The sequence below is a fragment of the Brachybacterium sp. FME24 genome, assembly GCF_014897705.1.
Classification (GTDB): domain Bacteria; phylum Actinomycetota; class Actinomycetes; order Actinomycetales; family Dermabacteraceae; genus Brachybacterium.
In genome coordinates, this window is record NZ_JABUXV010000010.1 from 114,253 (window position 1) to 219,325 (window position 105,073).

The following is a 105,073-nucleotide window of genomic DNA, read 5'->3' on the forward strand; positions in this document are numbered from 1 at the left end:
GCGATCGGCGTCGTGATCGCGGCGATCACCGTGTTCCCGCTGGTGTGGATGGTGATGGGATCACTGAAGACCCCCGAGGAGGTCAACTCCCCGAACCTGATCCCGTCGACGCTCACCCTGGAGAACTACGTCTACGTCTTCTCGCAGGTCCCCTTCGCCCGCTACCTGTTCAACAGCTTCTTCGTCTCGGCGGCCGTCACCGTCATCTCGCTGTGGTTCCATTCCATGGCCGCTTACGCGCTGGCACGACTCGACTTCCCCGGCCGCGAGCGGATCTTCCTCGCGATCTTCTCGACCATGCTGGTCAGCGCGCCGGTCACCATCATCCCGACCTTCATCATCGTGCGGACGCTGGGCATGGTGGACAGCTATGCGGGGCTGATCGTGCCGGCGATCTTCAACGCGTTCGGCATCTTCCTGCTGAGGCAGTTCTACATCTCCCTGCCGGACGAGCTCGAGGAAGCCGCCCTGGTGGATGGTGCGAGCTACTGGACGATCTACTGGAGGATCGTGCTGCCGTTGTCCCGGCCGATCCTCTCGGCGCTGGCGGTGTTCTTCTTCCTCGCGAACTGGAACTCGTTCGTCTGGCCGATGACGGTGACCTCGGATCCGCAGCTGCGCGTGGTCCAGCTCGGCATCCAGTCCTTCCAACAGCAGTACGCGGCGGATTGGAACTACATCCTGGCCGCTTCGACCGTGGCCGCCCTGCCGACCTTCGCGATCTTCTTCGTCTTCCAGAAGCAGATCGTGGCCTCGATCAAGACCTCGGGCCTGAAGTGACCTCGGCCGGCCCGTGCTGCGCCGGCCGCTGGACATCGATGCGGTCCAGCCCAGACAGCGCCGCGCAGCGCAGCGCAGTACGTTACGGACGCGCTGGCCGGGATCCCCGGGTCGGGGGCGTCGTCTCCGCAGGCTGCGAGCGCAGAACGTCCCGGGCTCCGAGGTCGATCGCGCAGCACCAATAGGCGGCGCCGGACATCAGTGCGATCGGCACGGGCACCAACAGGACCAGTGTGCTGGCGACCGTGGTCATCGCCCACAGCGCGCAGGCCGACACCATGAGGGGAGCCAGGAACCTGATCGGCCAGCGCCCGAGCAGATGAAAAGCCGTGGCCCACAGGCGGGTTCCCCGCAGGCCGGGGCGGGCCACCGAGGCGGGGAGCACGGCGGTCAGAGCGACGACGGCGAGCACGGATCCAGCTGTCCCGAATGCCAGTGACGCGAGAGCCAGCGTGCTGCCCGTCGCGCGGTACATCGCGACGCCGGCCAGCACGGCGGACAGGCACAGGCCCGGAACCAGAGCGTATCCGGTGCTGCGCACCGCGAACCGTGGCAGGTCCCGCAGGTAGCGACGAAGTTCGGTGTCATCGTCCACGAGCGCCCCCTGGACCACCGCGAGGAGCGGCATCAGCGTGGGCCCCACGAAGAGTGCGATCACCAGTGGACTCATCGCCCACACATCGCCGGCAACTCGCAGGCCCACCACTCCGGCTACCGCCGTCACGGCGCCGCTGACCGCGAGGGCGGGCAGGTGTCTCCACAACGAGCCCCAGACCCGACGCAGGAGGAGGCGCTGCTGGCGTGCCACGAGCTCGGTCTCGGGGAGATGCTCGTCCATCACCGATACGCTCATCCTCGGACTCCGGCGGTCGCAACACTCGCGATGAACGCCCTCTGGAAGAGCAGGAAGACGACCAGGGCAGGAACGACCACAGCCGTGATGGCCGCGAAGACGACCACACTCGACCCGCTCTGGCCCGCCTGCAGGGTCACCAGCCCCAGCGGCAGCGTCATCCGTTCCTCGGTCCGGATGAAGATCAGCGGCCCGAAATAGTTGTTCCAGGTCGCTTCGAAGCTGAGGATCGTCATGGCAGCGATCGCCGGGCTGGACAGCGGGACCAGCATCCGGAACAGGATCCACCCGTGCCCGGCGCCGTCCAGGGTCGCGGCCTCGTCGAGTTCGCGAGGGATCGAGTTGAAGTATTGCCGGAAGAAGAAGATCGCGAACACGTTGATGAGCGCCGGAAGGATGAGCGACCCGAGGGTGTCCACCAGATTCAGGTTCCTCATCAGGAAGAACACCGGGATGATGGTCATCTGCATCGGCACCATGAGTGCGGCGAGCATCAGCGCGAAGATCCTGTCCCGGAACGCGAAGCGGAGCCGGGAGAAGGCATAGGCCGCCATCACGCTCACCAGGAGCGCGCCGAAGGTCGCCACCACGGAGACGATGATGCTGTTCATCGCCATGCGACCGAACGGGATCAGTTCAGCCATCGCGGAGAAGTTCGCGGCGGAGAAGTCTCGCGGAATCCACGAGGGCGGAAGGTAGAAGGCCGACGTCTCCTCGGTGAAGCTCTCGCTGATCAACCACACGAGCGGGGCCAGCATGACGACTCCGAAGACCACGAGCACGACGGTGAGGATCCACCGCCCCAGGCGCGAAGAACTCATTGGTTGTGCACCCACTTCCGCGAGACCCAGAATTGCAGCGCGGTCACCAGTGCCATGATCACGAAGACCACCAGAGCGACGGCTGAGGCGTAGCCCGCCTGGAATGCCTGGAAGCCCTGCTGATACAGGTACATGACGATCGAGAGAGTCGATTCGTCCGGGCCGCCGCTAGGCGTGATGATCTGGATCGGATCGAAGATCTGGAAGGCGCCGATGAAGGTGATGACGCTGGCGAAGAAGATGGTCGGGGACATCATCGGGATCGTCACGTGCCACATCCGCTGCCAGGCATTGGCCCCGTCGATCCGAGCGGCCTCGTGCAGCTGACCCGGGACCGTCTGGAGACCGGCGAGCATGATCACGAAGGTGAATCCGACGGTATGCCACCAATCGATACCGATGATGGCGGGCAGCGCCCAGGTCGGGTCCGTGAACCAGTTCGGAGGAGAGATCCCGAGGAGCTCCAGGTAGTACGTCCCCATGCCGAACGTCGGATCCAGGACGTACTTCCACAGCAGCGCCACGGCCGCCCAGGAGATCACGAAGGGGAAGAACAGCGAGGTTCGCACGAAGTACGACGCCACGGTGCTGCGCAGAGCATTCACCCCGACAGCCAGTGCGAATCCAGCCACGAGGTGCGTGATCATCGACGCCAGCGAGAAGACGAAAGTGTTGCGCAGCGCGCTGTAGAAGCTGGGATCCGACGCCAGCGCAACCAGGTTTCCGAGCCCGATGAACTCCGGCGGGGTGAGCATGTCCCACCGGAACAGACTGAGCCCGATACCGACGATGAACGGCCCGAGCACGAAGGTCAGGAAGAGCAGCACGGCAGGGCCGAGGAAGAGAAAGCCTGCGAGGGTGTCCCTGCGGCGAGTCGAGGTCGAGCGCGGTCCCTTCGACCTGCTCTGACTCGTCGCGATGGTCTGCGCGCTCACAACAGTCCTTGCATGGCCTCGTTCGCGGCGTTCAGTGCCTCCTCGACCGGCTGATTGCCCAGGATGGCGGCTTCCCAGCCCTTGTTGACCTCGACATCGACCTGCGCTTGCTGGTCGGGACTGGGCACGGGAGTGGCGAACTCGATCGCAGTAGCGATCAGCTCGGTCCCTTCGGGCGCGTTGCCCAGGAATGCTTCGCTCGAGGCGACGTCCTCACGCACAGGAACATTGGTGCCTCCCTGTTCCGCGTAGTACTCGGAGGCCTCGATGGTCATCAACCACTTCAGGAACGTCCAGGCCGCTTCCTTGTTCGGGGAGGCCTGGAAGATCGACCACCCGTCCCACCCGATCGGCGTCCCCGGCCCCGCTTTGTGCGGGAAGTTCACGATCTTTGTCTGCTCGACCATCTCCAGACGGCGGACATCGGGCAAGGTGTAGCGGCCGCCGGTGAGCGACGCCAAGGAGCCTCGCTGATACTGCGTCGCACCATCGAACTCGCCGCCTGGCTGGGGAACGAGCTCATCGTCGACGAGACCCTTGACGAACTCGGCCGCCTCGATCGCCTCCGGGCTGTTGAACGTCGCGGTGGCCCAGTCCTCGCTGAGCGTGCTCGCGCCGTTGGAGAAGAGCCAGGGCAGGATCTGCCCGAACGGGAAACCCGCACCCGCGGTGGTGATGAAGGCGCCCGTCTCCTCCTTGATCGTCTCTGCCACGGTCCGGAATTCATCCCAGGTCCAGTCGGTATCCGGGATCTGCACCCCTGCGTCCTCGAAGACCTGTCGGTTCAGGTACATGACCACCGTGTTGTAGCCGCCCGGAACGAAGTAGGTGCTTCCGTCCGGGGAGCCGTAGGTGTCCAGCCACTCCCCCAATCTCGGGGAGATGTTGTCGTAGAAGTCCTGGGTCTCGTCGTGATCGCGCTCGATCAGATCATCGAGCGGCTCGAACAGCCCCTTGGACGACATGAGGCGTTGCCCCTCGGTCGCGACGGAGATGATGTCCGCTCGTTCACCACCTGCGATGCGGGTGGCGACGGTATTGCCGAAGGTCGCCCAGTCGCCGGAGGCGATCCCGCTCGCGTTCACCGTGATGTCCGGATGGGATTCCTGGAACGAGTCGAACAGCGTCTGGAAAGTCTCCTGCTGGGTGGCATCACCCATGTAGAGCAGCTTCAGCTCGCCTGTGCCGTCGCCGGCCTCTCCGCCACCGCCGCCGTCACCGCAGGACGCCAGGGCGCCGAGCGCGGGTACCGCGAGTGCGGCGTATGCGCCGCTTCTGAGGAGGGACCGCCGGTCAAGGGCGGGAGCGATGGTTCTGTGCTTCTGGTCCACGGGAACTCCTTCGTTCACGGTCGGCATCGTGGCCTCGCAGCGTCATCAGCGACGTGCCGCCATGCTCGATCTCCGTCGCGCGGCAGCGAAGACCCCGCGCGTAATCGTTTACTCATTGTTGCACAACCGCTCCCTGAGGTCACGTGCATGACGGCCCCTCACTGGTTGGGCCATCGCTGACGCAGGACGCCGCGGCGCTGATCACCGTGACGTGATGGCGGGTTCGGCTCGCGTCGCTCTTCCGGCCATCGAGCTGCACCTGACCTGTCAGCGGCAGATCCTCGCGACCATCAAGATGGCCGGGCTGAAGGAGGGCGTGTCAGGCCCACCGCTCCCGGACCAGGGGGAACAGGGAATCCCGTGACCGGAGGCGGTGCGCCTGGAGGAAGGGCAGATGCGGGTTGTGCGGCCATCGGGCGGCGTCGACGAAGAAGCCGAGGATTCCGGACAGGACGTCGGTGCCCACCGCTCTCGGGAGGCCGTGGGCGTCGAGCAGGGCATCGATCCGGTCGTTCACGCGCAGCGTGCCGTCGGCGTCCTCGACGGAGGAGAGCAGCTGGAGGGCATCGGACGTGCGGCTGCCACGCGAGGCATGCGCCCAGTCGACGATGCTGACGGCGCCCTGCGGGGTCAGCACGAGGTTGTCCGAGCGCACGTCGGAGTGACACAGGGTGTCCCCGTCGAGATGATCGATACCCCGCCTCGCCGCGGCGCGCAGATCCTCGAGCCGCTCGGCGAACCACGGGTCCAGGTCGCCGGGTGGGTTCTCTGCCACGCGGTCGAAGCCGAGCAGGTCGGGCCCCAGGGTCTCCGGGACGCTCCGCAGTCCGGGCACGGGACAGGGCGTGGCCGCGGCCTGGAGGTCGTTCAGCGCCGCCAGGACGTGATCGAGGTGCTCGGAGGTCCACGGCTCGGTGGGCAGGCCGCCGGGCGCTGCGCCAGTGACCAGCACGTACCAGTCCTCGACCTCGAAGGCGTCCACCAGCGGCGGGACGGGGGCGGAGCTGGGGATGAGGGCGAGCGCGGTCGCCTCCCGGCGGTTCAGCTCCATCGATCCCGGGTTGTCCTGGTCCCGGACGGCTTTCACGAAGAGACTGCGGCCGGAGGCACCGCTGAGGATCTCGGCGCTGCTCGGGGAGAACCCGCCCCGGCAGGAATGGGTGCGCGTCACGGGTTCCCCGAGGAGGCTCTCGAGGCGCCCCCGAAGCGGTATCGGAAAGTCGTCCCAGGTCAGGCGATGCGTCATGCGACGATCCTGGCATGGCCGGCGCTCGGCCGCACGGGGAATACGGGAATGGGTCCGGCGGCCGGTTCAGAGTTTCACGATGCCCGCCGCGGTGGGCCGGAAGAGCCCGTCGGCCAGATAGAAGGGGCCCACGTCGGCCTCGAAGTCGACGTGGAGCCACTGGGCCGGGCTCGCACGGCACTCCTGGACCGCCCGGTGGACCAGCTCGCGCCCGACGCCGGAGCCCTGATGGTCCGGATGGACGGCGGTGTCGACCAGGAAGGCGTGCCGACCGCCGTCGGTCACGACGTTGCAGAAGCCGACCAGCGAGTCGCCGCGGCGGGCGGTGACCCATCCGAGAGAGTGCTGGTGCAGGCGCGCCGCCCAGGGCTCGAGCTCCTGGTCATGACGGAAAGCGGCGGCGTGCAGGGAGGACACCTCCCAGTCGGTGACGTCGGCGCGCCAGGCGAAGCTCGACGGTTCCCACGGTTCCATGCCGGACAGTGTGCCGGACGGGGCCCCGGGCGTCATCCCGTCAGCTCGAGGCCGAAGCCCGGGGCATCCGGCAGGATGATCCGGCCTTCGCTCAGTGAGTACGCGGTGGCATCGACGCCGTCGGTCGTACCGGGCACCGCCTCGACGACGGGCACGCTGCCCAGGCCCGCGGCGAGCTGGGCGGCGTACAGCGTCTTCACCGGGTGGCCCCAGGCGTGGGGGGATGCGACCACGCCGATCTCGCGAACCGTCGGCATGACGCGGCGCCAGGCGGTCAGCCCGAAGGACAGCACGTCCATCAGCAGCACATCCAGGAGGCCCTCCCGGGCGAGGTCGAGCACCTTCTCGACGTCGGGGTCGAACTCCCCGTCGGCCACCAGCACCTGCGAGCCGGTGCGGTCGAGATGCTCGCGCACGAGGCGCAGACCGTCGGCGTGCTCGGCGAAGGGCTCCTCGATCCAGTAGAGATCGCAGTCCCGGATCTCCTCGAGGAAGCGCACGGTCCGCTCGGGGTCGTATCCGTCGTTCATGTCCACGAGCACACGGGCCTCGGGATAGGCCTCGCGCACGGCGCGGATGACCTCGAGGTCCCGCGCGAAGCCGACCTCCGAGGGCATCCACATGCTGCCGCGCCCGATCTTGAGCTTGAAGGCCCGGTAACCGGTGGCCCAGTCCGCGGCGCAGGAGGCGAGCACGCCGTCGATGCCGCGCGGAGCTGCGTCGGGATCGAGGTCATCGAAGTAGATCGCCCCTGAGTAGCAGGCGACCGGGGCGTCACCGTGGCCGCCGAGCATCTGGTGCACAGGGACTTCGAGGATCTTCGCGGCGAGATCGTGCAGGGCGACATCGAGCGGGAGCGCGAGCGGGTCGATCACCCCGACCGCCGGGTCGAAGACCTCCTCCAGCGGCCGACCGACGACGCCGTCGAGTTCCCGGTCGGGCCCCTCGTACATGCCCCAGCCCTCGTGACCGGCATCGGTGCGCACGGTCAGGGCCCGGGCGGATGGTCCGTCGCCGTGGGCACCCAGTCGCGCGTTGCGACCGATCGTTCGGGGGTAACGGCTGCGGATCGGGGTGGCGCGGACCTCTGTGATGCGCTGTCCGGACAGAGCGTTCATGCGGAGACCTCCAGGGGTCGGATGGTGAGCCCGCCGCGGTCCCAGCCGCCACCGGTGATCCAGAGCTGGTCACCGTCCTCGACGATCTCGGCGCAGTGCTCGTCGAGGTCCACGTCCAGGGCATCGGCGTCCTCGAAACGCAGCGGATCGGTCGAATAGTAGACGAGGGTGCGGTCGTACTGGGTGGATTCGCAGACGAACAGCAGCCAGCCCTGGCCCGCGCGCATCACGAAGGGGGATTCCGTCGGCCCGCCGACCGTCCCCGAGACGGCGGAGCGGTAGGCGACGGAGGGCTGGGACCAGGTCACCAGGTCCTCGCTGGTGCGCACGCCGACCTCGTGGAAGCCGCCGGTGGGCGTCGAGTTGCGGGTGTAGTACAGCAGCCAGCCAGAGCCGTCGTGGAGGACCATCGGGTCGCGGGCGTCGTACCCGTCGGCGAAGAGCGAGCCGCCGTGGTGGTGCTCCCAGGTGAACAGGTCGGTGCTGGTGGCGAGTTCGATCCGGTAGTCGGCGTGGTCCTCGCGGCCGCCGCAGTAGAACATCCAGTAGCGGCCGTCGTGGTGGATCACGTGCGGCGCCCACACGTGGATCTCACCGATGTCCTTCCGGGCGTGCAGCACGGGGTCGTGGATCGTCCACGGCGCCCCGGTGAGGTTCGCCGCGGTGGCATGGAGGAACAGGTCCTCGTGCAGCGGGTCAGCGGGCTCGGGGTGCCAGATCCCGAAGAGGTGCCAGGTGCCGTCGGCCGCGCGGATCAGCGTGTGGTCGTTGAGGTACCAGGGCTCCTCGGCCGACGGGGACGCGTCGAGCAGGCGGCGCTTGGCACCGGGGATCAGGGTCACGGGGGCAGCGGTCACGGGGCTCCTCATCGAGCTGGTCCGACACAGGGGCGGGGTCGGGGCCGCGTCTCAGGGAACGATTACTCGTCCCTGCCGAGCCTAGCGCCGGAGGTCGTCGAGGTAAACGGCCACCGCTCAGGACGTCGGCGAGCTCCCCCGGGACTGGAGGGCGACCGAGGTGAACACGACGCTCTGGGCATCGCGGGCGCGATAGACGTACTCCTGGTCGGTGACCACCCGTCCGGAGCCGCCGGCCTCGATGATCTGCACGTCCTGCCCGATCGCGATCTCGAGCGCCCCCTCGATGACGTGGATCATGACCCCCGGGGACGGCACGCCGGAGCCGTTGGGCTTCTCGTCCGGGCCGACGAGCTTCCACTTCCAGGTCTCCACCGACAGACCCTCGGTGTCGATCGCGTCCAGCAGCACGGACCAGCTGCCGGCGTCGGTGGACCACACCTCGACCCCGTCCGGCGGGGCATCGGCACCGACGCCCATGAGTGCGGCGAAGGTGGTGCCGAGGCCGGCGGCGATGCGGTCCAGGAGGGAGACGCTGGGATTGGCCTGGCCGAGCTCGATCTGGGTGAGCATGCGGCGGCTGACATCGCTGAGATCCGCGAGGGCGCCGACGCTGAGGTCCCGCTCCTGGCGGGCGGAGCGGATGCGATCGCCGAGCTGGGCGACGACCGCGGGGCGCATTCCACCGGTCATATCGGGTCTCCTCGAGTCGCTCGCGGGGTGAGGGCTGCTGCGAGAAGCGTAACGGGGTGATGAGAACTATATTGCGCATCCACGTGACTGCGCACTATGTTGCTCAGTGCGGCCGGCGGCACCTCGAGCCGCCCGCGTCCCACCCCATGCACGAAGGAGGTCCCCGCTCATGACCGGCCACACCACCGTGACCCGCCCGCAGCCCGCCAGGGGCCGCCGCATCGAGGGCCCTCTGCTGCGCTGGTTCGCCTCCTACGGCTCCTTCGCCGTGCCGCAGGCCGCCGCCCCGATCGCCTTCGCGCTCATCGCGCTGCCGCTGACCGGAGACCCCGCCAGCGGCGCCGCCATGATGCTGGCGATGACGATCGCGCAGGTCATCGGCGCGGTGCCGATAACCCGCTTCGGCAGGCGCTTCTCCCCCATCCCGTTCCTGCGTGTGCTCATCGGCCTGCGCACCCTCGCCCTGGTCGCCATCGCCGTGCTCGCCGGCCTCGGCGCCCCCTTCGCACTCGTCGTCGCCGGCGCCGCCCTCGCCGGCCTGGTCAACGGCGCCGCCTACGGGCACCTGCGCGCCGTGCTCAACCACCTGGTGCCGACGGCCCGGCTCCCGCGCGCCCTCGGCGTCGCGGCCACCCTGAACGAGGTCACCTTCGTGGCCGCGCCGGTGCTCGCCGCGGCCCTGGGAAGCATCTCCCCCCAGGCAGCCGCCTGGGCGATGGTGCTCCTGGGCATGGGACCCATGCTCCTGATCCCCCGCATCCCGACCGCGACCGCTCCGGGTCCCGAACAGCGCCGCAGCCGCCTCCGCCTGACCCCGATCATCGTGCTGTGGCTGGTGTGCGGAGGCGCGAGCGCAGCCTCGATCGCGGCGATCGAGATCGGCGCCGTGTCCATGGCGGTCTCCTTCGGCCTGCCCGCCGCCTGGGGTGTCGTCTTCCCGGTCGCACTGTGCGTGACCTCGATCAGCGGCGGGATCTGGGTGAGCGTGCGCAACCGGGTGCCGCGCCGGCGCACCGTGCTGGCCTGGCTCGCCGTCACCGCACTCGGCGTCGCCTCGGTGGGCCTCGGCCACTCGGTGGCCGCGACCCTGGTGGGCGCGCTGCTGGTGGGATCCGTACTCGCGCCGCTGGCGACCTATTACTCGCTGATCCTCGATCGCCTGGTCGATGCCGAGCATCGCGCCGAAGTGTTCGCCCTTCTGCGCACGTCCAGCGCACTGGGCGTCATCACCTCCAGCGCACTCATCTCCCTGGCGTCGCTGCAGGCGACCTTCACGGTGGTCATATCCGTGATGACGGTGGTGCTCCTCGTGACCGGCAGCGTGTTCACTGCGGCCTGGAGGCACGCTCAGCGCTGCCGCGCCGCCGGAGTGGCCGAGGCGGACAGGACCGCAAGCCGCGACCCGCAGGCACCGCACACTGACGAAACCCTGCCCATCGGCTGAGTATCCGTCGCCGATCAGCAACCCCCCGAACACGGCGACTCGATGACCGACGGTCGTCACCGGGACGCACGGAATCGGAACCTCCTCACCGCTATCGGTGCACACACGGCGATGATGAGAAGGCACCAGGCGAAGGCTCCCCAGCCCTGCCAGCCGGGTGGCTCATCCATGAGATAGGCACGCACCGCGTCGACGACCACGGTGACCGGTTGGTGGTCGGCGAATGCCCGCAGTCCGGACGGCATCGACTCGGTGGGGACGAACGCACTGCTGGCGAACGTCACGGGCAAGAGCCACAGGTAGTTCGCCGACTGGGTCGCCTCAGCGGAGCGGACCAGCAGCCCCACTGTTGAGGAGACCCATGAGATGGCGAGGCTGACCAGGAGCAGCAGCGCTATCGCGGCGATCCAGCCCGCCGGCCCGGCCGTCGGCCTGAAACCGACCACGAACCCGATCAGGATGCCGACAACAATGATGAGGGAGTTCCGCGTGACATCGGCCAGAATGCGCCCGGAGAGGACCGCCGAGGTCGACATCGGCAGCGAGCGGAACCGGTCGATCAGCCCGCGCTCCATGTCCTCGGCGAGCCCGACTCCCGAGTTGACGGCACCGAAGGCGACGGTCTGCACGAGAACTCCGGCCATCAGGAAATCTTCGTAGGCCATCCCGGGGGTCTCGATCGCGCCACCGAACACGAAGCGGAAAAGCAGCACGAAGATGACCGGGTTGATCGTGGCGAAGATCAGCTGCTCGGGCACCCGCGGGATGTGCCGGAGACTGCGCTGGGTCAGCACCCAGGTGTCGGCGACCATCCAGTGCAGACGGCTGCGCCGGAGAATGCGGGCCGGCGCGGGATCGATCGAGACGCTCACAGCGGGCCCCTTCCCGCCCGTGAGTCGGCGCTGGCCCCGGTTGGCTGGGCGCTTGTGAGAGTGAGGAACACGTCGTCGAGGGTGGGCTCGCGGAGGCGCACGTCGTCGATCGCGATCCCGAGGTCATCGAGGGTGCGGACCACCCGTGCCAGCAGCCGAGGCTCCTTGGTGGCAGGCACCGTGACGACGCGCCGATCCGCAGAGAGGCGGGCGGGTCCCGTCCCGAACCTCTCCAGCACTTCGCGCGCGAGCACTTCGCGCGCGGCCGCGACAGGGTGATCGCCAGTCAGGTGAGCTTCGATCCGCGTTCCCCCGACCTGCTTCTTCAGCATCTCGGGGGTGCCGTGAGCGAGCACGGCTCCGTGCTCCATCACCACGATGTCGTCGGACAGCTCATCGGCCTCGTCGAGATACTGGGTCGTCAGAAGTACGGATGTACCCGCGGCCACCAGGTCACGGACCAGTTTCCGGACCATTCGTCTGCTGGCGGGATCCAGCCCCGTGGTCGGCTCGTCGAGAATCAGGAGCGCGGGCTCGACGATGAGGCTCGCCGCCAGGTCGAGACGCCGACGCATACCGCCGGAATACGTCTTGACCTGTCGTTCCGCAACGCCGATCAGGTCGAAGTTCTCCAACAGGTCAATGGCTCGCCGCCGAGCATCACCGGCACGGAGCCGATGAAGCCTCCCGATCATCTCGAGGTTCTCGTGCGCGGTCAGATGCTCGTCCAGTGCCGCGTACTGGCCGGTGAGGCCGATCTCCGCGCGCACCGCGCGCGCCTCGTGCACCACGTCCCTTCCGAGCACTTCCACCGTGCCCCGGTCGAAGGGCAGCAGCGTCGAGACAACCCGGACCGTGGTCGTCTTGCCAGCACCGTTGGATCCCAGCAGGCCGAGGACCGTGCCACGAGGGATGGTGAAGCTCAAACCGCGGATCGCGTCGACGTCGCCATAGCTCTTGTGGAGGTCGTCGACGACCAGTGCTGCTGCTTTCCGGGACATCGTTGTCGTCCTCTCGCCGGGCGTAGACTGCCGGCATACCGAACACACTCATTGTGAGGAGTGAAATAGTGAACCACTTCAGTACTTCGGCAAGTATGCCCGGACCAGAATCGCCGCGTCAAGACCCCGAACCACCCATCGCGCGAGACCTGATCGCACTGCTCTTCGACACCTCGCGCCTGCTGTGCCTGCAATCCGACCGCCTGCTCGGGGAGTCGGTCGGCCTCTCCGAGGCGCGCGCTCGGCTGCTCGTCGCCGTGAGCGAAGCGGAGCCGGCGCGGATGGGGGAACTTGCCATCACCCTGGGCGTGAGTGCGCGATCGATCACGAGCATGGTCGACGCCCTGGAGAACCAGGGCCTGCTGGCGCGTGCACCGGACCCCGCAGACCGTCGCGCGACGCTGCTTCGGCTCACCGAGGCCAGCAGAACGCGCATCTCGCAATTGCACCGAGCTCAGCACGACCTGGCCCAGACTCTGCTGACACCTCTCGACGTCGACGCGCAGACCGCTCTGTTCGACATGCTGACAGCACTCAAGGGCAGGGCGGCGTCAGGGCCGCACTGACACTGTCCCGCGGCGACAAGGTGTTTGGCTTGCCGCCGTTCCGCTCCGCCTGCTCGCACTCCACTCCTCTCGATCGACAACGATCGGCGTACTGGTCGAGGCTTCCAGGGCCACCTGGCGAGTAAACGATTGCCCACGGGGTGCGGGATCCGTAGGGTGGAAGGCGACCCGTGCGCGACGGCGCGGCGGCGAGAACGCCATCTGCCGGTCGCGGCCCCGCCACAGAGTGCGGGGGTACCGAGGACCTTGAGGAGGTCCCCCGTGATGACCCGTTCCACCTTCCTGCGCGGCTCGGCCGCCCTGGCCGGCGTCAGCGCACTGGCCACGACGACCGGCTGCGGATCCGACGACAGCGCCGCGGCGCCCACGACGGCCGCGGCCACCGGCCCGGACGTCGGCCCCGTCCCCGACGACGTCTGTCCCCGCGTCGAGCGGATGGCCGCGATCACCGGCCCGGGCGTGACCACCCGCTTCCGCATGGAGGCGACCGACCTCGGCTCTCCCGCCGTGACGCCCGACGGGAGGATCTTGTTCATCTTCGGCGACACCTTCGAGGACGCGGTCGTCGGCGGCGGATTCTGGCGCTCCCCCGTCGGTCTCTTCGCCGACCCCGATCGCCCGCTGGACGACGGTATCGCCTGGACCAGCGCCGTCGGCGGCGAGACCGCCGAGCAGCTCGTGCCGTACGCGCACGATGACGCCCCGGTCTCCACGATCCTGCCCGGGGATCTGCTGACCGTGGGCGAGACGATGTACCTGTGGATGATGGTCAACCACGGCTTCGGGACCGTCGCCGGCACCGAGATCTGGACCTCCACGGACTCCGGCGAGACCTGGGAGCGCGCCGCCCAGATGTTCCCCGGCGACCATGCCGGCGGGCTCATGCAGCAGTGCACCTGGTTCACCCACCCCGAGGACGGCTACGTGTACCTGCTGACCACGGGATTCCAACGGGACAAGGGCGTGATCCTCTCGCGGGTCCTGGCCGACCAGATCCTGGATCCGGCGGCCTATGAGACGTGCAGCGGGGCCGACGCGTGGGGCGGTGAGCCCCTGACGATCCTCGAGGGCGAGATCGGCGAGATGTGCCTGCGGATCGTCGAGGACCAGTGGGTGCTGACCTACTTCGACGCCGGCAACTACCGGGTCGACGTCCTCGCCGCCGACTCCCCCACCGCCCTCGCGAAGGCCTCCGCGACCACCCTGCTGCACGGCGGCGACTGGGGCGCCGAGGAGCACGACGTGGTCGCCCAGCTGTACGGGCCCTACATCGTGCCCGGCTCGACCCTCGAAGTGATGCACCTGGTGTGCTCGCAGTGGCACACCGGACCGGACTGGCCGTACCACGTCGAGCAGTTCCGCATCGAGGACCCGCTGCGGCGGGAGTGCGCGGACTGACCCCGCGCGCGCCGGCGGCATCCCTCGCGCCGGCCGCCACAGCTCTCTACAGTGTCGACATGGCACAAGTCCTCATCTACGGGTTGCGGTCCTCGATCGATGCACGACGCGCGGCATTGTCGGACGCGATCCACGGCACGGTGAGGGCAGCGCTGGCGTACCCGGCGGAGAAGCGCTTCCACCGCTTCATTGCCCTCGATCCCGCGGACTTCCTCTACCCGGCGGACCGCGGCGAGGACTACACCATTATCGAGATCTCAATGTTCGACGGGCGCACCGAGGCGGCGAAGAGACAGCTGATCCGGGAACTGTTCACCCGCCTCGAGGCCGAGGTCGGCATCGCGCCCCACAGCGTGGAGATCACCCTCACCGAGACCCCGCGGGTGAACTGGGGAATCCGCGGCGTCAACGCTGCAGACCTCTCGCTCGGTTACACGGTGGACATCTGACTCATCGCAGCCCGTGGCCCAGCGGGTAGGCCTCGCCGGTGCCGTCGGCCGTGGGGATCGCCACCGGCAGCTTCCCGCGGAGGTTCACCGCACCCGCGACCACCCCGGCCACGGCCCGCAGAGTGCAGTCGGAGTTCCCGTAGGCGGCCAGGGACGCGGCGATCTCGCCGACGTGCACGACATCGTACGGATTGCGCAGTGAGGCGTGCACGACCGGGGTGTCGCCCGCGGCCAGAGACTTGACCAGCGCCACCTGCGAGGCGGGGGTGGTGAAGCCGGAGGACGAGGTGAACACGAGCACCACGTCCGCCGCCCGTGCCTGCGTCGCAGCGCGGTCGGCGACTGCCTGATCGAGAGTCGACGTCACCAGAGCATTCGCCTCGAGGCCCTGCGCGCGCAGCGCCTCGACCGTGACGCGCAGCTTCGCCGCGGTGCCCACACCGGTGACCAGCACCTTGGTACCTGACGCCAGGGGCAGCGTGCCGGCGTCATCGGTGATCAGGGTGATGGAGTCATCGGCGATGGCCTGCGCGGAGCGCACCGAGCGCTTCGTGCCGATCTTTCCGCCCGCGGCGGCGACATCGACCTGATCGGCCTCGAACAGGCCGCGGCGCAGCTTCTGGGCGAGGATGCGGCGCCCGGACTGATCCAGTCGCTCCGCCGTGATCTCCCCACTGCCCACCGCTTCGCGCACGCCGCCGATCGCGACGGTGAGATCCGGCGGCATGAGCATCTGATCGGCGCCGGCGAGGATCGCCTCGACGGGCACCCGGTCGTCGCCGAACATGGTCCGCACACCCTCCATGGCCAGCGAGTCCGTGACGATCACGCCGTCATACCCGAGCTCATCGCGCAGCAGACCGGTGAGGATCGGGTGCGAGAGCGTCGCCGGTCGGCCGGAGTCGTCGAGCGACGGGACCAGGATGTGCGCGGTCATGATCGAATCGATGCCCTCGTCGATCGCGGCCACGAACGGCGGCAGGTCGATCTCGTCGAGCTCCTGGCGGGTGTGATCGATGACCGGCAATCCCACATGCGAATCGGTGGCGGTGTCGCCGTGACCGGGGAAATGCTTGGCCGCGGCGGAGCAGTTCGTGCCCTGCAGGCCTTTGATCTGCGTGGCGCCGAGCCGGGCGACGGCCTCGGGATCCGCACCCAGGGAGCGCACCCCGATCACCGGGTTCTGCGCCTCGATGTTCACGTCGACCACCGGGGCGAACGCCTGGCAGATGCCCGCCGCGCGCAGTTCGGTGCCGACGATGTCGCCGGCCTTGCGGGCGTGCGCCCGTGAACCGGTGGCGCCCAGAGCCATCGCCCCGGGCAGCGGGGTGGCCGGGGCGGGGAGCCGGTAGACCACACCGCGTTCCTCGTCGGCGCTGATCACCAGGGGAATGCCGCCGGAGTCGAGGGCTGCGTCCTGGACGTCGTTCGAGAGGGTGGCGATCTGCTCGATGTCCTGGAGGTTGTCGCTCCAGACGAAATAGATGAGGCCGCCGACGTGATGAGTGCGCACAATGTCCGCGATGGTGTCGACGCCGGTGGTGCTGGTGTTGGACGGGTGCGGGGCGTCGGCCGTGGAACCGTAGCCGACCGCGACGAACAGCTGCCCGATCTTCTGCTCGATGCTCATAGCGGCCAGCAGCTCGTCGATCCGGGCGGAATCCGTGCCTGCCCCCTTCGCCGGGGCGGCGTGGGCGGTGGCCGGGAGGGCCAGTGCCCCTCCGGTGAGCGCGGCCGCCCCGAAGGCGCGGCGGGAGAACTGGGAGCGGTCAGCGCGTGGGGGGTGAGGGTTCATGGGAATCTCCTGCTCTCAGTAGCGGCGGTAGCGCTCGGTGGTCGCCTGGAAGCGACGGGACTCGCGCCGCCACGCCGCGACGATGGTCTCGGCGCTGTCGCCGGCCTCGAGCATCGCGCGGGTGCGCTTGGTGCCCGAGAGCTTGTCGATCCAGCAGACGTCCTCCTCGGCGCGGCAGTCCTCGCCTTCGCGCCAGTCGACCTCCTCGACATTGGCGAACAGCGCGGCGAGCACGTGAATGCCCGTGCGCACCGGCTCGTAGGCCGCGGCGTCGGTGACGTGCAGCTGCAGGCCGCCGCAGAACTCGCCGGCGTGCTTGGAGCTGACGGGAGTGGCGAACATGGGCCGGTACAGCACCCCTGGCAGCTCCGCGGCCTGCAGATCCATGATGATCGCGTCGACCTGGGCCTCGGTGATGAAGGGCGCACCGAACCACAGGAACGGGGTGGTGGTGCCCCGCCCCTCGGAGATGTTGATCGACTCGATCAGCCCGGTGCCCGCGTAGACCACGGCCGTGTCGGCGGTCGGGATGTTCGGAGAGGGCAGCACCCACGGGATGTCCGCGGCCGCGGGGTCCTCGGGGTCGTAGCCGCTCATCTCGATCACCTCGAGATCCACGGCCTTGTCGAGGAATTCACCGTTGAACAGCGAGGCGAGCTCGCCGACGGTGAGGCCGTGGGTCTGCGGGATCTCACGCAGCCCCACGAAGGAGGACAGCTCCGGTTCGAGCACGAAGCCCTCGATGTCGGTGCCCAGCGGGTTCGGACGATCCAGCACCACGAAGCGCTTGTCGTTCTCCCCGGCCGCCTCCATCGCGTAATAGAGAGTCCAGATGTAGGTGTAGAAGCGGGCACCGATGTCCTGGATGTCGAAGATCAGCAGGTCGACGTCCTCGAGCATCTCCGGGGTGGGCTTCTGGGTGTCGCCGTACAGCGAACGCACCGGCAGCCCGGTCTTCTCGTCGATGTAGTCGCCGACGGAGCCGCCCGCCGGTTCCGCCCCGCGCACCCCGTGCTCCGGACCGAACAGGGCGGCCATCGTGAAGCCGCCATCCTCCTGCGCCGCGACCAGGAGATCGATCGTGGAGCGCAGTTGCCGGTCGGTGCCGGTGGGGTTGGTGATCAGGCCGACGCGGGCATCGCGCAGCGTCTCCACGGCGTCCGGCCCCAGCAGGTTCTCGACGCCGAGAGCGAAGTCGCCCGTGTTCTTGCCCTTCCCCGCGCCCTTGCCTCGTTCCGTGGGCCGGGCGGATGCGGCGCCGGCAGTGGCGAGCACGGCGCCGGCGGGCAGCGCCCCGAGGGAGGCGAGGACCCGCCGCCTGCCCGGGCGCCGCTCCCGCTTCCCGCTGGCATCCGGCTGGGTCTGGTCACTGTGCTGCGGGACTGGATGCGTCACGGCGCGTTCCTCCGTCATCGTCGTCGGATCTGCTCATGCGCAGGGGCCGCGCCGTCCGCACGACGTCGTGCGATGCGAGGTCGAATCGTTTTTCGGCGCGCTGCGCAGGGTTGACGCTAACAACGAAGCGTCGGCGTGACAACCGTCACCCTGCTCAGGTCTCGTCGTCCCCGACCACGCCCTTGCGCAGCAGGACGCAGCCGTACTTGCTGGTCTCCAGGGTGCGCAGCACGGCGAAGACTTCGCGTCCACGGTCGTAGAAATCGAAGCGGTCGATCCATTCCAGGCGGTCGGCGCGAGCCGCCGCGGACTCCTGGAGCTGGGACTGCACCTCCTCGCCGGTGCCGGGCTCCGGCGTCATCAAGGTGACCGAGGGGCCCGCGTACATATCCACGGGAAAGACGGTGCGCACCGCACGCACCGCCTCCGGCGAGGAGGTGGCCAGCTCGATCACCGGCGCCCCCATCGCGTATGCCGGGTAGTGGGCATCGGTCACCAGCAGCGTGTCGTTGTGACCCATGTGGTCGAGGATGCGCAGCAGATCACCGGTGAGCAGGGGGTCGATGCCGTTGAGCATGAGAAAAGTGCCTCTTCAGAAGGTAGGACGGTCGGGTACGGGGTGGCGCGACGTCCTCGCCGGTGAGGCTGCCCCAGCCCGCGTTGCGGAGACCCCGGATACGGTAGGGACCGGCTGGACGGCGTGTCAACGACGCCGCCGGAACGGAGCGCGCCATGACCACACCCATTCCCCCTCACCCTGCCTCAGCGCCAGGAGTGCTCGTCGTCGGCTCGGTGTCGATGGATGTCACCACCTTCTCCTCGCGACTGCCGCACCCCGGCGAGACCTTCCTCGGGGACGCCTTCACGATGACCCTCGGTGGCAAAGGAGCCAACCAGGCCGTCGCCGTGAGCCGCGCCGGGTCACCGATCCGCTTCATCGGTTGTGTGGGCGATGACTACTTCGCCTCGATCGTGCGGGACGAGCTGACTGCGGCGGGTGTGGACACCTCGCACCTTCGGGAGGTCCCGGGGCAGACCGGCGTGGCCCACATCCGGGTCGACGCCTCCGGTGAGAACGACATCGTCATGGTGCCGCTGGCGAATGCGGCGCTCACCGAGGAGCAGATCGACGCCGCCCTGGAGGAGTTCGCGCCGGGCAGCCGGGTGCTCCTGACACAGCTGGAGATCCCCTTCGCGCTGACCATGCACGCGATCCGCGGAGCTCACGAGAAGGACCTCACGGTCGTCCTGGACCCAGCGCCGGCGCATGACCTCGACGCATCGATCTGGCCGCTGGTGGACGTGGTCACCCCCAATGAGACCGAGGCGTCGATGCTCACCGGGATCGAGGTCGACTCCCGCGAGGCCGCTGTCCGCGCCGGGCAATGGTTCCTGGAGCGCGGCGTCACCCATGCCCTGGTCACCCTGGCCGGCGCCGGCAGCGTACTGGTCGATGCGAACGGCGTGCGGGACATCGCCGCGCACCGGGTGGAGGTGGTGGACACGACCGCAGCCGGCGATGCTTTCGCCGGGTACCTCGCAGCCGCTCTGGCCGGAGGCCAAGATCTGCCGGGGGCGATCGAGCGCGCCGGAGCCGCCGGGGCCCTCGCGGTCACCCGCCGCGGCGCCTCGACCAGCCTCCCGTACGCCCCCGAAGTCGATGCCCGACTGGTCGCGCGCACGCACGGACGCACGCACGGACACGGAGGCGAGGAATGAGCACGCCGAACCCCACTCCCCTCCCGTCGACGTCCGGCCCCTGCTGCGGAGCCGATCGCAGCGCAGTCGAGGTCCCGGCCCCGGTCACCCACGGCTCCGGTGCACCCGCCGATAGCCCTCACCCGCTCCCGTGGGCCGCGCCGGTCGACGAGGTCCGAGCCCGCGCCGAGCGCACAGTGCCGGTGACCGCCGGACCCTTCCGCATGGGCAGCGAGGACCGCGACCAGAACGCCGGCGACGGCGAGGGCCCCGTGCGCACCGTGGAGGTGCCTGCCTTCCGCATCGATCCCGCCTGCGTGACCAATGCCGAGTTCGCGGCCTTCGTCGTCGCGACCGGGTACGTGACCGAGGCCGAGGAGTTCGGCTGGTCCTTCGTGTTCGGGGCCCTGCTGGACAAGGAGCTGCGCCGCGCGAGCCAGAAGCCTCCCGGCACCCCGTGGTGGCGGGCTGTCCAGGGCGCTCGCTGGGACCAACCGGAGGGCCCCGGCTCCGACGCCGCCGGCCGCGCCGACCATCCCGTGGTGCACGTGTCGCTGCGGGATGCCGAGGCGTTCGCGGCGTGGTGCGGGATGCGCCTGCCGCGAGAAGCGGAGTGGGAGAAGGCGGCGCGCGGCGGTCTCGAACAGGCCCGCTATGCCTGGGGCGATGAGCTCACGCCAGGCGGGGAGCACCGCTGCAACATCTGGCAGGGCGCGTTCCCCGTGCGCAACACCCTCGAGGACGGCTTCCTGGCCACCGCCCCGGTGCGTTCGTTCCCGCCCAACGGGCTCGGGCTGTACGAGGTGGCGGGCAACGTCTGGGAGTGGTGCAGCGACGCCTGGACCACCGGGCAGGCCTCGTCGCTGTCCGGCGACGTGCGGGTCATGCGCGGTGGGTCCTACTTGTGCCACGACTCCTACTGCAACCGCTACCGGGTCGCCGCTCGCAGCGCGACGGCTGTCGAGGATGCGAGCGGCAATAAGGGCTTCCGCCTCGCGGTCGACGCCTGACCAGTGCCCGAGGGGCGCCGTGGACGTGAACACACCACCCGAAGTCCGACTGAGCAGGTCCGCACGTCGGGAGCGTGCCGCTGTCCCTACGAGCAGCGGCGACGCGCCGATACTACCGGGCCGCCCACCGGCAATGAACGCTGTGCCGATCTGTCATGCACCGACGGAAGAAAGAGCCTGTGAACACCGGCCACGACGTTCACCCCCGCCACGAAATACCGAGATCAGCACGTGTAAGTCCAGGAGCCATTGCTAACAGGGTTGCCGGGATTCTTGTCGCCGCCATTTGGTTCCGTTGTATACAGGGTTCCTGTAAAGGTGTCGGGGCCCGTTCGAACAAAGGTGATGAAGCTAAAGGGGCCGGTCCACGAAGTCTGATTGTCATCGCCGCCGCAGATCGGTGTCGTGCGACCAAAATGGAAGCTTGACGGCGCAACGGCCCCAACAGCGAGACTGCTAGCACCGTGAGCTGGAGCAGCTGACGCGCTCACTGCGGCGCCCATTACTCCCCCTAAGCAGAGAGCAAGACCCGAGGTGACAATTGAGATGCGCTTGAGAGCGGCCCCGTGGAACATAAGTCCTCCAGCATATTCGTATTCGACGTCAGTTTCACGCGAGTCCAGTCCTGTTGTTGGACTCGATGTGAGACACGCCATGCTAGAGGAATGAGCTTCGTAGCGTCAAGAGGCCACACTTCCTGGCACATTGAGGCAAAGCCGCCTAGTGCTGCGCCGGCCCACGTGAGGCAAATTTGGCTATCACGAAGTCACTGATCGGCAAGAGCATTTTCCTTGCGTGAGCCCGCCGATTCGAGTGGTCCCAACAACCTTCCCAGACTACTTATCTTGATACGATCGCCGGCCTCGTCACGAATGGCGCTCCCCTTCATGGACCCGCCCATTGGTTCGGCGGAACGTGCCATGGAACCGAAGCCGAACGCGACGTGGCACGATCAGGAGCTCGCGCAGCGCAAGGCGACATCTCCGGGCTGTGCCTCAGGCGGCGCGACGACCCGTGGCGAGGTCGAGCAGGTGGTCGATCACGCGGTCCCCGCTCGCGCGCAGGCCGTTGTGCTCGTACTCGCTGGTGACCCAGGGGTGCAGGCCGGGCAGCAGTTCCGCGGTGGCCAGGGAGCACCGGCGCGGCACGTAGGCATCGTCGAAGTAGACCGCTGCGGCGCCCGGAGCGTCCGCGGCGCGCAGAGCCTTCTCGTCGTACAGGCGCGGCCACTCGTGCTCGGCGAGCAGATCGGCGGCCTCCGCCCAGGGGGCGAGCTCGGGATCCTCGGCGAAGAGGTCGCGGTGGATGTGTTCGCCGCCCAGCAGGGTCGGGTCCTCCCGCACGACGTCGGGCATGATGCGGTCCGCGGTCCAACGGGTGGCGGTGCCGTCGGCCCAGCAGCTCTCGTGGACCACCGCGTACAGAGGGTTGCGGCCGCTGAAGGGCAGGGCGCCGGCGAGGTCGTGCACGAAGGCAGGCGAGGCCGGGTCGAGGTCCAGCAGGTAGTGCAGGCGTTCCTGGCCGCCGGAGGCGCCGAGCAGGTGGCCGAGGCGGCGCAGGCGCTCGACGCCCACGCGCTGCCCGTCGGCCAGGCGCAGCTGCCCGGCATCGGCGAGGTCGCTGAGGCGGCGCATCCGGTCGCGGTCCCCGGGGAATCGGGTCCAGTAGCGCTCGCTGCGGGCGATCATCCCATGCCAGGTGGTGGCGTAGACGGCGGCCATGTCGGGGCCGAGGGTCGGCAGACCGCCGGTGAACAGGGCTTTGTCGACGCTGCCGGCGTGGGCGCTGAGGTAGCGCAGAGCGGTGAAACCGCCGAAGGACTGCCCCAGCAGCGACCAGCTCGCGGCCCCGAGGTGCTCGCGCAGCAGCTCGGCGTCGTGGGCGATCGCGTCGGCCCGGAAGTGGGTCAGGTACTGCGCCTGCTGGGTGGGAGTCGCCTCGCGCAGGGTGGCGGCGCCGGCGATCGCACCGTCCGGCAGCGGTGCGTCGAGGCCCACGGGGGTGGAGCGACCGGTGCCACGCTGGTCGAGCATGACCACGCGGTGCTCGCGCAGAACGCGCTGCAGCCAGGGTGGGGAGTCCGCTCCGAGGGGTCGTGGGGCCTCGGAGCCCGGGCCGCCCTGGAGGAAGACGAGGTACGGGCGGTCCTGCCCGTCGGGCGCGGCGACGATACGGGCGAACAGCTCCAGCCGCGCGGAGCCGGGATCGGCATGGTCCAGCGGGACGGACAGGGTCACGTCACTCAGGTGCAGGCCGGGCAGGGTCCAGGAGGTGGTGGACATCAGGCTCCGTCGTCGTCGCGGGTGGTAGCACCGGGGAAGAATTCCCAGTCGAAGGTGTGCAGCTCGCCGGGGCGTTCGCCGCGGGCGCGGGCGGCGTCGATCACCACCCCGGAGATGCGGGCGAACACGTCATCGACGCCGTAGTAGCTGATCGGCTCGAAGTACTCGGATTCGGTGGGGACGTCACCGATCGAGATGATCTCGAGGCTGCCGGGCACGTCGACGCCGAGCCGCTCGGCGGCCGATTGGAGGGCCACGGCCTGATAGCCGGTGAAACAGATGACGGCCTGGGGGCGGTCCTCGCCGGAGAGCCACTCGCGGCTCGCGCGATAGGTGTCGCGGGCGCTCGCGGGCGTGATGCGCACCAGGTCCTCCGGGGGGCCGTCGCCGTGGTCGCGGGCGGCCTGCAGGAAGGCGGCCATGCGGGGATGGGTGAGCGGCTGCGGCGGGGCGAGCAGCTGCACCGTCTCGTGACGGGCCCGGAGCCGGGCGTAGGCGCGCGCGATCGCGCGGTACGGCGTCGAGGAGATGACGTCGAACCCCTCGGGCTCCATCTTCGCGGTGAAGGCGACGATCCCGGTCTGGGTGGCGGAGTTCAGGCGCAGCACGCGCTCGGGGCCGTCCTCGACGAAGTCCACGCTGGTGATGAACGCGGCATCGGCGGAGGCGCCGGAGAGGTACTCGACCCAGCGCTCGTCGGCCAGGACGAGAGTGGACAGATCATGCGGCAGGGCATCGTCGCGCACCTGGGTGGCCAGCTGCACGCCCCAGGGATCATCCAAGGTGCCCAGCGCCAGCACGATCCCGCCTCCACGACCGGTGCGCATCGCCTGCGCGTTGCGATTGGGGACATAGCCCAGCTGCTCCGCGGCCTCGCGCACCTTGGCCTTGGTCGCCGGCGAGCCGGCCGAGCGGCTGCCACCGCGCCCGGACAGGACGAACGACGCCGTCGCGATCGAGACGCCCGCCGTGCGGGCGACATCCGCGAGCGTGACCACGGTGCGCGGGGCGGGGTTGACGATGTCGCCGCTCATGAGCGCTCGACCTCCTGCTCGTCGGGGTCGAGATCGGCCAGGAGCACACGCACCCCGGCGGTACGCAGCTCCTCGAGGGCCGACGGTTCGGCCGCGCTGTCAGTGACGAGGGTATGGATGCCCGAGGCGGGAGTGATGCAGGCGAAGGCGCTGGCGCCGATCTTCTCGGCATCGGCGACGACGACCACGCGGGTGGCCCGCTCCATGAGCCGGGCGTTGATGGAGGCCTCGGCCTCGTCATGGGTGAGAGCGCCGTCGCGGGCGCTGAGCGCATTGACCCCGAGGAAGAGGGTGTCGATGCGGATCTGGGCGAGCAGCTGTTCACCCCAGGACCCCACCAGCTCGAAGCTCGCCTCGCGCACCACGCCGCCGGTGACCACGAGCTGCAGATGGCGACGCACCGCGAGCTCCTGGGCGATGTTGATGGCGTTGGTGACCAGCACGGTGGGTCGGGGGGCGTCGCGGAAGGACTGCCGGGCGGCGAGCTCCTGGGCGAGCGCTGTGGTGGTGGTGCCGCCGTTCAGACCGATCACGGAGCCGGGCTCGAGCAGGTCAACGGCGCGCCGGGCGATCGCTTCCTTGGCGGCGGCGTTGCGCGCGGCGCGGTAGCGCATCGGCAAGGAGCTGGCGTCGGGGTTCGCGGAGGCGCCGCCATGGGTGCGGATCACGAGCTGCTGGTCCGCGAGGGCGTCGAGGTCGCGGCGGGCAGTGGCCGGGGAGACCCCGAGAGTCGAGACCAGGTCGTCGACGCTGAGGTGCCCGTCATCGATGACGAGGTCGAGCACGAGGTCCTGGCGGTGTCGTCGACCGCGCATCCCCCGGGAGGTGGGGGTGGCGTGTTCGCCCGGGTTCGCCATCGCTCAGTCCCCCTCCTGGTTCGTCGCGCACGGCAGGGCCGACGCCGTGGCCTCGGTCCCCGCATGCTACCGCCCGGGAGCCGGGCCGGCGCGCGGAACCGGGGCCCCCGCCGCCGGGAGTGCTGCGGGAGCGTCCACCGGTGTCCGCGACAGCACACCGAGCAGGGCAGCGGACAGCGAACCAGGCACGACGCCCGCTCCAACCAATGATTGCTTTTGCTCGTTTTAGATCATTACACTCATACACATGCAGTTCCGGCGGGGTCGTCCGTCGGCTCACACCGCCTCTGGAGGCCCCATGCCCACCCCCACCGTCGCCTCGAGCGCGACCAAGACGGAGACCTCACGGACCAGCGCCACGGAGGTCGAGCTGCGCACCCAGCCGGATACCTGGCGCCAGGCCCTCGCGCTGCTGCCCGCCGCACTGACCCAGCTGCCCCGCCCCGAGGAACGGGTGCTGGTCGTCGGCTGCGGCACCTCGTGGTTCATGGCCATGGCCTACGCGGCACTGCGCGAGGCCGCCGGGCAGGGCGTCACCGATGCGGCGACCGCCACCGAAGCCTCCCCTGCCCGCAGATACGACCGCATCGTGGCCCTGTCCCGCTCCGGCACCACGAGCGAGATCCTCGACCTGCTGCGCGCCACGCAGACTCCGTCGGTGCTGATCACCGCCGTTGCCGAAGGCCCCGCCGCGGCGCACGCCGGCTCCGAGATCGTGCTGGACTTCGCCGACGAGACCTCTGTCGTCCAGACCCGCTTCGCGACGACGGCCCTGGCGCTGCTGCGCGCCTCGCTCGAGGAGGACCTGACCGCTGCGATCGCCGACGCGGAGGCCGTGCTGGCCCTCGAGCCGAGTACAGAGCTCGTCGGCGCGGAGCAGGTGACGTTCCTGGGCACCGGGTGGACCAAGGGCCTCGCGGACGAGGCCGCGCTGAAGATGCGCGAGGCCACGCAGTCCTGGACCGAGTCCTACTACGCGATGGAGTACCGCCACGGCCCGATCGCGATCGCCGAGCCCGGCCGCCTCATCTACGTGCTCGGCTCCGCCCCCGAGAACCTGGAGGCCCAGGTCGCAGCGACGGGAGCGAGCTGGGTCGCCTCGGGCCTCGATCCGCTGGCCCAGCTCGTCGCCGTGCACCTGTGGGCGGTGCGGCGCGCGGAGCAGCGCGGCCTGGACCCCGACTCCCCGCGCCATCTCACGCGCGCCGTCCACCTCACACCGTGAGCACCGTCCTCGAGCGTGCGATCGGGGTCGATGTGGGCGGCACCCGCACCAAGATCGGGCTGGTGGGCCGTGACGGCTCCCTCGGCATCCCGTACTCGCTGCCCACCCCGGCGGGCCCCCGCCAGCTGTGCGCGATGATCGCGCGGGAGACCGCCTCGCTGCGTGAGCAGGCGGAGCTGGAGGCCGCGGTGCCCCTCGGCATCGCGGTGCCGGGCATCCTGGACGAGTCGCGCGAGGTGGTCGAGCTGGCCGTGAACCTCCACTGGACGCAGCTCCCGCTCGGGGCGATGCTGCGCGAGGTCATCGACACCCCGCTCGCGCTCGGCCATGACGTGCGCGCCGGCGGGATGGCCGAAGCGGCCTGGGGCGCCGGCCGCCTGATCCCGCAGAGCACGCCGGACTGCTCCCTACCACCGCTCGCGGACCTGATCTTCGTCCCGATCGGCACCGGCATCGCGGCGGCCGTGGTCCACGGCGGGGCCGCCCTCGGCGATCGCTTCACCGGCGAGATCGGGCAGGTGCGGGTCGAGGAGCCGTACACGGGGCAGACCATGCGCCTCGAGGAGGTCGCCTCCGCCTCGGCGATCGGGCGCCGCTACGCCGAGCTGATCGACTCCCCGCACGACCCGCTGGTGCTGACCGACGGGGGCCGTCCCGCGGCCCGAGCGGTCGTGGACCGGGCCCGCGAGGGCGAGCCGACCGCCGAGAAGGTGCTGTTCAGCGCGCTGGACACGCTCGGCCAGGCGCTCGCGACGATCATCTCCAGTGTGGGCCCGCTGCCGATCGTGATCGGCGGCGGACTCGCCGAGGGCGGCTCGATCGTGCTGGAGACGCTGCGCTCCTCGATCGCTGCCCGGCTCGGAGTGGTGCCCACTCCCCCGGTGCTGCCCTCGTCCCTGGGCATGTGGGCCGGTTGCCAGGGCGCCGGACTGCTGGGCATGACCCGCGCCCTCCACGAGAGGTCCGTCGCGTGATCCTCACCCTCACCCCGAATCCCGCCCTCGACCTCACCTACGAGGTGGACCAGGCGCGCGTGCACGCCGAGCACCGGGTGCGTCGCGTCCGCTCCGCGCCCGGCGGCAAGGGCGTCAACGTCGCCCGGGTACTCGCCCAGCTCGGGCGGCCGGCGACCTGTGCCGGCCCGCTGGGCGGCGCCACCGGTGAGCAGATCCGTGACCTCCTGAGGGCTCACGACGGGGTGCGGCAGGCCTGGACCCCGATCGCCGGGGACAGCCGGCGCACCGTCACCGTCGTCGCTCCCGACGGCGCCACCGGATTCCACGAACCCGGGCCCGCCCTCGGCCCTGCGGAGCGCGAGGCTCTCGTCGCAGGCCTCACCGCCCTGCTCTCCAGTGCCTCCCCCCTGGTCACCGCGGTCACTCTCAGCGGCTCCCTCCCCCCGGGGCTCAGCGGCGAGGACCTGGCCCAGCTGGTGGGCGTGTGCCGGAGGAACGATCGCCCGGTGCTGGTCGACACCTCCGGGCCGGCGCTGCTGGCGGCCGCCCGCTCCGGCGCCGACGTCCTGAAACCCAATGCCGCCGAGGCCCTCGAGGCGACCGGCACGCATACCCCGTTGGAGGCAGCGCTCGCCCTGCTCGAGATCGGCGCCGGCGCCGTCGTGTGCTCGCTCGGGCCCGAGGGGATGCTCGGGGTGCGACGGGACAACGGCTCGGCCCACGGCTGGCGCGCACGCCTCGCCGAACCGATCGCCGGCAATCCCACCGGCGCCGGCGACTCCGTGGTCGCAGTGCTGGCCGCCACCGTCCTGGTCGACGGGGCGGAACTGCCCGAGGCGCTGCGCCGCGCGGTCGCCGTGAGTGCCAGCGCCGTCACCCGCCCCGTCGCCGGGGAGATCGACCTGCAGCTCGCCGATGAGCTGATGCCCGCTGTCGAGATCCAGGAGATCCCATGCCCCTGAGCACGCTCACCCCCGTCGCCCTCCGCGCCCGGCAGCGCGGCGAGGGTCTGGCGGCCTTCAACGTGGTCCATGTCGAGAACGCCGAGGCCTTCGTCGGTGCCGCCGCCCGCGCCGAGACCCCCGTGGTCCTGCAGGTCAGCCAGAACGCCGCCCGCTACCACGGCGGTCTCGCCCCGATCGGGCTGGCCACCCTGGAGATCGCGCGCCGTGCGGAGGCCGAGGTGGTGGTCCACCTCGACCACGCCGATGATCTGGGCCTGGTGCGCGAGGCCCTGGACCTGGGGTTCACCTCGATCATGTACGACGGCTCGAAGCTGCCCGATGCGGAGAACCGCGTGTGCACCGCCGAGGTGGTGGCCGCGGCGCACGGGCGCGGGGTGAGCGTCGAGGCGGAGCTCGGCGAGGTGGGCGGCAAGGACGGGGTGCACGACCCGTCGGCCCGCACCGACCCGCAGGAGGCCGCACGGTTCGTCGCGGAGACCGGGGTGGATCTGCTCGCGGTCGCCGTGGGCTCCTCCCACGCGATGACGCAGCGCACCGCGCAGCTGGATGCCCGGCTGATCCGCGCGATCGCCGCCGCCGCGGACGTGCCGCTGGTCCTGCACGGCTCCTCGGGCGTGGCCGACACCGACATCCAGGGGGCGATACGGGCCGGGATGACGAAGATCAACATGTCCACGCACCTGAACACCGTGTTCACCGGGGCGGTGCGAGCCCTGCTCGACGCCGATCCGGACGTGGTCGACACCCGACGGTGGATGCGGGCCGGCAGCGAGGCGGGAGCCGCGGAGGCGCAGCGGCTGATGGAGCTGCTGCGGGACGCGCCGCGGGACCCTATCCCCCGGTGAGGAGATTCATCGCCGGTCCCAGGGTGTTGAGCAGGATGATCGCGCCGATGATGCCGACCGTCCAGGAGAAGGCGCTGGTCGCATTCTTCACGGCCCAGTCGTGGGCCTTGTCGAGGAAGGCGTCGGCGCCGCCGCCGAGCGCGGCGCGCACTCCGCACAGCAGTACCCCAGGCACGATCATCACCGCGCAATAGCCAGCCAGCACGAGCGCACCGCGACCCAGGCCGATCCCCATATCGGCGACGATGCCCATCGCCGCCAGGTACGGGATCATCGACGCCGCTTCGACGAGACCTGCCAGGAGCGCCAGGCTCACCAGCAGGGAGGGCCGGCCGGACGCACGGCGGGCCCGGGTGGTCCACTTCCGGGCCGAGGCCTCGGGATCGCCGCCGCGTTTGGCGATCGCCTTGGGGTCGATGCGGAAGGACCAGATCACCATCGCCACCCCGATCGCCGCGAGCACCACCATCACCACCGGGGAGGCCAGCAGGTGGCCGAAGGACTCCAGCAGGGGCAGCAGTCCCGCCAGCAGAGCGATTCCCAGCAGCAGGTAGAACACCCCGATCACCGCGAGGTAGAGCAGGGTGCGCCCGGCGATGCGCAGCGCCCCGCCCTGCCCGACCACGAGCAGGATCACGGGGATGACCAGCGTCCCCATGGAGGTGGAGTCCACCAGGGCGAGGACGATCAGGCCGAGCGGTCCGGCGATGTCGAGGAGCGATTCCATGGGATCCATGGTCCTGGACGCTCCCGCCCGGAATCCTCCTCCCAAGGTGCGAAGTCCGCCTGCCGCAGAGGTGGCGCCCGCCACGGCCGCGTAGCCTGGGGGTATGCCCTCCGCTCCGGTCCCAGGACGCCCCGCGGGGTCGCCGGGTGTCGATCTCGACGCTCCCGAGCGTCCTGCGCTGAACCGCCGCGACCTGCTCATCGCGGCGGGCTACGCCGCGCTGGTCGTGCTGCTCGGGGCCTCCGGGGCCAGCAACTCCGGGTTTCTCGGCGAGGAACTGCGCTGGTCTCCCTCCGTGTCGATCGCGATGATGCTGATCGCCTGCGTGAGCCTGGTGTGGCGGCGCCGCAATCCGGCGATCACCCTCGCGGTGGCTGGTCCGCTCGCAGCCGCGGAGGTCCTCGTGGGCGGTCAGATCTCCGCCTACATCCTGCTGTTCGAGGCGCTCTTCGATCCGATCATGCATGGCAGCCGGCGCCTGGCGCGCCTGACCACCGGACTCGCGATCGGCGCCGGCGTGGTCGCCTTCCTCATCGCCGTCGCTCTCGGAGCCGCCGGACCGATCCTGCTGGTGGTGCTGATGATCTCGGCCCTCGTGTTGATGACTCCGCTGATGTGGGGCTGGGAGGTGCGCCATCACCGGGACGCGCGCCTGGTCGCCGAAACCTTGACGGACGTCGAGCACGAGCTCGCCGCCACCCGCGCCGCCCAGGCCGTGGAGACCGAGCGCCGCACGATCGCTCACGACCTCCACGATGTGATCGCCGGGCACCTCAGCGCCGTCTCCCTGCACACCAGCCTCGCCTCCTCCCTCGAACAGCGTGAGGCGCGGGACCGCTCCCTGGCGACGGCGCGGGACTCCGCCCACGCCGCGCTGCGGGACCTGCGCTCGATGATCGGGGTGCTCTCGACGGAGGAGACCGGCACGCTGCCGTCGATCACCTTGACCTGGCCCTCGCTCACCACCCGCCTGCGCGGCCGCGACCCTGAGGCGCGGGTCGAGATCGATCCGGCCGCGACCGATGCCGCCCGCGTGGAGCCGTCGGTGCAGGCCGCCCTGCTGCGCCTGGCCGCCGAGGCGTCCACCAACGCGGTGCGTCACGGGCTCGCGCCGATCTCGCTGTCCGTCCGGGTGGGGGCCGACGCGGTGACGCTGGAGCTGCTGAACCGGCGCGCGGAGACGGCGGTTCCCGGCACCGGTGTGGGCCGTGGCGCGATCGCGCACCGGGCCACGGCCGTCGGGGGCAGCGCAACCTCCGGCCCCGCCCCCGAGGATGGCCCGGAGGCCGGGATGTGGCGGGTGCTGGCGCATCTGCCCGCGCGCACGGCCGCTGCGCCGGTCGAGGCCAGCACCACCTCGACGACCGTGAACCAGGAGGCACTGCCGTGAGCGACCCGACCGTGAGCCGCCCGATCCGGGTGCTCGTCGCCGACGACCATCCCGCCGTCCGGTCCGGGCTGGTCGCGCTGCTGGATTCTGCCCCGGACATCACCGTGATCGCCGAGGCTCACGACGGGGACTCCGCCGTGGCGGCCGCCCGTGCGCACCGCCCCGACGTGGTCCTCACCGACGTGCGCATGCCCGGCGCGACCGGTATCGAGATCACCCCGCACCTGCGAGAGACCGGGGCGAACGTGCTGGTGATCTCCGGCTTCGACCTCGATGACTATGTGCTCGGGGCGCTGGCCGCCGGGGCCGACGGGTACCTGGTGAAATCGGAGGACCCGCAGCGGATCCTGGGCGCCGTGCGCGACGTGCACCGGGGCGATGCGGTGCTGTCCGCAGCGGCCACGCGCGCCGTAGTCGGTGCCCTGCGCGGCCGAGCCGCCCCGTCGGCCCCGGTCGCCGGCGGCGCAGACGCACCCATCCCGACCGCGGGGACCGTCGGCGCCTCCGCCCCTGCCGGTCCTCCGCCGACGTTCACGCGCCGGGAGGAGGACGTGCTCGCGCTGGTCGCGCAGGGACTGTCCAACCAGCAGATCGCCTCGCAGCTGTTCGTCGAGATCACCACGGTGAAGTCCCACCTCTCGCACGCGCTGACGAAACTGCAGCTCGACTCCCGGGTGCAGGCCGCTCTCTGGTGGCAGCAGCACCGCAGCTGAGCCCTGCTGTACTCAGAGCAGTCGGGCGAAGCGCTCCAGAGCCGCTGCGCCGACCACGTCGTCCTCCCCCAGCGGCACCTCCTGCAGCGGGAGGTCCGGCAGGGCCGCGTGCAGGGTGGCCAAGTGCGTGTCCTCGACGGCGCGACGGTGGGCGAGGAACTCCCCGCGGTTCGCCGGCGAGCGCTTGTTGACCACCAGCGCACCGATGTCGACGCCGGTGCGGGTGAGGTCCCGGTGCAGTTCGATGGTTTCCAGCACCGGCAGCCGCTCGGCGGCGAGCACGATCGCGAACGACGTCGTGGTCGTGTCGGTGAGCACGGTGCGCAGGGTGGCGAGGCGGTCGCGGCGGCGCAGCAGGATCGAGCGGATCTCCTGGTCGCGCTCCTCGACTGGGTCGCGCGGCGTCGTCGAGCCCAGCAGGGTGGCGCCACGGTCCCCGTCGAGCCCGCGCAGGGCCGCGCCGAGCTTCGCGGACTTCTCTCGGCGGGCCAGCAGCCCGTCGGTCCACGCGGTCATGACCTCCGGCAGGGCCATCAGCCGCGCCGTGTGCCCCGAGGGGGCGGTGTCGAAGACCACCAGGTCCGCCTCGCGCATCCCGCTCTCGACCAGGTCCGTCATCCGTTCCAGGACGGCGGCCTCGTGGGTCCCGGGTGAGCGGCGGGAGAGCTCCATGTGCTTGTCGACCTCCCCGGCGAGGTTCTCCGGCATGAGGCGCTTGAGGGTGTGGCCGACGTCCCGGAGGTGGCGGTCGGTGGTCGCATCGGGGTCGATCTCGATGCCCCTCAGGCGCCCGCCGAGGCCGCTGCCGAGCTCTGTGGGGCGGTCCCCGATGCGCTGGTCCCACAGATGCCCGAGGTTGTGGGCCGGATCGGTGGAGACGACCAGGGCACGCCGGCCCTCCTGGGCAGCGGCGAGCGCGACGGCGGAGGCGACGGTGGTCTTGCCGACGCCTCCCTTGCCCCCGAGGAACAGCACGCGGCGCTCGCGGGCGAGGGTCAGCAGCATCGGTAGTTCTCCAGGGGTGAGCGCTCCAGGCCCATGCGCCGGTGCCAGTCGTGGAAGCTGTCATACAGCACCGGCAGCAGCTCGGCCGTGTAGTAGGCGGCGGGGTTGGGCACGCCCAGCATCTCGCTCATGACGAGCATGCGGAACAGGTCGTCCTCGTCGCGGCGGGCGCGGGCGAAGGTGCGACGGTACGGGGCGACGTAGAACTCGTGCAGGCCGGCGCTGAACGCCCGCCACCGCTCGCGCCACCTCATTCGGCGCGGCCTTCCCCGGCGGTGACCTCCAAGTCCTCCTCATCCTCCTCCGGTTCGGACCCGCGGGCGCGGTGCAGGGCGATGGCGGATTCGATGATCACCCAGACCGCGGCGATCAGGATGATCACGTCCAGGGCGAGCAGGAGCCAGTTCCCGTCGGCCAGGAACCCCCGCAGCTGGATCACCAGCGCGTACACGCTGACGAACAGGACGAACAGCAGCGGGATCATGATCGGCAGCACCGGGCGGCGCTTGCGCATGAGCATCACGGCCAGGATCGCGAGCGACAGGCCCGCCATCAGCTGATTGGTGGTGCCGAACAGCGGCCACAGGATCATGCCGCCGGACCCGTCGGCCCCCGCGCTGAAGGTGAGGCCCAGGCACACCACCAGCACGATCAGCGTCGCGGCGGCCGTTCCGAGCCGGACGTTGACGATCAGGCCGATCTCCTGGACCACGAAGCGCTGCAGGCGCACGCCGGTGTCCATGGTGGTGGCCGCGAAGAGCACGGCCGTGGTCGCCAGGATCGTCGCGGACAGCGAGGTGGGGATGCCCAGGCCCGCGTTGAGGATCGCGCCGCCGCCGTCGACGAAGGCTCCGACCCCGCCCTCGTTGAACGCGGAGTACACCGCTTCCCAGTCGGCCAGGGTGCGGAACCCCGCGGTGGTGGCGATGATCGCACCGAGGGCGAGCAGGCCCTCGCCGACGGCTCCGAAGTAGCCGACGAAGCGGGCGTCGGTCTCCTTGTCCAGCTGTTTGGAGGAGGTGCCGGAGGCGACGATCCCGTGGAAGCCGGAGATGGCGCCGCACGCGATGGTGACGAACAGCAGCGGCATCAGGCCCGGGGTGCCCTCGGGGACGTTCGTGTTGATCGCGGGGGCGACGATCTCCGGGCGGAACAGCAGCACGGAGCCGTACAGCAGGCCGAGAGCGATGAACAGCTGCAGCCCGTTGATGTAGTCGCGCGGCTGCAGCAGCACCCACACCGGCAGCATCGAGGCGATCGCGGCGTACACGAACAGGATCACGATCCAGAACGCCTCGGGGGACAGCCCCAGCACGGATTCCGGCAACGCCACCGGGACCGCGTCTCCCACCAGGATCAGCCCGTACAGGGCGACGACCCCGATCACGGAGACCAGGGGCAGGCTCCACTTCAGCCGATAGATGGCCTGGCCGATGAGGACGGCGACCACCAGGGCGCCCCAGGTGGGGATCACCGCGGTCGGGGTGGAGACGAGCAGCCCGGCGATCACCACGGCGAAGGCCGCGTTGACCATGAGCAGCAGCAGGAAGATGACCACGAGGAACAGCCGGCTGCCCCGGGCGCCGATGAACCGCGCGGACAGGGAGCCGATCGACTGGCCGCGATGACGCACCGAGGCCCACAGCGTGCCGAGATCGTGCATGCCGGCGAAGAAGACCGTGCCCAGGGTGACCCACAGGAAGGCGGGCAGCCAGCCCCAGATCACGGCGACGGCCGGGCCGACGATGGGCGCGGCACCGGCGACGGAGGTGAAGTGGTGACCCCACAGCACGAACTTGTTGGTGGGGACGAAGTCGACGCCGTCCTCGAGCTCGTGGGAAGGGGTGCGGAAGGAGGCGGAGAGCTTGAAGACGCGGGTGCTGAGGTACCGGGAGTACAGCAGGTACCCCGCGATCATCATGGCGACGCCGACGACGGCGAGGACGAGGGAATTCACGGTGCAGCCTTCCTGACGCGGGTGGGGAACGGTCCACGGCGGGGCTGGGAGAGGTGGTCGGCGATCGTCGACGGCCGCCCGGCACCTCGTCACGTCCTCGTCGCGCGCGATGGGCTCACCGTAGCGGACCCGCCGCCCGGCACCGAGCGCGCGGCCATCACGTGTCGGGCGTCAGCGTGGGGACCTCCTGCGCGTCCGTCCCGTCAGGTGTGCAGATGCGCCGGTCCCGAGGCTCAGTTCCGGCACGCCCGGCTGGATCGGCGCGCGGCCAGCAGCACGGCGAGGATCGCCCCGAGCACGCCGCACACCGGGATCAGCAGCGGCAGCACCACCAGGCCGATCACGGTGACGTCCCCGGCTGCGGTGATCAGCAGCCGTGCGAGCAGGTCCTGCACGAGGATCCCGGCCAGGATCCCGCCGATCAGCCCGAGCAGGGCCACACCGATGCGTCGCAGGATCACCGCTGCTCCCGAAGCCCGCGCAGCCGCTGCACGGCGAGGGCGAGCGCGCCGGTGAGCAGACCCCACACCGCATTGGTGGCCAGCAGGGGCACGATGGCCAGGGGGTTGGCGAGCGGGCCCTCGAGGCGGCCGAGCAGGATCGGCGAGAGGATTCCGCTGAGGATGATCGCGAACACGGCGTAGGCGAGGGCGGCCAGCACCAGGGTGAGGACCGGGCGTGCGGTGCCGGTCAGGCCCACCACGGCGATCCACACCAGGGAGATCAGCAGCGTCCACCCCAGCGGGACGAGCGGGCCGAGGTCCGTGCCCGCCTGATCGGCCACGATGTTGGTCAGCGGGCGGGCCAGGGCGATCAGGGCGAGCGCGAGGATGAGCAGCGGGTTCAGTCGGCGCCGCGGCGCCAGGCCGTGCGCCGCAGGTGGGGTCTGTCCGGTGGAGTCCGGGGCGGCGGGGTTCGGTGTGGAGGGTCCGGAGGTCGGCGTCATGTCGTTGACGCTACGTTTCATGCCCTGACCTGCACATTCGTCCCGAAGCGCGGGCGTCGTCGCCCGCGACCGCGCCTCGTGTACGTCGAGAGGCGACAGCAGGGTCGTCCCGTGGTCCCGTGTGTTCGCGGTGGCCGCCTTCTACGCTGACCAGGTGGCAGCTCACGACGATCCGCTCCCAGCGCGCAGCGCACCGCGCGCCGGTGACGTCGTGCTCGCCGTCGTCGTGGCCGCGCTGCTGTCGGCCATGATCACGATCTCCCAGGCCGGGGAGGGGCTCGCCGTGCGCCCTGTCGCCTACCTGTTCGCCGCCGGGTTCGGGGTGGTCCTGCTCCTGCGACGCAGCCTGCCGATCCCGATGCTGGTGCTCAGCGTGCTGGGAACCTTCGCGTACTACACGCTCGAGCTGCCGACGATCGGGGTGGCCCTGCCGGTGGCCGCGGCGCTCTACTGCGCCGCGGAACAGGGGGTGATGCGCTGGGCGATCGGCGCCGGCACGACGGTCTTCGCCGTGGCCCTGCTCTATCGGGTCCGCGACGACCCGCAGCCGCTCGGGTATCTGCTGGGCACCGACGCCGTCACCAACATCGCCCTGATCGCCGGCGCCGTCGCCCTCGGGTACGCGGTGCGATCGCACCGGCTGCAGAACGCACAGCGGGAGGAGATCACCCGCCTCCAGGAACAGCGGACCCGCCGCGAAGCGCAGCTGCGCATGCGGGACGAGCGGGAGCAGATCTCACGCGAGCTGCACGACACCGTCGGTCACTCGCTGTCGGTGATCTCCCTGCATACGGGGGTCGCGAGCGATGCCGTCGGCCGGGACGACGCCACCGTCACGGACGCCCTCGCGCAGGTGCGCACCCAGGCGACGGAGTCGCTGCAGGAGCTGCGCTCGATGGTGCGCCTGCTGCGCACAGATCCCTCCATCGCGGCCGACGGGACAGGCGTCGAGGACCGCCACGTGCGCTCCCTGGCCGACGTCCCCACGACCCTCGAGCACGCCCGCGGCGCCGGTTTGAAGGTCCAGGAGCAGGTGGACGTGGGTCGGGGCGACCTGTCACCGGCCGTGGACGCCGCGGCGTACCGGGTGGTGCAGGAGTCCGTGACGAACGTGCTGCGCCATGCCGAGGCAACGACGGTGCAGGTCACCGCCGGCCTCGAGGGCGGGGAGCTGCAGCTCGTGATCACCGACGACGGGCGTGGGGCGGACGCTGGGAGCACGCTCCATGGCCTGACCGCCGGCAGCGGAGTCGGGCTGCTCGGCATGCGAGAGCGGGTACGACTGCTCGGAGGCACCTTCGCCACCCGCACCGCACCCGGATCGGGTTTCACCGTGGAGGTGACCCTGCCCGCGAAGCTGGGTGCGGCGGAGGGCACGGCACCGGGCAGCAACGGCGAGAAGAGGAGGATCGGGCCATGATCCGCATCGTGCTGGTCGATGACCAGGAGCTCGTCCGTGTCGGGCTGCGATCGCTCGCGCAGCACGACGGTGACCTCGAGGTGGTCGGCGAGGCGGCCGACGGGCGGGCCGGGGTGGGCCGCGTGCGCGAGCTGCGCCCCGACGTGGTGCTCATGGACATCCGGATGCCGCAGCTGGACGGCATCGCCGCGACCGCGCAGATCGTCGCCGACCCGGAGCTGGCGGACGTGCGCGTGATCGTCCTGACCACCTTCGACGAGGACGAGGACATCCTGGCCGCGGTCCGCGCCGGAGCCTCCGGGTACCTCCTCAAGGACGTCTCCCCCACCGATCTGCGCGCCGCGATCCGGGTGGTGGCCAGCGGGGACTCGCTGCTGTCGCCGTCGGTGACCACCACCGTGCTCGGCCAGCTCGGCTCCCGTCTGGCGGCCAGGGTGCGACCGGAGCTGCTGGACGCGCTGACCGTGCGGGAGCGGGAGGTGCTGCGGCGCGTCGGCCTCGGCGAGTCCAACGACGAGATCGGGCGCGCCCTGTTCATCTCACCGGCCACCGCCCGCACCTATGTGAGTCGCCTGTTGGCGAAGCTGGCGGCGCGGGATCGCTCGCGCCTCGTGGTCGTCGCCTACGAATCCGGGCTGGTCACGCCCGGCGAGGGGACGCAGTAGCCTGTAGGTCGCGGTGAGGACAGGACGGCAGTTGGCGGCGCAGGCCCAGAATATTCCCTCCTTCCGGACCGATACTGCGGGCCTCCTCACAGGTCAAAAATGGCCTCACCCGTGCGAGGATGAGGGTGGTCTCGGGCACTGCTCGCCGGCCCCACCGGATGGTGACCTGACTGCTCCGCCCCACAGTGCGCGCGGACGTGCGGGCCCCGGCCACCCGGTCCCTCGAGGAAGAAAGCTCGTCACCTCCATGTCCTCCCCCCGCCTGCCCACGGGCGAGTTCCCAGCCGTCGAGTCGCATGGCATCGTCGCCGGGGGCTCTGCCTCCGCCGAGGCCGAGTACGCCACCCGCGACGGCGCCGACAACCCCGCCACCACCGTCGTCGACGGTCGCGCCCCGAGCTCCGTCAAGGTCGCCCCGATCATCGCCGTGCTGGTGGTCTCGGCGTTCGTCATGATCCTCAACGAGACCCTGCTGTCCGTCGCGCTGCCGACGCTGATGGCGGACCTGTCGATCACTGCGGTCGTCGCCCAGTGGCTGTCCACCGGCTTCCTGCTCACCATGGCCGTGGTCATCCCGACCACCGGCTTCCTGATGAAGCGCCTGTCGGTGCGCACCGTCTTCATCATCGCGATGCTGCTGTTCCTGGTCGGCACGTCGGTCGCCGTGGTCGCCCCGACGTTCCCGGTGCTGCTGGGGGCCCGCGTCATCCAGGCCGCCGGCACCGCGATGGTGCTGCCGCTGCTGATGACCACGATCCTCGCGCTCGTGCCGATCACGGCCCGCGGCCTGGTGATGGGCCTGGTGGGCGTGGTCATCTCGGCCGCCCCGGCGCTCGGCCCCTCCATCTCCGGGTTCATCCTCCAGCAGTGGTCCTGGCACTACCTGTTCGTGATGATGCTGCCGATCATCGTGATCGCCCTGGTCATCGGCCTGATCTTCATGCGCAACTACACGGACCCCGAGAAGGTGCGGCTGGACGTCGCCTCGGTGATCCTCTCCGCCATCGGCTTCGGCGGCGTGGTGTACGCACTGGCCTCGATCAGCGAGATCGTGGAGGGCCGCAACCGTCTGGTCCCCCTGGTCCTCGCCGGTATCGGCGTGCTCTCCCTCGCCGCGTTCGCCCTCCGCCAGCTGCGCATGCTCGCCCGCGGCGACGAGCCCCTGCTCGACCTCCGTCCCCTCGCGGTGCGCACCTACACGGTGTCCGTGGTGGTGATCCTGATGGGCTTCGCGACCATGCTCGGCACCGTGGTGGCCCTGCCGCTCTACATGACCAGCGCGCTCGGGATGAACACGCTCGAGGTGGGCCTGACCATGCTGCCCGGCGCGGCCGCCTCCGGTGTTCTCGGTCCGCTCGTCGGTGCTCTCTACGACCGGGTGGGGCCCCGCCCGATCGTCGTGCCGGGGATCGCGCTGATGGCCGTGGTCTCCTGGCTCGAGGTGTTCCTGCTCGACGCCGACAGCACCCAGGGAATGATCATCGCGCTGAACATCCCGCTGGGCATCGGCATGGCCATGGTCATGACTCCGCTGTTGGCGCTGTCCCTCGGCGCGCTGCCGCGGGAGCTCTACGGCCACGGCTCGGCGATCCTCAACACCCTGCAGCAGCTGGCCGGCGCGCTGGGCACTGCGGTGTTCATCGCTCTGCTCACGCTCGGCTCGCTGGTCGCCGTGGAGTCCGGTGTGGCACCGGACGCCGCTCAGGCCGACGGCGTCACCTGGGCCTTCGCCTTCGGTGGCGTACTGACCACCCTCGGCGTGGTGCTCGCGGCGACGCTGCGACGCCAGAACATCGAGGACGAGGGCACTGCCCCCACCGATCGGGAGGACGCAGAGGTCAGCGCCGCCGCCTGACCGCTCCCCCGCGAGCTGCTCGCCCCGACGGAGATCCGGCCGTCCCAGCGCACCTGCCCCCTGCCGGGGTGAGGTCGCCGGGGCGGCCGGATCTCTTCGCTCTGCGCTCAGTCGACCGGGGCCACGCGGATCCGGTTGCCGTCCGGGTCGGCGATCACGAAGGTGCGCCCGAACACCGCGTCATGCGGGGCCTCGAGCACGGTGACACCGAGAGCCGTCCAGGCGCGATGCTGCTCCTCGATGACGTCGGGCCCTCCGGTCAGGCACACGGTGACCTCGCTGGTACGCACGGGATCACCGACGAGCGCCCCGTCGTACCCGCTCCACAGGGCGAGGTCCACCCCGTCGGCGAGAGCGAAGGTCGCGAAACCGGGGCTGGGGAAGAAGCTCGGGACGAGGTCGAAGACCTGTCGGTAGAAGTCGACGGTGCGAGCGACATCGCTGACATAGACGATGAACATGTTCGGGCTGGTCACGAGGAGATGTCCTTCCATTTCGGGTGTTCGTCACTCCATCTTCGTCCCGCCCTGCGACAGCGGTATGTCGGTCTTTCCAGGCGACTTCTCGTCGGGTGCGGTAAACGCTGCGTCGGGCCGCCGCTCCCGGGCCCCTCGTCCCCCGATGCTCCGTACCCTGGGGCGATGCGACGCAGCGAACGCCACCACGCGATCCTGGACGTGCTGCGGGCCCACGCCGAGCGACCGATCTCGGTGCCGCGGCTCGCGGAGCGCTTCACGGTGAGCACCCGGACCATCGAGCGCGATGTGCGCGCTCTCCAGGAATCGGGCGTTCCGATCTACGCGGAGACCGGTCGGCGCGGCGGCTACGCCATCCGCCGCGACTACTCCTTGCCGCCGCTGGCGTTCACGCCCGCGGAGGCCACAGTTGTCGCGGCCGGGCTGAGCGTCATGATGGGCTCGCCGTTCGCCGAGGACTCGCGACGCGCGATGGACAAGGTGCTCGGGGCGATGCCGCCCGAGCAGAGGGGACGAGCCGGAGCACTCGCGGCCCGCGTGGCATCCATGGCACCGGCGGAGCCGACGGACCCGGGAATCGCCGCGACGGTGCGCGAGGTGCTCGAGCAGCCACGCGTGGTGGAACTCGAGTACGCCTCGCACGAGACCGGGGAGCGCACCCGTCGTGCCGTGGAGCCGCTGGGCATGATCACGGTGGGAGGCGGTTGGATCCTGGTGGGCTGGTGCCGTCTGCGCGACGGCGTGCGCGGATTCCGCACGGACCGGATCCTCGCGATCGAGCAGACCGATGAGGTTCCGACCCCTCGCACTCCGGATCCCCTCGCGGCCGATCTCTCGCGGTGGGACTTCCGCGGTCACGACCGCTGAAGGGTCCCCGCGGTCCCCGCGCAGTGCGAGCGCCGCGGAACGGGCGCTGCGTGGCGGGCTCTGCGGGGCGAGGTCGCTGCCATAACGAGCGCTGCCGGGCGAGCGCACCCTGCTACTGTCGCGACATGCAGTGGCAGCAGCGATTTCTCGACCCCCGGCCGGATCATGGCCGCGGGGTCCTCGACATGCGCCACTAGCTCATCGGGTCTCCGCAGGCGCGGCCGGGGGAAGTTCTTCCACCCCACCCACCTGCACCCCGCTTGGAGACCCTCCCATGGCTCACGCCGACTATCTGACCCCTGACCAGCTCCATCGCGCCCTCACACTGCGCGACCTCACCGATCCGGCCCACGGCGAGCACGCGATCCAGATCCTCCTGGACGCCGTCGTCACCGCCCTGAGCACCCGGTGGGGCAGCAGCGTCCGGCACGTGCGCACCTCACCGGTCGTCCCCGTGCGCGAGAACTACGACCGCCTCGGCTACGGCGGCGACGACGTCACGCGAGCGAGGCGCTACACCCGCTACGTCAGTTCGACGGTGATGCTTCGCAGCCACATGAGCGCGGAGATCCCCACTGCACTCGAGGACTACCCCGACCGCACGGGCGTCGACGAACTGATCGTCGTCCCAGGCATGGTCTACCGGCGCGATGCGGTGGACCGCAGCCATGTCGGCGAGCCCCACCAGGTCGACCTCTGGCGACTGCGCCGCACCGCAGGCACTGGGGACGACGACATGCTGGAGATGATCGGCCTGCTGGTCGAGGCCGTACTCCCCGGCGCGCGGTGGCAGGTCACTGACGTCGAGCATCCGTACACCGTGGGCGGCCGCCAGATCGACGTGCTCCACGACGGAACGTGGCTGGAGCTCGCGGAATGCGGACGCATACACCCCGACGTCCTGCGCGGCTCCGGGCTGGATCCGCAGAGCTGGTCGGGACTGGCTCTCGGGATGGGGCTCGAGCGCGCGCTGATGCTGCGCAAGTCCATCCCCGATATCCGCTACCTGCGTGCGCGTGACCCTCGGATCGCCGAGCAGATGGTGACGCTGGATTCGTGGAAGCAGGTCTCCGCGCTGCCGCCGGCCCGGCGCGACATCTCGGTGGTCGTCGCTGAGGACGAGGACGAGGAGACCCTCGGGGACCGGATCCGCACGGCGCTCGGGGACGACGCAGAGGTCATTGAATCCGTCGAGGTACTGGGCCGCACGACTCACGGGGCCCTGCCGGAGGCTGCGCGCTCACGGCTGGGTACCCGGTCCGGTCAGGTGAACCTGCTGCTGCGGATCATTCTGCGACCGATCGACCGTACGCTCACCTCGAGCGAGGCCAACGAGATCCGCAATCGGATCTATCTGGCCGTGCACGAGGGTCCGGTGATCGAACTGGTCTGAGCAGCGCCCCGGCACTCCCCGATACTCTCGTGCGATGAACAACGCGTCGTTCCTGCAGTCCCTGTTCGGCCTCGAGGGGCGCTCCGCACTGGTCACCGGGGGCAGCTCGGGGATCGGCCACGCCATCGCCATCGCCCTGGCCCGCGCGGGGGCGCGGGTGCTGATCGCCGCGCGCACGGCCGAGGCGATCGAGGCGACCGTCGAGGAGATCCACAACTCCGGCGGCTCGGCCGACGGGATCCGCGCGGATGTCTCCACCCGCGCCGGCACGCACGCGCTGGCCGACGCTGCCGGTGAGGTGGACATCCTGGTGAACTCTGCAGGCATCAACCTGCGCCCTCCGCTGCCCGAGCTGGAGGAGGACACCTGGGACGCCACGATGGCGGTGAACCTCGAGGCACCGTTCCTGCTCGGCCAGCGACTCGCTCCGGGCATGGCCGAGCGCGGTTACGGACGCCTGATCCACATCAGCTCGCAACAGGCGCAGCGTCCTTTCGCGGACAGCGGCGCCTACGGCGTCTCGAAGGCGGCCGTGGAGGCCCTGGCCCGCTCGCAGGCCGAAGCATGGTCACCGCACGGGGTGACCGCGAACGTGCTGGTCCCGGGTTATGTGAGCACGCCGCTGAATCAGCGGCTGAGCTCGGACCCGTCACGGGTGACAGCGCTCGCGGCGCGCACCCTGATCGGTCGCAACGGCCTGCCCGAGGACTTCGCGGGCGCTGCGGTGTTCCTCGCGAGCCCCGCGTCGGCGTATGTCACCGGGCAGTGCCTCCCCGTGGACGGCGGCTTCTCGGTGCACTGACCTTGCGCGGTGACACCACTTCAACGTGAGCCAGTGGATGAGCAGGTGCACTGAGCAGGGTCCACCCCGCCTGAGGGGGCGGTATCCGGTACCTCAAACGCCTACTCAGGCGGGGTGCTCGCGTCGTCCCGTGCCCGGTCGCGCGTGTTTGGCTGCTTCGGCGCTCCTAGCCACCTTGGCCCCGAGCCCCTGCTCCCCTGCTCCCCTGCTCCGACATCGTCACTCAGCCAGGACGAGGGCCTCGATCGCGTCGATGACTCGCTTCCGGTCCTCACCGTCGAGCCCGCGCAGCGGTCGTGGCAGGCACGGCGCCGTGACCAGTCCGAGGTGCTCGGCGATGGTGGCGGTGACGCGCAGACTCCCGTGCTCTGCGAAGAGGTCCCACAGCGGTGCCAGTCGTGCGGACTCGGTGAGCGCAGCGTCGTCCCCGGCTGCCGCGAGGCGCGCGATGGTCGCGGCCGCGCCAGGCACCGTGCCGCCGAGCACGGAGAACCAGGCATCGCAGCCGGCCAGCAGGCCCGTCGCACCGGCGCCGTCCCCGGAGATGCCGAGGTGCACCTGCTCGGGGATCACGGCGCGGATCGCCTGGATCCGCTCGCGCACCTCGGCGACGCTGCCGCTGATCGGCGGGATCTTGATCGCTTCGACGTGCGGCAGTTGGGCGATGTGCGCGTACAGGTCGAGGGAGAACGTGAAGTGCGTGGTGCCGGGGTTGTCGTAGAGGACCAGCGGCACCGACAGCTCGGCGGTGACGTCCTCGTAGAGACCGGCGACGTCGTCCTCGGTGAGCGCCTGGTAGCTGACCGGGGCGAGCAGCACGGCGTCGGTCCCGACCTCCTGGGCGTCGGCGGCGAGCGCGCGGACCTGCGAGGTGCGCAGCGCGCTGATGCCCACGATGACCGGGACATCCCCGGAGTGCTCGATCGTCGCCGCGGACACTGCGCGTCGTTCGCTGCGGTCGAGGTAGGCGTAGGAGCCCGTCGAGCCGAGCGCGCCGATCGAGTCGACGTCGGCCGCCACGAGCCGGTCGATCAGCCGCGTGTAGGCAGCGAGATCGACCTGATCGTCACGCAGAGGGGTGAGCGGGAAGGCGCTGAGGCCGGTGAACACGAGGAGCTCCTGAAGGGTAGGGGTGTCAGTCGACGACGGCGGCGACGGCTTCGATCTCGACGAGCTGGTCGTCGTAACCGAGCACGGTGACGCCGACGAGAGTGCTCGGCGCGTCGTGCTCCCCGAAGGTATCGCGCACCACGTTCCAAGCCGTGACCAGGTCCTCCTGCCGGCTGGAGGCGACGGAGACGCGGGTACTGATGACGTCCTCGATCGCGGCACCGGCGTCGGCCAGCGCCGTACTCATGTTCTCGAGGCACTTCTCCGCCTGCGCCGCGTAGTCGCCGGCGCCGTGGGTCGAGCCGTCCGCGTTCAGCGGGCAGGAGCCGGCCAGGAAGATCAGGCGTGCATTGGCCGGGGCGGTCGCGGCGTAGGCGTACTGGGCGACGTCGGACAGCGCGGCAGAGCGGATGAGGGTGGCGGGCATCGGGTTCTCCTCGGGGTGGGTGAGCGGCTCAGGTGGAGAGGGCGCGCAGGTAGCGGCGGGTGCAGTACTCCTGGACGAGGCGGGAGACCGGAGCGCCGAGCCGGGCGTACCAGGTGGCGGGCTTGGAGACGGCGTCGAGGTGGAAGCGCATCAGCCCGGTCGCGGTCCGCGTGATGGTGAACTCCTCGATCCCGGACTCCGGGTGTCCGGGCAGGGTGGCGTAGGCGAAGCCGGCACGGTCCGGTTCGTCGACCACCCGGAGCACGCGGCAGGGCGCGGTGATCAGGAAGGGCCAGATGCCCAGGCGGAGCCGCACCTCGGTCCCGGCCTGGAGCGGGGCTCGCTCCGCGATGACCCGGAACCCCGCGCGACGATGCACCGTCCAGCCGAGCAGTGCGGACCGTGCCTGATCGAAGTCCGTGCCGACCACCACGGAGCTGCGGTGGATCCGGCGATGACCGGCCGGCGTGCTCTCCAGCGCGTCGAGCGGCACGGTGAGCGCCCCGGTCTCGTCGCGGACGTACCGAGACGTCGTCGCCGTCCCCGTCCGCCCTGGGCGGAGCCGGTGGATCCGGGCGGCGAGCGGAGGCGGGAAGGCAGCGATCACTGTCTCGAGCAGGCGCGTCGGCCACGCCTCGCGCAGCTTCTCGTCGGCCCAGGCGGAGTCCATCGGGTCGATCGGCGGGCAGAGCGGGCGCGGGGTCCATCCTTCCGCCCAGGGGCCGGCGCTGACCTGCACGGTCATGTCGGGCTCGCCGGTGCCGCTGCCGCTCGAGGCCCCGAAGGAACTGCGCTGGCTGTGCCCCAGAGGGGTCAGCACGACCTCGCAGGATCCGTCGACGATGGAGAGGATCGCCGTGTCGAGCTGTTCGAGCAGGTCACGGGACCCTGAGTCGCAGGCATCGCAGCCGCAGTCCGGGAGGGTCTCGACGGCTACTGCGGGCTCGCCGAGGCCGATGACGAGGCCCGGGAGCTCGGCGTCCTCGCCGCCGACGTCGGTGGTGCCGCAGCTGTCGTCAGGCGCGGTGCGGGCGAGGACGAGTGCCTGCCCGCCCGCTCGACGAGGGCGCAGCACCATGGTGCGATGCCGATCGACGTGCGGTTCGACGACCCAGGCGACCTTCGTGCGGTCCTCGACAACGGTCTCGTCGGCCCAGCCGCGGGCGGTGAGCACGCGACTCCAGGCCCCGGCACGGGCCCACAGGATCCGGTACATGGACGGGTCCAGGCAACGGCTGTACTCCGCCTCGAGGGAGTCACGGATCTCGCCGCCGGCCTCCCGGTGAGGGTCCGTCCAGCCCGGCGTGCACGCCTCGGTCACGTCGAAGGCGGCCTCGACCTCGGCGAGCAGCGCGAGGATCTCGGCGGAGAACGGCGGGCCCTCGAACGTCGGGCCCTCCCGAGCGACGTCCCGGAAGCTCGACTGGCGGTCCTCCCACCAGGTGGGAGCGGAGGGGAAGGCCATGACGAGAACGTACAGGCCGGCGGCGCTCCGCCTCCACCTCAATCTGGGAAGGGGCGGGCGTGGAGGTGCGGGCGCTGGAGGTCATGGGGAGAATCGGGCGCCGACGCGGGCGATGGCGAGAAGGTGCCCCGTCCCGACGCTTCAGGCGCGCTCGCGGCCTTCCACCCCGCGTGAGGGGGCGACATGGAGGGCGAATACCGCCCCCTCACGCAGGGGCGACGCGAAACGGAACGCGGCGGGCTCACGTCCCTTCTCGTTGCGGGCGGCAGATCACGGGTCACTGCGTACCGAGATCGCCCGCGACGCTCTTCCCGCACCGTGGCGGCCCGTCTCGAACTGCTCCCGACCTGTCGCCGGCCCCCTCACCAGGACTGGCCCGGTCGATAGCTGCCCACCGACCACTGGTGTCCCTCGGGGTCGAGCACCTCGAAGCGGTAGTTCCCCCAGGGGGTCGTCTCCGGGGAGCGCAGCGTCGTCGCCCCGGCGGCCGCGACGCGGGCGTAGAGGGCGTCCACGTCCTTCTCGTCATCGAGAGACAGCACGGGGGCCCGGACGGTCGAGCCGTCGACGACGGGCGATGCCAGCTGCCCCTCGGCGGCCGCCTGCACCATCACCACGGCGTCGCCGAGGCGGAGCTCCGCGTGGTCGATCGTGCCCTCCTGCGCACCGAAGCAGGCCGTGACCTCGAATCCGAAGGCGTCCACCAGCCAGCGCACGGCGGCGACCGGGTCGCGATACAGGGTGAACAGGGACAAAGTCGCAGTCATGGGGTCTCTTCCAGATCGGGGTGCAGTCACGGGGCAGGTCGGGGTGCAGGTCCTCGTCGGCTCCCGGCGCCCACGACGCTACGGAACCTGGAGGACAGGAGCTGTCCGCGAGCACGCCTCCCGACCGGCTCCGTTCCTCACGCCCGGGCTCCGGTACGGCGGCGCCGCACCCCACCGGCGAGCGCGCGCAGCACGCCGTCGGTCGTCTCCCAGTCCATGCACGTGTCGGTGACGGACTGCCCGTGCACGAGGCCCGCGGGCCCGGCGTGCACATCGAGGTTCTGCGCCCCGGCGATCAGGTTGCTCTCGAGCATGACCCCGGCGACCGCCGCGCCGTCCACCGCGACCTGGTCGGCGAGCATCGTGGCGACCTCGGCCTGGCGCCTGTGGTCCTTGCCGCTGTTGCCGTGGCTGGCGTCGATGACCAGGCGCGGGGGCAGGCCCTGCGCGGTCAGACGCTCGGCGGCCGCGCGCACCGGTCCGGGCCCCCAGTTCGGGCCGTCCGCACCGCCGCGCAGGATCACGGACGCATCCGGGTTGCCCGTGGTCGAGACCAGGCTCGCGCGGCCGTCGGCCCCGATCCCGAGGAAGGACTGCGGCGCCGAGGCCGATGCCACCGCGTCGAGCGCGACCTGGATGCCGCCGTCGGTGCCGTTCTTGAAGCCGATCGGCATCGACAGCCCGGAGGCGAGCTGGCGGTGGATCTGGGATTCGGTGGTGCGCGCGCCGATCGCGCCCCAGCTGATGAGGTCCGCGGTGTACTGCGGGCTGATCGGCTCGAGGAACTCGGTCGCGCAGGGCAGGCCGAGCGCGGTGACCTCGCGCAGGAAGGTGCGCGCGGTGCGCAGACCGGTGGCGATGTCGTGGCTGCCGTTGAGGTGCGGGTCGTTGATCAGGCCCTTCCAGCCCACGGTGGTGCGCGGCTTCTCGAAGTACGTGCGCATCACCAGCAGCAGGTCGTCGCCGAGCTCCCTCCGCGCCTCGGCGAGCAGATGGGCGTACTCGAGACCCGCGCGAGGATCATGGATCGAGCAGGGGCCGACGACCACCAGCAGGCGGTCGTCCCGGCCCGCGAGCACCTCGCGCACGGCGTCCCTGCTGCGGGCGACCAGCTCGGCCTGGCCCGGATCGAGGGGGATCTCCGCCAGGAGGTCCGCGGGGCTGGGCAGCGGCGTGATGCCCGCGATATGGCGATCGGCAGCGGTGGCGGGGGATGTATCGAGAACTGTCATGGGTCCTGTCCTGAGATCAGGGCGGACCCACTGCAGAGCCCGCCGGAAACGGCAAAGGGCAGAGCATGTGCTCTGCCCGTCGGCTCTGAAGGGATGGTGACGCTATGCCAGCGGCGGCCCCTCCAGGGCCGACTGCGCATAGGTAAACCATCGGTTCGTCATGGAGGGACTGTACCTCGAACCTCGCGACATCGAACATCGGGCGGCCAGGACGACGGGAGCAGGGGTGATCCGTCGACTCTCCAGCCCTCCCCGCTCTGGGCAGAACGGGGAATCCGGCCTACGGTGGGGACAAGGTCCACCGCCGGGCCGGCGACGGGCCGCAACCTCTAGGAGGACGGCGCCATGGCGCACAACGTTGCACAGAAACTGATCGCCTCCCACCTGGTCGAAGGCATTCTCGAGCCGGGCTCCGAAGTGGGCCTGAGGGTGGACCAGACCCTCACCCAGGACGCCACCGGCACGATGGTGATGCTCGAGCTCGAGGCGATGGGTCTGGACCGGATCCGCACCGAGCTGTCGGTGCAGTACGTCGACCACAATCTGCTGCAGACCGACGAGAAGAACCCCGAGGACCATCTGTTCCTCCAGTCCGCCTCCCAGCGGTTCGGACTGTGGTTCTCCCAAGCCGGCAACGGGGTCTCCCATCCCGTGCACCAGGCACACTTCGGTCGCCCCGGCACCACCCTGATCGGCTCGGACTCCCACACCTGCGCGGCCGGCGCCCTGGGCATGCTCGCGGTCGGCGTGGGCGGCCTCGAGATCGCGATGGCCATGGCAGGCCAGCCCCTGTACGTCACGCTGCCGGAGATCTGGGGCGTGGAGCTGACCGGCACCCTGCCCGACTGGGTCTCCGCCAAGGACGTGGTGCTGGAGATGCTGCGCCGGCACGGAGTCAGCGGCGGCGTGGGCCGCATCATCGAGTACCACGGCCCTGGGCTCGCGCAGCTGACGGCGATGGATCGCCACGTGATCGCGAACATGGGCGCCGAGCTGGGCGCCACCGCGACGGTCTTCCCGGCCGACGACGTCGCCCGCGACTACTTGGAGGCCGTCGGCCGCGCAGACGCGTTCGAGCGGTGGGAGGCCGACGAGGGCGCGACCTACGACCTGACCGAGCAGATCGACCTCTCGACGCTGGAGCCGCTGATAGCCCGACCCTCCTCCCCCGGCAATGTGGTGACGGTCGCCGAGGTCGCCGGGGAAGAGGTCTCCCAGGTCGTGGTCGGCTCCTCGGCCAACCCCGGGCTGCGGGACTTCGCCGTGGTCGCCGAGATCCTCGCGGGCCATCAGAGCCACCAGGGAGTGTCGGTGGACATCAACCCCACCTCCCGCGAGGTGCTGGCGGATCTGATCACCGGCGGCTGGCTGACGACCCTGGTGGCGGCAGGTGCGCGCATCCACCAGTCCGGCTGCATGGGCTGCATCGGCATGGGGCAGGCCCCGGCCAGCGGTCGCAACTCGCTGCGCACGATGCCCCGGAACTTCCCGGGACGTTCCGGGACGGAGGAGGACGCGGTGTGGCTGTGCTCCCCGGAGACCGCGGCGGCAGCGGCACTGACCGGCCAGATCACCGATCCGCGCACCCTCGAGGGCTCCCACGGCATCACCTATCCGCGGGCGGTCATGCCCGACCGCTACGCACACTTCCCGGACATGCTGATGCCGCCGCTGCCGGCGGAGGACGCGGCGAGCGTCGAGCTCGTGAAGGGCCCGAACATCTCCTCGCTGCCGGAGTTCACCCCGATCGAGGACCACCTGGACATCTCGGCGATCCTGGTGATGGGCGATGACGTCTCCACCGACGAGATCCTGCCCGCCGGATCCCGGGTGCTCCCCTTCCGCAGCAACATCCCCAAGATCTCCGAGTTCGCCTTCACCCGCCTCGACCCGGAGTATCCGGCGAAGGCGGCCGCCGCGACCGGCGGGCACGTGGTGGTGGCCGGGAGGAACTACGGGCAGGGCTCCTCCCGGGAGCACGCGGTGATCGCGCCGCGCTACCTGGGATTGAAGGCGGTGATCGCGGTGAGCTTCGCGCGGATCCACTGGCAGAACCTCGCGAACTTCGGGATCCTCGCCCTCGAGTTCGACAACCCCGCCGACCTCGCTCGTATCGCCACCGGTGATCAGGTCGTGCTCGACGGAGTGCACGAAGCGCTCCGCTACGAAAGCGCCCTGACAGCGCGCATCGGCGGGCGCGAAGTGGGCCTGCACCACCGGCTCTCGGAACGACAGGTCGAGATGATCCTGGCCGGCGGGAGGATCCCACTGGCGGCGCAGGGGGTGTGAGCAGCGGCCGACCGGCCGGTCGCGCGCGCCCCTTTACGCGACCTGCCGTCGGCCGCACGATGGGTGCACAGGGATGCAGAGGTGCCCAGCCGCCGAGCACCGCCCCGGTCGAAGGAGACCGACCATGATCCGCAACGTCTTCGTCCTCGGACTGGACCAGCACAACGGGGAGATCCTGCGCCGTCTGCCGGGCGCCGAGAATCTCGCCTTCCACCCCGTGCTGACCCCGAAACGGCTGCAGGGGGCTCGGATCGAGTTCCCGGAGCTGCTGCACCAGGCGGAGGAGGTGCTGGTCGCCTTCGACGGAACCGTCGACGCCATCGTCAGCTTCTGGGACTTCCCGATGGTGACCATGGTGCCCATCCTGTGCGCCCGTCGGGGCCTGCCATCGGCCGATCTGACCGCGGTGCTGCGCTGCGAGCACAAGTACTGGGCGCGGCTCGTGCAGAGCGGCGCCATCGAGGAGCTGCCCGCCTTCGGGCTGCTGGACCTGGACATCCCCGAACCGGTGCTACCGGAGGGCATGCGGTACCCGGTGTGGATCAAGCCGGTGAACGCCGCCTCGTCCGAGGGGGCGTACAGGCTGACGGACGAGGCCGATCTGCATCGCCATCTGCCGGACGTGCGGGCCGTGATCGAGCGCCTGGGCCGGCCGTTCCAGGACGTGCTGGACATGGTGGAGCTGCCCCCGGAGATCGAACGCGTCGGCGGTCGGGCCTGCCTGATCGAGGAGGCCGTCACCGGACGGCAGCTGACGCTGGAGGGATTCAGCCACGACGGCGCGGTGGTGGTCTACGGAGTCATCGACTCCTTCGACTACCCGGGCACCTCGAGCTTCCTGCGCTACCAGTACCCCTCGCAGGTCCCGTGGGAGGTCCAGGAGCATCTCAGCGAGGTCGCCCGCCGTGTCATCGCGGCCACCGGGCTCACGGAGTCCACCTTCAACATCGAGTTCTTCTGGGACGAGGACACCGGTGCCGTGCGGGTGCTGGAGGTCAATGCCCGCCACTCGCAGTCCCACGCGCTGCTGTTCGAGATGGTCGACGGCGCCCCCAATCATCAGGCGATGATCGACATCGCCTTCGGGCTCACGCCACAGCTGCCGTACCGGGCCGGCCAGCACGCCATCGCGGCCAAGTGGTTCCTGCGCCGCTTCCGCGACGGGATCGTGCGTGCGGTGCCCACCGGCGAGCAGGTCGCGCAGCTGGAACGGGACCTGCCCGGCACGCGCATCGAGATCACCGCCCTCCCCGGAGAGCGCCTGTCGACACGGCACGCCGAGGACGGCTACAGCTACGTCCTGGCAGAGGTGTACACCGGCGGCGCGAACCAGGCCGCACTCGCGCGCGCCTCCCGCCGCTGCGTGGAGACCCTGGCTTTCGACATCGATGAGGTGGAGGACCGATGAGGACCGTGACGAGCTTCCCGTACGAGACCCAGGAGACCGAGCACCTGTGGATCGAGATGTCCGACGGGGTCCGCCTGGCCGCCCGGCTGTGGCGACCGGTCTCCGCCGATGATTCCGGAGGTGCACCCGCGTCCGATGACGCGCCCGCGACCGATATCGAGCCTGTGCCCGGGATTCTCGAGCTGATCCCCTACCGCCAACGGGACCTGACCGCCCAGCGCGATTCGATCCACCACCCGTACATGGCCGGGCACGGTTACGCCTGCCTGCGCGTGGACCTGCGCGGCAGCGGCAACTCCGAGGGCGTGCTCAGCGATGAGTACCTCGAGCAGGAGCTGGTCGATGCCGAGGAGATCCTGGCGTGGATGGCCTCGCAGCCCTGGTGCTCGGGGCGCACCGCGATGATGGGGATCTCCTGGGGCGGGTTCAACGCACTGCAGGTGGCCGCCCGCCGCCCCCCGAGCCTGGGCGCGATCATCACCTGCAGCTCCACCGACGACCGCTACACCGACGACGTCCATTACATGGGCGGATGCCTGCTCACGGACAACCTGTCCTGGGCCTCGACCATGTTCGCCTACAACGCCTGCCCCCCGGATCCGGCGATCGTCGGCGACGCGTGGCGGCAGATGTGGCTGGACCGGCTCCGGGGCAGCGGGCTGTGGCTGGAGACCTGGCTGCGTCATCAGCGCCGCGACGACTATTGGCGCCACGGTTCGATCATCGAGGACTACTCCGCCGTCGAGGTTCCGGTGCTGGCCGTCAGCGGCTGGGCCGACGGCTACTCCAACTCCGTCTTCCGACTGCTGGCGAACCTCGATTCCCCGGTGCGCGGCCTCATCGGGCCGTGGAGCCATAAGTACCCCCACCTGGGCGAGCCCGGCCCCGCGATCGGCTTCCTGCAGGAGGCCGTGCTCTGGTGGGACCACTGGCTGAAGGACGATCGAGGCAACGGCGCGATGGACCGCCCCGCTCTGACCATCTGGATGCAGGACACGGCGCCGCCGGCGACCACCTACGCGCAGCGGCCCGGACGCTGGGTGGGCGAGGAGTCCTGGCCCACCCGGAACGTCGTCCCCACCCGCTTCCCACTGGGCTTCTACACCATCCACGCCCCCGGCGAGGAGTCCCACTCCACCGACCCGCGCTCGGTGCGCTCACCGCTGTCGGTGGGGCAGTTCGCCGGCAAATGGTGCTCCTACAACGCCCCTCCTGATATGCCGTATGACCAGCGCGAGGAGGATGGTGGGTCCCTCGTCTTCACCAGCGCAGCTCTGCCGGAGACGGTGGAGGTGCTGGGTGCGCCGGTGGTCTCGCTGGACCTGTCCGTGGACCAGCCGTCCGCACAGGTCATCGTGCGGCTCTCGGACGTCGCTCCCGACGGGGAGGCCACCCGCGTCAGCTACGAGGTCCAGAACCTCACCCATCACGCGGGCTCCGCCGAGCCCGTCGCACTGGTGCCCGGGGAACGGCGCACCGTCGACGTGCAGCTCAACGGCATGGCGCAGTCCTTCCCACCCGGGCATCAGCTGCGCGTGTCGGTGTCGACGTCGTACTGGCCGGTGGTGTGGCCCTCCCCGGAGCCGGTGCGGATGACCATCCACCCCCGGTCCAGCGAGCTGCTGCTGCCGGTGCGGCCGCGCCCGCCCCACGAGATCAGCCCGGTGTTCGGCGAGGCCGAGGGAGCCGAGCCGCTACGGGCGAGGCAACTGGTCAGCGGCGCGCAGGACTGGCGGGTCAGCCGCGACATGGTGGATCTGTCCGGCCGGCTCGACGTGGTCAAGGATCTCGGCACCGTGCATTTCGAGGACATCGATCTCGCGGTGCGCCGCGCTTCCCACGAGACCTACGGCTTCGTCGCCGGCGACGTCAGCTCGGTGCGCGGCGAGACCCTGTGGAACATCGGCTTCTCTCGCGGCGACTGGTCCGCTCGCACCACGACCCGCACCGTGCTCACCTCCACCGCCACCGAGTTCCACGTGTACGCGGAGCAGGACGCCTGGGAGGGTCACGAGCGGGTGGACTCGCGCACGTGGAGCACCTCGATCCCCCGCGACCACGTGTGACCCGGCCCGGCGCCCGAGCGGGCTCGTCAGCGCCGGCGTGAGCGTCTCGCCGGGGCACTCATCCCGAGCTGCACCGCCACGGGCTGCACGCGCCACAGGGTCGTGACCTCCTGGCGACGAGCAGCGTGGAGCAGGTCGTGAGGATCCTCGGCGCGGGAATGGCGGGCGGGCGTCGAGTCGCTGCCGACGACCTCGAGCCCGGCTGCGCGGATCATCCCCAGCAGCTCCTCGCGGCTGCGCAGGCCCAGGTGCTCCGCGAGATCGGAGAGCACCAGCCACCCCTCGCCGCCGGGCGTGAGGTGCTCGCCGAGACCATCGAGGAAACGTCGCAGCATGTCGGAGTGGTCGTCGTAGACGCCCAGTTCGAGCGTGGAGGTGGGCTCGCCGGGCAGCCACGGCGGATTGCAGACGACGAGGTCCGCGCGACCGGGCGGGAAGAGGTCGGCCTCCAGCACGGAGACCCGATCTTCGAGGCCGAGCCGCTGCATGTTCTCCTGCGCGCTCTCCACCGCGCGAGGGTTGATGTCGGTCGCGACCACGCGGACTGCTCCCCGGCGGGCGAGGACCGCGGCCAGGACGCCGGTGCCGGTGCCGATATCGACCACGTCCACGCCCCCGGCTCCCCCGACTCCTTCTGCTGTCCCGGCTGCCCCGGGAAGCGGTGCGCGGGCCACGAGATCAACGTACTCGGACCGCGAGGGCGAGAAGACGCTGTAGCGAGGATGGATGCGCGCTCCGAGCGCCGGGACGGGCACTCCTTGCTCGTGCCACTGCCAGGCGCTGAGCACCCCTTGCAGTTCGGTCAGGGACACCAGGGTCGGCTCCTGCAGCTCGCCGTACGCCTCGCCGCAGGCCGCGCTCACGTCGGGAGCACGGCGCAGCGCGAGACGGATCCCGGGTTCGAGGAGGACCGTGATCCCCCCGAGCACCCCTGCGCGTTCGGAGCGTTCGGCGCGGTGGGCCCGGAAGAGACTCGCGACATCGAGATTCCGGGGGATGGCGCGGTGGTCGATGCGGCGGGAGACCGCCTTCAGCAGCTGTCGAGCGTTGTGGTAGTCGCCGCGCCACAGCAGTCCCACCCCGCTGCGGATGCGCCGCAGGGCGGCGTTCGCGGTGAGCGTGTCGTCGACGACCTCGAGGCACGCCGGCGGCGCGGCACCGTTCTCGGAGCGCCATCGTGCTGCGCGTTCGGTGCCGTTCTCGGTCCAGCTGACCATGGACATCGGTTTCCCCCAGGACGTCGACTCTGCGAGGAACCGGCGTCACGTCGGTGTCGGAATTCGGAGCGTGACCTCGCGACGAGGCCTTCTCGTCCGGTCCCCCAGTGTCTCACCTGGGGTCGGATCGTGGACCACCAAGTGCTTGGCTGCTGCGCGATCCGCCTCTGCGCGACATCGCCGTCGGGCGCCTGACCGGCGGGTAGGTGCCTTTCCGGCCATCCTTCCTATACTCGAACATCCACACGCCAGACGTGTTCACAACGACGAAGGAGGCACCACATGAGTGCAGACGAGAAGTTCGAGAACGCGACCGACAAGCTGGGCGGCCAGGCCAAGGAAGGCCTGGGCAAGGCCACCGGCGACAAGGAGACCCAGGCGGAGGGCGAGGCCCAGCAGGGCAAGGCCAACGCCAAGGAGAAGCTCCAGGATGCCCGCGACACCGTGAAGGGCGCGCTCGGCGGTCTCACCGGGAACAAGGGCGACGGCCCGAAGTGACCCGCCTGCGACGCGGCTGCTGAGACTCAGCGTCGCGTCGATCTGGTGGCGGCCCCTGCGATGGGGTCGCCATCAGGCGGTGCCGCCCCTGTGCCGGCCGACTTCGATCGCATCGGCTGATCCGACTTCTCCGACCACGGGAGCCACCCATGTTCTTCATCTTCGGCATCGCCTCGAAGCAGCAGGATCTCGGACCCGGGGCCACCCGTGCCTGCCCTCGCTGCCACAACACCACGCAGTGGTCGCGCGTGAAGTCGTTCCGGCAGTTCACGCTGTTCTTCGTCATCCCGGTCGCACGGTGGGGCCGACGGCAGTATGAGCAATGCGGCATCTGCGGAGCGACCGTCGAAGAATGAGGTCGGGCGGAGCGCGGCTTCTCTCGTGCAGTGAGGCCGGGCGGAGCGCGGGCCTTCACGTGCGAGTCTCCCCGGAGGTACGGGACGACCCAGGGCCCGCTGCCGGGCCGCCAACCGTGCATCCGTCGCCGTCGGTGCGCCCAGCCGATATCAGTGCATCCGACCGCCGTTGGTGTGTCCGACCGCCATCAGTGCATCTACGAGCCGTCCCGAAAGAGGGTTTGCCTCCGCAAGACATGTACAAGTTGTACGTGATGTACATGATGTACCAGTGGTTCTTGGAGACATACCGTCAGCCGATGACCACCGCCAGGCTCCACCGGGAGCCGCGGCCCTCGGGCCGCAGGCCATGGATCTCGGATCTCCGGCCTCAGACTTCGGATCTGGATGGGGATCTCAGGCCTCGGGCCTCAGGCCTCGGTTGAGATCTCGGGTCTCGGAACTCGGAGCCTCGGGGCCTCGCGACGGCGGATATGCGCGATCGGTGTCCGGGAAGAGGGTTCGTCGCTGTCGAACCTGGACACGTTGCCCGTGATGTACAACCGTTTGTGCGTGTTATAGCGTCGGCCGATGAAACGAGTGACTCCCTCAGCATTCCGAGCCGACCAGAGCACCTATATGGGCCTGGTTCAGCATGAGCCCGTCGAGATACTCAGCCGAGGAGCCCGGCGGCGCGCCGTCCTCGTATCCCCGGAGTTCTACGACCGCTCCGTGGTCGCGCTCGGCGACGAGCCATATGCCCCACCCCCACTCAGCCCCGAGGAGGAGGAGAGAGAATTCGTCTGGGACCTGCTCGAGCGGCTCTGAACCTCGGCGTGGGTCAGATGTCGTCCTCGTAGGCAGGACCGCCCTCGTTCTCCCAGTTCTCGATCCGCTTCACCTTGCTCTGGTTGAACTTCTGACGCACCCCGTAGCCGGCGTCGTCGTCCTCGGCCAGGAACTGGACGCCGTGGTCCTCCAAGGCTTCTCGCAGGGCATCGTTCTGGGCCGCACCGAGGTCGTCACCACCTCGTTCGAAGCTGCGAAGCTGGTCGGGGTCGAGGCCCGCGCGGTGGCCGACGACGTCGAGGGAGACCTGCGCGAGGGCCCGCCCCGCTCTAGCCTGGTCACCGGTGAGAAGAGGACGTTCAGTGGGCTCCATTCCCTCAGTGTGGCCCATCGCGCGGCGAAGTCCAGGGCAACTGGACCGCACTCTGCGTGATGACGGGGACGACGATCGACGCTCCGCCTGAAATCCGTGCCGAACGGTCGGGTCCCTTGGTGTGGCGGGCTCGACGTGCCTACCGTGGAGGTCTGGACGAAACCCCCCTCAGAATCACGCGCATGTCCGTCCCGCACGATCAACGAAAGGAGTCGACCATGCTCACGTCGAGGAGAGATGTCGGGCAGAGCTCCGAACACCCCCGCGCCGCATGCTTCGCGGTGATCTGTTCGAGGGCCACCAGCCGGAGAAGCACCTCGATCGTGCCCGGCTCCTTCCGGGCACAGACCGACCGGTGGGAACTGCCAGTGCGCCGTGCGTGACAGCAGCGGACACCTCACCAGCGCTTTCCCCGCTTTCTGCGAGGTGCAAGGATGCACCGCGCGCCCACAGGAATGGATCGAGATCGACGACTGCACCTTCGAGGTGTGCCGCGCGCACAGTCTGCATCTGCGGGCAGGAGAGGCGTATTCAGTCAAAGGCGAGGAGATACTCGCAGGCCTGGACGCCGCCTCCGAGCTCATCGATGTCCATTCCTCGGCGAGTTCGACCGGGCCGGTCATCACTCTCGAGCTGGGCCACCACGGCGTGATCGATCAGGAGGTCCCGATCAGGGTCACGCCGCGGCTGCGCGCGTCGTTCGCTGATCTGCTGCGCGATAGCGAGGGCCCGGCACCGAGGAAGGACCAGTAGCCCGGGCAGCACGGCTTCCGACGGATTCCGTCGATTGCGGGACAGAAGTCAGCACGTCGTTGCGGTTTCTCCGGTCATCCAACCGCGGAAACATCGAGAGCGACAGGAAGGTGGGGAGCAGGATCCGCCTGCGCGGGCGGTACGTCTCTGTCATCTGCCCCCGGCTCCCGCTCCACTCGGCGCACCCCGTCCCCTGATGCGTCCCCTCGTCGAGCCCGCTCATGCTGGGGTCGTAGTCGACCTCCCCGATGTCGTACATCGAAATCATCCAGTGAAAGAAGCTGTCCCCGCGGTCCCGCAGGCGCCAGCACGAGGATGCTCAGGAGGGCCGTGCCGCTAGCCTCGAGGCCGTAGGTCCTCGCCGGGGGCACTGCCGGAGACTCCCCTGGGTTCCTCGCCGACACCGTCAAGGAGTGATCGTGACCGACCATCGCCCGAACATCGTGGTGCTCTATGCCGACGACCTCGGCTGGGGCGACCTGGGCTGCTTCGGAGCAGCCGACATCCCCACTCCGCACCTGGATTCCCTGCGTACGAACGGGGTGAAGCTCTCCCAGTGGTACGCGAACTCGCCGGTGTGCTCGCCGTCCCGGGCCTCGCTGCTGACGGGCAAGTACCCCGCCCACGCCGGCGTGGAGTCGATCCTGGGTGGGCGGCGCGGCACCCCGGGGCTGCCCCCGCAGCCCACCCTCTCCTCCCTGCTGCGCGACCGGGGCTACGCGACGGGACTGTTCGGCAAGTGGCATCTGGGTACGGATCCTGCGTTCGCGCCCGGCCGCTACGGCTTCGACGAGGTGTTCGGGATCCGCGCCGGCTGCGTGGACTACTACTCGCACATCTTCTACTGGGGCGGCCGCAACCCGGTCCACGATCTGTGGGACGGAGAGGACGAGATTTGGCTGAACGGCGAGTACCTGACCACCGTGATCGGTCGCCGCGCCGCGGAGTTCATCACTCGCGAAGCATCACGGGGCCCGTTCTTCTGCTACGTCCCGTTCACTGCTCCTCACTACCCGATGCACGCCCCCGCGGAGCATATGGATCGCGTGGCGCATCTGCCTCCGGGCAGGCGTGAGATGGCCGCCATGATCGCCGCGCTGGACGACGCCGTGGGCGAGATCCTGGCGGCGCTGACGGCGGCCGGCGCCCGCGAGAACACACTGGTGGTGTTCTCCTCGGATAACGGCCCCTCGCGGGAGAGCCGCAACTGGTTGGACGGGGAGGAGATCTCCTACACCGGCGGCTCGGCCGGCGGTCTGCGCGGGTCCAAGGGATCCGTGTTCGAGGGCGGCATTCGCGTCCCAGGAATCGCTTCCTGGCCTGCCGGAATGCCGGCCGGCACCGAGTTCGACGAGCCCGGCATGATGATGGACCTGCTGCCCACGATCCTGCACGCGGCCGACGGCACCGCGCCCGACCTGCCGGACGTCGACGGCATCTCCCTGCTCGAGGCGCTGCGCGGGGACGCCTCTCCCGCCCAGAGGTCGCTGATGTGGACCTATCAGGGCCAGTGGGCGGTGCGACGCGGCCACTACAAGCTGGTGACGGAGGCGCGGGAGGGCATGGACCCGCCGGCGACGCTGGAGCGCGCGGTGATCGATCTGGATGCCGACGTGGCCGAGAGACGCGATGTCACGGCCGAGGTGCCGCAGGCCGCAACGGAACTGGAGCGGGATCTCGACCGATGGCGGGATGCTCACCAGGTCTGGACCTCTGCCGCCATGTTCTGAGTCGTCAGGGAACGATCGACTGCCCCTCGCAAGGACCGGGGCTGCGTCGAGCGGATGCCGTTACGGGGCGGGGTCGAAGCGCAGGATGCGATCATCCGCGTCGGCCGGATTCCCGCGACCATCGGTGTTGTTGGTGAGCACCCACAGCGAGCCGTCCGGAGCAGTCACCACGTCGCGCAGCCGCCCCACCTCACCGACCAGCAGCTGTGTCGACGAGCTCAGGTCCTCCAGCGGCGCCACCCACAACCGCGCGCCCCGGAGGTTGGCGACGTAGAGGCGCCCGCCTGCGATCGCGATGCCGCTGGGACTCGCCTCGGCGGGAGACCACTGCTGCACCGGATCGAGGTATTCCTCCTGGTCGGCGATGCCTTCGACCTCGGGCCAGCCGTAGTTGCCGCCGGGTTCGATGACGTTCAGCTCGTCCCAGGTGTCCTGGCCGAACTCGCTGGCGTACATGGTGCCGTCCTGCCCCCAGGCGATCCCCTGCGGGTTGCGATGCCCGTAGCTGTACACGAGCGAGTCGGGCAGGGGGTTGTCCTCCGGCACGTCCCCGTCCGGCGTCATCCGCAGGATCTTCCCCGAGAGCGCGCCGGTGTCCTGGGCGCTGTCGCGGTCCGTGGCGTCGCCGACGGTCGCGTACAGCATCTCGTCGGGTCCGACGGCGAGGCGGCCTCCGTTGTGGACCCCGGCCGACGGGATGGCGTCGAGGAGAATCGAGGGGTCGCCCAGGCTGATCGCGCCCGGTGATCCCGTCAGCGGTCGGCGCTCGATCCGGTTCCCGTCGGCCGCGGTGAAGTAGGTGAACAGGTCCCCGTCGTGCGCGACGATGCCGAGCAGTCCTCCCTCTCCCCCGGCGACGACTCCGTCGATCACGCCGACCTCGCGCGCGGTCCCGTCGGGGGCGAGCTCGAGGATGCGCGCGGAGTCGCGTTCGCTGACCAGCGCCGTCTCCCCGTGGAAGGTGATCGACCAGGGCGCGTCGAGCCCGATGGTGAGGATCTCGGCCCCGTCGGGTCCGGACGATTCCGAGCCCGCGACATCATCGGGCCCAGGCCCGTCCGGGGAGTCGGAGCAGGAAGCGAGGAGGCCTCCAGCGGCGAGGACGCCGCTCAGCGCGGTGAATCGTCGACGAGTGATCACGGCAGTCCCCCTTGATCGGAGCGGGCCACGTCCCGTCCGTCCGACAACGGTAGCCCGCGCCTCGGAGATGTTGGATCCAGCCCAGCGGGCGCCCGGTCCGTGTCCGGACCGGTTCGGGGCGCTGCCTCTGCCACCCCTCGCACGCTGCCCGGGCGCCCGCTCTTCACCTGCGGCGCCGGCCGGGCACACTGACGGGCCACGCCAGCGGTGAGTCGCCCCCGCCGCGTCGTGGCCATGGGGCATGGTGGATGCTCCACGGCCAGGAGAGGAACCACCATGAGATGCGCACTGGTCACGGGAGCATCCCGTGGGATCGGGCGGGCCACGGCGATCGCGCTGAGCGAGCGCGGGGAACGGGTGGCCGTCCATTACGGCGCCGATGCCGCCTCGGCGCAGGAGACCCTGGCTCAGCTCCACGGCGAGGGCCATGTGCTGGTCGGCGGGGACCTGTCCGATCCTGACACCGCCCGTCGAATCGTCCAGGAGGCTGAGAGCGCACTCGGGCAGATCGACATCCTCGTCAACAATGCCGGGATCGCGCCCGGTGGAAGCACCGATCACCGCGTGGACGAGACCGACTACGACACCTGGCAGCAGCGGTGGACCCGGATGATCGACGTGGACCTCACCGCGCCGGCGAACCTCACGTATCTGGTCTCCCGCTCCCTCATCGCCCGGCAGGCACCGGGCGTCATCGTGAACGTCGGCTCCCGGGGCGCCTTCCGCGGAGAACCTGATGCCCCCGCCTATGGAGCGGCGAAGGCAGGGCTGCACGCGTTCGGCCAGTCGATGGCGCTCGCACTGGCGCCCCACGACATCGCTGTCGCCTCGGTGGCTCCCGGGTTCATCGGCACGGAGCGTCAGCAGAACAAGCTCGACGGGGAGGCCGGTGACGGCTTGCGCGCGCAGAGCCCCTTCGGCAGGGTCGGGACCGCGCAGGAGGTCGCCGCGGCGATCCTCTATCTCACCTCACCGCAGGCGCAGTGGGCGTCCGGGGCGATCCTCGACCTGAATGGAGCGTCGCACCTGCGGACCTGAGGCGGCGGCAGGAGCAGTGCCGCCCTCCCGGCACAGCTGGACTCGGACCAGCAATGGTCCGGTAGCGTTCGATGGCGCGACGTCACTCGCCTCGGGGCAGGGGCGCCGATCGACGGCCGGCGCCGCTCGGTCTCGCATAGCCCGAACCGGTCGCACACCCCAAGCGTGTCAACCCCAGGAGGAACAGCCGTGGATCGAGCGGGCAGTACGCGTGAGGCGACGGTCCTCGAATCGTTGCAGTCCGACCCCGTCATCGCCAGTGTCAAGGACGAGAAAGCATTGCTCGCTGCGCTCCGTTCCGAGCACGAGGTCCTCTTCCTTCTCTACGGAAGCCTGCTCGACATCGAGCAGACAGTGGAGAGATGCAAGACCGCCGGGAAGATCGTGCTGGTGAACCTGGACTTCATCGACGGCCTGTCCTCGCAGGATGCTGCGGTGGACTGGCTGACCTCCCATACCGGCGCAGATGGGGTCCTCTCCTCCAAACCGAGCGTCGTGCGCGCGGCCCGCCGAGCCGGACTGGCCGCCGTGCAACGGTATTTTCTGGTCGACTCGATCTCGTACCACCAGCTGGCACGGGTCCTCAAGCAGGGCGATCCCCACTTCGTGGAGATCCTTCCCGGCTGCGTGCCTCGCGTGATCGAGTGGCTGCGGGCCGACTTCTCGACGCCGTTGATCGCAGGCGGCCTGGTCTGCGAGCGCAGCGACGTGATCGCAGCGCTCGGTGCCGGCGCTCTGGCCGTGGCGACCTCGGACCAGCTGGTCTGGGATATGTGACCGCAGCGTGAGAGCGGGCAGGCCGCCCAGCATGCGCGCCCGGGCGAGACGCCCGATCCAGCCCACGATATGAGCGGGTGGACACCGCGAGCACACCGTTGGTAAGGTCCGACAAAACTTCATAACTCCGGGTTCTTCCCGGACGTCACGACAGAGACCAAGAGATCAGTGGCGTCACTCCCTTCGGGGGGTGACTGCTTGCTGATCTCTTTTTCTATGCCCGAAAACGTTCCGCCGCCTCCCGAACCTGCTGCGGCAGTCCCCCGGAGCTCCCGGCCCTCAATCCACGAAGGAGTGGTTCCATGACTCGAATGCGGAGGTCAGTCAGCTTCCTCCTCCTGGCGATGACCGGTGGCGTCATCTTCCAGGTCGCCTATCTGCGTTTCCTGTTCCTCAGCGACGGCGCCGAAGCGCTGGGGCTCTCCTTGCAGGAGTACGGCACCGTCACATCGGTGTTCGGCGCTACCGCCGTCGTCATGTACTTCGTCGGGGGCTGGTTCGCCGACAGGTTCTCCCCGAAACTGCTCATCGTCATTGCGATGGCCGGTACCGGAGTGCTGGACCTGTACGTCGCCACCGCACCGGGGTACTGGGCGGTGCTCATCGTGCACGTCCTCTTCGCGGTGCTCGGGATGGGCCTGTACTGGTCGGCGCTGGTGAAGTCGATCAGTCTGCTCGGGGGCGAGGGCGAGCAGGGGCGCCTGTTCGGCTTCCTGGAAGGGATCCGCGGGCTGACGACGACGGTCATCGGACTCGTCGGCTCGGCGATCGTCGCGCAGGCCGTCGTGGCGAGCACCGGCGTGGCCACCTTGATCCGCATCTACGGGGTGCTCGCACTGGTGCTCGCGATCCTCGTGTACTTCATCGTCCACCAGGGGAAGGACGAACTGGACAAGGCGGAGCGCCAATCGGTCGGGTTCCGACAGCTGCTGCAGGCGGCCACGAACAAGTACACCTGGCTCATCGGCGGCACCGTGATGATGATGTATTCCTTCTACACCCTGATGGGATACCTGTCGCCGCTGCTGCAGGACGGCTTCGGGGTCGCAGCAGGCATGATCGGCGTCATCGGCGTCATCCGCACCTACGTCTTCCAGTTCATCGCTGGCCCCGTCGGCGGTGTGCTGGTGGACAAATACTTCCGCTCCACCCCGAGATTCCTCCGCCTGACCTTCGTGATCGTGGGCCTCACCGCCGTCGGCTATCTCCTCCTGCCTCGGCAAGCGGGCCTGCTATGGATCGCCGTGGCGCTGATGGTCATCATGAGCCTGGCCGTCTTCGCCGCCCGCGGCGTGTTCTGGGCTTCCGTCGGGGAGCTCGGCATCCCCGTCGCGCAGCGAGGCGGCGTGATCGGTCTCGCCTCTGGTCTCGCGTATCTGCCCGACGCCTTCCTCCCCGCTGTCGCCTCCTGGTGGATCGGCGACCCGTCCAACGGTGTTCCCACGCAGGGCGGCGGGTTCTCGGCGATGTTCATCGTCCTCATCATCGCTGCCGTGATCGGCATGGTCCTGTGCACGGTGACGATGCGCGTCCACGCCCGCGAGCGCTCCACCTCCCAGCCCGAACCTGCACCCACCCCCGCCTGACCTCATCTCGCCGTTCTCGCTCCCCGCGACGAAACGCCCTCCCTCCGAACCGCCTCACCTCAGGAGCATGACCATGGACATCACCGACTTCTCACTCGACCACTTCTCCCTGCAGGGAAAGGTCGCCGTGGTCACCGGAGGCAACTCCGGTCTCGGCCAGGCATTCGCCCTCGCCCTCGCGAAGGCCGGGGCCGACATCCTGGTCCCGAGCATCGTCGACGACGACGGGACCACACGCAGTCTCATCGAGGCGACCGGGCGTCGCTACGAGTTCCTCGAGATCGACATCACGGCCCACGGATCACCGGCCCGTGTCATCGCACAGGCCCTCGAGTCTCTGGGCGGGCTGGACGTGATCGTGAACTCGGCCGGCATGTCGAAGCTCGGATCCGTCCAGGAGTTCGACCGCGAGAAGTGGGATCCGATGGTGGAGCTGAACCTCACGGCACCCTTCGCGCTCTCGCAGGCGGCGGTCGAGCACTTCATCGCGCAGGGCTCCGGGAAGATCATCAACATCGCCTCGCTCTTCGCCTTCCTCGGGGGCCAGTCCTCCCCCGCCTACGCCGCGACGAAGCACGGCATCGTCGGATTCACGAAGGCGTACAGCGATGAGCTGGCCCAGCACGGGATCCAGGTCAATGCGATCGCACCCGGCTACTTCGCGACCGCGCTGACCGCGACGACCCGCGCGGATCCGGAGGCCAGCCGTCGCATCCTCGAGCACATCCCGGCCGGCCGATGGGGAGAGGTCGCCGACCTCATGGGAGCAGCCGTGTTCCTTGCGTCCCGGGCCTCCGACTACGTCAATGGACACGTCCTGACCGTCGACGGCGGCTACCTCGTCCGCTGACGATCCCGCCCGTCGTCCATCCCGCCGCCGGCTCGACCCGCAACCGGCCCTGATACCCCCACCACACCACCACACCACCACAAGCACGAACCATCGTGAGAGGACCCTCCGCACCATGATCGATTCACGTTCCCCCCTGACCCGCAGCCAGATCCTCGACCAGCTCCACTCGATCCTGAACCCCGGGCAGATCGAGACCGACGAGAGCGCCCTCCAGGAATCCAGCGTCGACCGCTTCAAGAAGTATCAGTCGGCGCACGGGATCTTCACCGCGCCCCTGCCGGTCGCGATCGTCTACGCCACCTCCACGGCGGATGTCGCCGCGGTGCTCGCGTTCGCCGACGAGAACCTCGTCAACATCGTGCCGCGCAGCGGACGCACCGGCACCGAGGGCGGCCTGGAGACCAGCGTCGCCGACACGATCGTGCTGGACGTCTCCCGCATGAATCAGGTGCTCTCCATCGACCCGGAGAACATGCAGGTCACCGTGGAGGCGGGGGTGACGTTGCAGACCCTGGAGGATCAGCTGCGCGAGCAGGGTCTGACCACGGGGCACTCCCCTCAGTCCAAGCCGTTGGCGCAGTACGGCGGCCTCGTGTCCACGCGCAGCATCGGCCAGTTCTCCACGCTGTACGGCGCGATCGAGGACATGGTCGTGGGCCTGGAGACCGTCTTCCCCGGTGGCCGGGTCTCCCGGATCAAGGCGGTCCCCCGGCGCGCGGCCGGCCCGGACATCCGCCACATCGTGATCGGCAACGAAGGGGCTCTCTCGGTGATCACCGAGGTCACCCTCAAGGTGTTCCGCTTCTACCCGGAGAACAACGAGTTCCACGGCGCACTGGTCGATGACATGCGCACCGGCATCGCCATCCTTCGCGAAGTGATCACCAACGGCTTCCGCCCCTCGGTGGCTCGCCTGTATTCCCCGGAGGATGCCAACCAGCATTTCTCCCACTTCAGCCAGGGCAAGTGCGTCGTCGTCCTGGTTGCGGAAGGGCCCGAGAGTCTTGTACGCGCCACCAGCGAGGAGATCACCCGGGTCGTCGAGCAGCATGAGCACGACACGGTCGATCCGACACTCATCGAGGCCTGGTTCGACAATCTGAACTGGGGGCCGGAGAAGATCGAGGCCGAGAAGGCCGCGATGCTCGACTCCCAGCATCTGGGCTACACCACGGAGGTCTCCGCCGACTGGTCCCAGGTCGCGGACCTCTATGACGCCGTCATCCGTCGTATTCGCGAGGAGTACCCGCACGTCGATGACCTGACCATGCTCGGCGGCCACTCCTCGCACAGCTACCAGACCGGGACCAACATGTACTTCGTGTACGACTACCGGATCGACGCCTCCCCCGAGCAGGAGATCGAGAAGTACCACGTCCCGCTCAACGCGATCATCGTCGAGGAGGCGCTGCGGCACGGTGGTTCGATGGTGCATCATCACGGGATCGGCAAGTACCGCACCCCCTGGACCGAGCAGGAGCACGGCAGCGCCTACCCGGTGCTCGCCGCCCTCAAGGAGACCTTCGACCCGAACGGGATCATGAACAAGGGAACAGTCTTCCCCGCGGACGGTGCGATCCAGCCGGCCGCCGCGCAGCCGCAGCATCACCAGCGCGATGGCGGCAGCGAGGGCTCCGCCTCATGACGAGGTATGTGATCGGGATCGACAACGGGTCGCAGTCCTCCAAGGTCACCGTCTACGACGAGCACGGCCGCACCTGTGCCGTGGGCCGGGTCCCCCTCCCCGCCAACCACACCCCTCGCCCGGGTGTGGTCGAGTACCCCGATGATGTCCTCTGGGAGTCGATCTCCGAGGCCTGCCGGTTGGCCATGGACGATTTCGACGGGGACCCTCGAGCAATCGCCGGGATCGGCCTGTGCACGATCCGGTTCTGCCGGGCAGTGCTGCGCGCCGACGGGTCGCTCGCGCAGCCCGTGCAGAGCTGGATGGACGAACGGGTGGGCCGCCCGTACCGCGCGGAGTCCACCGACGCCGCCTACGTCACGACCTCCTCGGGATACATCACTCACCGTCTGACCGGGAACTTCACGGACACCGTGGCGAACTATCAGGGCATGTGGCCCATCGATGCCGCGGCCTGGTCCTGGTCTTCGGACGAGCAGGCCTATCAGCGCACCGGTATGGCGCGCAGCATGCTGTTCGACCTGGTCATGCCGGGCGAGGTCCTCGGGAATCTGACGGCGGGCGCCGCTGCGGCCACCGGGCTGCCCGAGGGGCTGCCCGTGGTCGCCACCGCGAACGATAAAGCGGTCGAAGCGCTCGGTGCCGGGCTGCAGGATCCGCGGTCCCTGCTGCTGTCGCTCGGCACCTACATCGCCGGGATGTCCGTGGGCGACGCGGGCAGGGCCGATTCGACGTCGTTCTGGACGAACTTCGGCTCGGAACCGGGGAAGCACCTGTACGAGAGTGGCGGGATCCGCCGCGGGATGTGGACGGTGAGCTGGTTCCGCGATCTGCTCGGGGAGGGAACCGTGCGCGAGGCCGAAGCACGCGGGGACACCGTGGAGGAGATGCTGGGGCGCGAAGCCCTCGACGTACCGGCTGGTTCCGACGGGCTGCTGACCGTGCCCGACTGGCTCGCCCCCAGCGAGGCTCCTGCCCGCCGGGGCAGCATTCTGGGATTCGACGGGCGCCAGGGCAGAGCGCACATGTTCCGGTCGATCCTCGAAGGCATCGCCCTGACCATGAAGGAGCGCACCGACGACATGGCGGACGAGCTCGGCACCACGTTCGAGCGCGTGGTCGTCACCGGTGGCGGGGCCGCTTCGGATCTGATGACCCAGATCCTCGCGGACGTCTTCGACCTCGAGTGCCTCCGACTGGACGGGGGCAGCTCTGCCGGGCGCGGCGCGGCGATCTGCGCCGCCGTCGCCACCGGCCTCGTCCCGAGCTTCCAGGAGGGAGTGGCGCGTTTCGCCGTCGTGACGGACCGGACCGTCCCGATCCCCGGGAACACGGCGACCTATCAGCAGCTCCTCGCGGTGTACCGGGACGTGCGACCCGTGACGGACGAGATCTACCGGCGAACTCGGGAGGCTGTGGGGTAGCGGGCAGCTCCCCCGGGCCAGTTCCGCAGTCCCGCTGTCCACGACAATGGATGCATGATCGACTGGAACATCGTGTGGCAGGACTACCTCGGCATCACCTGGAGCGGGGCGCTGGGTGTCGTGATCTCCGCGGTCGTGCTGTACCTGTTCTTCTCCCTGCTCGTGCATGTCGCGGGCCCGCGTCTGATGGCCAACCCCACCGTCGGCAGTTTCGTGGTGCTCGCCGTGATCGGCGGTGTCGCCGCTCGGGCGACGCTCGGCGAGGCCCCGACCATGCTGGCTGCGCTGATCGTGCTGAACACACTGATGATCCTGGACTGGCTGGTGGGGACGATGCGGCGGACTCTGCGACCGTTCCCTCGCCGTGCTCGTCGCCGCTCGACCGTTGTCATGGTCGGTGGGCAGACGGTCGCCCGTGCCCTGCACCGGCGTCGTCTGTCCGAACGCGACCTGCTGAACCGGTTGCGGATCAGCGGGGTGCTGGATCTGCGGCAGGTGGAGCTGGTGATCCTCGAGGACCGTGGCAGCCTCACCGTGGTGCGGCAGGGATCGGCGATCGATGCGGCGCTGGTGGAGGATGTCGACGGACGTGAGGCGATCCCGGATCGACTTCTGGCGGTGTGACCGAGAACCGTGAGCTCGTGCCGATCTCGGCGCAGGTCGGTGAGGGTGCCCTCCAGCCCGTCGACGGCCTGCGTCGTGAACCCCGTGGAGCCGGAGGCCTCGGCCCTCATCGTGGGGCCGGCAGCTGGGCGCAGCAGCGGCGCCCCGCTCAGCCGCTCTCGGCTTCGCGCGCCGTCACCCAGCGCTGCAGATGGTCGGTGAAGGCGCTCGAATTGCACAGGCTGGACGGGTCGAAGGAATCCGCGATGACGCGGAACTCGGAGTTCACCAGCGCCTCATGGGTGCGGCGCATCATCGCCTTCGCCAACGTCGAGTGATCTCCGACCAGGCACAGCGTCGGGGTGGTGCAGCGGCGCAGAGCGTCCTCGAAGTGCACCTGATTGACCACGCGCCGCTGCGTCACGAGATCGTCGATCCGCGCCGTCAGGAAGACCTGGGCCATCGCCTCGCCGGCCTCCGGCCAGCGCGGGTAGGCCGCCCGGGTGGCTGCTGCCAGGGCCTTGCGGGGCATCGCCCGGAGCATCGCCGGCTGCAGGTGCGCGGGCCACAGCTGGAGGCGCTCGCGCAGCGAGCGAGGGCGCACGTCGCACAGGCTGTCGCAGATCACCGCCGATTCGGTCAGCTCGGGGTGCCTCTGCATGAACTGCTGGACCACGACTCCGCCGTAGGAGATGCCGACCAGATGGGCGCTGTCGAGGTCGCGCTCACGCAGCGCGCGGGCGATCTCGTCGGCCTGTACGGTCAGCACCTCACGGTCCGGGATCCCCGCCAGGGACTGCGATCGCCCGGTGCCCCGCAGGTCCACGGCGAGGCATCGCACCCCCTCGAACGCGTCGAGCTGGGGTTCGTACATCGTGTGATCGCACCCCAGGCCCGGCACGAGCACGACGGTGGGCCCGCTGCCGCGGTCGACGAGGAACATCGTGCACCTCACTCACGTCGTCGTCAGGATGCCAACGTAGTGCGGAAGGGGGACGCGGCGCAGCATTTTGCCAGGAGTGAGCTCACGGCCGGACTCCCCGCCAGGGGCGCTCGTGGCCGCCGACGTCAAGAGGAACCCTCGGGCTGTCCGGCGGGGCGCATCATCCCCAGCGTCGCGATCACCACGCCATGACCTGCAGTGCCGAGAAGATGCTCGCTGCCACTTCGGAGGAGGATCGTGGGCGGTCGGTCCTGCGAGGAGTCGACCATGGGAAGATCAGCGCATGGTTGACCGCTCCAAATTCCGGACCCTCGTGGACGAGCTGCGCCGCGAGATCGAGGCGCTGCCCGTCGGGTCCTCAGTCCCGAGCGAACGGGCCCTCGCCGTCGATTCCGGCGTCTCGCGGATGACGGCACGGCGGGCCCTGGACGAACTCACCCGAGAGGGCCGCCTGGTGCGAGAGGTGGGTCGCGGCTCCTTCGTGGCGCGACCGGCCGTGAACCTCCCACTGCACCTGACAGGCTTCACCGAGGACATGGCCTCGCGCGGGATCGAGGCGAGCTCACGCGTACTGCGGATCGCCGAGGAGCAGGCAGACGCCCGCGCCGCGGAGAGCCTTGGCCTCGCCGAGGGCTCGCCCGTGATCCGCCTGGATCGAGTGCGACTGGCCGACGGCCGGCCGATGGCGATCGAACGCACCACCCTGGATGCGGCCGTCGTTCCCGGCTTGGCCGACGTCGACTTCGCAGGCAGGTCCCTCTACGGCGAGCTGGAGCACCGCTACGGTGTGCTGTTCGACGCCGGCGAGCAGACGATCCGAGCGGCGATCGTGCGCCCGGAGGACGCTGCACAGCTCGAGGTCGACGAGGGTTCAGCGGTGCTCGAGTTCGTGCGGGTCTCCGGTCGGGGTGGTCGGTCGATCGAGCGGACCGTCTCGACCTATCCGGGAGATCGTTTCGAGCTGTCGGCTCAGATCGCACCGGTCACAGCTCAGGAATCCGGGGGCCGAAGCGCTCTACGAGTGCGGCATTGAAGTCGTCCGTCCCGGAGACGTTCGCGCTCTTCCAGCGGGGCACGTCCGGGGCGATGGAGTCGATCTGACGCAGGATCGCCGTCCAGAGCGAGGCGGTGAGGATCGTCGAGGCGGGAGCGGTCACGGGCGCCTGCGGCGGCCAGGTGACGTCCCCCGCGGGCACGGCGGTATCCAGCACGATGTCCGCGATCTCGAACAGTCGATGCTCTGCTCGCGTCGGGGCCGATGCGCTCGCGTGCACCGAGGTCATCGCGATGACGGTCGCCCCGGTCTCGCGGGCGTGCTGTGCGATCTCCACCGGATAGGGGTTCACCCCGGAGTTGGAGAAGATCAGCACGCAGTCCGTGCCGGTGATCCCTGCCCGCTGCGCAACACCCGCGCCCAGCCCCCGCTCGCGTTCGGCCGCGGTCGAAGCACGCGCTCCGGCGAGCGGCAGGATGCCCTGATCCCACAGGGGGCGCACGAAGGCGAGTCCTCCGGCGCGGAAGAAGGTCTCCATCACGGCCGCCAGGGAGTGCCCTGCCCCGGCGGCGTACAGCAGGCCCTCCTCTCGACCCGTCGTGGCGATCGCCTCGGCGGCCTCGAGCACGCCGTCACGGTTGTCCTGGACCACGCGGGTGACCAGGTCGGTGAGATCGTCGATCATCGCCATCCTTCCTTCTGCAGTGCGTCCAGGAGTCGTTCCTCGACGTGGTCGACATTGACGAAGTTCTCGATCGGGACCATGACCGGGGCGATACCGCCGAGTTCCTCGAGGTAGGTCTGCTGGGCGATCACGACGTCGGGATGCTCGCCGCGAGCGGAGCCGACGTCGGCGTGGCGCAAGGTGGCCGGGATCTCCAGACGCGCCAGCGCCTTCTCCGCGGTGGTGCGCAGGATCAGACTCGAGCCCATACCTGCGCCGCAGACGGCGAGGACATCGAGAGTCGCCGGGCGGTCGCTCGAGGACAACGTGGTGCCGGCGAGCTCGGTCAACGGGCCGGCACCTGAATCGCCGTGCGCGGTGTCGGCGCCGGCGATGGCTGGGGCGAGCGTCGCGGCGGCGGGCTCCGCACTGTTGTCGTCCGCGGGCAGGCGGCGTCCGAGGGCGACGAGCACGGCGATGGTCACGACCAGCGCGCTGCCGGCCAGCACCCAGATGGCCCAGGTGCCCAGCGGCGCGAGGAGGGAACCGAGACCGATGAGGGCCCAGCCGATCGCATACCAGTCGGCGTCGGCGAGGGTCGCGAGTTCCGGTGCGGTGCCGGCGTACAGGCTCCAGCCGATGGCCTGGCCGAACGCGAGCACCACACCGTTGAGGACGCCGCCGAAGATCGCTCCGCGCCAGCCGGCCACCGCGTTGCCGAACACTCCACCGGCGCCGCCACCGAAGAACAGCATGATCATCGGGGGGACCAGTACGAACCAGCCGGTGGCGGCGAAGATCAGCATGAGCACGAGGAACACGAAGGTCGAGGCGAGGAAGCCGATCATGACAGAGGTCGGGGCTCGGGTGAAGGTGACCGGGAGGTCCAGGGCGGGCTTCGTGCCCGGCAGCACCTTCTCCGAGAGGCCCTTGAAGGCCGGGACGATCTCCGCGAGGAACATGCGCACGCCGAACAGCAGGATCGCGATGCCAGCGGCGAAGCGCAGCGCCTGCAGAATGGCCCAGACGCCGGGCAGCACGGTCGCGTCACCCATCTGCTCCTGGACCACGCCGGAATCGGCGAAGAGGATCGCGATCAGCATGATCACGCCGATGATGGTGGCGGTGGAGACGTTGATGTCCTTGAAGAAGGAGACCGGCTTGGGCAGTCGCACCTTCTCGGAGTCGTGCGCGATGGGGTCGCCGAGCTTGAGGGCGCGGGCGCCATAGCCGGAGGCGATGGCGATCAAGGAGTCGGTGTGGGCGAGGCCCACCTCCTCGTCCCCCATGACCTTGCGCATGAGCGGGGCGGTCCACAGAGGCTGCAGCACCCAGTAGCAGCCGATGAGGATCGACCCCACGCCGGCGAGCACCCACCGGTTCACGTCGCCGAAGGCTTCGACGAGGCTCGCGGCGATCACCACGCTCATCCAATACATGAGGTGGCCGGTGAGGTAGACGAAACGAGCGGCCGGGAAGATCCGCACCAGCACCAGGTGGACCACGAAGCCGCCCGCGATGATCAGCGGCACCACCGACCCGGCGCCGGCGGTGAACTCGGTGAGTGTCGAGGTGGCCTGCGGCGGTTCGAGCCCCATGGCGCTGGAGACGATCACCTGGAAGCTGGCCAGTCCCCCGGTGAAGATCTCGACACCGATGTTGAGGATGACCACGCCGATGGTGGCTCGCAGTGCGCCGGCGACGACCTCGTCGAACGGCTTGCGCTGCAGGATCAGGCCCACCAGTGCGATGAGCCCGATCAGGATGGATACCTGGGCGAACAGGTTGTCGGTGATGACTCTGACAACGGCTTCGAAGGTGGTCATGATCGGTCTCCTCGACGACGCGGCACCGGGCGGGCCTCGGCTCTCCAGCAAATGGTATAGCCCACTTGTGGTGTCGGGCAACGAGTGCTCGCAGATTGCTCGAACGGCCAGGTGACGAATGGCGTGCGGGCGGCGCCGGCGCCCACCCACGCCCACCATGCAGTTAGATCACTGCGCTCGGTCACTCGCCCCGCGCACCCCTGCGACACCTTCGACGATCGGAATCAGCGCGGCCGTGGCTCTTCGCATTCTGAAGCCCTGCGGCCGGGCTGCCCACAAGGAGCTCCGGCGGCCGACCTCCGGCGCGAAGGGACTGGTCGCGGCGATCGTCGCACTCCTTATCGGACGACGACGCACAGATCCGGCGAAGACTCGCGAGAGGTGACATGGAGTGGCCTGCCAGGGCGCATCCCGGGAAGCCCGGAACGCCAGCTCGTCGACTCGCTCAGCTGTCGCTGACACCGATCGCGGGCAGGATGACCTCGTCCGCGATCGCCTCCAGCTCACGTCGGGACGGAGCGCGACCGGCGTCCATCAGGATCTTGGCCATCATGGCCTCTCCGATATCGGCGACCATCGGCGTCACGCGATCGGCATCGATCACGCCGTGCGCCACGTAATGCCGCAGCACGGTGAGGGTCACCCGGCTGCCGCGCGCGTCGAGGACACGGTCGTACAGGACCTTCTTCAGATCGGCATAGCGGGCACCCGAGATGTTGATCGCATGGACCACGGGAGCCATGGGGGTGCCCAGCCATTCCTTGTGCTGCTTCAGTGCTCGAAGAAGGTCGCCGCGCAGGTCATCGGCATCTGGAGACGGCGTCTCGACGGGGAAGGTGACGTACAGCGAGTCCATCAGTATCTCGGCCGGGGTGGACCAGCGTCTGTACAGAGACGTCTTGGCGGTGCGCGCCCGCGTGGCGATCCCCTCCATCGTCATGCCATCGATTCCCGCCTCGACAGCTTCGTCCAGGGCCGCGGCGTGGATGGCCTCGACGAGCGCCGCTCCGCGTCGGCGTCGCTGCGTGGAGGTTGCTGGAGGAGGCATGACCCGATCATACGATACGCATGCGTTGCGTAACGGGCGAGCTTTAGATACGGTGGCGTCTCCTATTGGAAGGAGTGCCCCATGAGCACCGCAACCACCACGCCATCCCCGCCCCGCATCCGACCGGGCGACCCCGGCTACGCCCACCTGTCCGGCCGCGGAAACCCTCGGTTCGGGGGCAGACCGGAGATGATCCGCCCGGTGACGACGACGGACGAAGTCGTCCTGGCCGTGCAGGAGGCGGTCGATTCCGGCCACCGGATCGCTGTCCGCAGCGGCGGGCACAACCTGGAGGACTTCGTCGACCACCCCCAGGTGCACACCGTCATCGACACCTCGGCGATGCGTCAGGTCGCGTACGACTCCGAGAGGAAAGCCTTCATGGTCGAACCGGGCGCCACCCTGGGCGAGGCCTACCGCGAACTCGCCGACCGCTGGGCTGTGACCGTCCCCGCCGGCCTGTACCCCGGGGTCGGCGTCGGCGGGCACATCGCCGGCGGCGGCTACGGCTTTCTCTCCCGTCTGCACGGACTGGCCGTCGATCATCTCCATGCCGTGGAGGTGGTGGTCGTCGACGCCGACGGGCGAGCCCGCGCCGTGGTCGCGACCCGGGACCGAGAGGACTCGCGCCGTGATCTGTGGTGGGCGCATACCGGCGGAGGCGGGGGCACCTTCGGCATCGTCACCCGCTACTGGCTGCGCTCACCCGGCGCGGCAGATGCACCGCCCGCACGGCAGCTGCCCGCGGTGCCGGCCGCGGCACTGCGATTCTCCCTCACCTGGGACTGGGCGGACCTGGACGAACGCACCTTCGCACTGCTGGTCGGGAATCACGGCGAGTGGGCTGCGCGCGAGAGCGGCCCGGACTCCCCCTACGCGGGCATGCACAGCGAGTTCTACCTGTGGCGCCGGCCGCGCGGCTCCATCACTCTGGAGGGGGTGTTCGCCGCACGGGCCGAGGATGATCGCGAAGAGATTCGCCGACTCCTCGAGCGCCATCTGGACGAGATCGGGGACGGGACCGCGCTCGACCCGGTGGTCTCCATGGAATGGATCCCGTGGCTCCAGGTCTTCGACGACGACCAGGAACTGGGCTGGGGACAGTTCCGGATGAAGGTCAAGGACGCCTACGCCCGTCAGCCGCTCTCGGGCGAGCAGATCCGCACGCTGTACCACCACCTGACCCGCGCGGACACCGAGGCCATCGGGGCCTGCCTGTGCCTTCACACCTACGGCGGCGCCATCAACACCGTAAACCCATCCGCCACCGCGATCGCGCAGCGCGACTCGATCCTCAAAGTGGTTCCGATCGCGGTCTGGGCGGCCGACGGACACGGCGAGGAGCAGCATCTGAGATTCACCAGCGAGCTCTACCGTGACCTGTTCGCCGATACCGGCGGGGTGCCCGTTCCCTCCGAACGCACCGATGGCTCCTATCTGAACCAACCGGATCTGGACCTCGCCGACCCGCAGTGGAACACCTCCGATGTGCCGTGGCACGAGCTGTACCACCGTGGCAACTATCCCCGGCTGCAGCAGGTCAAAGCAGCCTGGGATCCGAAGGACGTGTTCCACCACGCGTATTCCGTGCGGCCCGGCTGAGCCCGGACGCGGACTGATCAACCCGCCCGCTGACCATCCAGCCCGCGAGGGTGGCGGGTGCGATCGCGGAGGCTGGCGCGCCCACCTGGGACGACCGGGCCCGTCGCCTCAGGTAGTGGGCTTCTGGATGCGTCCGGAGCGCACGGCAGCCACCACTCCCCCGTCCACCAGCAGATCCGTCCCGGTGATGAAGGTGGCGTCGGGGCCGAGCAGGAAAGCGGCGGCGCCGGCGACGTCGGCCGAGGTGCCGATGCGACCGGTGCCGGAGCTTTGGATCATGGCCCTCATGCTGACGCCGTTCTCGCTGGCCAGCTCATGCTGACCCATAGGCGTGGAGATCACGCCGGGACTGATGCTGTTCACGCGCGCACCCCGGGCACCCCAGTCGGCGCTCGCGGCCTGGACGCGCACCTGGTTGGCGCGCTTGGCGATACCGTACGCGGCGCCGGAATTCGACAGCGCGCCCTCGTGGAGGAAGGGCAGGGAGAGCAGCTCGTCGGTCGGGGTGGAGGCGAGCGCCGCCTCCATCTCGGCGGGGAGGCTACCGGCTGTCATCGACCCGGCCATGCTCGCGATGACCACGCCCGCGCCACCCGGGGCGACCACCTTCCCGAACTCCTCCAAGCTCACGGCCACGCCGAGGAGATCGACCTTGAGCACGGCGGCGGTGGGCGCCTGCTGGGGCGAGACGCCGGCGGTGTGCACGAAGCTGCGCACGGACCCGAGCTCGGCGGCTGCGGCGGCGAGCGCTGCGACGGATTCGCGGGAGGAGACGTCAACCTGCTGGGTGGTCACGGCGAAGCCGTCCCCGGCCAGCGCCGATCCGACGCGGTCGAGGGCCGCTTCGTCGACGTCGGCGAGCAGAATCTGCTGCCCCGCTCCGCTGCGCCGGACGATCGCCTCGCCCATGCCGCCGGCACCGATCACGACCAGAACCTCATGCATCTGCTGCTCCTTCGCTCCGCGCCCCGAGGGCGCTGGGTGGATGCCCGTGCTCGCGTTGAGGCGGGCGCGCCGAACTCGCTGGGCTCTGCGCGTCGTGCCTGCACCCTACGGAGACTGGCTGGGAACCAGATTCACTCCAGATCGTAGCGCCGACGGGCAGGGCGGACGAGGACAGCGGAGCATCCAGGTGCGGCGAACCTGTGGACCACCAGCGTGCAGTCGCCAAGAGGCCTGATCAGCCATCGGGAGAAGCTCTCAGGTCTCGCGACCACGAGCGCCCGTTCTCGAGGCTCGGAAGCTACTCGCTCAGGAGGGCGTTGGCGCGAGCGAGCACGTCGAGCTGCGCGGGTCTGTAGAGCTCTCGGAGTGCGACCCCGATGGCCTCACGCGCGAAGGGACGTTGGCGGCCCGATGCGAGCGCGGGTGCGATCAGCTCCGGATGATCGACGAATATTCGCTGGATCACGTCCGCCAGTCTGACGGCTAGATCGGACCTGGCCCCGGGGGTCGATGACTCGTCGAGGTCAGCGAACTCCGAGAGCGCATCGTCCTCGGGGGCGTGCTCGAGAAGCCTGTTCCACGAGTCCAAGGCGTCGGCGCGCAGCACCCGGGAGAGCACCATCATGAAGTCGTCGTCAGGGTTCGGAGGCTGGGGCGCACTGCGGCCCGCCCTCGTGGCAGCCTCCTGGGCGTCAAGCTCCTGCCGGATACCGGCCCTGATCCCCTGCAGACGCTGAATCGCGCGTTGCGCCTCGTCGTCGAGGCGGCGAAGCGCGTCGAGGTATTCCGCGGAGGCGCCTCCTGCGTGATCGACGAGGCTCATCGAGCGTACGTCGCTCAGCGGCGCACCGAAGTCGACGAGGCGCCGGATGTGCAGCAGTTGAGTGAGGTGGATGACGCCGTAGCTCTTGTATCCGTTGGCGCCACGGGGCGGTTCAGGCAGGAGACCGATCTCGTGATAGTGCCGCACGGTACGAAGCGTCGTCCCCGCGAGGTCGGCGATCTGCTGTGTGCTCCACCCCATCGGCTCCACTCCCTGATCTCCCGGCCTCGACTATGCCGTGACGGCCAACTCTACTGTCGCCTCGATCGCCGATCTGTCGGCCTCTCATCGACAGACGGCACGACTGCGACCAGGAGATGCGCCCGTGAATCAGACGAACTCGACCTCGACGGAGGACGCCGTCGCACCCCACGCTCAGGAGGAGACGAGGCGCCACGATGCGTACGGCGGAAGCAGAGGGCGCCTCATCCTCTGGTGGCTGCACGGTGCCACACGCCTCCTTCTTGCCGTCATGCTGCTGTTCAACGGGGTGATCAAGCTCGGGCTCTGGCAGTACGGGCGACCCGACGTGGGCCAGGCGCTCATCACTCTCGGGGAGATGAGTCCCATGGGACTGCTCGGGCAGATGGTGGGCTTCTCGCCCCTGTTCCAGGTCCTCGCCGGAGTCGCCGAGGTCGGGGCCGCGGTCGCGCTCCTATGGCGCCGGACGGTGGTTCTCGGTGCCCTGATTTCCGCAGCGTCGATGACGTTCATCCTGGTGCTCAACCTGGGGTACGACATGCCGGCGAAGCAGCTCGCGATCGTCCTGCTGGCGATGAGCCTGATCGTGTTGTCCCCGTGGGCGGGTCGGGTCGTCGCGTCGATCGTCGGAGACGGCACGCTTCCCGCTCCGGCTCGTCCGCAGTCGTTCCGCAGTGCACGGGTGAATCGGATCGCCGGTGTCGTGGCACCGACCGTGGGTCTTGCTGTCCTCGCACTGACCGGACTCTCCGTGGTCGCCACGCAGCCGTCCACCTCGGTCGACGACTCCGCGCCCGCCGGAGTATGGGCCGTGGCTTTCGACAGCACGCAGGAGCAGTCCTCCTGGGAGAGTGTCGCGCTCGGGAACGTGAGGACCGACGGTGCGGCAACGATGCAGGTCCGCCAGCACGACGGCAGCCTGCTCGCGGGGACGTACGTGCGTGAAGGCGACTCGCTCATTGCGACGCTCAGGCCGCTGCAGGCCCCGGGGCAGTCGGCGAGCGAGCATGCGGACATGCCCGCGGAGCACGTGGACCTGGACTTCACCCTCGACGGCGCTGACCGGCTCGTACTGAGCGGAGATCAGGACCTGTCCCTGGCCCGTGAGACAGAGGGTTCTGTCCTGTTCGACCGAGGGTTCAGCTGGCAGATCCGCCCGGACGACCCGTTCGAGCGATAGGCGGCAGCGAGTCCTATCGCATCCCCCGTCCCGGCGCGGTCGTTCCGACGACGCCCCGTCGACGTGAGCGTCAGAGTCGTGGGCGCCACGAGTACGTCCGGCCAGGACTCGGATCATCCAGCCGTCGGATCTCCCTGGCCTCAGATCTCGATCTCGCGGCCGTCCTCAGTGCGCAGTCGCAGCACGAACCGTGAGCCACGACCCTCGTGGATCTCGGCGACCCCGTCACCGAGGCCGAGCGCGTCGAGGGCCTTCTGCTGCGGTGCGGGATTGACCTCGATGCGTTCGAAGGAGACCAGCTCGATCGCGGGCAGGTCGCCGAGGCCCGGCTGCGTGGTCGTGCCCCAGTCGATGAGGAAGGGGACCGCGTAGTTGCGGGGAGCCTGCGCCTGGGTGAGCCTCCACTGCAGCTGGGTGCCGTCCGGCGTGCTGCGGGAAAGCTTCTCCACGTCGCCCGGGTCGAAGCCTTCGGCGCGGGCGTGCTCGACCACCTGATCGATCCCCTCAGGGTGCACGGCGTAGGTGATGAGCGTCGGCTTCTTGAGGCGGTTGATGCTGAAGGTCTTCGGGAGCTCCTCCCCCTCCCGCTCGGGGTCGGGGCCGATCAGCTCGAGGTAGTGCGGGCGCGGCTGGCCGCCCACGGTGAGGGCGACCAGCGCGTTGGCGGTGCCGGAGGGATGGGTGCCTCCGGGGGCGGCCGTGACGCCCGTGAGTTCGCGGAACCAGTCCACCGTTTCAGCCAGGTCGGGGCCGGCGATGACGATGTGGTCGAGCAGGGTAGGCACGCTCATGAGAGGTCCTTCTTCCGGGTGGGGATCTCGGCGTCGCCGAGGGCGAGCAGGGGTGGCTGACTCCGTCGAGCAGGGCGCCACCGTTGATGACATCGACGGTACCCGGCTCGCCACGTCTCGCGTCGCGAAGGCGCTCCTTCCACGCAGTGCCGCAGGGCAAAGTCACCGATTCATCTCGGAGCGTGAACCGCGGTCAGCACATCCCGTGGACAGCGCGCACGCGTAGCCTGCCAGGCAACGCCTGTGACCCACGACCGGAGGACATCGACCGCCATGACCAGCATCGACCGCGAATTCATCGACTCCCTTCCCAAAGCAGAGCTGCACCTGCACATCGAGGGCACGCTCGAGCCGGAGCTGAAGCTCGAGCTGGCCCGCCGCAATGGCGTGGACATCGGCCAGTCCACCGTCGATGAGGTGCGCGAGACCTACGCGTTCACTGATCTCACGAGCTTCCTGGCGGTGTACTACCCGGCGATGGAAGTGCTGGTCACCGAACAGGACTTCCACGACCTGGCCATGGACTACCTGCGCCGCGCAGCGGCCGACGGGGTGGTCCGCGCTGAGATCTTCTTCGACCCGCAGGCCCACACCAGCCGCGGGGTCTCCTTCCGGACCGTGATCGACGGGCTGTGGTCGGCGGTGCAGGAAGCGTCCTCCCTGGGGGTGGATGCCGCTCTGATCATGTGCTTCCTGCGCGATCACAGTGCGGTCTCCGCGAAGGAGACCCTGGAGTCCTCGCTGCCCTTCCGCGACCGGATCGTGGGGGTCGGCCTGGACTCCGACGAACGCGGCAACCCACCGGAGAAGTTCGCCGAGGTGTTCGCTGCGGCGAAGGAGGCCGGGTACCGACTGACCATGCATTGCGACATCGACCAGGAGCAGGCGATCACCAATATCGAGACCGTCCTGCACTCGATCGGAGTGGAGCGCATCGATCACGGCACCAACATCCTCGAGAATCCTGCCCTGGTCGACGAGGCGAAGCAGCGTGGCATCGGTTTCACCTGCTGCCCGCTCTCCAACTCTTTCGTGACGGAGGAGATGAAGGGCGCGGAGATCACCACTCTGCTGCGCGAGGGTCTCAAGGTCTCGATCGCCTCCGACGACCCCGCGTACTTCGGCGGCTACGTGGGTGACAACATCGCCGCTCTCGCCGACGCTCAGAACCTCACCCGCGAGGATGTGGTCCAGCTGGCCCGCAACTCGCTCGAGATCAGTTGGGCCGACGACGAGCGCACGGAGGTCTGGCTGCGTCAGCTCGAGGAGCTCGTCTCCGGCGGTGGCATCATCACGACGTAGCAACCGTCCCCGCCGACGCGGGTCGATTCGAGCAGGGGTGCGGTGACCGCAACGTCATGACCGGCAACTCCTGCATGAGGTCATGACGTTGTCGCTGCGCCCAGGGTCGCGGATGACCAGGGGCTGACCAGTGCCGTGCTCGAGCGTGCCACGCTCGGTTGCCGCGCCGCGGACCCTCTCGAGACCGCGAAGGAAATCGTCGATCGGTCGATCGGCAGCAGGAGGTCGATTGCCGGTCCTGCGGAAGAGCAGCCCGCGCCCCGTCACGACTGGGTGATGGAGGCGTAGGCCGCGAGGGCATCGCGCCGTGAGGCTTTCACATCGACGATCGGCGCCGCCCGCTCAGTGGACTCGTTGTCCACCTCGGGCACCCACCGACGTACGTACTCCCCCTGGGGGTCGAATCGTTCCTGCTGCCGCTCGGGGTTGAAGACCCGGAAGTACGGCGCGGCGTCATCGCCCGTCCCAGCGACCCATTGCCAGTTGAACGGGTTCGCGGCCTCGTCGGCGTCGACGAGCGTGTCCCAGAACCACTCCTCGCCGCGTCGCCAGTGCACGCGCAGATTCTTGGTGAGGAAGGAGGCGACGACCAGCCGTACCCGATTGTGCATCCAGCCGATCGCCCACAGTTCCCGCATCCCTGCATCGACCAGGTCGATCCCGGTGCGCCCCTGCTGCCAGGCCCGCAGAGCGTCCTCGTCGTCGCGCCAGTCGAAGGCGTCGAACTGGGGCCGGACGTTCCGGGTCGCGAGGTCGGGCAGGTGGAAGAGGCGGTGCCAGGCAAACTCTCGCCACAGCAGCTCCGAGCGGAATGTCTCTGGGCCTTTCCCGCGCCCGGCGCGGAGGCTCTCCTGCCAGACCTCGTGGGGAGAGACCTCGCCGAATCGCAGGTGCGGCGAGAGGCTCGTGGTGCCTGCTGCCCCCGGGCGCTCCCGATCCTCGGCATAGTCGGCCAGCAGGTCCGTGATGTGCGCGAGTCGCTCCCGCCCGCCCGCTTCGCCAGGGGTCCAGTTCTCGCGCAGCCCGCCTGCCCAGTCGGGCGCCGTCGGGAGCCATCCGCGACGTGCCAGTTCCTGTTCGAACGCTTCCTCACGCAGCCAGCTGTGCACCTCCTGACCGCTTGCGCGCAGCTCGAGGTGGGGGCCGGCGAGGGGTTCAGGCAGCCCGTCCGGCGAACGCGGCGGGGTGCTTTCCCGGCAGGCGCGGGCGAACGGGGAGTAGACCTTGTAGGGCCCGCCGTCCTGGGTGGCGATTGTCCACGGTTCGTGCAGCAGGTAGCCGTCGAAGCTCTCGACGCGAACATTCCCTGTGCGCAGGGAGGCCTTCAGGCGCGCATCGACGACTCGCTTGGGTTCGTGATACCGGCGATTCCAGAGCACCGCGGTCGCGTGCACCTCCTCGACCAGAGCCGGGATCTGCTGCTCGGGGTCCCCGCTGAGGAGCACCAGTGGAACCCCGTGCTCGCGCAGGCTCCCGGCCAGGGCGCTCAGCGAGTGATGGAGCCACCAGCGTGCCGCGCCACCCAGCGGGCGCACGCCTCTGATCTCCTCGTCGACGTGCACCGCGAGGACCTCACCGTCGGCCGCAGCGGCGAGGAGTGCCGGGTTGTCGTGCAGCCTGAGGTCATCCCGGATCCACCAGATGGTGGTCATCGGGTGCGACCGTCGGCTTCCGGGCACGGTCTGGTGAGATCACAGTCCATCGGACACCTCTTTCACGAAAGCCTCGGCCCGTCCGGCGAGCATCGGTCGCTTCCCGATTCCCACCGCGCCACATGTGTAGCCTAGCTAAGTATAAAGAGTTCTGTGCCGCGGTGCGCGCCCAGCGGTGGCGGCAACAGGAGTACCGAGGGGCCGGTGATGGTCACAGCACGGGGGTCGCACCGCTCATGCGCGCTCTCGTGGGCAGCGATCCATCCGGGAGCGGGCCGGCTGTCTGCGTCGCATCGCACGATCAGCTCGCCACGGGCGCTGTCATAGCCCGCCGAGGCCGCCGCAGCAATGCCGGGCGTCGCCTCGGTGACCACGGTGCAGCCCGCCGCCCGGGCCACCTCGGCGCTGCCGTCCGTCGACCCGTTGTCGACCACGATGATTTCCAGCGGCTGACGAGCCTGCAGAGCCGGAGCCTGCAGCAGGCCGCGCAGTTGGCTCGCATCGTCCCGCACCGGGACCACGACAGAACAGATCCCTGACCTGGACTGCGAGACGGCTCCCATGCCTGGGCGTCGTACGCATGGGTACTGGATGAGACCGAAAGGGCGGCGAGACACCAAGTAATTAGCTAAGCTATGCATATCGGGTTCAGCGCTGTGGTCGATGGACACACCCACAGGCCCGATTCGACCGACCGTGCGGCACAGGGCGGCCTTCTGCGACGCACTCGACGGAAGGTGGGCTCCATGCCTGGTCCCGGACCGCGCGACCACGCCGGAGGGCCGGAGTGCGATGACGTGGACCGCGCGCTGCTCGCCGCCGGCCGCGGAGACCAGGACGCCTTCGCCCGGTTCTACGATGCCACCTCGGCTCACGTGTTCAGCCTCGCCCTCGAGATCGTGCATGGCCGGGAGGCGTGCGAAGACCTCGCGCTGGAGAGCTACGTGGAGGCCTGGCGCACGGCCCCCACCTTCGACCGGGCGCACTGTTCGGCGATGACGTGGTTGACGATGCATGTTCTTCGCCAGACACCTGTCCGGTTGGCACTGAATGCGGCTCGCACCGCGAGAGATGAGAACCCCGATTAGCACGACGGGTCGCCCCCACGCCGACGTTCCCGGCTCCTGTGCCGGACACGGGGCCGGACCGCTCGGTCCACCCTCGTCCATCGCGGTCCGAGGGTCGCGGCTACCTCTCGAGGGGTGCACCGACGTACGGTGACGACAGTCACAGTCGATCCACTCGACCCCTCGAGGAGGGACCACGTCATGGCATCCACGAACAACGCTCCGACCCCACCCCCTGGCCGCCCCGGCAGCCAGGCACCATCCCTCGCGGAGCCGACGGAACCGACCGGTCCGCTGCCCCCGACGAGCGACCAGAAGGGCGCGGAACCCCGCACCCCCACCGGAGCGGACGCCGGCACGGACCCGCACGCGACCGCGCAGCAAGGAGCATTCCTGACCACCTCGCAGGGTGCTCGACTGCGGGACACGGACCACTCCCTGAAAGCGGGTCGGCGCGGACCGGTGCTGCTGCAGGACCATCACCTGCGCGAGAAGATCACCCACTTCGACCACGAGCGCATCCCCGAGCGCGTGGTCCATGCGCGCGGTGCTGCGGCGCACGGAGTCTTCGAGGGCTACGGCACCGCCGAATCGGTCACCCGTGCCGGCTTCCTCGCGAAGGGGAAGGTCACGGACGTGTTCACCCGCTTCTCGACGGTCGTCGGTTCCCGCGGATCGATGGACACCGCTCGGGACACCCGCGGTTTCGCCACCAAGTTCTACACCGACGAGGGAACGTTCGATCTGGTCGGGAACAACATTCCGGTGTTCTTCATCCAGGACGCCATCAAGTTCCCCGACGTGGTCCACGCGGTGAAGCCGCATCCTGACCGGGAGATCCCGCAGGCGCAGAGCGCTCATGACACCTTCTGGGACTTCGTGTCCCTCCATACGGAGGCGCAGCACCACACGCTGTGGAACATGAGCGACCGCGGCATCCCCCGCTCCTACCGCATGATGGAGGGCTTCGGGGTCCATACGTTCCGCCTGACGAACGCCGACGGCGAGACCTCGCTCGTGAAGTTCCACTGGAAGCCGGCCCTGGGAGTGCATTCGCTGACCTGGGAGGAGGCGCAGCTGCTGGGCGGGGCGGACCCCGACTTCCATCGTCGCGACCTGGCGGACGCCATCGAGGCCGGTGCGCACCCGTCGTGGGAGCTGGGCATCCAGGTGTTCCCGGACAACGAGGAGCAGGTGTTCCAGGGCATAGACCTCCTGGACCCCACCAAGGTCGTGCCCGAGGAGCTGGCGGAAGTCCAGCCCATCGGCAAGCTCACCCTGAACCGCAACCCCCGCAACTACTTCGCCGAGACCGAGCAGGTGGCCTTCCACCCCGGCAACCTGGTGCCCGGCATCGACGTCACCGACGACCCGCTGCTGCAGGGACGACTCTTCTCCTATATCGACACCCAGTTGACCAGGCTCGGCGGCCCGAATTTCAGCCAGCTGCCGATCAATCGCCCCCATGCCCCGGTCAACGACATGTTCCGCGACGGGTACGGCCAGCAGGCGGATCATGCGGGGGTCGCGCCGTACCAGCCGAACTCCCTCGACGGCGGATGCCCCTTCATGGCCGGTCAGATGGACGGCGCCTTCACGGATCTGCCGGTGACCGTGCCGGAATCGGTGAAGGAACGGGAGCTGTCGGTGACCTTCGAGGATCACTACAGCCAGGCGCGCCTGTTCTGGCGCAGCATGACCCCGGTGGAGCGGGACCATATCGTCAACGCGTATTCGTTCGAGCTCGGCAAGTGCTACGAACAAGCCATCAAGGAGCGCCAGCTGCACTGTCTGGCAGAGATCGACACGGAGCTCTGCGCGAAGGTTGCCGACGCCTTGGGGCTGCCTGCGCCGGCACCGACCGACGCGGCTGGCGCGGCGCCGGGGACCGACGTGCCGGTGAGCCCTGCGCTCTCGCAGCTGGGCGGGCAGTGGCCCACCGACGGCCGCGTGATCGGCATCGTGGTCGATCCCGAGGGCGACAACTCCGACCTGGCGGGACTGCACGAAGCCGTCGTGTCGGCCTCGATGGTCCCGCTGGTGATCGCGCCACGGGGCGGGATCGTTGCCGGAGTGCCGGTCTCGCGCACCTTCGGCACCGCCCGCTCGGTGGAGTTCGATGCCGTCCTGCTCGCCGGCGCCCCGGCGTCGGGCCCCGACGCGACGCCTTCCGTGGATCCGAAGTCCGGCGCCCCCGGGAGCGGCGTCGTGGATCCGCGCGTCGACCTGCTGATCGACGAATGCTGGCGGCACTCGAAGGCGATCGGCGCGTGGGGCGCCGGCCGCGACGCGGCCGGGACCCGGCTAGCCTCCGACGGCCCCGGGCTGGTGACGGGAGAGTCCGGCCTCGCGGTCTTCGAGGCGATCCACGATCTGCTGAGCACCCACCGCGTGTGGGAGAGGTTCCCCGCCGGAGCCTGAGGAGGCGACGAAGGAGGCGCCGACCGGAACGCGGAGCTGCGGGGACTCGCGCAGGGGCAGCACCGTCGATGCACCGAGGGCCGACGGCCGGACGACGACCCACGGCTCAACACCTGGAGGCTGCCGGCCGCAGACGGACGCTGGAGTCACGCCATTATTCCGTCGATGAAGGAGCACCCATGGAGCACGACAAGCTGGTCGAGGTCATCCGGACCGTCATCGAATACCGTCAGGATTCTGCAGTATCCCACCGGCCAGAGGACTACGACCTCGACGCGATCGCCGAGGAAGCGCACGAGCAGACTGCGGCCGCCGGTGTGGACGAGCTCGACCCCGAGAAGTACTGGGCGATCGTGGAGAAGCACGCCAAGTAGAGCTGCTGCCCGGACTGAACTCCTACCCCAGCGGCCCGACGGGCAGATAGCGATACGTGCCGTCCTGCGCGCCGGTCACCGTGAAGTCGCCGGTCTCCTCCGCGATCTGCCACAAGCGGGCCGCCAACGCGCGCAGCGTCTCGGCATGGTCGGGGTCGCTGGCCAGATTGACTCGTTCGCCGGGATCCGCTTCCAGGTCGTACAGCTCATCGAAGTCGAAGGCGTTGAAGACGTACTTGTGCCGCCCCTCCCACACGATCCGCTGGGTGTAGGAGAACCGCTGTCCGTGGAACTCGGCGAACGCGGTCTGCCGGGGCGGACCACCCTCTCCCGTGAGCCGCGGCAGCAGATCGACGGCGTGGCCGTCGAGGCCGTGGCCGGTCAGCTGCGCGATCGTCTCGGCGATGTCGTGGGACTGGGTCAGATCGTCGATGACCTGTCCGGGCGGGATCATCGCCGGCCACGAGACGATCATCGGCACGCGGTAGACCTCCTCGAAGCCGGGCACGCCTTTGAGCAGCAGCCGGTGCGCGCCCATGAGGTCGCCGTGATCGCTCGTGTAGATGACGATCGTGTCCTCCAACTGTCCGGCCGCCTCGATGCGCTCCAGGAGTCGACCCACCTGGTCGTCGACCATGGAACAGAGCGCGTAGTAGCACGCCGTCGCCGTGCGGAACTCGTCCGGTGACAGATCGGCCCAGACCGTCTGCTGACGACGGTAGATCGCCGGCCGGTCGGCGAGATCGTCGTCGAAGCTGTCCGGCAGAGGCAGTGAGGCCGGGTCATACCGATCGACGTACGCCGACGGTGCCACGTACGGCTCGTGCGGCGCTTTCGTACTGACCATGACTGCCCAGGGTTCGTCCTCCTCCACCACGGAATCGAGGAAGGACAGCGCCCGGGTGACGGTGAAATGCTCGAGGGTGCTCTCGACCGGCTCCTCGGTCACGCCGTAGAGCAGCAGATCTCGGTAGCCCGGCTGAGCGACCGTGCGCGTCGGCTCCGAAAGGACCGGCTTCTCGGCGAGGCCCAGGCTGCGCCGGTACGCGTAGTAGTCGTCCTCCGGCTCGAAGTAGGCGCCGTCCTGGGTGAATCCGAAGCGCTCCATCTCGCCGCTGCGCTCGACATGCCATTTGCCGAAGTATCCGACCGTGTATCCGGCGTCTGCCAGTCGGTTGCTCCACATCGGGAGCCCGTCCACGAGATCCGCGCGGAAGGTCGGTACGGCGTGATAGACGTCGACCATCCCATGCTGGTGGGGCAGCAATCCGGTCATGAAGCTGGCCCGGGCCGGTGAGCAGATGGGGCTGGGGGTATAGCACCGTGTCAATCGGGCGCCGCGTTCGGCCAGCTCCGAAAGGTGCGGGGTCTGGCATGGCCCGGCCGGGTCCACGGTCCCTGCTTGCTGCTGATCGCTCATGACGACCAGCACGTTCGGTCGGCGTTGGGGAGTGGTCATCGATCACCTTTCGTGCACACAGCGTCAGTGCTGGAGCTTCGGGGCTGGAGTCTCGTGGGGTGGATGCGGTGGCACCTCGGGGCACGACCGCTGGGCCGTTCAGTCCTTCAGACCTCCCTCGGTGAGCCCGGCGACGACGTGCTTCTGGAGCAGCATGAACACCACGATGATCGGGATCGCGATGACGGTGGAGACGGCCATCAGGTTGGTCCACTGGGTGCCGAAGCTGGCGATGAACCTGTTGAGGACCACGGTGATCGGCTGTTTGTCGTCGCTGGTGGCGAGGGTGAGGCCGAAGACGAACTCGCCCCAGGTCATCACGAAGGTGAGCGTGGCGACCATGACCAGTCCCGGCCGCACCAGCGGCAGTCCCACGCGACGGAAGGCCCCGAAGGTGGTGCAGCCGTCGAGCCTCGCGGCTTCGAGCAGGTCCCCGGGGATCGCGCCCATGTACGGGCGCAGCAGCACGACGGCGAACGGGAGCGTCACCGAGACGTTCGCGATGATCAGGCCGGTGTACGTGTCCACCAGTCCGTACTGGCTGAAGATCGCGAACATCGGCAGGGCGAGGCTGATCGTCGGCAGCATCTGCGCTGCCAGCAGCAGGAACAGCACGACGCCGGTGACGCGGAAGCGGAACTTCGCGAGCCCGTACGCCGCCGGCGCTCCCAGCGCGAGCGTCAGGAGCAGCGTGGGCAGGGTGATGATGGTGCTCGACCTCAGCCCCTGCCAGATGGCGGGGTCCGATATCACCGTGTCCAGATACGCCTGCAGGGTCACCGGCGAGGGAACGATGTCCGGTGGCGCGTCGAAGACGTCCGCGGGCGGCTTCAGCGAGGTCGCCACCATCCAGTAGACCGGGATGAGGTAGACGATGACCAGCACGACGGCGGCCACGGTCAGCGCGACGGACTTCTTCATGGCGCTCAGCCCTCCTTCCGGGTGGAGCGGAAGTAGACGACGGCCAGGAGCATCGGGACCACCAGGAGCAGGGTGTTCACGGTCGCTCCCGCACCCAGGTCGAAGTTCACGAAGGCTTCGTTGTACGCGAGGATCGGCAGCACGGTGGTGGCATCTCCTGGGCCGCCGCGGGTCAGGATGAAGATCGTGTCGAAGGTCTTGAAGGTGTAGATGAACCCGAGCAGCGCCACGACGGACAGCACAGGGCGCAGCAGGGGAACCGTGATGCGCCAGAAGGTGTTCCACCGGTTCGCGCCGTCGAGTTCCGCCGCCTCGTAGGTTGCTCGCGGGATGTTCTGGAGGCCGGCGATGATCAGCAGCATGGCAAAGGGCACCATCGTCCAGGCCGTCGCCAGGGTGACCGCGGGCAGCGCGAGGGTGGGGCTGCCGAGCCAGAACACGGGTTCGGGGATGATCCCCAGGGTGGTGAGGATGTAGTTGACCAGGCCGCTGGTGCCATCGAGCATCCAGCGCCAGACGTTCGCCGCCACCACCGAGGGCAGGATGTACGGCAGGAACAGCATCGAGCGCAGCAGCTTATTCCCCGGGAAATGCTTGGTGAACAGGAGCGCGAACGCCGTCCCGATCGTGAGCATGAGGGCGATCGTCGAGATCGTATATATCAGGGACGTGACGAGGCTGGTCCAGATCGCCGGGTCGGCGAGCGCCCGCGCGTACTGGCTCACGCCGACCCATTGCACGGTTCCGCCCAGGAACTTCTGGATGGGGGCGTCATAGAAGCCGAGATTCACGTTGTACAGCAGCGGATAGACCGTCGTGGCCACGACGAAGAGGACCGCGGGAAGAATGAAGAGATACTTCCCGAAGCTCTGGGCACGTTTCGCTCCCCGCCCGCCCCGGGACGGTCGCGGTGCCGTGGCTCCTGCTGCGGGCGCACTGTGTGTCGTGGTCATCATCGGGCTCCTTCGACGTGATGACGGGTTGTCCTCCCGGGGGCGTACCTCGTGCGCCGGTCGATGGCGCCGGGTTCCTGCGTCACTCCTGCAGTGCCTCGTCGGTCGCCGACTGCAGCGTGGCCAGGGCGTCGTCGATGCTCGCGGAGCCGCTGAGCACGGACTGCAGCGCCAGCTGGACGGCGGTGAAGATCTCGGCCGAGGCCGGCGAGACGCTCTCCCCGGGTGCCCAAGCGATCTCGAGCTGGTCCACGAACACCTTCTTGACCGGGTCCTGCCACAGCTCGTCCTCGGCGGTGTCCGTGCGCACGGGAAGCTTGTTCCGCTCGGGCAGGTACTCGTTCATCACCTCGGGCTGCTGCATCCAGGTGATCAGATCCCAGGCAGCATCAGGATCACTCGCGGTGTTGGTGATCGTGAGGTTCTCGGCGGAGAGCCACGACACCGAGGTCTCGTCGGCCGGCATCGGGAGGACCTCCAGCTCGAGGTCCGGAGCTTCGTCGGCCAGCGAGGTCAGGTAGGACGCGGAGTTGATCATCATCGCGGCGGTCTCCGTCCGGAACTGCGCGTAGACGTCGTCCTCCATCCAGGTCAGGACGCCCTCGGACACGCCTCCGTCCTCGAGCATCCGCTGGAAGGACTCCATGGCGGTGGTCCCGGCGGCGCCCTCGAAATCGGTGACGTCGCCGCCGGCCGCCAGGAACCGCAGCAACCATGCAGTGGCGCCCTCGACACCGTTCCGGCCGCAGTACGCCAGGCCGTAGCTGCCGTCTCCCGCAGCGGCGATCGCTGCGGCTTCCGTCTCGTCCCAGGTCGTAGGGGGCTGGACTCCGGCCTTCTCGAGCGCGGCCGTGTTCGTCCACAGTGCATAGGTGTCCGCCACGTGCGGAATGGCGAAAGTCGCTCCGTCGACCTGGGTGGTGTCCCAGGGGCCGGCGAAGTACGAGTCCTGCTCGCCCCACTCGGCGACTCGATCGCTGAGGTCCACGAGGATGTCCGAGCCCGCGAACAGCGCCGTGTCGAAGGCGTTGACGAGGGCGATGTCGGGAAGGCCGCCACCGGTGGCGGCCTGGAGGAGGGTCCGGTTGAAGTCCCCGAACGGGACCAGCCGGATGTCGACCTCGACGCCCGTCTCCTCGGTGTAACGCTTCACCAGCGCCTCGATGGGCGCGGTCGCGGCCCCTCCGTAGTAGTGCCAGAACGTGATGGGACCGGATCCGCCGCCGTCGCTCGCACCGGAATCGTCGGTCTCGGGGGTTCCGCCCGGGGTGCAGGCCGCGAGGGCGGCTGCCGTGAGACCCACTCCCCCCATCAGTGCGGTACGCCGGGTAAGGGGTGTGTAGCGCTGCAACATGACGACTCCTTCGTAGCCAAGGTGACGGGGTGGTGGTGCGGTCAGAGGTTCACGCGGTCAATGGTTCAGGCGGTCAGGTCGAGGGCATCGATGTCCTCGAGGAGACGGCGCCGGGTGGCGTCGTCGAGATCGAGCAGGGGCCGACGGCTCGGGCCCATGTCCAGCCCTCGGGAGGTGAGGATGGCTCGTAGTGCGGGCATCACGCCGTAGGTCGCGAGTACTCGCACGAGGTCCTCGACCTGGCGCTGCACGGCCATGGCTGCGTCGTGGTCGCCGTCGCGGTAGTGCCGCAGCAGGTCCAGATAGAGCGTGGGGAACGCGTTGAACGTGCTGCCGATGGCTCCGCAGGCGCCGACGGACAATCCGGCGTAGAGCACCTCGTCGTGGCCGTTCCACACGCGAAATTTGCCGTCGCGCAGCCGCGTGAAGGCGGACATCTCGAACACGTCCCCGGAGGTGTTCTTCAGTCCGTGGAGGTTCGGCTGCTCGACGAGCTCCGCCAGGAGCTCCTGCGAGAGCCGGACCCCGGCGCGGGCGGGGAAGTTGTAGGCGATCAGCGGCGCGGGAGCGTCACGGATCAGGTCCAGGAAGTAGCCCCGGACCTCGGCCTCGGTCAAGGGGATCGACGGCGGGATCGAGGAGATGGCGTCCGCGCCCGCTCCCACGGAGCGGTCGGCCAGCTGCAGAGTCAGCTCGATGGAGTTGGTCCCGACATGGGCGATGACCGGGACTTCCCCGTCGACCGCGTCGACGACGGCGCGGGTGCACAGCACGCGGCTGTCCTCGTCCAGCGCGACGCCGTCGCCGGTGGATCCGCACACGTACAGCCCGTCGATACCTGCCTCCACCAGCTGGCTGGTGTGCTGCTGGAGGACATCGACGGCGACGGTCCCGTCGGGACGGTAGGGGGTCAGCAGGGCGGCGACGATCCCGTCGGCTCGGTCCAGGATGTTCGGGGATGTCATGGCTCAGCTCTCCTGGTGGTCTACGGAGCGGCGCTCGACCAGGGAGTCGGTGCGCTGTCGGATATCGATGAAGTGGTCGTCGAGGGCGCCGATCGGGTCGTGGTTCTCCGGGTTCCGCAGCGCGGCGACGATGGCGGCGTGGCGATCGGCGAGGTCGTCGTACCGCAGGGCCGGGAGCTGGTCCCGCATCTTGTCCATCAGCTGCCAGAACGCCTCGAGCGTCCCGTCGATCACGCGGTTGTGGAGATCGACGTACAGGCAGCGGTGGAACTCGCGGTCCTGTTCGGGGAAGGCGAGTCCCTTCGACTCGAGCGCGTGCATCTCCGCGACGATCTCGTCGAGCCTCGCGAGGCGTTCCTCGCTGATCCGCTCGGCGACCTCGCGGATCAGTCCGCGTTCCAGGGCGGCGCGGGCCACGAGCAGTTCGTCGAGGTCAGCGCCGGATTCGATCAGCTGATACGGGAGCCGCGAGATCACCGGCTCCAAGGAGAAGGAACGCAGGAACAGCCCGCGTCCCTGGTGCGCCTCGAGCACCCCCTGTGACTGCAGCGCGCGCGTCGCCTCCCGCAGCGTGGCCCGGCTGGCACCGAGCCGTTCTGCGAGGTCGCCTTCGGAGGGGAGGGCGTCATGGGGCTTCAGCCCGAGGTGCTGGATGAGCTCCAGCAGCTCGTGCTGCAGGGTCTCGAATCGGCGAGTGACGTGTGCCATGGAGGGAAGTTATCAGATATCTGACAACCTACGGAAGGGTAGTTTCCGCGGAAGCGGGACTGGCGCGTTGAAAGCTGTGTAACCTGCAGTGATCGCTGTCGAGCCTCCGGAAATGCCCGGGAGCGCCGCGACGAGCCTCATTGCCCTCGACTGCATTGGTCCCCTCCTGACTACGCCGTCAGGTCCACCGCGATCTGCTCACCGAGCGGGACGAAACCCAGACGCCTTCCGGCCGATTCCGAGGCGGCGTTCTCCACGGCGCTGCGCCACTGCGGGACCAATCCGGCACTGAGGGCATGCTCGACCGCGGCGGATGCAACGCCGGCGCCGAGTCCCTGCCGGCGGGCTCCGGACGCCACGGCGAGCCCGACGTGCGCAATGCCTCCGTCCCAGATCTCGTAACCGGCCGCCGCCACCGGCTCCCCCGCTGACTGGCCCGCGACCCATAGGGCGTCCATCTCCCGGAGGCCGCTCTCGTCGCACTCGTCGACGGAGCACTCGGAGAGCACCGCCTCGACGTCTGCAGGGGCCGCTTCGCGAGGCGTTGCCGTCCTGTGCGGAGAGAACGTCTGACTGTCGAGAAACGACAGTCGCGCCTTTCCGACGAGCTGCGGCCCTTCAGGCTCGAGGACGGCCACGAGGGACACCGGGTCGAGGAGCTGCTGCGCGTCGAGCCCACGGAGTACGGCGAGCGCCCGCTCCGGCGCGGCAACCACGGTTGCGTCTCCGAGACGGACGACCACCGCCGCCGGGACGGTCTTCCAGTCCACGAAAACCGGCCCGACACCGTCGAAGACGTGGGGCGAGACGCCCAGTCGGCCTGCCCACACGCAGCGGATGACGAATAAGGCGTCGGCGGAAAGAAGCTGGGTCACGTGGCCAGCGTAGCCAGAGCGGCCGTGCTCAGTAGCACATGCGGGCCATGTCGCCGACGCCGACGCCGCGCCTCGTCACATCCCGGTTCGCGGTACCTCGCTGTCCTTCCGCCATCTCTCCCTCTCGCGGAAGAAGGTCTGTTGGCGACCCGGGATGCCTGCCTCGCAGACTGATCGGGACGTTCACCCCGACAGAGAGGTTCCGCGATGTCGGCATCCCTTGCTCAGCTGATCACCGAGGACCATGTCGTCCTCGATGCCTCGGCTGGAACCTGGCAGGAATCCATCCGCCAGGCCGCACTCCCCCTGCTCCGTTCGCACGCCGTGGCGGAGGAATACGTGGGCCGAATGATCGACGTGGTCGACACCTTCGGCCCATACATCGTGCTCGCCCCCGCGGTGGCGCTCGCCCACGCCCAGCCGGACGGCACCGTGTCCCGCACTGCGATGAGCGCGGCGACCCTGCCCCAGGGTGTCGTCTTCGGCAACGCCGCGCACGATCCCGTGCGGCTCGTCTTCTGCCTCGCCGCGCAGGACAGCACCTCGCATCTCGAGGCGCTGAAGGCACTCGTGCAGATCATCCGCACCCCAGAATCCGTGGAGCGGCTGATCGCCGCCGCCTCACCCCAGGAGTTCCTGTCGGGCCTGGTCCCAGCGGACGCCTGACCCTCTCCCACCCCCTGATCGCAGGGGCGCTATCCCGTTTCGCCCGCACGCCGCGGGCACCTTGCAAAGGAGCAACACCATGGCCCAGAGCCCCACCATCTACTTCATCTGCGGCGCCGGTCTCGGCAGCAGCCTGGCCTGCCAGATGGAGGCGGAGGAAGTGCTGGCCTCGCACAAGATCCGCGCGAAGCTCGAGCACGAGTCCGTCTCCTCGGTCGCCGGGTTGAGGACTGATCTGATCGTCTCGGCGGAGAGCTTCCGCCCGCAGATCGAGAAGTACGAGATCGACCCCTCGATCACGATCGTCTACCTGCACAACATCGTCGACAAGAACGAGATCGCGGAGAAGCTCATCCCGGCCCTCGCAGGACGCGAGGTCTGACATGGCAGTGCTCGAGTGGATCATCTCCAACATCTTCACGCAGGCGGGAATCGTCATCGCGCTCATCGCGATGCTCGGCCTGCTGCTGCAGCGCAAAGATGCCGGATCCGTCGTCTCCGGCACCTTCAAGACGCTGCTGGGCTTCATGGTCCTGGCAGCGGGTTCCGCGGTGCTGGTCGCGACCCTGACCTACTTCGGGACCCAGTTCGAAGCGGCCTTCAACCTCACCGGCATCGTCCCGTCCATCGAAGCGGTCAACGGCTACGCGACGAACGATCTGGGCCTGGGCGGACCGATCGCGATCACGTTCCTCGGCATCTTCATCGCCAACGTCCTGCTGGCCCGCTTCACCCCCTGGAAGTACGTCTTCCTCACCGGGCAGGCACTGCTGTGGATGGCGACCATGACCGTCGTGTTCGGCTCGGCCGTGGGCCTCAGCGGGATCTGGCTGATCCTGCTGTGCAGCGTCGTCGGCGGCATCTTCTGCGTCGCGATGCCCGCGCTGGCCCAGCCGATCGTCCGGAAGATCACCGGCAACGACGCGATCGCGCTGGGACACTTCTGCACGATCGGCTACCTGGTCGAGGCCGGCGTCGCGTACCTGGTGCGCGACCACCGCCCGGACCGCAAGACCACCGAGGATCTCAAGCTCCCCCGGGCCTTCGAGTTCCTCCAGGACACCTACATGTCCCTCGCCGTGGTCATGATCCCGCTGTACCTGATCACCGCGCTGTTCGCCGGCCCCGCATCCTCGGCTGAGGCTGCCGGAGAGACGAACTACCTGGTGTACGCGTTCCTGCAGTCCATGCAATTCGTGGTCGGCGTGTACGTGCTGATGGCCGGTGTGCGGCTGCTGCTCGGGGAGATCGTGCCCGCGTTCCGCGGCATCTCCATGAAGCTCGTCCCGAACTCCAAGCCCGCCCTGGATGCGCCCGTGCTGTTCCCGTACGCCCCCAACGCGGTCATCATCGGTTTCCTGACCACGACGTTGGGCTCCGTCATCGCGATGTTCGTGCTCCCTCTGGCCGGTTTCGCGGTGATCGTGCCCGGCATGCTCACGAACTTCTTCGCAGGCGGCACCGCGGGGATCTTCGGCAACGCCGTCGGCGGGCGCCGCGGCGCGGTCATCGGCGGCGTGGTGCACGGCATCTTCATCACCCTGATGCCCGCACTCCTGGTGGGCACGTTCCAGAGCCTCGGATTCCCGAGCCTCTCCGCGACCGACGTCGACACCATCGTGGCAGCGCTGCTGTTCGCGTGGATCGTCGGCCCCCTCATGAAGGCCTTCTGAGACTAGGAGAAGACATGGGTTTCTTCGACCGCCTGCTGGGCAGGCCCGCATCCTCCACCACGACCACCTCGCGCACGACCAGAACCAGGACCAAGTCCACGCCAGAGACAGACGCCCCCGAGCTCGACGACGCCGAGCGCGAGAGCGCCACCGCCCGCATCGCGGAGATCCAGCAGTCCCTCGCCGCGGGCGAGGGCGAGAGCTGGGAGCTCCACCAAGAAGCAGGGATCCTCCACGAGCGCCTCGGCGAGCTGGATTCCGCGATCACCGCCCACGAGACGGCACTGGCCGAGCACACGCGCTACGGCGAGTCCTACAACCGCCTCATGACCCTCTACAACACCAAGCTCTCGCAGTCCTCGGCCGCCGGGGACGGCGACGCCATCAACCGATGGATGTCGAAGATCGACGAGCTGCTGGCCACCTCCAAGCGCATCATGCGCGAGAACTACTGATCACCGGGAGTCACCATGTACGTCACCCTCACCGAAGTCCTCACCGAAGCCGAGAAGATCGGCTCGACCGTCGGCGCCTTCAACGCGCACAACCTCGAGATGGTCCCCGCGATGATCTCCGCGGCCCGGGACGCCGGCAGCCCGATCATCATCCAGACCTCCGTCGGCACCGCCCGGTACATCGGCATGGAGAACCTGGTTGCGCTGTGCAAGGGCATCGGCGAGCGCGAGCCGGTCGACGTGGTCCTGCACCTGGACCACGCGACGAAGCTGGCCGACATCCGTGACGCGATCGATGCCGGTTACAGCTCGGTCATGTTCGACGGCTCTTCGCTCCCCTACTCCGAGAACGTCCTGAAGACCCGCCGCGTGGTGGAGTTCGCCCACGGTCGAGGGGTCTCGGTCGAGGGCGAGATCGGCACCATCGGCGGCACCGAGGAAGGCATCTCCGTGAAGGAGGGCGCGCTCACCAAGCCCGAGGAGGCCCGCGCCTTCTCCGAGGCCGCCGGGGTGGACGCCCTGGCGGTGTCCATCGGCACCCACCACGGCTCCTACCTCGGCAAGACCGAGATCGACCTGGATCTCGTCGCCCGGATCCACGACGCGGTCGACGTCCCTCTGGTGGTCCACGGGGGCACCGGCGTCGATGAGGCCGACTACGCACGGCTGCGCGAGAGCGGCGTGCGGAAGTTCAACATCGGCACCGAGCTGATCGTGGGATGGACCCGCAGCGCCAAGGAGTCCTTCGGCGCCACCGAGCTCAACGCCTCCCTGCGCAACAACATCGTCCCGGCGAACACGGCGGTCGCGGAGATCGTGGCCCACAAGATCGGGCGGATGCTGCCGGCCGTCATCGGCTGAGCGACACGATGAGCGTCCCGACGAGCACTGATCAGTTCCTCCTGCTGGTCGCCGGCTATCCGGGCACCGGCAAGAGCCGCCTGTGCGCCCTGGCGCAGGACCGGCTGGGCCCTTTCACGCCGCTGTCGATCGACGCGGTGAAGGAGGAGCTGTACGACCTCCATGGCTTCGCCGACCCTGCCGCCAGGGCGCATCTGGACCGCGCCGCGCTCGAGATCTTCCTCGCCCAGGTGCGCACCACGATGGCCGGCGGCCGCAGCATCATCGCCGAGTACCCGTTCAGCGACAAGCAGCGCGCGCAGCTCGAAGCGGCGTGCCGGGACCACCGCTACCGGCCGGTGACGGTGCGACTGGTGGCCGGCTTCGAGGTCCTCTACGCGCGCCAGCGCCGCCGGGACCTGGCCCCGGACCGTCACGTGGGACACCTCGTCGATGCCTACCGCCCCGGCGATACGCTCGACGACCGTCGAGAGGCACCTCAGCTGCTGCCCCGCGAGGTCTTCCTCGACCGCTACCTGCACCGTGGCTACGGGTCCTTCGCCCTCGGGCCGGTGGTCGAGATCGATACGACAGATTTCGATCAGATCGACGACGACACCGTGATCTCCCTGATCTCGGGCCTGCTCGATGAGGAGAGGACATGACCGCTGCGATGACCGAGCGACGCCGCGACCCGTGGGAGACGACGCGCCAGCGCATGCTGGGCGCGCTCGTCGAGGCCGGGTCCGAGCGCGTGGGCGCCGAAGAGCTCTCGCGGCGCCTCGGTGTCTCGACCCGCAGCGTGCGCACCTACGTCTCCCGGCTGAACACGGAGCACGGGCGCGAGGTGGTGTCCTCCTCCCGGGACGGGTACGCGATCGACCATGCCGCGCTCGCGGCGGCCGGCGACCACCGTCCGCCGACGTCCCGGCGGGTGCTCAGCCCCGGCGAGCGGCTCGCCTCGCTGCTGCGCTCCCTCGTCCGGGCCGACGGCGGGGCCGACGTGTACGAACTGGCCGAGGAGCTGCGGGTCAGCGATTCGACGCTCGAGGCCGACCTCACGAAGTGCCGCGCCCTGCTGGTGATCCACCAGCTCACGCTGCAGCGCCGGGGGCCGTCGGTGCAGATCTGCGGCACCGAGTCCGCCAAGCGTCGCCTGGTGCGCCAGATCATGACGGATGCGGCGCGCTCCCACACCCAGTTCGTCTCGGTGCGCGAGCTCGCCATCGAATCCGCCGAGCCCTCGCTGCTGACGTTCCGCGAGGGCCTCACCCGCATCCTGTCAGAACTGGGGCTGCTTGCCACCGAGAACAGCCAGCACGCGATCCTCGCGCACGTCGCCGTCATGGTGGGCCGGCTGCGGCAGGGCCATGAGCTCGAGGCCCCCGACGCCGCCGCCGAGGAGGACGCCCTGCGCCGCGAGGCGGCACTGCGCATCGCAGCACTGGTCGAATCGACGTTCGAGCTGCGCCTGCCCGCCGGCGAGGTGGACTACCTGGTGGGCCTGCTCGACGAGAACACCACCCCCGAGGACCTGTCCCTCCTGGTCACCGAGCGAGTCACCGCGGACGAGGACGTCGACTATGTGGCTCTGGTGCGGCAGATCGTGGGCCAGGTGGGCGAGAACTACCTCATCGATCTCGACCACGACCGCTTCATCGGGTTCCTCAGCGTGCACTCGCGCAACCTCGTGCGTCGCGCCCAGCGCGGTCAGGCCGCCCACATCCCGATCGGCCAATCCATCAAGGACACCCATCCGCTGATCTACGAGATCGGGATCTTCATCGCCCGCCGGCTCGAGCTGGCGCTCGGCATCGAGATCCGGGCCGACGAGATCGGGCTGATCTCCTTCCACGTCGGCGCGCACTTCGAGAGCGTCTACGCGCGCGAGCAGCGGGTCCGGATCGCCCTGATCTCCCCCACCTACCTGGATCTGCAGGACTCGGCCCGCTCGATGCTGCAGTCCGCGATCGCCGGCGTCGGCGAGATCGAACTGGTCGCCGTGGACGAGGCCGAGCTGACCACCGATCTGCCCGGCCCCGACCTGATCGTCTCCACGGTCCCCCTCATGGGACTCCCCCAGACGCTGGACCGCCCTGTGGTGCAACTGAGCGCACTGCCCGGCGCGGAGGATCTCGAGCGGGTGCGCGGCGTCGTGCTCGACATCGCCCAGACCAAACGCCGCGCCCGGGTGGGCTCCACCCTCGTGAACCTCATCGAGCCGCAGTTCTTCCTCGACCTCACCACCACCTCCCGCGACGACGTCCTCGCCCAGATGTCCGAAGCGCTGACGAGCGCCGGTGTGGTCGACGCCGACTTCCACCGCGGCGTGCTCGAACGGGAGGCGATGGCCTCGACCTCGCTGGGCAGCGGGGTCGCGATCCCCCACTCGATGATCATGGGCGCCCATGCCTCCTCGATCGCCGTGCATGTCCCGCTCGAGCCCATCGACTGGGGCGGCGACCCGGTGTCCCTCGTCGCGATGATGGCCTTCAGCAAGGACAGCCGCGAGGAGTTCGGAGAGCTGTTCGAGTCCGTGATCCGGGTGCTCTCCAAACCGCGCAACGTCGAGCTGCTCGCCGCGCACGGCGGCAGCTACGAGGACTTCATCTCGACGCTGCTCGACATCATCTGAGGATCCAGACGCTCGGCCTCGTAGTGCTCTTCGGACACAGCATGGAAGGCGGAACGGCCGTCAGGGCGCTCGCACGAATCCCGTGCACGACGCTAGACGTCAGGCCCCGGAGTCCTGTCGTGACGCGTGCGCCAGCTGCTCGACGAGGTCGTCCGGAATCGGCTTCCGCGGGGTGAAGGTGATGCCGGTCTTGGTCGCCTTGAGGCCCGCGGCTGCAATATCGTCGGCGTACTCGGAGAGGGCGCCTGAGCTGAGATACAGCCCGCATTGCCTGGTGAACGCCGCGTAGCCTGCGACGACCGTGCCACCGATCATGAACCCTGGCATGTTGTAGGCGATGACCTCGTCCGCTTCCGGCAGAGCGCGACCAAGAAGTGTGCGCAATCGGTGCAGTGAAGGCTGGAAGGGCTCGGGCGCCGCGGCGATGTAGGCGTCATGGTCGGCGATCGTCGTCATGGAGGCGGCCCTCTTCCGATTTCTCGTTGCTGCCGAGATCGTGGCCAACTCTAGCGGGACGAGGCCCAGACGATATCGGCACGTTCGTGGGCTCGGGCGGCTGAGGCCGAATCACAGAGCACGTCGCCTCTGGCCGCTCCATACCTTCCCTGGCCCATGTCGTCGTGGTTGCGCGCTCGAGGGCAACGTTGCAGTCCCCTGTTCCGCGAGCCGCACGCCCCTCCCCGATCGTTGACATGTGAACCATAGAGGAGTCATGATTCACACGTAGAGCACACCTCTGCCAGAGGACCCACCACGGGGTGCCCCGCACGATCGCGCACGATCCCCAGGAGGGACCGCATGAGCAGGGAACCCCTTGACGCCCGCGGCCACGCCGAGCAGCTCACCCGCGGCATCGACCCCAATGCCCTCGGCCACGACGCCGTCGGCGCCGACATCGCCCGTGCCACCGACTCCCCCGCGCCGCGACAACTCGACGCAGGATGCATCCGCTCCTCCTACGAGGCGATCGCCGAAGCCGGCGAGCACGTCGACGACGCGGACGACGCGGTGCTGGTCTCCCTGCGCTCCGGCGCCCGCGCCGCCGCCGACGCGGCCCGGGTGGCCGACGAGATCGGTGCCGGCCCGGGCGATGCCCTCCGCGCCGCCGCCCGCGCCTGGACCCCGCATGCCGTCGAGGGCGAGAGCGGCGCCTGGCGGGCCGGGCTGCGCGCGTTCAGCGAGGTGTGCAGCACCGCGGAGGAGGCCGATGACCGGCTCGTGGTGCGCGCCATCGCAGCGGCCGCCGACGCGCTCGAGGCCGACGAGACGGGCACCGGTCGCGCCGCGAGGATGTTCTCCCAGGAGCTCGCGCGGCGCACCGCCACCGGTGCACGGCTGGCGGCGGCCTGGGATGAGGCGGCGGGGACGATCAGGACCCAGGCGCCCGATCCGGTGTTCCATGTAGTGGTCGACGCCGTGGCCGGGGTGCTCAGGCAGCGCGGCGCACGAGATGGACGCACCGCCGCCCTGTGAGCGGCGCGGTCTCTCGGCAGAGCGCTTGACGTCGTTCCCGAAGCAGGGGCTGCGGGCGGCGTTCAGCGCACCCCGGTGACCTGTTCACGGATCAGCCACCCTGGATCCATCTCGGGGTGATGTGGTGATTCGATGCCCTATGACCCCGCACCGATGAAGAGCGAGACTTCCGTGATGTCGACACGCAGGACGATGCTGACCGCGATCGCCATGGGGGTCGGCTCGCCGCTGGCGCTCGGAGCCACCGGATCGGTGGGGCGCGCGAACGCGGCGGGAGTGCCGACGGAGGGTCGCGCGGCGGACGCCCCTGCCCAGAACAACGGCCTCCCCCTCACCCTCTCCGGCGGCTCCTGGCCCTCCCCGCACGTGCAGGGCATTGCCGTGGACCGTGAGCGCGGGCTCGCGTTCTTCTCGTTCACCGATCGCCTGGTGAAGACGGACCTCGCCGGCACGGTGCTCGGCTCGGTGACGGGCCTGCCCGCGCACCTCGGCGACATCACCCTCAACCCGAAGAACGGGAAGGTGTACGGCTCGATCTTCTGGGGCGACGAGAACCCGTACTACGCGCCGTACATCGCGATCTTCGACCCGGAGCAGATCCACGAGATCGACGAGAGCCCGGAGAGGAATCCCGCGATCTCGCTCGTCCACCTCAAGCAGCTCCTCGCCGACCGCTTCGTCGACCTCGACGGGGACGGGGAGCCCGACGGCCTCTACGCCACCGCCGGAGTGGACGGCGTCGGCTTCGGGCCGCGCTTCGGCAGCACCTCCGGGGACTGGCTGCTAACCGTCACGCACTCGCAGTGGCCGGACGCGGACCGCGATGACAACAACCACCAGATCCTCGTGCAGTACGACGCCGAGGACTTCGACACCTACGCCGAGCCGTACGACACCTCGAAGCCCGACCCCACCAGCGGGCCGACCGAGATCGACGGCCAGTACTTCGTCTACACCGGCACCACCCGCTGGGGCATCCAGAACCTCGCCTACGATCCGACCCTCGAGCGCTGGCTCATGGGCGTCTACGCCGGCGACAAGCCCGACTCCCTGAACTACACGATGTTCGCGGTCGAGGCCGCCTCGCAGCCGGTGAAGCAGGAGCTGCGCGGCGTCGGCGTCGAGGGCGAGACCCTCCCGCTGGCCGAGGACGGCCTGCGCGACGAGACCACCGGCATCCGTGGCTGGTTCCAGAAGGCCGACGTCGGCCTGCAGGCCATGGGTGACGGGCTGTACTACCTCAGCACGAACTCGGTGGTGGACGGCCAGCAGACCGCGACGCTGACGCTGACCACCTGGACCGGCGATCCCCACGCACCGTTCGCTCCCGCCGAGGCGACCGAGCCCTTCGAGATCGCGCCGCGCCCGACGTTCGCCTCCCAGGATGCTCATGGCCGGATCAAGCCGGGCGCGCTGCTCGTGGCGGAGACGGGACTCTGGCGCCCGACGCCGCGGCTGAGCGTCCAGTGGCGCGCCGACGGCACCGCCATCGACGGCGCCACCTCCGAGCAGTCCGTCTCACCGGCCGATGGAAGGGTTCGGAGGTCACCGTCGAGGTGACGGCAGAGCTCGAGGGCTATGACCGCACAACCGTGAGGTCCACGCCCGTCCGCGCCCGCTGAACAGACAGCGTGCAGACGCGCGGTTCCGACGTGACGGGTCGAGAGCAGGCCTTGGCGTTGCGAGTCATGACGTCGTGGTCACCGCGCTGGGAAGGAGGCGCCACCACGTTCGTTCATGACGCATTTCGTTCATGACGCATTCACCGCGCCGATCTCTCCGGTCGCCTCGCGCGCCATGCGGATCCGCTGAGATGGGTCGCTCAGATCCAGTCCCCTCCCCCACCCCACGGAGATCCCCATGGCAGCCCTGTCCCGTCGACAACTTCTCACCACGGCGCTCACCGTGGGCGTGATCGCGCCCGCGGCCCCCGCCCTCGCCGCGCCGGAGACCTCCCCCGGTGCGAAGCACACCGACGGTCGACGCTTCGCGCTGACGATCATGCAGACCAACGACCTCCACGGCCATCTGCGCGAGATCGTCACGGGCCAGGATGGCCAGCCGCACGAGAACAACGTCGCGAAGTACGCGACGCTGATCGATCAGGTGCGCGCGGAGGAGGAGAACGTGCTCGTGCTCGACGCCGGCGACCTGTTCCTGCGCGGCGAGTTCGAGACGTTCCAGGGCGCGCTGGAGACCGAGATCCTCAAGGAGATCGGCTTCGACGCGACCGTCATCGGCAACAACGACTTCCGCGTGTTCCCCGCCGGCACCGGCACCGCCGAGTCTTCATACGAGCAGATGAAGGACTACCAGCGCACGCTGAACTTCCCGATCCTGCTGGGCAACGTCGTGGTCGAGGAGACCGGGAAGTACCTCTCGTTCACGAAGCCCCACACCACGCAGAACTTCGCCGGCGTGAAGGTGGGGATCATCGGCGTGACCGCGATGAAGCCGGAGCTGCGCGAATGGGAGGACGTCGCCACGCTCGACTTCATCGATCCCGTCGAGGCGCTCGAGGGCGGCCTGATCGAGGAGGTCGGGGCGAAGGCCGATGTCACCGTGGTGCTCAGCCACGCCGGCAACCCCGACGACCACCGGATCGCGCAGGTCGCCGGCGTGGACGCCGTGCTCGGCGGGGACACCCACAAGATCATCCGTACGCCGGAGACCGAGCAGAACCCCGAGGGCCACACCGTGCCGATCACCGCCGGCGGCGGCGAGCAGGAGCACTACCTGGGCCGTCTCGACCTCACGTTCGAGGTGCAGGACGGGCAGTACGTGCTCCTCGAGCACGAGGGGTTCCTCTACGAGGACCTCACCGCCGTCGAGGAGGATCCGCGGATCGTCGCTCTCATCGAGGAGTACCGGGAGCAGCTCGCCGCGCAGTGAGGGCGGTGCGGCTCAGCCGCGCAGGCAGAAGGGGTGCCCGGCCGGGTCGCGCAGCACTCGCGATCGCTCGGGGCTGGGCTGATCGTCTTCCGCGGTGGCGCCGAGCCGGACGGCCTCCTGTTCGGCGCTGTCCAGATCGTCCACCGCGAGGTCGAGGTGGATCTGCTGGGAGCGCTCGACGGACGGCCAGGTCGGTGGCTGGTAGCCGTCGACACGAGCCATCCCGAGGAACACGCTGTCGGTCTTGACCGCGCAGAAATCGGGCGTCTCGACCGCCAGCTCGCCCCCGAGCATGTCGGCCCAGAAGCGGGCGAGGGGGCCGGGGTCGGAGGATTCGAGATTGATCGCGGCGATGTGGGCGATGGGCATGAGGACTCCATGAGGTCGAGGGTCTGGATCGAGGGTGCTGGGCTGGGCTGGGGCGTCGCCGCACATGTCGTCGGCGCGCCGAAGGTCGGCCGAGGACAGGCAGTCAGGCGACGGGGAGGTACGGGTCATCGAGCAGGCTGCGGTCACCGTCGACGCCGTGGGCCAGTGCGCTGGCCACGTCCTCGAAGGGGGCACCCGGCCGGATTGCACCGACCTCGTCCAGCTGACGGTGCTGCGCGTCGCTGAGTTCGACGTCGAGGGCATCGAGATACCCCTTCAGGTGGGCCGGGGTGCGGGGTCCCACGGTCGGGATCATCGAGGTCTGCGCGCGTGCCGCTCGGCCGCGCAACCAGGCCAGTGC

At 69.4% G+C, this 105,073-nt stretch carries 102 protein-coding genes (1 of these 102 cut by a window edge); 51 read left to right on the top strand and 51 right to left on the bottom strand.

The genetic code is table 11. The features are described 5' to 3' along the window. Positions 1-780 carry the 3' portion of a carbohydrate ABC transporter permease gene (locus INT51_RS12905; protein ID WP_193105722.1) on the top strand. Its footprint begins 81 nt before the window's first position, so the window shows 780 of its 861 coding nt (coding positions 82-861); its start codon lies beyond the left edge, outside the window; it ends in the stop codon at positions 778-780. An 82-nt stretch (positions 781-862) separates the two neighbouring features. On the opposite strand, the gene INT51_RS12910 is transcribed toward INT51_RS12905, so the two are convergent. The 9 genes from INT51_RS12910 to INT51_RS12950 form a co-directional block, all read right to left on the bottom strand. Beyond that, positions 863-1,633: a hypothetical protein gene (locus INT51_RS12910; protein ID WP_193105723.1), complete on the bottom strand. Its 771-nt coding sequence runs from the start codon at positions 1,631-1,633 to the stop codon at positions 863-865. Beyond that, positions 1,630-2,454, bottom strand: coding sequence for a carbohydrate ABC transporter permease (locus INT51_RS12915; RefSeq protein WP_193105724.1), 825 nt, complete (start codon positions 2,452-2,454; stop codon positions 1,630-1,632). Before INT51_RS12915 ends, INT51_RS12910 begins: the two co-directional genes overlap by 4 nt. Then, positions 2,451-3,389, bottom strand: coding sequence for a carbohydrate ABC transporter permease (locus tag INT51_RS12920; RefSeq protein WP_193105725.1), 939 nt, complete (start codon positions 3,387-3,389; stop codon positions 2,451-2,453). The genes INT51_RS12915 and INT51_RS12920 overlap by 4 nt, the downstream gene beginning before the upstream one ends. Continuing rightward, positions 3,386-4,720: an extracellular solute-binding protein gene (locus INT51_RS12925; protein WP_304502188.1), complete on the bottom strand. Its 1,335-nt coding sequence runs from the start codon at positions 4,718-4,720 to the stop codon at positions 3,386-3,388. The genes INT51_RS12920 and INT51_RS12925 overlap by 4 nt, the downstream gene beginning before the upstream one ends. 319 nt (positions 4,721-5,039) lie before the next feature. Beyond that, positions 5,040-5,966: a phosphotransferase gene (locus INT51_RS12930; RefSeq protein WP_193105727.1), complete on the bottom strand. Its 927-nt coding sequence runs from the start codon at positions 5,964-5,966 to the stop codon at positions 5,040-5,042. Positions 5,967-6,032: 66 nt separating this feature from the next. Next, on the bottom strand, positions 6,033-6,440 hold the full coding sequence (locus INT51_RS12935) for a GNAT family N-acetyltransferase (protein ID WP_193105728.1): 408 nt from the start codon (positions 6,438-6,440) through the stop codon (positions 6,033-6,035). 32 nt (positions 6,441-6,472) lie between these two features. Beyond that, positions 6,473-7,558 carry a mandelate racemase/muconate lactonizing enzyme family protein gene (locus INT51_RS12940; protein ID WP_193105729.1) on the bottom strand — a complete coding sequence of 362 codons (1,086 nt, stop codon included), beginning with the start codon at positions 7,556-7,558 and terminating at the stop codon, positions 6,473-6,475. Beyond that, complete coding sequence (locus INT51_RS12945; protein WP_193105730.1) at positions 7,555-8,415, bottom strand: family 43 glycosylhydrolase; 861 nt, start codon at positions 8,413-8,415, stop codon at positions 7,555-7,557. Before INT51_RS12945 ends, INT51_RS12940 begins: the two co-directional genes overlap by 4 nt. Positions 8,416-8,532: 117 nt before the next feature. Next, positions 8,533-9,108, bottom strand: a complete 576-nt coding sequence (locus INT51_RS12950) for a helix-turn-helix domain-containing protein (protein WP_226832343.1) — start codon at positions 9,106-9,108, stop codon at positions 8,533-8,535. 169 nt (positions 9,109-9,277) lie between these two features. Here INT51_RS12950 and INT51_RS12955 point away from each other — a divergent pair, with 169 nt between their 5' ends. Continuing rightward, entirely contained in the window at positions 9,278-10,552 is a 1,275-nt protein-coding gene (locus tag INT51_RS12955) for an MFS transporter (RefSeq protein ID WP_226832345.1), read from the top strand. Between the two features lie 56 nt (positions 10,553-10,608). Here INT51_RS12955 and INT51_RS12960 read toward each other — a convergent pair whose 3' ends face one another. Next, positions 10,609-11,424: an ABC transporter permease gene (locus INT51_RS12960; RefSeq protein WP_304502189.1), complete on the bottom strand. Its 816-nt coding sequence runs from the start codon at positions 11,422-11,424 to the stop codon at positions 10,609-10,611. After that, on the bottom strand, positions 11,421-12,425 hold the full coding sequence (locus INT51_RS12965; protein ID WP_193105731.1) for an ATP-binding cassette domain-containing protein: 1,005 nt from the start codon (positions 12,423-12,425) through the stop codon (positions 11,421-11,423). The genes INT51_RS12960 and INT51_RS12965 overlap by 4 nt, the downstream gene beginning before the upstream one ends. Positions 12,426-12,520: 95 nt before the next feature. Between INT51_RS12965 and INT51_RS12970 the strand changes: the two genes are divergently transcribed. The 3 genes from INT51_RS12970 to INT51_RS12980 all read left to right on the top strand — a co-directional run bounded on the left by INT51_RS12970 (position 12,521) and on the right by INT51_RS12980 (position 14,838). Continuing rightward, complete coding sequence (locus INT51_RS12970; RefSeq protein ID WP_193105732.1) at positions 12,521-12,991, top strand: MarR family winged helix-turn-helix transcriptional regulator; 471 nt, start codon at positions 12,521-12,523, stop codon at positions 12,989-12,991. A 264-nt stretch (positions 12,992-13,255) separates the two neighbouring features. Then, on the top strand, positions 13,256-14,389 hold the full coding sequence (locus INT51_RS12975) for a DUF4185 domain-containing protein (protein WP_193105733.1): 1,134 nt from the start codon (positions 13,256-13,258) through the stop codon (positions 14,387-14,389). A gap of 59 nt (positions 14,390-14,448) precedes the next feature. Next, the gene (locus INT51_RS12980) at positions 14,449-14,838 is read left to right on the top strand and encodes a tautomerase family protein (RefSeq protein WP_193105734.1); all 390 of its coding nucleotides are present in this window, start codon (positions 14,449-14,451) and stop codon (positions 14,836-14,838) included. A gap of 1 nt (position 14,839) precedes the next feature. Here INT51_RS12980 and INT51_RS12985 read toward each other — a convergent pair whose 3' ends face one another. From INT51_RS12985 to INT51_RS12995, 3 genes are all read right to left on the bottom strand, one after another. After that, complete coding sequence (locus INT51_RS12985) at positions 14,840-16,633, bottom strand: glycoside hydrolase family 3 protein (protein ID WP_193105735.1); 1,794 nt, start codon at positions 16,631-16,633, stop codon at positions 14,840-14,842. Between the two features lie 15 nt (positions 16,634-16,648). Beyond that, entirely contained in the window at positions 16,649-18,028 is a 1,380-nt protein-coding gene (locus tag INT51_RS12990; RefSeq protein WP_304502190.1) for a DUF1343 domain-containing protein, read from the bottom strand. 154 nt (positions 18,029-18,182) lie between these two features. After that, positions 18,183-18,605: an RbsD/FucU family protein gene (locus INT51_RS12995; RefSeq protein ID WP_193105737.1), complete on the bottom strand. Its 423-nt coding sequence runs from the start codon at positions 18,603-18,605 to the stop codon at positions 18,183-18,185. Positions 18,606-18,760: 155 nt separating this feature from the next. Between INT51_RS12995 and rbsK the strand changes: the two genes are divergently transcribed. Both rbsK and INT51_RS13005 read left to right on the top strand, forming a co-directional pair. Then, positions 18,761-19,747, top strand: coding sequence for a ribokinase (gene rbsK, locus INT51_RS13000; protein ID WP_193105738.1), 987 nt, complete (start codon positions 18,761-18,763; stop codon positions 19,745-19,747). After that, complete coding sequence (locus INT51_RS13005) at positions 19,744-20,736, top strand: formylglycine-generating enzyme family protein (RefSeq protein WP_193105739.1); 993 nt, start codon at positions 19,744-19,746, stop codon at positions 20,734-20,736. The genes rbsK and INT51_RS13005 overlap by 4 nt, the downstream gene beginning before the upstream one ends. Before the next feature lie 995 nt (positions 20,737-21,731). On the opposite strand, the gene INT51_RS13010 is transcribed toward INT51_RS13005, so the two are convergent. Genes INT51_RS13010 through INT51_RS13020 form a run of 3 tightly spaced genes read right to left on the bottom strand, consistent with a single transcriptional unit; the run spans position 21,732 to position 24,909 of the window. Beyond that, complete coding sequence (locus INT51_RS13010; protein ID WP_193105740.1) at positions 21,732-23,018, bottom strand: alpha/beta fold hydrolase; 1,287 nt, start codon at positions 23,016-23,018, stop codon at positions 21,732-21,734. Beyond that, the gene (locus INT51_RS13015; RefSeq protein WP_193105741.1) at positions 23,018-24,052 is read right to left on the bottom strand and encodes a LacI family DNA-binding transcriptional regulator; all 1,035 of its coding nucleotides are present in this window, start codon (positions 24,050-24,052) and stop codon (positions 23,018-23,020) included. Before INT51_RS13015 ends, INT51_RS13010 begins: the two co-directional genes overlap by 1 nt. Continuing rightward, the gene (locus tag INT51_RS13020) at positions 24,049-24,909 is read right to left on the bottom strand and encodes a DeoR/GlpR family DNA-binding transcription regulator (RefSeq protein ID WP_193105742.1); all 861 of its coding nucleotides are present in this window, start codon (positions 24,907-24,909) and stop codon (positions 24,049-24,051) included. The genes INT51_RS13015 and INT51_RS13020 overlap by 4 nt, the downstream gene beginning before the upstream one ends. Positions 24,910-25,207: 298 nt before the next feature. Here INT51_RS13020 and INT51_RS13025 point away from each other — a divergent pair, with 298 nt between their 5' ends. The 4 genes from INT51_RS13025 to INT51_RS13040 are packed head-to-tail and all read left to right on the top strand — an operon-like array spanning position 25,208 to position 28,900. After that, positions 25,208-26,134 carry an SIS domain-containing protein gene (locus INT51_RS13025; RefSeq protein ID WP_193105743.1) on the top strand — a complete coding sequence of 309 codons (927 nt, stop codon included), beginning with the start codon at positions 25,208-25,210 and terminating at the stop codon, positions 26,132-26,134. Continuing rightward, on the top strand, positions 26,131-27,108 hold the full coding sequence (locus tag INT51_RS13030) for an ROK family protein (protein WP_193105744.1): 978 nt from the start codon (positions 26,131-26,133) through the stop codon (positions 27,106-27,108). The genes INT51_RS13025 and INT51_RS13030 overlap by 4 nt, the downstream gene beginning before the upstream one ends. After that, complete coding sequence (locus INT51_RS13035; protein WP_193105745.1) at positions 27,105-28,052, top strand: 1-phosphofructokinase family hexose kinase; 948 nt, start codon at positions 27,105-27,107, stop codon at positions 28,050-28,052. The genes INT51_RS13030 and INT51_RS13035 overlap by 4 nt, the downstream gene beginning before the upstream one ends. Then, on the top strand, positions 28,043-28,900 hold the full coding sequence (locus INT51_RS13040; RefSeq protein WP_193105746.1) for a class II fructose-bisphosphate aldolase: 858 nt from the start codon (positions 28,043-28,045) through the stop codon (positions 28,898-28,900). The genes INT51_RS13035 and INT51_RS13040 overlap by 10 nt, the downstream gene beginning before the upstream one ends. On the opposite strand, the gene INT51_RS13045 is transcribed toward INT51_RS13040, so the two are convergent. Then, complete coding sequence (locus INT51_RS13045) at positions 28,887-29,627, bottom strand: GAP family protein (protein WP_193105747.1); 741 nt, start codon at positions 29,625-29,627, stop codon at positions 28,887-28,889. The two genes, INT51_RS13040 and INT51_RS13045, sit on opposite strands and share 14 nt — an antisense overlap. A 103-nt stretch (positions 29,628-29,730) precedes the next feature. Here INT51_RS13045 and INT51_RS13050 point away from each other — a divergent pair, with 103 nt between their 5' ends. Beyond that, on the top strand, positions 29,731-31,017 hold the full coding sequence (locus INT51_RS13050) for a sensor histidine kinase (protein WP_193105748.1): 1,287 nt from the start codon (positions 29,731-29,733) through the stop codon (positions 31,015-31,017). After that, on the top strand, positions 31,014-31,730 hold the full coding sequence (locus INT51_RS13055) for a response regulator transcription factor (RefSeq protein WP_193105749.1): 717 nt from the start codon (positions 31,014-31,016) through the stop codon (positions 31,728-31,730). Before INT51_RS13050 ends, INT51_RS13055 begins: the two co-directional genes overlap by 4 nt. Positions 31,731-31,742: 12 nt before the next feature. Here the strand turns inward: INT51_RS13055 and INT51_RS13060 are convergent, their stop codons facing one another. From INT51_RS13060 to INT51_RS13080, 5 genes are all read right to left on the bottom strand, one after another. After that, positions 31,743-32,735 (bottom strand): ArsA family ATPase, encoded by a 993-nt coding sequence (locus INT51_RS13060; protein ID WP_193105750.1) that lies wholly within the window; start codon positions 32,733-32,735, stop codon positions 31,743-31,745. After that, positions 32,726-32,989 carry a cory-CC-star protein gene (locus INT51_RS13065; RefSeq protein ID WP_193105751.1) on the bottom strand — a complete coding sequence of 88 codons (264 nt, stop codon included), beginning with the start codon at positions 32,987-32,989 and terminating at the stop codon, positions 32,726-32,728. Before INT51_RS13065 ends, INT51_RS13060 begins: the two co-directional genes overlap by 10 nt. Continuing rightward, positions 32,986-34,692 carry a carbon starvation protein A gene (locus tag INT51_RS13070; protein WP_193105752.1) on the bottom strand — a complete coding sequence of 569 codons (1,707 nt, stop codon included), beginning with the start codon at positions 34,690-34,692 and terminating at the stop codon, positions 32,986-32,988. The genes INT51_RS13065 and INT51_RS13070 overlap by 4 nt, the downstream gene beginning before the upstream one ends. 233 nt (positions 34,693-34,925) lie before the next feature. Beyond that, complete coding sequence (locus INT51_RS13075; RefSeq protein ID WP_193105753.1) at positions 34,926-35,153, bottom strand: hypothetical protein; 228 nt, start codon at positions 35,151-35,153, stop codon at positions 34,926-34,928. Next, complete coding sequence (locus INT51_RS13080; RefSeq protein ID WP_226832347.1) at positions 35,150-35,638, bottom strand: hypothetical protein; 489 nt, start codon at positions 35,636-35,638, stop codon at positions 35,150-35,152. The genes INT51_RS13075 and INT51_RS13080 overlap by 4 nt, the downstream gene beginning before the upstream one ends. Positions 35,639-35,792: 154 nt before the next feature. Here INT51_RS13080 and INT51_RS22710 point away from each other — a divergent pair, with 154 nt between their 5' ends. The 3 genes from INT51_RS22710 (at position 35,793) to INT51_RS13095 (ending at position 39,578) form a co-directional block, all read left to right on the top strand. Further along, entirely contained in the window at positions 35,793-37,058 is a 1,266-nt protein-coding gene (locus INT51_RS22710) for a sensor histidine kinase (protein ID WP_193105754.1), read from the top strand. Next, positions 37,055-37,723 carry a response regulator transcription factor gene (locus INT51_RS13090; protein ID WP_193105755.1) on the top strand — a complete coding sequence of 223 codons (669 nt, stop codon included), beginning with the start codon at positions 37,055-37,057 and terminating at the stop codon, positions 37,721-37,723. Before INT51_RS22710 ends, INT51_RS13090 begins: the two co-directional genes overlap by 4 nt. Before the next feature lie 247 nt (positions 37,724-37,970). Beyond that, positions 37,971-39,578 carry an MDR family MFS transporter gene (locus INT51_RS13095; protein WP_193105756.1) on the top strand — a complete coding sequence of 536 codons (1,608 nt, stop codon included), beginning with the start codon at positions 37,971-37,973 and terminating at the stop codon, positions 39,576-39,578. 107 nt (positions 39,579-39,685) lie between these two features. Here the strand turns inward: INT51_RS13095 and INT51_RS13100 are convergent, their stop codons facing one another. Then, complete coding sequence (locus INT51_RS13100) at positions 39,686-40,054, bottom strand: VOC family protein (RefSeq protein WP_193105757.1); 369 nt, start codon at positions 40,052-40,054, stop codon at positions 39,686-39,688. Positions 40,055-40,219: 165 nt separating this feature from the next. On the opposite strand from INT51_RS13100, the gene INT51_RS13105 reads away from it, so the two are divergent. The 3 genes from INT51_RS13105 (at position 40,220) to INT51_RS13115 (ending at position 43,116) form a co-directional block, all read left to right on the top strand. Continuing rightward, positions 40,220-40,921 (top strand): YafY family protein, encoded by a 702-nt coding sequence (locus tag INT51_RS13105; protein WP_193105758.1) that lies wholly within the window; start codon positions 40,220-40,222, stop codon positions 40,919-40,921. 274 nt (positions 40,922-41,195) lie between these two features. Further along, positions 41,196-42,314, top strand: a complete 1,119-nt coding sequence (locus tag INT51_RS13110; protein ID WP_193105759.1) for a hypothetical protein — start codon at positions 41,196-41,198, stop codon at positions 42,312-42,314. Positions 42,315-42,348: 34 nt separating this feature from the next. Then, complete coding sequence (locus INT51_RS13115) at positions 42,349-43,116, top strand: SDR family NAD(P)-dependent oxidoreductase (protein WP_193105760.1); 768 nt, start codon at positions 42,349-42,351, stop codon at positions 43,114-43,116. A 219-nt stretch (positions 43,117-43,335) separates the two neighbouring features. Here the strand turns inward: INT51_RS13115 and INT51_RS13120 are convergent, their stop codons facing one another. From INT51_RS13120 to INT51_RS13140, 5 genes are all read right to left on the bottom strand, one after another. Next, complete coding sequence (locus INT51_RS13120) at positions 43,336-44,226, bottom strand: dihydrodipicolinate synthase family protein (protein WP_193105761.1); 891 nt, start codon at positions 44,224-44,226, stop codon at positions 43,336-43,338. A 25-nt stretch (positions 44,227-44,251) separates the two neighbouring features. Further along, positions 44,252-44,653 (bottom strand): RidA family protein, encoded by a 402-nt coding sequence (locus INT51_RS13125; RefSeq protein WP_193105762.1) that lies wholly within the window; start codon positions 44,651-44,653, stop codon positions 44,252-44,254. 28 nt (positions 44,654-44,681) lie between these two features. Further along, positions 44,682-46,118, bottom strand: coding sequence for a DUF1990 domain-containing protein (locus tag INT51_RS22310; RefSeq protein WP_226832351.1), 1,437 nt, complete (start codon positions 46,116-46,118; stop codon positions 44,682-44,684). Positions 46,119-46,480: 362 nt separating this feature from the next. Beyond that, positions 46,481-46,885 carry a VOC family protein gene (locus INT51_RS13135; protein WP_193105763.1) on the bottom strand — a complete coding sequence of 135 codons (405 nt, stop codon included), beginning with the start codon at positions 46,883-46,885 and terminating at the stop codon, positions 46,481-46,483. Between the two features lie 137 nt (positions 46,886-47,022). Beyond that, positions 47,023-48,117 (bottom strand): 3-deoxy-7-phosphoheptulonate synthase, encoded by a 1,095-nt coding sequence (locus INT51_RS13140; RefSeq protein ID WP_193105764.1) that lies wholly within the window; start codon positions 48,115-48,117, stop codon positions 47,023-47,025. A 345-nt stretch (positions 48,118-48,462) separates the two neighbouring features. On the opposite strand from INT51_RS13140, the gene INT51_RS13145 reads away from it, so the two are divergent. The 3 genes from INT51_RS13145 to INT51_RS13155 all read left to right on the top strand — a co-directional run bounded on the left by INT51_RS13145 (position 48,463) and on the right by INT51_RS13155 (position 53,880). Beyond that, the gene (locus INT51_RS13145) at positions 48,463-50,406 is read left to right on the top strand and encodes an aconitate hydratase (RefSeq protein WP_193105765.1); all 1,944 of its coding nucleotides are present in this window, start codon (positions 48,463-48,465) and stop codon (positions 50,404-50,406) included. Positions 50,407-50,530: 124 nt separating this feature from the next. After that, positions 50,531-51,814 (top strand): acetyl-CoA carboxylase biotin carboxylase subunit family protein, encoded by a 1,284-nt coding sequence (locus INT51_RS13150; RefSeq protein WP_193105766.1) that lies wholly within the window; start codon positions 50,531-50,533, stop codon positions 51,812-51,814. Beyond that, a complete protein-coding gene (locus INT51_RS13155; RefSeq protein WP_193105767.1) occupies positions 51,811-53,880 on the top strand; it encodes a CocE/NonD family hydrolase in 2,070 nt (689 codons plus the stop codon). Before INT51_RS13150 ends, INT51_RS13155 begins: the two co-directional genes overlap by 4 nt. Before the next feature lie 26 nt (positions 53,881-53,906). On the opposite strand, the gene INT51_RS13160 is transcribed toward INT51_RS13155, so the two are convergent. Further along, the gene (locus INT51_RS13160; RefSeq protein ID WP_370540807.1) at positions 53,907-55,097 is read right to left on the bottom strand and encodes a methyltransferase; all 1,191 of its coding nucleotides are present in this window, start codon (positions 55,095-55,097) and stop codon (positions 53,907-53,909) included. Positions 55,098-55,379: 282 nt separating this feature from the next. Here INT51_RS13160 and INT51_RS13165 point away from each other — a divergent pair, with 282 nt between their 5' ends. From INT51_RS13165 to INT51_RS13175, 3 genes are all read left to right on the top strand, one after another. After that, entirely contained in the window at positions 55,380-55,595 is a 216-nt protein-coding gene (locus INT51_RS13165; protein ID WP_193105769.1) for a CsbD family protein, read from the top strand. A gap of 149 nt (positions 55,596-55,744) precedes the next feature. Beyond that, positions 55,745-55,951: a zinc-ribbon domain-containing protein gene (locus INT51_RS13170; RefSeq protein WP_193105770.1), complete on the top strand. Its 207-nt coding sequence runs from the start codon at positions 55,745-55,747 to the stop codon at positions 55,949-55,951. A 570-nt stretch (positions 55,952-56,521) separates the two neighbouring features. Then, positions 56,522-56,758, top strand: coding sequence for a type II toxin-antitoxin system Phd/YefM family antitoxin (locus tag INT51_RS13175; RefSeq protein WP_193105771.1), 237 nt, complete (start codon positions 56,522-56,524; stop codon positions 56,756-56,758). A 13-nt stretch (positions 56,759-56,771) separates the two neighbouring features. On the opposite strand, the gene INT51_RS13180 is transcribed toward INT51_RS13175, so the two are convergent. Further along, entirely contained in the window at positions 56,772-57,092 is a 321-nt protein-coding gene (locus INT51_RS13180; protein WP_193105772.1) for a hypothetical protein, read from the bottom strand. Between the two features lie 375 nt (positions 57,093-57,467). Here INT51_RS13180 and INT51_RS13185 point away from each other — a divergent pair, with 375 nt between their 5' ends. Both INT51_RS13185 and INT51_RS13190 read left to right on the top strand, forming a co-directional pair. Then, complete coding sequence (locus INT51_RS13185) at positions 57,468-57,845, top strand: hypothetical protein (protein WP_193105773.1); 378 nt, start codon at positions 57,468-57,470, stop codon at positions 57,843-57,845. 419 nt (positions 57,846-58,264) lie between these two features. Further along, positions 58,265-59,575, top strand: a complete 1,311-nt coding sequence (locus INT51_RS13190) for a sulfatase-like hydrolase/transferase (RefSeq protein ID WP_193105774.1) — start codon at positions 58,265-58,267, stop codon at positions 59,573-59,575. A 60-nt stretch (positions 59,576-59,635) separates the two neighbouring features. On the opposite strand, the gene INT51_RS13195 is transcribed toward INT51_RS13190, so the two are convergent. Continuing rightward, entirely contained in the window at positions 59,636-60,715 is a 1,080-nt protein-coding gene (locus INT51_RS13195; protein WP_304502191.1) for a sorbosone dehydrogenase family protein, read from the bottom strand. Between the two features lie 276 nt (positions 60,716-60,991). On the opposite strand from INT51_RS13195, the gene INT51_RS13200 reads away from it, so the two are divergent. From INT51_RS13200 to INT51_RS13230, 7 genes are all read left to right on the top strand, one after another. Then, positions 60,992-61,753: an SDR family NAD(P)-dependent oxidoreductase gene (locus tag INT51_RS13200; protein ID WP_193105776.1), complete on the top strand. Its 762-nt coding sequence runs from the start codon at positions 60,992-60,994 to the stop codon at positions 61,751-61,753. A gap of 189 nt (positions 61,754-61,942) precedes the next feature. Then, a complete protein-coding gene (locus tag INT51_RS13205) occupies positions 61,943-62,530 on the top strand; it encodes a glycerol-3-phosphate responsive antiterminator (RefSeq protein WP_193105777.1) in 588 nt (195 codons plus the stop codon). 302 nt (positions 62,531-62,832) lie between these two features. Then, positions 62,833-64,116 (top strand): nitrate/nitrite transporter, encoded by a 1,284-nt coding sequence (locus INT51_RS13210; RefSeq protein ID WP_193105778.1) that lies wholly within the window; start codon positions 62,833-62,835, stop codon positions 64,114-64,116. A gap of 73 nt (positions 64,117-64,189) precedes the next feature. Beyond that, complete coding sequence (locus INT51_RS13215; protein WP_193105779.1) at positions 64,190-64,966, top strand: SDR family oxidoreductase; 777 nt, start codon at positions 64,190-64,192, stop codon at positions 64,964-64,966. Positions 64,967-65,081: 115 nt separating this feature from the next. After that, entirely contained in the window at positions 65,082-66,614 is a 1,533-nt protein-coding gene (locus INT51_RS13220; RefSeq protein WP_193105780.1) for an FAD-binding oxidoreductase, read from the top strand. After that, entirely contained in the window at positions 66,611-68,038 is a 1,428-nt protein-coding gene (locus INT51_RS13225; RefSeq protein WP_193105781.1) for an FGGY-family carbohydrate kinase, read from the top strand. Before INT51_RS13220 ends, INT51_RS13225 begins: the two co-directional genes overlap by 4 nt. 54 nt (positions 68,039-68,092) lie before the next feature. Then, positions 68,093-68,662 carry a DUF421 domain-containing protein gene (locus INT51_RS13230; protein ID WP_193105782.1) on the top strand — a complete coding sequence of 190 codons (570 nt, stop codon included), beginning with the start codon at positions 68,093-68,095 and terminating at the stop codon, positions 68,660-68,662. A gap of 148 nt (positions 68,663-68,810) precedes the next feature. Here the strand turns inward: INT51_RS13230 and INT51_RS13235 are convergent, their stop codons facing one another. Continuing rightward, complete coding sequence (locus INT51_RS13235; protein ID WP_193105783.1) at positions 68,811-69,584, bottom strand: alpha/beta fold hydrolase; 774 nt, start codon at positions 69,582-69,584, stop codon at positions 68,811-68,813. Between the two features lie 283 nt (positions 69,585-69,867). Between INT51_RS13235 and INT51_RS13240 the strand changes: the two genes are divergently transcribed. Beyond that, positions 69,868-70,617, top strand: coding sequence for a GntR family transcriptional regulator (locus INT51_RS13240; protein ID WP_193105784.1), 750 nt, complete (start codon positions 69,868-69,870; stop codon positions 70,615-70,617). On the opposite strand, the gene INT51_RS13245 is transcribed toward INT51_RS13240, so the two are convergent. The 3 genes from INT51_RS13245 to INT51_RS13255 all read right to left on the bottom strand — a co-directional run bounded on the left by INT51_RS13245 (position 70,568) and on the right by INT51_RS13255 (position 74,116). Beyond that, complete coding sequence (locus INT51_RS13245; protein ID WP_226832355.1) at positions 70,568-71,263, bottom strand: sugar isomerase domain-containing protein; 696 nt, start codon at positions 71,261-71,263, stop codon at positions 70,568-70,570. The two genes, INT51_RS13240 and INT51_RS13245, sit on opposite strands and share 50 nt — an antisense overlap. Then, a complete protein-coding gene (locus INT51_RS13250) occupies positions 71,260-73,068 on the bottom strand; it encodes a PTS transporter subunit IIC (RefSeq protein WP_193105786.1) in 1,809 nt (602 codons plus the stop codon). The genes INT51_RS13245 and INT51_RS13250 overlap by 4 nt, the downstream gene beginning before the upstream one ends. Positions 73,069-73,513: 445 nt before the next feature. Continuing rightward, complete coding sequence (locus INT51_RS13255) at positions 73,514-74,116, bottom strand: TetR/AcrR family transcriptional regulator (protein ID WP_193105787.1); 603 nt, start codon at positions 74,114-74,116, stop codon at positions 73,514-73,516. 81 nt (positions 74,117-74,197) lie between these two features. On the opposite strand from INT51_RS13255, the gene INT51_RS13260 reads away from it, so the two are divergent. After that, positions 74,198-75,718 carry an FAD-binding protein gene (locus INT51_RS13260; protein ID WP_193105788.1) on the top strand — a complete coding sequence of 507 codons (1,521 nt, stop codon included), beginning with the start codon at positions 74,198-74,200 and terminating at the stop codon, positions 75,716-75,718. Positions 75,719-75,826: 108 nt separating this feature from the next. Here INT51_RS13260 and INT51_RS13265 read toward each other — a convergent pair whose 3' ends face one another. Next, the gene (locus INT51_RS13265) at positions 75,827-76,663 is read right to left on the bottom strand and encodes an SDR family oxidoreductase (RefSeq protein ID WP_193105789.1); all 837 of its coding nucleotides are present in this window, start codon (positions 76,661-76,663) and stop codon (positions 75,827-75,829) included. 298 nt (positions 76,664-76,961) lie between these two features. Beyond that, positions 76,962-77,687 carry a MerR family transcriptional regulator gene (locus INT51_RS13270; RefSeq protein WP_193105790.1) on the bottom strand — a complete coding sequence of 242 codons (726 nt, stop codon included), beginning with the start codon at positions 77,685-77,687 and terminating at the stop codon, positions 76,962-76,964. A gap of 124 nt (positions 77,688-77,811) precedes the next feature. On the opposite strand from INT51_RS13270, the gene INT51_RS13275 reads away from it, so the two are divergent. Next, positions 77,812-78,867: a hypothetical protein gene (locus INT51_RS13275; RefSeq protein WP_193105791.1), complete on the top strand. Its 1,056-nt coding sequence runs from the start codon at positions 77,812-77,814 to the stop codon at positions 78,865-78,867. Between the two features lie 140 nt (positions 78,868-79,007). Here the strand turns inward: INT51_RS13275 and INT51_RS13280 are convergent, their stop codons facing one another. Then, positions 79,008-79,658: a VOC family protein gene (locus INT51_RS13280; RefSeq protein ID WP_193105792.1), complete on the bottom strand. Its 651-nt coding sequence runs from the start codon at positions 79,656-79,658 to the stop codon at positions 79,008-79,010. A 273-nt stretch (positions 79,659-79,931) separates the two neighbouring features. Between INT51_RS13280 and add the strand changes: the two genes are divergently transcribed. After that, positions 79,932-80,960 carry an adenosine deaminase gene (gene add, locus INT51_RS13285; RefSeq protein WP_193105793.1) on the top strand — a complete coding sequence of 343 codons (1,029 nt, stop codon included), beginning with the start codon at positions 79,932-79,934 and terminating at the stop codon, positions 80,958-80,960. 263 nt (positions 80,961-81,223) lie between these two features. Here the strand turns inward: add and INT51_RS13290 are convergent, their stop codons facing one another. Then, positions 81,224-82,612 (bottom strand): deoxyribodipyrimidine photo-lyase, encoded by a 1,389-nt coding sequence (locus tag INT51_RS13290; protein WP_193105794.1) that lies wholly within the window; start codon positions 82,610-82,612, stop codon positions 81,224-81,226. A 131-nt stretch (positions 82,613-82,743) separates the two neighbouring features. Then, complete coding sequence (locus INT51_RS13295) at positions 82,744-83,175, bottom strand: glycosyltransferase family A protein (protein WP_193105795.1); 432 nt, start codon at positions 83,173-83,175, stop codon at positions 82,744-82,746. 183 nt (positions 83,176-83,358) lie between these two features. Between INT51_RS13295 and INT51_RS13300 the strand changes: the two genes are divergently transcribed. The 3 genes from INT51_RS13300 (at position 83,359) to INT51_RS13310 (ending at position 86,474) form a co-directional block, all read left to right on the top strand. Then, complete coding sequence (locus INT51_RS13300) at positions 83,359-83,700, top strand: sigma factor (RefSeq protein WP_193105796.1); 342 nt, start codon at positions 83,359-83,361, stop codon at positions 83,698-83,700. Between the two features lie 180 nt (positions 83,701-83,880). After that, positions 83,881-86,100: a catalase gene (locus tag INT51_RS13305; protein ID WP_193105797.1), complete on the top strand. Its 2,220-nt coding sequence runs from the start codon at positions 83,881-83,883 to the stop codon at positions 86,098-86,100. Between the two features lie 179 nt (positions 86,101-86,279). Next, positions 86,280-86,474, top strand: coding sequence for a hypothetical protein (locus tag INT51_RS13310; RefSeq protein ID WP_193105798.1), 195 nt, complete (start codon positions 86,280-86,282; stop codon positions 86,472-86,474). A 22-nt stretch (positions 86,475-86,496) separates the two neighbouring features. Here the strand turns inward: INT51_RS13310 and INT51_RS13315 are convergent, their stop codons facing one another. From INT51_RS13315 to INT51_RS22715, 7 genes are all read right to left on the bottom strand, one after another. After that, positions 86,497-87,933 carry a sulfatase-like hydrolase/transferase gene (locus tag INT51_RS13315; protein ID WP_193105799.1) on the bottom strand — a complete coding sequence of 479 codons (1,437 nt, stop codon included), beginning with the start codon at positions 87,931-87,933 and terminating at the stop codon, positions 86,497-86,499. Between the two features lie 99 nt (positions 87,934-88,032). Further along, on the bottom strand, positions 88,033-88,854 hold the full coding sequence (locus INT51_RS13320) for a carbohydrate ABC transporter permease (protein ID WP_193105800.1): 822 nt from the start codon (positions 88,852-88,854) through the stop codon (positions 88,033-88,035). A 5-nt stretch (positions 88,855-88,859) separates the two neighbouring features. After that, complete coding sequence (locus tag INT51_RS13325) at positions 88,860-89,807, bottom strand: carbohydrate ABC transporter permease (protein ID WP_193105801.1); 948 nt, start codon at positions 89,805-89,807, stop codon at positions 88,860-88,862. Positions 89,808-89,889: 82 nt separating this feature from the next. Further along, on the bottom strand, positions 89,890-91,161 hold the full coding sequence (locus tag INT51_RS13330) for an extracellular solute-binding protein (protein WP_193105802.1): 1,272 nt from the start codon (positions 91,159-91,161) through the stop codon (positions 89,890-89,892). A 65-nt stretch (positions 91,162-91,226) separates the two neighbouring features. Further along, positions 91,227-92,126: a dihydrodipicolinate synthase family protein gene (locus INT51_RS13335; RefSeq protein WP_193105803.1), complete on the bottom strand. Its 900-nt coding sequence runs from the start codon at positions 92,124-92,126 to the stop codon at positions 91,227-91,229. Positions 92,127-92,129: 3 nt separating this feature from the next. Then, positions 92,130-92,834: a FadR/GntR family transcriptional regulator gene (locus tag INT51_RS13340; RefSeq protein WP_193105804.1), complete on the bottom strand. Its 705-nt coding sequence runs from the start codon at positions 92,832-92,834 to the stop codon at positions 92,130-92,132. 170 nt (positions 92,835-93,004) lie between these two features. Beyond that, positions 93,005-93,709 (bottom strand): GNAT family N-acetyltransferase, encoded by a 705-nt coding sequence (locus INT51_RS22715; protein WP_193105805.1) that lies wholly within the window; start codon positions 93,707-93,709, stop codon positions 93,005-93,007. Positions 93,710-93,916: 207 nt separating this feature from the next. Here INT51_RS22715 and INT51_RS13350 point away from each other — a divergent pair, with 207 nt between their 5' ends. The 7 genes from INT51_RS13350 to INT51_RS13380 all read left to right on the top strand — a co-directional run bounded on the left by INT51_RS13350 (position 93,917) and on the right by INT51_RS13380 (position 99,978). Continuing rightward, positions 93,917-94,375, top strand: coding sequence for a PTS sugar transporter subunit IIA (locus tag INT51_RS13350; RefSeq protein WP_193105806.1), 459 nt, complete (start codon positions 93,917-93,919; stop codon positions 94,373-94,375). Positions 94,376-94,454: 79 nt separating this feature from the next. Beyond that, entirely contained in the window at positions 94,455-94,757 is a 303-nt protein-coding gene (locus tag INT51_RS13355; protein ID WP_193105807.1) for a PTS sugar transporter subunit IIB, read from the top strand. A 1-nt stretch (position 94,758) separates the two neighbouring features. After that, positions 94,759-96,048 carry a PTS sugar transporter subunit IIC gene (locus tag INT51_RS13360; protein ID WP_193105808.1) on the top strand — a complete coding sequence of 430 codons (1,290 nt, stop codon included), beginning with the start codon at positions 94,759-94,761 and terminating at the stop codon, positions 96,046-96,048. Between the two features lie 14 nt (positions 96,049-96,062). Next, positions 96,063-96,503, top strand: a complete 441-nt coding sequence (locus INT51_RS13365; RefSeq protein ID WP_193105809.1) for a hypothetical protein — start codon at positions 96,063-96,065, stop codon at positions 96,501-96,503. 15 nt (positions 96,504-96,518) lie between these two features. After that, entirely contained in the window at positions 96,519-97,364 is an 846-nt protein-coding gene (locus tag INT51_RS13370) for a class II fructose-bisphosphate aldolase (protein WP_193105810.1), read from the top strand. 8 nt (positions 97,365-97,372) lie between these two features. Further along, complete coding sequence (locus tag INT51_RS13375) at positions 97,373-98,008, top strand: AAA family ATPase (protein WP_193105811.1); 636 nt, start codon at positions 97,373-97,375, stop codon at positions 98,006-98,008. Beyond that, a complete protein-coding gene (locus INT51_RS13380; RefSeq protein ID WP_193105812.1) occupies positions 98,005-99,978 on the top strand; it encodes a transcription antiterminator in 1,974 nt (657 codons plus the stop codon). The genes INT51_RS13375 and INT51_RS13380 overlap by 4 nt, the downstream gene beginning before the upstream one ends. 99 nt (positions 99,979-100,077) lie before the next feature. Here INT51_RS13380 and INT51_RS13385 read toward each other — a convergent pair whose 3' ends face one another. Continuing rightward, entirely contained in the window at positions 100,078-100,434 is a 357-nt protein-coding gene (locus INT51_RS13385) for an iron chaperone (RefSeq protein WP_193105813.1), read from the bottom strand. Positions 100,435-100,776: 342 nt separating this feature from the next. Between INT51_RS13385 and INT51_RS13390 the strand changes: the two genes are divergently transcribed. The 3 genes from INT51_RS13390 to INT51_RS13400 all read left to right on the top strand — a co-directional run bounded on the left by INT51_RS13390 (position 100,777) and on the right by INT51_RS13400 (position 104,343). Further along, positions 100,777-101,451: a hypothetical protein gene (locus tag INT51_RS13390; RefSeq protein WP_193105814.1), complete on the top strand. Its 675-nt coding sequence runs from the start codon at positions 100,777-100,779 to the stop codon at positions 101,449-101,451. Between the two features lie 174 nt (positions 101,452-101,625). After that, the gene (locus INT51_RS13395; protein WP_193105815.1) at positions 101,626-103,011 is read left to right on the top strand and encodes a hypothetical protein; all 1,386 of its coding nucleotides are present in this window, start codon (positions 101,626-101,628) and stop codon (positions 103,009-103,011) included. A 300-nt stretch (positions 103,012-103,311) separates the two neighbouring features. After that, complete coding sequence (locus INT51_RS13400) at positions 103,312-104,343, top strand: bifunctional UDP-sugar hydrolase/5'-nucleotidase (protein WP_193105816.1); 1,032 nt, start codon at positions 103,312-103,314, stop codon at positions 104,341-104,343. Positions 104,344-104,355: 12 nt separating this feature from the next. Here the strand turns inward: INT51_RS13400 and INT51_RS13405 are convergent, their stop codons facing one another. Both INT51_RS13405 and INT51_RS13410 read right to left on the bottom strand, forming a co-directional pair. Further along, positions 104,356-104,712: a VOC family protein gene (locus INT51_RS13405; RefSeq protein ID WP_193105817.1), complete on the bottom strand. Its 357-nt coding sequence runs from the start codon at positions 104,710-104,712 to the stop codon at positions 104,356-104,358. 103 nt (positions 104,713-104,815) lie between these two features. Beyond that, positions 104,816-105,073, bottom strand: a 258-nt coding sequence (locus INT51_RS13410) for a hypothetical protein (protein WP_370540808.1), incomplete at its 5' end; no start/stop codon positions are given.

Excerpts from the sequence above, each read along its gene's own strand:
- INT51_RS13280 (WP_193105792.1), bottom strand. The coding sequence starts at position 79,658 with ATGAGCGTGCCTACCCTGCTCGACCACATCGTCATCGCCGGCCCCGAC.
- INT51_RS13200 (WP_193105776.1), top strand. The coding sequence starts at position 60,992 with ATGAGATGCGCACTGGTCACGGGAGCATCCCGTGGGATCGGGCGGGCC.
- INT51_RS13265 (WP_193105789.1), bottom strand. The coding sequence starts at position 76,663 with ATGCATGAGGTTCTGGTCGTGATCGGTGCCGGCGGCATGGGCGAGGCG.
- INT51_RS22310 (WP_226832351.1), bottom strand. The coding sequence starts at position 46,118 with ATGGCCTTCCCCTCCGCTCCCACCTGGTGGGAGGACCGCCAGTCGAGC.
- INT51_RS13165 (WP_193105769.1), top strand. The coding sequence starts at position 55,380 with ATGAGTGCAGACGAGAAGTTCGAGAACGCGACCGACAAGCTGGGCGGC.
- INT51_RS13315 (WP_193105799.1), bottom strand. The coding sequence starts at position 87,933 with ATGACCACTCCCCAACGCCGACCGAACGTGCTGGTCGTCATGAGCGAT.
- INT51_RS13040 (WP_193105746.1), top strand. The coding sequence starts at position 28,043 with ATGCCCCTGAGCACGCTCACCCCCGTCGCCCTCCGCGCCCGGCAGCGC.
- INT51_RS12930 (WP_193105727.1), bottom strand. The coding sequence starts at position 5,966 with ATGACGCATCGCCTGACCTGGGACGACTTTCCGATACCGCTTCGGGGG.
- INT51_RS12910 (WP_193105723.1), bottom strand. The coding sequence starts at position 1,633 with ATGAGCGTATCGGTGATGGACGAGCATCTCCCCGAGACCGAGCTCGTG.
- INT51_RS13295 (WP_193105795.1), bottom strand. The coding sequence starts at position 83,175 with ATGGGAGCCGTCTCGCAGTCCAGGTCAGGGATCTGTTCTGTCGTGGTC.
- INT51_RS13180 (WP_193105772.1), bottom strand. The coding sequence starts at position 57,092 with ATGGAGCCCACTGAACGTCCTCTTCTCACCGGTGACCAGGCTAGAGCG.
- INT51_RS13095 (WP_193105756.1), top strand. The coding sequence starts at position 37,971 with ATGTCCTCCCCCCGCCTGCCCACGGGCGAGTTCCCAGCCGTCGAGTCG.
- INT51_RS13230 (WP_193105782.1), top strand. The coding sequence starts at position 68,093 with ATGATCGACTGGAACATCGTGTGGCAGGACTACCTCGGCATCACCTGG.
- INT51_RS13090 (WP_193105755.1), top strand. The coding sequence starts at position 37,055 with ATGATCCGCATCGTGCTGGTCGATGACCAGGAGCTCGTCCGTGTCGGG.
- INT51_RS13350 (WP_193105806.1), top strand. The coding sequence starts at position 93,917 with ATGTCGGCATCCCTTGCTCAGCTGATCACCGAGGACCATGTCGTCCTC.
- INT51_RS13115 (WP_193105760.1), top strand. The coding sequence starts at position 42,349 with ATGAACAACGCGTCGTTCCTGCAGTCCCTGTTCGGCCTCGAGGGGCGC.
- INT51_RS13060 (WP_193105750.1), bottom strand. The coding sequence starts at position 32,735 with ATGCTGCTGACCCTCGCCCGCGAGCGCCGCGTGCTGTTCCTCGGGGGC.
- INT51_RS13160 (WP_370540807.1), bottom strand. The coding sequence starts at position 55,097 with ATGGTCAGCTGGACCGAGAACGGCACCGAACGCGCAGCACGATGGCGC.
- add (WP_193105793.1), top strand. The coding sequence starts at position 79,932 with ATGACCAGCATCGACCGCGAATTCATCGACTCCCTTCCCAAAGCAGAG.
- INT51_RS12995 (WP_193105737.1), bottom strand. The coding sequence starts at position 18,605 with ATGCTCAACGGCATCGACCCCCTGCTCACCGGTGATCTGCTGCGCATC.
- INT51_RS13105 (WP_193105758.1), top strand. The coding sequence starts at position 40,220 with ATGCGACGCAGCGAACGCCACCACGCGATCCTGGACGTGCTGCGGGCC.
- INT51_RS13355 (WP_193105807.1), top strand. The coding sequence starts at position 94,455 with ATGGCCCAGAGCCCCACCATCTACTTCATCTGCGGCGCCGGTCTCGGC.
- INT51_RS13400 (WP_193105816.1), top strand. The coding sequence starts at position 103,312 with ATGGCAGCCCTGTCCCGTCGACAACTTCTCACCACGGCGCTCACCGTG.
- INT51_RS13020 (WP_193105742.1), bottom strand. The coding sequence starts at position 24,909 with ATGGCGAACCCGGGCGAACACGCCACCCCCACCTCCCGGGGGATGCGC.
- INT51_RS13220 (WP_193105780.1), top strand. The coding sequence starts at position 65,082 with ATGATCGATTCACGTTCCCCCCTGACCCGCAGCCAGATCCTCGACCAG.
- INT51_RS13005 (WP_193105739.1), top strand. The coding sequence starts at position 19,744 with ATGAGCACGCCGAACCCCACTCCCCTCCCGTCGACGTCCGGCCCCTGC.
- INT51_RS13010 (WP_193105740.1), bottom strand. The coding sequence starts at position 23,018 with ATGTCCACCACCTCCTGGACCCTGCCCGGCCTGCACCTGAGTGACGTG.
- INT51_RS13370 (WP_193105810.1), top strand. The coding sequence starts at position 96,519 with ATGTACGTCACCCTCACCGAAGTCCTCACCGAAGCCGAGAAGATCGGC.
- INT51_RS13290 (WP_193105794.1), bottom strand. The coding sequence starts at position 82,612 with ATGACCACCATCTGGTGGATCCGGGATGACCTCAGGCTGCACGACAAC.
- INT51_RS13145 (WP_193105765.1), top strand. The coding sequence starts at position 48,463 with ATGGCGCACAACGTTGCACAGAAACTGATCGCCTCCCACCTGGTCGAA.
- INT51_RS13050 (WP_193105748.1), top strand. The coding sequence starts at position 29,731 with ATGCCCTCCGCTCCGGTCCCAGGACGCCCCGCGGGGTCGCCGGGTGTC.
- INT51_RS12950 (WP_226832343.1), bottom strand. The coding sequence starts at position 9,108 with ATGACCGGTGGAATGCGCCCCGCGGTCGTCGCCCAGCTCGGCGATCGC.
- INT51_RS13065 (WP_193105751.1), bottom strand. The coding sequence starts at position 32,989 with ATGAGGTGGCGCGAGCGGTGGCGGGCGTTCAGCGCCGGCCTGCACGAG.
- INT51_RS13025 (WP_193105743.1), top strand. The coding sequence starts at position 25,208 with ATGCCCACCCCCACCGTCGCCTCGAGCGCGACCAAGACGGAGACCTCA.
- INT51_RS13245 (WP_226832355.1), bottom strand. The coding sequence starts at position 71,263 with ATGATCGACGATCTCACCGACCTGGTCACCCGCGTGGTCCAGGACAAC.
- INT51_RS13155 (WP_193105767.1), top strand. The coding sequence starts at position 51,811 with ATGAGGACCGTGACGAGCTTCCCGTACGAGACCCAGGAGACCGAGCAC.
- INT51_RS13300 (WP_193105796.1), top strand. The coding sequence starts at position 83,359 with ATGCCTGGTCCCGGACCGCGCGACCACGCCGGAGGGCCGGAGTGCGAT.
- INT51_RS12965 (WP_193105731.1), bottom strand. The coding sequence starts at position 12,425 with ATGTCCCGGAAAGCAGCAGCACTGGTCGTCGACGACCTCCACAAGAGC.
- INT51_RS13395 (WP_193105815.1), top strand. The coding sequence starts at position 101,626 with ATGTCGACACGCAGGACGATGCTGACCGCGATCGCCATGGGGGTCGGC.
- INT51_RS13240 (WP_193105784.1), top strand. The coding sequence starts at position 69,868 with ATGGTTGACCGCTCCAAATTCCGGACCCTCGTGGACGAGCTGCGCCGC.
- INT51_RS13380 (WP_193105812.1), top strand. The coding sequence starts at position 98,005 with ATGACCGCTGCGATGACCGAGCGACGCCGCGACCCGTGGGAGACGACG.
- INT51_RS13175 (WP_193105771.1), top strand. The coding sequence starts at position 56,522 with ATGAAACGAGTGACTCCCTCAGCATTCCGAGCCGACCAGAGCACCTAT.
- INT51_RS13135 (WP_193105763.1), bottom strand. The coding sequence starts at position 46,885 with ATGACTGCGACTTTGTCCCTGTTCACCCTGTATCGCGACCCGGTCGCC.
- INT51_RS13140 (WP_193105764.1), bottom strand. The coding sequence starts at position 48,117 with ATGACAGTTCTCGATACATCCCCCGCCACCGCTGCCGATCGCCATATC.
- INT51_RS13340 (WP_193105804.1), bottom strand. The coding sequence starts at position 92,834 with ATGGCACACGTCACTCGCCGATTCGAGACCCTGCAGCACGAGCTGCTG.
- INT51_RS13330 (WP_193105802.1), bottom strand. The coding sequence starts at position 91,161 with ATGTTGCAGCGCTACACACCCCTTACCCGGCGTACCGCACTGATGGGG.
- INT51_RS13015 (WP_193105741.1), bottom strand. The coding sequence starts at position 24,052 with ATGAGCGGCGACATCGTCAACCCCGCCCCGCGCACCGTGGTCACGCTC.
- INT51_RS13255 (WP_193105787.1), bottom strand. The coding sequence starts at position 74,116 with ATGCCTCCTCCAGCAACCTCCACGCAGCGACGCCGACGCGGAGCGGCG.
- INT51_RS13310 (WP_193105798.1), top strand. The coding sequence starts at position 86,280 with ATGGAGCACGACAAGCTGGTCGAGGTCATCCGGACCGTCATCGAATAC.
- INT51_RS13365 (WP_193105809.1), top strand. The coding sequence starts at position 96,063 with ATGGGTTTCTTCGACCGCCTGCTGGGCAGGCCCGCATCCTCCACCACG.
- INT51_RS13320 (WP_193105800.1), bottom strand. The coding sequence starts at position 88,854 with ATGAAGAAGTCCGTCGCGCTGACCGTGGCCGCCGTCGTGCTGGTCATC.
- INT51_RS12980 (WP_193105734.1), top strand. The coding sequence starts at position 14,449 with ATGGCACAAGTCCTCATCTACGGGTTGCGGTCCTCGATCGATGCACGA.
- INT51_RS13110 (WP_193105759.1), top strand. The coding sequence starts at position 41,196 with ATGGCTCACGCCGACTATCTGACCCCTGACCAGCTCCATCGCGCCCTC.
- INT51_RS13390 (WP_193105814.1), top strand. The coding sequence starts at position 100,777 with ATGAGCAGGGAACCCCTTGACGCCCGCGGCCACGCCGAGCAGCTCACC.
- INT51_RS13375 (WP_193105811.1), top strand. The coding sequence starts at position 97,373 with ATGAGCGTCCCGACGAGCACTGATCAGTTCCTCCTGCTGGTCGCCGGC.
- INT51_RS13250 (WP_193105786.1), bottom strand. The coding sequence starts at position 73,068 with ATGACCACCTTCGAAGCCGTTGTCAGAGTCATCACCGACAACCTGTTC.
- INT51_RS13125 (WP_193105762.1), bottom strand. The coding sequence starts at position 44,653 with ATGCCCGCCACCCTCATCCGCTCTGCCGCGCTGTCCGACGTCGCCCAG.
- INT51_RS12975 (WP_193105733.1), top strand. The coding sequence starts at position 13,256 with ATGACCCGTTCCACCTTCCTGCGCGGCTCGGCCGCCCTGGCCGGCGTC.
- INT51_RS12970 (WP_193105732.1), top strand. The coding sequence starts at position 12,521 with ATGCCCGGACCAGAATCGCCGCGTCAAGACCCCGAACCACCCATCGCG.
- INT51_RS12985 (WP_193105735.1), bottom strand. The coding sequence starts at position 16,633 with ATGAACCCTCACCCCCCACGCGCTGACCGCTCCCAGTTCTCCCGCCGC.
- rbsK (WP_193105738.1), top strand. The coding sequence starts at position 18,761 with ATGACCACACCCATTCCCCCTCACCCTGCCTCAGCGCCAGGAGTGCTC.
- INT51_RS13260 (WP_193105788.1), top strand. The coding sequence starts at position 74,198 with ATGAGCACCGCAACCACCACGCCATCCCCGCCCCGCATCCGACCGGGC.
- INT51_RS12915 (WP_193105724.1), bottom strand. The coding sequence starts at position 2,454 with ATGAGTTCTTCGCGCCTGGGGCGGTGGATCCTCACCGTCGTGCTCGTG.
- INT51_RS13215 (WP_193105779.1), top strand. The coding sequence starts at position 64,190 with ATGGACATCACCGACTTCTCACTCGACCACTTCTCCCTGCAGGGAAAG.
- INT51_RS12955 (WP_226832345.1), top strand. The coding sequence starts at position 9,278 with ATGACCGGCCACACCACCGTGACCCGCCCGCAGCCCGCCAGGGGCCGC.
- INT51_RS12940 (WP_193105729.1), bottom strand. The coding sequence starts at position 7,558 with ATGAACGCTCTGTCCGGACAGCGCATCACAGAGGTCCGCGCCACCCCG.
- INT51_RS13210 (WP_193105778.1), top strand. The coding sequence starts at position 62,833 with ATGACTCGAATGCGGAGGTCAGTCAGCTTCCTCCTCCTGGCGATGACC.
- INT51_RS13170 (WP_193105770.1), top strand. The coding sequence starts at position 55,745 with ATGTTCTTCATCTTCGGCATCGCCTCGAAGCAGCAGGATCTCGGACCC.
- INT51_RS13385 (WP_193105813.1), bottom strand. The coding sequence starts at position 100,434 with ATGACGACGATCGCCGACCATGACGCCTACATCGCCGCGGCGCCCGAG.
- INT51_RS13235 (WP_193105783.1), bottom strand. The coding sequence starts at position 69,584 with ATGTTCCTCGTCGACCGCGGCAGCGGGCCCACCGTCGTGCTCGTGCCG.
- INT51_RS12935 (WP_193105728.1), bottom strand. The coding sequence starts at position 6,440 with ATGGAACCGTGGGAACCGTCGAGCTTCGCCTGGCGCGCCGACGTCACC.
- INT51_RS13225 (WP_193105781.1), top strand. The coding sequence starts at position 66,611 with ATGACGAGGTATGTGATCGGGATCGACAACGGGTCGCAGTCCTCCAAG.
- INT51_RS13335 (WP_193105803.1), bottom strand. The coding sequence starts at position 92,126 with ATGACATCCCCGAACATCCTGGACCGAGCCGACGGGATCGTCGCCGCC.
- INT51_RS13150 (WP_193105766.1), top strand. The coding sequence starts at position 50,531 with ATGATCCGCAACGTCTTCGTCCTCGGACTGGACCAGCACAACGGGGAG.
- INT51_RS13045 (WP_193105747.1), bottom strand. The coding sequence starts at position 29,627 with ATGGAATCGCTCCTCGACATCGCCGGACCGCTCGGCCTGATCGTCCTC.
- INT51_RS13360 (WP_193105808.1), top strand. The coding sequence starts at position 94,759 with ATGGCAGTGCTCGAGTGGATCATCTCCAACATCTTCACGCAGGCGGGA.
- INT51_RS13405 (WP_193105817.1), bottom strand. The coding sequence starts at position 104,712 with ATGCCCATCGCCCACATCGCCGCGATCAATCTCGAATCCTCCGACCCC.
- INT51_RS13270 (WP_193105790.1), bottom strand. The coding sequence starts at position 77,687 with ATGGGGTGGAGCACACAGCAGATCGCCGACCTCGCGGGGACGACGCTT.
- INT51_RS13305 (WP_193105797.1), top strand. The coding sequence starts at position 83,881 with ATGGCATCCACGAACAACGCTCCGACCCCACCCCCTGGCCGCCCCGGC.
- INT51_RS13080 (WP_226832347.1), bottom strand. The coding sequence starts at position 35,638 with ATGACGCCGACCTCCGGACCCTCCACACCGAACCCCGCCGCCCCGGAC.
- INT51_RS13325 (WP_193105801.1), bottom strand. The coding sequence starts at position 89,807 with ATGACCACGACACACAGTGCGCCCGCAGCAGGAGCCACGGCACCGCGA.